The sequence below is a fragment of the Granulicella sp. WH15 genome (genome assembly GCF_009914315.1).
Classification (GTDB): domain Bacteria; phylum Acidobacteriota; class Terriglobia; order Terriglobales; family Acidobacteriaceae; genus Edaphobacter.
The window spans coordinates 4,542,917-4,658,259 of sequence record NZ_CP042596.1 but is presented as its reverse complement, the minus strand read 5'-3'; the positions used below and the strand labels follow the sequence as shown (position 1 = coordinate 4,658,259).

Below are 115,343 nucleotides of genomic sequence, written 5' to 3'. Positions count from 1 at the left end.
TGTGGTGAAGGACGGTGCGATGCATCCGGGCGACGAGTCCAGCGTAATCGCAGACGGGCCGTTCCGGCATCTACGGAACCCGCTGTATGTCGGGACGTTTATGCATACGTTCGCGCTGGCGCTGCTGATGCCCGTGAGTGGGGCGATCTTTACGATTGTGATGATCGGGCTGCTCCAGATGAGGCTGATCCTGGGGGAAGAGGCGTTTCTTTCGGAGAAGCTGGGGCCTGCATACGTGGCATATTGTGGGTTGGTGCCGCGGGTGTGGCCGGTGGTGAAGGCGCGGGTGATGGGTTCTGGCAAGCGGCCGCGGTGGGGGCAGGCGTTTGTGGGGGAGATTTATATGTGGGGTGTGGCAGCTTCATTTGCTGCGGTAGGGTGGCGGTATAACGCTTCGTTGCTGTGGCAGGGAGTGATTGTATCGTTGGGGGTCTCGTTGGTGGCAAGGGCATTGCTGCCCAAGCAGGCTTCATAGCTACCTTTGCTGTCCTTGCCCGGATACCAGGCTAGGGTCTCGCCCTCGCTTGGTAGAGAACACGCCTTCGGCGTTTTCTAGGGGGGGCAAAGGGAGGGAGATAAAACACAGCAGGGACTGCCGTTAGGCAGTCCCTGCTGTGTTTTGCACATATGTAACTGTTTTGGTTGCTAGTTACTTCTTGGGGGGAGCGATGGTGTCCTTAGCGACCTTGGCGACGCGGAACTTGACCACGGTCTTGGCCTTGATCTTGATGGTCTCGCCGGTCTGGGGGTTGCGGCCCAGGCGAGCCTTGCGCTCCGCCTTGACGAGCTTGCCGATGCCAGGGATGGTGAACTCGCCGTTCTTCTTGGTTTCCTTGACGGCGGTCTCTGCCAGCAGCTCGAGGAAGGCCGAGGTCTGCTTGTTGGTGAGTTCCATCTTTTCGGCCAGTGCGCGAACGAGTGCTGTCTTGGTCATTCCCTTTGCCATTTGTGTTGCTCCTTCAGTGTTCGAGATGTGCTTCAGTTGTTCTGAAGCGGGTGAGGCGCGTCCTGGACCCTTTGCCGACTTCGCGCTACGCGAAATCTCCTGTATTCATAGGGGTCCGGCGAACCGTACCGCAATCCACCTTCGTCTCTTCGGAACCCTTTGTCAACCGGTTTTCTCGGGTTTCCACAGGTTTTTCCGGGTTTTGTGCCATTTTTCGCTCAAAATGGCCAAATTTTAGGGGAATTTTAGCTTTTTGGCCTCTCTTTTCGCCTAAAAGAGAGGGGCTTTGGGGCGAGAGGCCAGGGGCCGATTGAGGAAGGAAACCATGGGCGCGGCCAGGCGAAAGTGCTCCACGATATCGCGAGCAAGAGTAGGTTCGAGGGCACGGGCGGCGGGCAGAACAGCGATGACGCCCCATTGCCGCTGGACGAGGAGGTCCATAGCGGGGTGATCGGCGGGATAGCCTTTGGGGCCGCGGGCCATGGGGTTGCCGTCGAAGACCTGCATGGAGGCCTTCAGCTTCTTCGAGGCCATGATCTTGCGGTACTCGGCATGATGCTCTGCCAGGTGGCTGCGGATGGCGAGCAACTGCTCGCGCTCGGGCATGTAGACACCGGCGGCGATGTGGATCTCGTTGGCGTCGAGGTGGAAGTAGAAGCCGCCGCCGGAGGTCTTCTCGAGCCCCTGGCGTGCCCACCAGGCGGAGACGTGGGTCTTGTACGGGGCTTTGTTCTTGCTGAAGCGTATGTCGCGGTAGATGCGCATCATTACCTTTGGAGCGGGGCGCACGTGCTCGGGCGAGAACCTGGCGAGCCCGGCGTTGACCTCGTCGATGAGGGCGAGCAGCGGGGCTTTTAGTTCGGCTTCGTAGATGGGCTTGCGCTCGTCGAACCAGATTCGGTCGTTGTTGCGCTTGAGTCCGCGGAGGAACTTGAGGGCGGCTTCGGAGAAGTGAACGGGCTGGACTGGCATGGAGTTATCGTATCGCTGTGATGCGGCTGTTGTATGCTGGCCGTTCCGGTGTCGGTGGTGAGATGTCCCGCATGGGTAGGATCAGGTAAGAAGAGGGAGCGATGAGCGTGTCTATTGTCTTTATCCTTTTTGTGGCTGCGGCGATCTTCTGCCTGGTGCTGGTGCTCAAGACGTTGTTCACCGTGCGTACGGCGAGCGCGGGGATCGTGGAACGATTTGGCAAGTTCCATCGCATTCTGCGACCGGGGCTGCATGTACTGCTGCCGTTCGCGGAGCAGGCTTACATCGTCGATCTTCAGGTGAAGCAGGCGCAGTTCTCGGTGGAGACGAAGACGCGGGATAACGTCTTCGTACAGATTCCCGTGAGCGTGCAGTACCAGGTGCTGGACGATAAGATCTACGACGCGTTCTATCGGCTGTCTTCGCCGCAGAAACAGATCGAATCGTTTGTATTCAACTCGATCCTGGGGCATGTGCCGAAGCTGACGCTGGATGAGACGTTCGAGCAGCAGTCGGGGATCTCGGTGGCAGTGAAGGTGGAGCTGGACCAGATCATGAGCGGATTCGGGTTCAATATCCTGACGGCTCTGGTGACCGACATCGTGCCGGACGTGAAGGTGAAGGCGGCGATGAACGACATCAACGCGGCACAGCGGTCGCAGGTGGCGGCGCAGGCGCGGGGCGAGGCGGAGAAGATCCTGAAGGTGAAGCAGGCTGAGGCCGAGGCCGAGAGCAAGGCGCTGCAGGGCAAGGGAATCGCCTCGGAGCGGCAGGCCATCATCGACGGGTTGAGCGCGTCGATTGAGCACTTTCAACAGGGCGTGCCGGGGGCCACGAGCGAGGATGTGATGGCGCTGGTGCTGCTGACACAGTACTTCGACACGCTGCGCGATATCGGGACGAGGGGCGGGACGAACACGATCTTTCTTCCGAATAATCCGGGTGCGGCCAATGACTTTCAGACGCAGATACTGGCTGGGCTGCGCGGAGGAATGTCTCAGGGCGGCGGTGAAGCAGGTGTGTCGCGGCGGCCGCCTCCGCCGGTTGAGCCGGAGGGGTAAGCTGGGAGTAGATTACCCAGCTCAGAAGGAGCCTCCACGGATGAATCGGATGAGATCGATCATCGCTGCTGCTGCCCTGTTGTTTGCCGCTTTGCCTGCCTCCACGCCTCTGCACGCGCAGACGGCCGAGAAGCCCTGGCCGATCAAGGTTGTGGTGGTGACGACCTTTGAGCCGGGTGAGGATACCGGGGATGCGCCGGGCGAGTTTCAGAACTGGGTGGAGCGCGAGCCGCTGGCGGGGACGCTGGCGTTTCCCGGTGGCGTGCATCCGATCCGCTACAACGCAACACACGATGTGCTGGGCATCGTGACCGGCATGACGCTGGTGAACGCCACAGCGTCGGTGATGGCGCTGGGCGTGGACCCGCGCTTCGACCTGACCCACGCCTACTGGCTGGTGGATGGGATCGCCGGCGTCGACCCGGCGGATGGCACCGTGGGGACGGCGGCCTGGGCGAGCTATGTGGTCGGTGATGTCTCGCGGTCTATCGACTCGCGCGAGGCACCGGCGAGCTGGGGATACGGTCTGTTTCCAGTTGGCTCGACGGCTCCGAATGTGTATCCGGCCCATGTCTCGGTGGAGAACAACTACGAACTGAACGCTGGGCTGGCACGCTGGGCTTACGAGCTGACGCGGGGGATGAAGCTGCCGGATAACGCGGCGATGGCGGCCAATCGCGCGGCGTGGAAAGAGTATGCACTGGCCTCGCAACCACCGTCGGTAGTGCTGGGCGACAGCTACGCCAGCGATACCTACTGGCACGGCGCGGTGTTGACGCAGGCCGCGAACGACTGGGTGAGCCTGTGGACGAAGGGCAAGGGCAACTTCGTGATGACCAACATGGAGGATTCGGGCGTAGCCGAGGCGCTACGGCGGCTGGACCGCATGAAGCGCGCGGACTATAGCCGGTTGATGGTGCTGCGGGTGGGGTCGAACTTCAGCCGGCAGGCCACCGGTAAGACGGCGCTCGAGAGCGTGACGACGCCGTATCTGCGTTCGACGGCGTTCGAGGTCTCGTGGGTGGTGGGAAGCCGTGTGGTGCATGAGCTGCAAGGGAACTGGGCCAGGTACGAGGGGCAGGCTCCGGCTGCGCGGTAAGCTTACGAAGGATGCTTGAGGACCAGGACACAATCGTTGCCGTATCGACTCCGCCGGGGCGCGGCGGCATCGGCGTGGTGCGGGTGTCGGGCGCGCGGGCGCGGGAGGTAGTCGCGCCGATGCTGCGGCTGCGGCATCCGCTGGCTGCTGGCCGCGTGCGCTTCGGCGCGGTGCTCGACGCAGAGGGCGAGGTGCTGGACGAGGTGGTGGTGACCTGGTTTGTGGCCCCGCACTCGTATACATCCGAAGATGTTATCGAGATCGCGTGCCACGGTTCGCCGGTGCTGCTGGACTGGGTGCTGCGCGGGTGCATCGGCAACGGCGCGCGATTAGCCGAGCCGGGAGAGTTTACACGGAGGGCGTTTCTCTCCGGGCGGCTGGACCTGACGCAGGCCGAGGCGGTGGACGATCTGGTCCAGTCTTCGACGCTGGAGCAGGCGCGGCTGGCGGCGCGGCAGATGGGCGGGGCGTTGAGCCGTAGCGTTGCACCGATGAAGCAGCGGCTGGTGGAGCTGATCGCGACGCTCGAGGCCGGGATCGACTTCGCCGAGGACGATATCGATCTAATGCCTCAGGCGGAGATCGTGCAGCGTATCGGCGAGGTAGAGGCCGAGACGGCACGGCTGGCGGGGACGTTCGCCTACGGTCGGGTGCTACGCGAGGGCTTCACGCTGGCGATTGTGGGACGGCCCAACGCGGGCAAGTCGTCGCTCTTCAACCGGCTGCTGGAGCGCGAGCGGGCCATCGTGACTGCGGCTCCGGGGACGACGCGCGACCCCATCAGCGAGCGGCTTTCGCTGAATGGGATTCCGGTGGAACTGATCGACACGGCGGGGCTGCGGGACGCGCCGCAGGGGATCGAGGGAGAGGCCGAGTCGCAGGGGATCGCACGCACGCGGACCCTGATGGCCGAGGCCGACGTGGTGCTGTTAGTACTGGATGCCAGCCGATATGGAGCGGTCGAAGCTCTCGATGCGGAGGATGCCGCGATCCTTGCCGAGCTTGAGGGCCGCAACGCCGTTGTGGCGTGGAACAAGAGCGATCTGGTTGAGGGTCTCGCGGCTGTGAATGGAGTGGCTACCTCCGCTCTCACTGGGGAGGGGATCGACGAACTGCGGCGAGCGATTGTGGCAAGGCTGGCGGCTCCGGTGGGGGAATCGGCGCTGGTAACCAGCGTGCGCCAGCACACGGCACTGACGGCTGCCCTGGCTGCCCTGCGCGCCGCTGAAGCTGCGGTGACGCAGCAGACCCCGCACGAGATGCTGCTGCTCGATCTCTACGCCACGCTCCAGGCGCTCGATACGCTCACAGGCGCGACGACCACGGACGATGTGCTGGCGCTGATCTTCTCTACCTTCTGCATCGGCAAGTAAGATCGCTTCCACGCACTTCCCGACAAGTTTCAACGGTTCAAAATAGTCAATAAAATAGCCTGTTTAGTACTAGGCCCTATGCCTAACAGGTAGATGTGTTCCGGTTCTACGGCCTTCAGGAAGCCGTTGCCCGAGTAGCCGAAGCTCCTGATCGGGCGGCTACTCTTCTTCCTTTGCCCTTTCGTCCCAGGGCTGTTTCTTCGAAATCCTGTACGACTAGAAAGCGAAACCCTGTACTTCCTTCTATGGTCTCGGCCAGGCAGCTTTGCTGCGGCTAAAGAACTTATCAACGTGTTCCTGGTCGCATAAGTGTGAACTCCATGAGCGACGAGTTGTGGTAGATGATGCTGTATAAGCCTCGCAGGTGCTGCTCTTCGAAATGGACCTCGCGCATGAGGAGAAGTGGGAAGCCAACTTTTACATGCAGCAGCTCTGCGTGTTCTTCACAGGCTGCGACTGCCGCTAAAGCCGATTCGCTGGACACGAGTTTGCGGTGAAGCTTCGTGGCCATGAATGTATAGATGGAGCCGCCATCAAAGGTCTGGATGAGGGGTAGCTTGCATGCAGCGTCGTCATTGAGAGCGATATAGTCGTAGGCTACTGCCAGAGGCCTGGCCCCGATGAGTCGGCGGCGAAAGGTTTCAGCTACGGGAGCGCCCTCGGAGATGTCCAGTGCTCTCGCGATCTCGATGGTGGCATTGGTTTGGCGAATCTTCAAGCCATCGACGCGGGATTCCCCTCCGCTTTCGCGAATGAGGGTGGACATGGAGTGCATGGTATCGAGTGGACTACTCAGATGGACCGGGGGCTCAGATACGAAGGTGCCCGCGCCGTGGCGAATCGTCAGTAGACCTTCGCGGGTAAGAAGCTTCGTTGCCTCTCGCAATGTCTGGCGACTGACACCAAGCTCGCGCGCGAACTCGATCTCACCTCTGAGCTGAATCCCTCGTTGCAATTTACCTGCATTGACCTGTTCCCGGATGGCATTGGCGACGCGCGTCGTGAGATTTTCACGAGGCACTCCATTCCAGATGCGATCGCTTAGGACGTTAGTGGCCCGTTCCCTTCCGTCCTCGTTTGCCATGATTTTTCATTATGCCAGAGGTTTGGGAGGAGATGTGCTGAGAGGTAAGAGGTCAGACGTCTGCCATCTTTTAACCGTGCGCTCATCTTTTATTCTCGCGAGGTTTATCTGGCCTGCCTAACTTCGACTCCAGACCACTAGGAAAAGAGTTCATGATTCGACTTCGGCTTCTTCGCTCCTGCTTGCTCTTCGTGATTCCAGCACTTCTTCCGCCACCCTCTGCATTTGCTTGGGGAGTGGATGGACATCGCATGATTAACCGGCTGGCTTGCTCTACGCTGCCGACCGATGTGCCTGCGTTCCTCCGCAGTACGCAAGCGATGAGTGCGATGAGCTACTACGCGCCCATGCCCGATCACTGGCGCGGAGTTCTGGAGCCGGAACTTACGGCTGCTACCGCGCCCGAGCACTACATACAACTCGAGACCGTCGACAAGGTCCTGACTCAGTTACCGCGCAAGCGTTATGACTATGTGCGCGCGCTGGCGTTATCGCAGGCATCGCACCCCGACATGGTCATTACGGCGGAGAAGGTGGGGATGCAGCCATACCAGGCCGATGAGGTGTGGGAGCGACTGAAGGTTGCGATGCGCGACTACCGTGCGATGACGTCAGGCAAAGAAGATACGCGTGCGCTCGAAGCAGAGATCGTATTTCTGGCGGGATGGCTTGGACATTATGTCGGCGACGGATCGATGCCTCTGCATACCTCGGATAAGCCGAATGGATGGAACGGTCCAAATCCGAATGAATATACGACCGAGCATAAGATTCACGGACTCTTCGAGAGCGAGTTTGTCCATAACAACATTCAGGAAGCGGATGTCGCTCCCCTGGTCGTGAAGCAGCCGGCGGCAGTTGGAGATGTCTTCAATCAGTATGTGGACTATCTCAGGCACTCACACACATTGGTTGAGGATACCTATCGACTAGAGAAGGCCGGAGCCTTCAACGGTGAGGGGACGGCTGAAGGAAAGAAATTCGCTTCGCAGCAACTGGCGGCCGCGGCAACTGAGTTGAGAGACCTGATTTATACAGCGTGGCTGCAATCGGCTGAACCGGTCCCGCCACGGGTGACGGAACGAGCTGCAGCACGCTGAAGCAGTTTCCGCTTCGCCTGCGGTTCTAACCTCGCGTTGCCGCATGGGAGCCTGCAAATATCTCGTGCGGCAACGCCGGTAAATGCAGCTCAACCTATTGAATTTGCAGCGGAGCCATGAGGGTATGAATTTCCTCTGTTGCAAGGGGTCCGTTGCGAGGGCACGCTTTGCTCGGCGTGTCGAAACAGGGCGTTCCGAATACAGCGGTTCACTGATGGGAGCGTCAGAACCTCAATTTTCAAAGCGACGTTATGGCACAGCGTCATGTTTTGAATCTCAATACCCACCATAAAAAGCAGCTTCACTATCGAAGCAGAGGTTGAAGAAAAATGCGAAAGCTTTCATCGCTTGTCCTCTCTGGATGTTCTATTTTCGTGGCGGCTACTTCATTTGCGCAATCCAGTACACAAGGAGCTATCGGCGGAACGGTGTTCGACACAACGAACTCCGCGGTGCCGAAGGCCGCTATTACGATCCATAACAACGGTACGAATGCCGAAGTGAAGCTTACGACGGATGACAGCGGCTTTTTCAAAGCTCCACTTCTTGAGCCGGGCATCTATGTCGTGACTGTAGGAGCATCGGGATTCAGCAGCTATCGCGACCAGGTAACGGTGCAGGTTGGACAGTTGACCAACATCATCCCTCACCTGATTGCAGGCGGCGCCAGTGAGAGTGTTGAGGTGTCGGCAGACGTCCCTGTGCTGAACTTCGAGTCGCCTGATTTCTCTTCGAATATCAATCAAAAGGCTCTTGAAGATATCCCCGTAAACAACCGGCGCTGGTCGGCACTGGCGCTTCTTACGCCGGGTGTGACTGTGGATTCTAGCGGCTTCGGTTTAATCAGTGTGCGTGGTATCAGCACGATTCTAAATAACATTGAGATTGACGGCGCGGATGATAACCAGGCCTACTTCGCCGAAGAACGCGGACGGACGCGCGAGGCTTATTCCACTTCGGGGAGCGCAGTCCGCGAGTTTCAGGTGAATACGGGCGTGTATCCCGCGGAGTATGGCCGTGCAGCCGGTGGCGTTGTGAACTCGGTCACAAAGAGCGGAACAAACGAACTTCATGGTCAGCTATACTTTTACGATCGCGAGAGCAAGTGGAATGCGTTCAACGACCAGAGCACGATTCCGCAGGTGAGCTCAAGCGGCACGGTGACGAACGTGCCTTTCAAGCCGAAGGACATTCGCAAGATCTACGGCTTCTCTGCTGGTGGGCCGATCATCAAGGATAAGCTGTTTTTCTTCTACACGTATGACCAGCACAGTCGCATCTTCCCGCTCTCCGGCGTGGCATCGAACCCTTCGTCGGTAAATAACAGCTCCTCCTACGGCTTCAATGCACAGCCTGACGCTGTGTTACCCGGATCTGCAACGTGCAACATTACAACGGGTTATCTGGCTGGCGCTCCGGCAGGCGGGAACGTAATCGACGCACAGGCCTGCACACTGACGGCGCGGTTAAAGCTGTCAACTTATGCCGCAGGAGCTGCGCTCTATAAGTCTGATCTTGCGGCCCTGAACACGGATCTCGGATTGATCCCGCGCACTGGCTATCAGGAGATCAATACTCCAAAGCTTGATTACCAGATCAATTCAAAGGAGCATGTTGAGGTGCTGTACCATCGGCTTCGTTGGGATTCGCCAGGCGGCGTGCAGACGAATGCAACTGGTGATTACTCTCTGGACTCCACGGGTACGGACTTCGTGAAACTCGATTATGGACTGGCAAAGCTCACAAGCCTGTTTCGCTCGAACCTCTCGAATGAGATGCTTTATCAGTACGGACGTGAGCTGAATAATGAAGGCCAGCAGCCATTGAGCGATTACTCGAAGAATGTGCTGCAGCAGGCAAACGGCAATATTCCGTACATCACGCTAGACACCAAGATCGGAGCGTTTTTCGGCTCGCCTTACTATTCTTACCGCCCGAAATATCCGGATGAAAGGAAGTGGCAGATCGGTGACACGCTCTATTTGAGCCATGGTAACCATAGCTTCAAGTTCGGCGTGGATATTGTGCACAACTACGACCTGACAAACCAGGCTCAGTATTACGAAGGCAACTACATCTACAGCAACAATCTCGCGAACTATTTTGCGGACCTTGGGGCGAAGGGTAGAGGAACGTGTGACGCGGCGCAGCTCGTCGCTGCTACGGCTACCGCTAGCGCAGTCGGAGCTTACCCGTGCTACTCGACTTATCAGCAGGGCTTTGGACCCACCACGTTCGATTTTGCAACGCTGGACTATGCCATCTTCGCGCAGGACAACTACAAGATCACGCCTCGATTGACGCTTGAGCTTGGACTTCGTTACGACTATGAATTGACTCCAGCGCCGGTGCCGGCGTTGATCTCGCAAACTACAAATTTCATACCGTATACGGGAATTGATAACAATCCGCATGATCGCAATAACTTCGGGCCACGCGTCGGCTTTGCCTATGATGTGTTTGGTAAGGGAAAGACCGTACTGAGAGGTGGGTTCGGTGCATATTATGGCCGCATCACCAATGGCAATCTCGGAACCGTTCTCGCGACGACAGGAAGCCCGCTCGCGCAGACTACGCCGACAGTAAGCGCCTCAACGGGCCTCGCGTCTGAGCCTTTCTTTGGCAATACGTTCTCTCCGGCACAGGAGACCACTTCTGCCAAGGCTGCGGGTTTGTTCCGTGCGAAGAACCTGCAAAACCCGATGGTGATGGAGTTCGATCTGCAGGCGCAGCAGCAACTTGGCCGCGGCACTTATTTCCAGGTGAGCTACCTTGGGGCGCTGGGCCGCGAGCTTCCTAACTTCCTGGATGTAAACCTCAATCCGGCGACTCAGGTGGTGAATGTAACCTTCATCGATACGACCGGAAAGAGCCCGATTCCAAATGGATCCGTGATCGCCGTACCGACGTTTACGAGCCATGGGAACACTGCTCTTCTTGGACCGAGTGCAACAAATTTCAGCTCGATCAGCGAGTACTTGAGCAACGTGAACTCGAGCTACAACGCCCTCGCAGCGGAGATACAGAACCGCTCATTGAAAAGCCTGCAGTTCGATGCGAGCTACACATGGGCTCACGCACTTGATTTCTCGCAGAATGCAACAACCGCAGGTGGCACCAATAGCTGGTACGACCCCTATGGAAATCCACGGGCCAACTATGGCAACAGCCAGTTCAATATCCCGAATCGTTTCGTGGGATATGCTCTGTACAACCTTCCGAACCTGGTCAAGGGCCATGGCATCCTGAGCCGCGCGGTCAATGACTGGAGCCTCGATAATAGCTTCCAGTTCCAGACAGGGCTTCCCTACTCGGCTTCGGTGAGCGGCAGCAACTCGAACAGCGCGATCTCTACGAGCTTCAATGGATCGGGCGGCCCGAGCTACATTCCGCAATTGGGCCATAACAACCTGACATATAACCGAGTTTTGATTGATGATGTGCGTGTTGAGAAGCAGTTCCGGTTCACCGAGAGGACGTATCTCCAGGTGTTCTTGCAAGCATTCAACGTCGCAAATCACCAGAACGAGACCAGTGTGTTTGGAACAGCCTTCCAGTTGGCGAAGTCTACGGCGCTTACGGGTACCGCGACCTACCAATCGAACTTCGGAACGGTGAGCCGTACCAACAACAGTGGTTTCAGCTATACCCCCAGACAGCTCGAGTTGTCAGCGAGGCTTTTCTTCTAAACCGAGGCTTGTTGTTAGAGAAAGGGCCACCTTTAAAGGTGGCCCTTTTTGTGTTCTGTTGCCGCTAAGGCTTCCCCTCTCCTGCTCTGGATGTTCACGATATAAAGCGACCTCCAGAAACGTCCTATAAGTTGAGGATTTTTCCAATCTTCTACCTTCTGCATCGAGAAATAGTAACTATTTCAGTGACTTATTGCGCCGGAGATATTTCGATGGCGTAAGAACTTCGTCAGGTAGACGTAAGGCGCTGAAAGGAGGATTGAACCTTATCGTTGATCCCAGTCCGCGAATTTTGCGCTGTGAGGGTGAATGGTAAGGGTTGGTCCCGCGCTAAAAGTCACAATCTACCTGAACGACGATACCGGTTCGGAGACAGGATTCCTACATCAGGACCTGCTGGCACTCCTACAGCAGCGAGGCGTCGAGGGTGCATCTGTGATCCGGCCGTATGCAGGATTTGGTGCGAACAAGCGGCTCCATGTCTCGGGCGCAGGCTCTGTCGAAGGCGAGCATCTTCCCATCATCCTTACCTTTGTGGACGCGGTGGAGAAGGTCGAGGCCTTGCTGCCCGCGCTATTGGAAGCTGTCTCCGACGGCTTGGTCGAGGTACATCCGACGCAGGTTATAAAGTCAGCTCGAACTAAATCGCAGGTGATTGCTTAGTGGAAGACTATCTGTTGCGGAGTGCATCCAAGAGGCTATCGATTGCAGTGACGGTGCTCGCCTTCGTGCTGCTGCATCAACAGGACCTTGCTCAAGTGCAAGATCCTGTTCAACCGGTATCTCCAGTGGTCGCACCCTCTGGAGATACCTTGACGCTCGCCTCCGCTGAAGAGGCCGCGTTGCGCAATCAGCCGCGGATCGCGGCGGCAGAACTTCGCGCACGTGCGGCGCAGCAGCGGGTCGCGGAGAGCCGCAGCGCCCTCTTGCCGACAGTAGGTTTCAATGCGACCGGCTCTCGCGTCGCCGATACAGGTACAAGTACCGCCTCCGGCGCTCTGACGACTTCTTCCGTATCCGACCGGTTTGCCTACGGCGGGAGTCTTCAGCAGTTGGTCACCGACTTCGGCCGCACCAGTGCGCTGGTTGCGAGCGCGCGTGACCGGGTGGTGTCGCAACGAGATCTTGTGACCCTGACTCATGCGCAGGTAAGGCTGGCGGTGCGCCAGGCTTACTTCGGTGTGCTGGGCGCGGAGGCAGTGCTCCATGCGGCAGAGGAGGCGCAGGCGAACCGGCACTTGATTACGCATCAGATTACGGCACTGGCTAACAGCCAACTACGCTCCACGCTCGATGTGAACTTTGCCGCAGTGCTGGAGTCGGAGGCCGAGCTTACGGTCGTTCATGCCCGCAGCATCGTGGAGCAGCAGCGTTCACGGCTTGCAGTGGCCATGGGCGAGACCCAGAGCATCGCCGCGAAGCTGGAGGATCTACCGCTGCCGCCGTTGACGGCGCAGGATGAGGCGGCGCTCTTGGCAGAGGCATTGCAGACGCGTGCTGACCTCGATGCGGCAAAGTTCGACGCCAAGGCCGCAGTGGATTTTACGAAGGCCGAACATCGCCTGAACTTCCCGACGCTCGAGGCGCTCGGAGCCGCTGGGCAAGTGCCGTTTCACGATCGAACCTTGCAGGGCGACTACGCGGCTGCGGGCTTCAACCTGAACGTTCCCATCTTCAACGGCGGTCTGTTCCGAGCACGCGAGGCTGAGGCATCACTTGAAGCGAGTGCGCGAAACAGGGATGTGGCCGACCTGACGCTGCGCGTGAACCAGCAGGTGCGCGACGCCATCAGCCAGATGAATGAGGCGCTGCGGGCACTCGATGTGACCCAGCGCCTTGTGGCCCAGAGTGCGGAAGCGCTACGTCTGGCGCAGGCCCGCTACGACGCTGGACTGGGCGGTATCGTCGAGCTGAACGAGGCGCAACTGAATGAGACCTCCGCCCGCATCAACGCGGCGGACGCACGGTATAGCTATCTGGCGCGACGAGCCGATCTGGACTACGCCATTGGTCTGCTGAACTGACCGCTGATTGAAGCATTAGGAGGACTGTTTTGACGAGTCACACGCTCCACGCGCGGCGCAGCACACACGAACTGCTCTCTCTCTTCGGAGGTCTCATGCTGGCGGGATCGCTAGCCGGATGCAAGACCGACAAGCCAGCCGCAGCCGCGACGGCCACGCTCGCCGTGCCGGTCATCACGGTGGCTCGCGCCAGCCTCTCGAACGAGCTTACGTTGAGCGCCGAGTTCACGCCCTATCAGGACGTCGATGTGATGGCTAAGGTGGCGGGCTACGTCAAGACGATCTCCGTCGATATCGGCGACCATGTGAAACAGGGGCAGGTGCTCGCGGTGCTGGAAGTGCCCGAGCTACAGAATGAGGTCTCCAAGGCGCGCGCGGCGGTGCTTGCGGCAGAGGCCAACATCACCACGGCCCGGAGCGGTGTCGAGCGGGCCAAGGCCGGAGCCAACATGGCTCACCTCTCCTTCACGCGCATCGAGCAGGTGGTGAAACACGATCCGGGGCTGGTGCCACGGCAGGACGTCGATGTTGCCCAGGCGCATGACCTCGAAGGCGCTGCTGCTTTGGCGAGTGCGCAGTCTATGTTGCAGTCGGCCGAGCAAAGCCGCTCGCAGGCGTTGGCCGAGCGTGACCGCGCCGAGACCATGCTGCAATACGCCACGATCCGCGCACCGTTTGCGGGCGTAGTCACCAAGCGTTATGCCAACACGGGTTCGATGATCCAGGCAGGCATTGCCTCTTCGAGTCAGTCGATGCCGGTGGTGCGGCTGGCGCAGGATAACCTGCTGCGGCTTACACTGCCGGTGCCGGTATCGGCAGTGGCCGACGTGCATGTAGGCGGCCCGGTAGATGTCAACGTCGTCACGACGGGCCGCACCTTCCCCGGCAGGGTGACGCGCTTCGCCGATTCGTTGCAGATGTCCACCCGCACCATGGACACCGAGGTCGACGTGCCCAACAAGGACGGCAAACTTGTTCCCGGCATGTACGCCGAGGTTCACCTGCATCTGGCCGACCGGCCCAACGTCCTCTCGGTGCCGCTCGATGCCGTCGATGGCCTGGGCGGTCCCACGCAGAGCGTCTTCGTGGTGCGAAACAACCATATCGCCATCACCAACGTTACGGTCGGCATTCAGACTCCATACCGCGTCGAGATCCTCTCCGGCATTCACGAGGGCGACGTGCTCGTAGTGGGCCGTCACACCGGCCTCTCCGATGGCCAGCAGGTCGATCCCCGCCCAGCCGCCTACGACACCCCACACAAATAAAGGGCCGCGCACATGTCTGGTTTTGCCATCCGTAATCCGTACCTGATCATCGTCCTCTGCCTGCTCATCAGCATCCTGGGCACGGTCAGCACCGCGCGCATGGCGGTGGACATGTTCCCGCCGGTCAACATCCCCGTCATCGCCGTCGCGACCTTCTACTCCGGTATGCCGCCCGAGCAGGTCGAGACCAACATCACCTATCACCTGGAGCGCATGTTCACGCTCGCGGGCGGCATCGACCACATGGAGTCGCGCTCGCTCCCCGGCGTCAGCATCATCCGCGTCTTCTTCCGCGTGGGCACCGATCCCGCGGCTGCGGCCACCTCCATCTCCACGCTCGCCATGAGCGATATGCGCGACCTTCCACCCGGCACCTTTCCGCCCATCGTGCTGCAACAGGACGCATCGAGTCTGCCGGTGGCGCTGGTCACTCTGAACGGCAACGGCCTTACCGAGAGCGTTCTCAAAGACACCGCGCAGAACTTCGTTCGCAACCAGCTAGCCGGTGTAGCCGGTGCCAGCGTCCCGCAGCCCTTCGGCGGACCGTGGCGCCAGATCATGCTCTACACCGATCCCTACAAGCTCGAGGCCAACCAACTCAGCCCCATGGACGTGGTGCGCGCTGTCAACGACTCCAACGTCATCCTGCCCGCTGGTGACGTGCAGATCGGCCGCTACGACTACAACATCTACACCAACGCTATGCTCAAGGGGCCGAGCGATATCGCGCAGGTGCCCATCAAGATGGTCGGCCAGAACCCCGTCCGTGTTGGTGATGTAGCAGTGCCCAAGGACTCCTTCGGGCTTCAGTACAACGTCGTTCGCATCGACGGCAAGCGCGGCGTCTACCTGCCCATCTTCAAGCAGGGCGGCGACTCCAACACCATCGCCATCGTCGATGGTGTGCGCACCACACTCGACAAGCTGTACGACGTTCCGCCCACGATGAAGAGCCGTGTGGTCTTCGATCAGTCGCGCTTCGTCCGCACCGCGATTGAGACGCTGCTGCATGAGGGCGGCATCGGTCTCTTCCTCACCTGCCTGATGATCCTGATCTTCCTCGGCAGCTTCCGCGCCACGCTTGCGGTCTTCTTCTCCATCCCGCTCTCGCTGCTGGCCACGTTCTTCGTGTTGCAACTTGCGGGCAGCTCCATCAACAGCATGATCCTCGGCGGCCTTGCGCTTGCGCTCTCGCGCCTCATCGACAACTCGGTTGTGGTGCTCGAGAACATCTTCCGCCATCTCGAAGCGGGTGAAGCCCCTACAGTCGCGGCTGAAAAGGGAGGCCGCGAAGTTGCGCTTCCAGTCCTCGCCGGAACCCTGACCACGATGGTCGTCTTCTTTCCCGTCACGCTTCTCTTCGGCGTCAGCAAGTTCCTCTTCACCGCGCTCGCGCTGGCCGTGGTCATCTCGCTGGCCTGCTCTTATTTCGTGGCCATGACGGTCGTGCCGCTCTTCTGCGCTCGCTTTATCAAGAGCCCGCACGGCGATCTGCCGCATGAGTCGGCTGAGACCGAGCACATCATCGAGGCCGCGCCCGGTCACAAAGCAGGCATCGCCACCCGCTTCAACCTTGCATTCAACCGCCTCTTCGAGCGTATCCTCAACCGTTACGACAAGCTGGTAGTGCACGTTCTCGCGTGGCCCAAGCTGGTGCTGCTCGGAGCGGCCAGCATGTTCCTGCTCTCACTAACGCTCTTCCCCCTGCTCGGTCTTTCCTTCTTCCCGCGCACCGATGCAGGCCAGTTCGTCATCAACTTCAAGGCTCCCTCCGGCACCAAGATCACCGCCACCGAAGAGGAGACGGCCAAGCTCGAAGGCATCATCCGCCGCATCGTCTCCAAGCACGACATCGGCATCATCGTCTCGAACATCGGCATCGACCCTGGTTTCTCCTCGCTCTTCTCTACTAACTCGGCCATGCACACCGGCTTCATGCAGGTCTCGCTCCAGCCCGATCACGAGACCAGCAGCTTCAAGTACATCGACGAGGTCAAGGCCGCGGCTGCACGCGAGATGCCCGAACTGCAACTCTTCTTCTCCTCCGGCTCGCTGGTCGATGGCGTCCTCAACATGGGCGCGCTCGCACCCATCGACATCCGCGTCAGCGGCAAAGACCTCAAGGGCGACTTCGCCCTGGCCCAGCGCATCTCCGCGCAGGTGCGGTCTATCAAAGGTGTAGCCGACGTCTATATCCCGCAAGACGTGGACTATCCCTCGCTGCGCCTGAACGTTGATCGCAACCGCGCCAGCGAACTCGGCCTCACCGAGAAGGAGGTCGTCTCCAACGTCATCACGGCCCTCACCTCCAATCAGATGATCGCGCCGAGCATCTGGGTCGATCCCAACAACGGCAACAATTACTTCCTCACGGTCATGTACAAAGAGGGCCAGGTCAAATCGCTCGACGACCTCCGCGCCATCCCGCTGCACGGCGAGCATGTCACACGCCCCACGCGCCTCGACATGGTCGCCGACATCACGCGCTTCGACTCGCCCACCGAGCTGGACCACAACCAGATCCGTCGCGAGGCCGACATCTACGTGCGCACCAAGACCGAAGACCTCGGCTACGTCTCGCGCGAGATCCGCAAGATCGTGGCCGCGAACCCCGCGCCCCACGGTATCGACGTGGTGCTGGCAGGCAGCGTGCAGTCGATGAACGCGTCGTTCCAGAGCTTCGCCATCGGCCTTAGCCTCTCGATTATCCTGCTGTACCTCATCCTCACGGCGCAGTTCCGTTCGTTCCTCGATCCTTTCATCATCCTGCTGGCCCTGCCTCCGGGCCTCACCGGCGTCATCCTGGCGCTGCTCCTCTGGGGCACCACGCTCAACGTCATGAGCCTCATGGGCATCGTCATGCTGACCGGCATCTCCTGCTCGGACTCGATCCTCATTGTGGAGTTCGCACACCACCTGCTCAAAGAGGGCATGAGCGTCCGCGAGGCCGTTACTACATCGTGTCGCGTCCGTCTCCGCCCCATCCTGATGACGACTCTGGCCACGCTCATCGGCCTGCTGCCCATGGCGCTCAAGCTGGGCGAGGGCAGCGAGGCCTATGCCCCACTGGCGCAGGCTCTCATCGGTGGCCTGGGAATGTCTCTGATGCTTACGGTCTTCATCGTGCCAGCGGGATTCTATCTGGCGTACTGCAACCGCGCGCCCGATGCCGCGCAAGCCGTAACCGCATAACTTGATCTTCGAGCTTGTGTCGTTGCTGTTGTTCTTAGGGTTGTTTCTGAGGTAGGCCCGGGCTTTAGCCCCCGAAGTATGCTTTTTTCTCAACCACAACGACAACGGCAACAGCGCCCTAACGCCGGGCGGGCGGCACTTCGTGCGGTCTTGGATGCTTCGCGTATTTCAATTTTCAATTCATGTAACAAATAATGATTTTGAATTTATTTCAACGCAAAAAACGCCGAACCCATACCGGGTCCGGCGTTTTATTTACAACCATTGAACTAACGCGAAGCCACGTTATGATCCGGCTCCGTCACCTCAAGCAACGCACTGCTATTCGCATAGATCTTAGGCGCGCGCCGACGCGACTCGAGCACCAGCGTCCCCACATCGGACTTACGCCCACTCTGAGTCAGAGTCGTATCCGCAAAGCCATACAGCCCACACGCCGAGGCCGAGAAGACGCCCATCGACTGCTCCGTCTCGGACCCATCGCAGCCCTCGGGAGAGTTGCCGCTGGCCGGGATCAGGTGCGCATAAACACCCGACCGCCGCTGATATCCGACCACCTCCTCCGACGGCGAGATCACCTCGGACTGCGACGGTGTGACGAGATCGCCGCCCACCTGAGTCGTGGTGCTGTCGGGGTCCAGATCGCTCGCCTTCGGCTTGGTCGCATCCCAGGTGGTGATGGGGTCAGCGATCGCACGAACGTATACCGAGAGCGGAAGCTTCTCACCATGATCGACGATGCTGTCGAAGTGGATGGCGAGCGAAGATGCCTTCTGCTTGGCGTAGGGCGTGCGGTCATAGGTAAAGCCGCTGCCCTGCACAACGTGGCCGATGACCTGCGATCCCGCAGGAAGCACATGCCCCTTGCCGAGGATGACAACCTGCGAGGTGCGCGCGTTCACCAGGTCGCCGACGTGCGCTTTATTCGCGTCGATGGCCTTGGTGAAGACAATGGGAATCGTGGTGGAGACGGGAAGAGCTTCCGTCGCCGCAGTGGCGGCCTGCTGGTTGCTGGCGCCAAGGGCGAGAAGTCCAACGGTGAGGATCGATGCAACCATGGGAGTACCTCCGGGTACTGAGTGGCTTGATTGAACCATCGGGGGTACTTACGCCCCACTTACATATTCCTTACGTTGGTCCTTCAGGGGCCTTTAGCGGTTGCATCCTCCTGTTGGCTGCCTAATGATGAATGAAGGAGGGAATCGGTTTGGCTACGCCAGCGAGCGAACGCGTTCTAGTCGTCGAAGATGAACGAAAGATCGCCGACGCGATCATTACGGGGTTGCGTGCGGCGAACTTTGAGGTGCTGCACTCATCCAGTGGCGAGGACGCCTTCTTCGTACTGCACAGCCAACACCCCGACATGATGGTGCTCGACCTGGGGCTGCCCGGGCGCAGCGGCATGGAGCTGCTACGGCAGGTCCGCAGCATGAGCGACCCGATCCCCATTCTTATCCTTACCTCAAACAGCTCGCTCGATGACCGCGTCACCGCTCTCGATGCCGGTGCCGACGACTTCCTGCTGAAGCCCTTCTCCATGGCTGAGCTTGCGGCGCGTCTGCGTGCTCTCTCGCGTCGCGGCAAAGCCGTAGCGTCGTCAGCCGCTTATCAACTGGACGACCTCGAGATCAACATCGACACGCGCACCGCATGGCGAGCGGGCGCGAAGCTCGAGCTGACCCTGCGCGAGTTCGACCTGTTGATCTACCTCTTCCAGAACAAGGGCCGTACGGTCTCACGCGAGATGCTGGCCCGTGATGTATGGCACGAGACTTCGCGCTTCACGCCCATCGACAACGTCATCGACGTGCAGATGACGCGCCTGCGCCGCAAGCTGGACGATCCGTTTCCAGTGAAGCTGCTGCGCACCGTGCGCGGCGTGGGCTTCATCCTCGGAGAACCGGAGGCATGATCCGCCTGTGGCCTGGGAGCCTGCGTCCAAAAAGCGTGCGGATTCGCTTGACCCTCTGGTACGTGGGCGTGCTCACCGTGGTGCTCGCCGTGTACCTGGTCGTGGTCTACATCTTCCAGTATGGCTTGTTGACCTCGCAGATCTACCACGACGAGATTCAAGATGTGGAGACGGTAGAGGGGCTGCTCTACTTCGACGATCACGGCGCTCTGCAGCTCCGCCAGGACTACTACTCGCACCCGCAATCGCACCTGCTGGTCGATCGCCTGATGGAGATTCACGACCTCGCGGGCAACGTCCTCTATCGCAGCGACACGTTGGGCGCGATGGTCCTGGGTGGCACTCAGAAGGACGATGAAGGCAGCAGCTCCTTCAACGAGCGCATGGTGCATCTGGCCGACGGCACGCACGTGCTGATGATTAGCCACCGCCACCCGGTCGAGGGCAGGATGCTCCTGATCCGCCTCGGCTACGGACTTACGCCGCTGGCCGTGCGTATGCAGCACTTCCTGCTGTCATTGCTGCTCGCGCTTCCACTGGCGTTGATCGTTGCAGGATTCGCAGGCTACCAGATCGCGCGGCGTGCCCTGGCCCCGCTCGATTCGATGGCCGCACGGGCCGAGCAGATCACCGCGAGTAACCTGCATGGACGCCTAGAGATCGAAGACGAGGACGACGAGCTTGGCCGCATGGCACGCGTGCTCAACTCGCTGCTATCCCGATTGGAACGTTCGTTCGCCCAACTGCAACGCTTCACCGCCGACGCAGCGCACGAGCTGAAGACACCGCTCGCCTCCATCCGCGCCGTAGGCGAGAGTGTACTGCACGATGGCGAATCACGCGGCGCATACCGCGAAGCCATCAGCAGTATGTTGGAAGAGACGGCGCGCCTGAACCAGACCGTCGAAGGCCTGCTTCTGATCTCCAGTGCAGAGGCGGGTGAAATCACTCTTCAGGTAGCGACGTTTCCTCTGAGGGAAGTAGTAGCAGGCATCATCGCGTTGCTCGATGTGGTGATGGAGGAGAAGCATATCCGCCTGGTGCAGCAGAACGAGCTGGTCGCAGAAAGCCTTGTCGTTGCTGATCGAATTCTTCTGCGTACCTGCATCCTGAACGTGCTGCACAACGCGCTCAAGTTCTCTCCGGCCAACAGCAGCGTCATACTCACGTACGACCGCATCGAGCGCAGTGGACGAGGTTTCATCCGGCTTTCGATTCAGGACCATGGCCCCGGCATCTCGGAGCAGGACCGTCAACGCGTCTTCGAGCGCTTCTTCCGCGTGCGCGAGGTACGTGAGCTTGCAGTACAAGGAGCCGGTCTGGGCCTGGCGATTGCCAAGCTAGCTATCGAGAGCAACGGTGGCGACATCTACTTCGAGCCGAACCACGCGAACGGCTCACTCTGCCACATCGAAGTCCCTGCATACGAGCACGCTAACTTTTAGTAAGCAGCTAACAATGCTCGTTGCCGACCAACGGAGGACGCCCGGAAGATTACTCCCCATACCTCCCCGAGAACGGTGCCAAAGCACCCTTACATCTTCCTTACATTTGCGTCACATCTGCTGGATCGGCTGATTGTCTTGCGTAAGATTCGACCTGCACCGCTTCCTCGGAGAAGGTATGAAAACGCACCTCAAGTTAGCAATGGCAGTTGCATCTTTGGCGGCGGTTACATCCGTCACTCAGGCCCAGGCCCCTGTAAACAAGCACCCGAAGCCGACATCCCAACGCAAGGTGAAGCAGTCCGCCGCGCCCTCCATCGAGACGCAGCTCCCCGGCGGCTTCCTGGCTGCTTCCTCGCGGGTGAGCGCGTATGGGCCTGCCGGTCGTCTGCAGTACGGCGTGGCCTATAGCTACCCGACGCGCGAGGGCTGGACCGGAGTCGGCGGCGATCCCAAGGCCACCAATAACTTCGTCTACACCAGCTTCCGCTACTACATACCGTAAAGGTCAATCACAATGCGGAAGCGGATTCTAATCGTCCATCCTCCTGGCGTGCCCTCCGGGTGCGTGCAGGAGGCTATGGATAAAGAAGAGATCGCACCGACATGGCTTACGGACTCCACCCAGACCATGCGTGCGGCGCTCGAGCAGATGCCCGCGTTGGTCCTCTTCGATGTTCCCCTGTGGCAGCCGGAGTTGGAAGAGATCCTCGTCGCGCTGGGCAGCCTGAAGCGCACCAGGTCGATCCGCAAGATCGTTCTGGCAGCGACTGCACGCTTAGAGGATAAGGTCACTGCACTCGATGCAGGTGCGGATGATTTCCTGCTGAAGCCGATTTCGGCGCGGGAATTAACGGCGCGCCTGAAGGCGGTGCTGCGTAACTACGAAGCTGTTTCGTTCGAAGAGGAGAAGCAGTCGCTCGGCGCACTCGATCTCTATCGCGAGGGTATGGAGGTTGCGATTGGCGATCAACGCCAGAAGCTCAGCCCCACGGAGTTCAATCTGCTGGCATACTTCATGGAGCGTCCGGGGCACGTCCTGAGCAGGGAAGAGCTGCTCGAAAATCTCTGGCTTCCATGCAAAGAGATTGAGGATCGCCGTGTGGTGGACGTTTATATCTGGCGTCTGCGCGAGAAGATCGAAGAGGATCCATCGAAGCCGCGGCGGCTTCTTACACGCAGAGGTGAGGGTTACGCGTTGATTGATCCAGAGGGATAGCACTTTGTCCGGTAGCCGTGCCATTGAGAAATAACCCCATGCCTCAGAATCGAGACATGGGGTTCAGTAACGGCAGGGAACTATTTTGTTCCCTGTGTTGCTGTCTTCACCACTTGGCTAAACTTCTCCCACCCGCAAGCATCCGCCTTCGCGGAGCAGCCGGGCAGGTTCAACATCTTGTGAGCAGGCGGAGCAGCCAGAGTCAGCGTCTGCATATCGCGCATCTGCTGTAGCGTCTGCATGGCGGCTCTTACACGAACCGAGTAAGTGCCATCAGCACTCTGCCAAAGCTCAAAGGCCAACTCCGTTCCCGGCGGCGTGTCATCCACGCGGCCATCGAGCATCCAGTGCACACCCAGCAGAGACGCAACACCAGCAAGATTGGTGTCATGTCCGACAAGCATCACCAGCTTGCTGCCCACCGGCCCGATCGCATCGGCGACGGGCTTCTGCTCTACTTCCTGCTGCAGCGTGCGGACAATATGCGTCAACATATTCGACGCCTCGATCCTGGCCAGCGCAGGCGTGCGATGGATTAGTTCAAAGTAGTCGGAGTGCAGCTCCAGAAACCTACTGAGCTGCGCCTGGTCTACATTGCCCCAGCCGACCTGCGCCATAGGCATCCCATCGGCATACTCGAGCAGCAGGTCTTCGGAGAAGCTGGAGGCCTGCGGCAGCGGCCCTTGCAGCTCGACGAGATGATCGCCCTTACCATTGCCTCGTGCGGCCACTGTGGTCGCGCCGACCAGCATCGTCGCAGGCATCTGCGCGGGGGTGCAGCTTACCTTGGGCGCACAGCCCAGCAATACGTGCTGCATCTCTTCCATCAACTCACTCTGTTTAGCATCATGCATCTGCTTCACGCGCGCATCCAACTCTGCGAATGCGGCCTCGACCTGCGCAGGCGTCACGCCCTTGGTGCCGGAGTGAAAGACAGGATCATCCGCTTTATCTTCCGCAGAGTTCACCGCAAGCGCACAGCCTGGAAAAAGACCCTCGGCAAGAGCATGTCCGCTGGCCATAGTACGCTGATCGACGTCCGCCCAGATGTAAGTGCTGGCAGCATCTTCACAACCCTGCGCGCGAAACAGGCTCGACTGTGCAAACGAAGCTCGGTCGTAACTACCAAAGAGCTTCATCAGCCCGTATCCGCGGCTGGTAAGGTCTCCCGGCGGCACATTCCACCGGGGCCACGGCTTCGCGGAGTAACTATCCAACCGGGCCGGTGCCCACGTAGGAGAACGGACACCGTGACGGCTCAGGATTACTACCATCCTGAGCCGTTCCTGGTTCTTTGCTGCAGCAGTCTTCGCCTGAGCCAGCGAAGACTGCAAGAGCACTACACCAATACAAACCATTACTATACGTTTCATCCAGTAAATCGGCACTCTATCTCCTGAGCAGGTTATTAGTTCGAGTAAGTCAGGAATAACTTAGCGGTTGCGCTGAAAGTTATAGCGGATACCACCTGTATAAGTGGGTTTGTAATATTCGCGTTGATTTACAAACTGCGTGCTGCCCGTGTAGTAACCAAATACTTCGTTATTCAGGTTGAGACCCGAGACCACGGCACTCCAACCCTTGTAGAAGCGATAACTCGCCTGCGCGTCCACCTGGTAGTGAGTCAGCGTGTAGACATCGCCCGAAGGCCCCTTAGCGCCAAGTCCGCTGGGGTCGGCACCAGGTACGAGCGAGGGAGCGACGTAGTTATAAGAGAAGAGACTAGCCCCGTTGTAAGTCATTCCCAATCGCACCGAAAGACGTTTGGTATCGTAGGTCGGACTCAGGTTCCACATATTTGGCGACTGGTCGATCAGGGTAGGATGATCGGTGCGTAGCGGCACGCCCTTCTCACGCGAGGCGGTATAGCTGTAGTTAGCTGCGATACCCAGTCCGCGCAGCACGCCGGGCAGGAAGCTGAGATGCTGTTGGTAGCTCAGCTCAAGTCCATAGAGCCACGCGTTCTGACCGTTGACGAACTGCGTAATGGCGTCGCCGGGATACTGCGCGAGTACCGTCTGCAACGCGGCCGGAAAGTAGCCCGGAGGGAAGTTGGAAAGGTCCAGTCCGCCGGGCAGCGTGGTTTGGATCTGCGGTGCATTGAGCTGCTTGAAGAAGAAGCCCGCCTGGATCAGTCCGAGCGGATTCAGGTAGTTCTCATAGAGTACATCGTAGTTATTCGCGTGCTCCGGCCGCAGCGCCGGGTTGCCGATGCCGACCGAGACGGGGCTGGAGGTGCTGTCCTCATTGACATACGGCACTAGCTGGTAAGGATCGGGCCGAGCCACGCCACGCGCATAGACAGCGCGGAGAGCCGAGTTAGGAGTAAGGCTATAACGCGCCTGGATGCTGGGTAACACGTCCAGATAAGAAGGGTTGTTATTGATCCCGGTAGCTACATAGCAGTTACCCGGAGCCGGAGGTACAGGAGTAGCCGCGCAAGGTGCCGAAGCCGAGCCACCCGAGTAAGTGCCCGTCTTAGGATTGTAAGTTCCGTAGAAGGTCAGGTTATAACCAAAGGTCATCATGCGCGTATTTTCAAAGCGCAGTCCGGCCTGCAGGTGCAGCTTCTTGATATCGATCGTGTTCATCAGGTAGCCAGCGGTAATCTGCTCCACCGTGTGGAAGAGATTGGGATAGATATCCGCCGCAGTCTTCTGTCCGTCGACATAGCCGGAGAAGTTAGCGAGCGTATAGTCCTGCACCAGGTTGAAGTCCGAGACCGGGCCGTAGTGTCCGCCGAAGTAAGCCCCGTTGAAGTAGTCAGTGTTATTGAAGTTACTTTGTAACTGAGCAATCGTAGGCGTGCCGGAGCCAGCTTTAGTGGACCATCCATCGTAGACAGTCTCGGTAGAGTTCTGGCTCTGGTGCGCGTTGCTGAACTTGAAGCCGGCCTCGAAGGTTCCGAAGTAACCATGAGTGCTGTAGTTCTTCGCGTAAGAGGTCTGCGCGGTCAGGTTCAGTTGCGTATTGTTGCCCTTGGAGATGGTGATGTCCTTGAAGATGAAGTTATTCGGGTTTAGCATCGGCGACGTGGGGCTGTTATCGCAGTTGCCGAAGCGCGGATGATACAGGTCGGTCTGCGCGCTGGGCGAGAAGTTGCAGTTGACCGAAGGCCCAATCCAGGAGAAGTCAGCCTTGGGATTACCGGCCGAGTCGACCTCATAGGAGCGCGACGCGGAGATCTGCCAGGTAAATAGAGAGTCGGTGTGAGCATCGCGTCCACCCAGGATGATCGTGCCTACCGAAGCGTTAGGCCGCTTGCTCGACGTGTAGAACTTGGGCGCCGGTGAGGTACCCGTGGGGCTAGGCAGCACGCCAGTGGCGGTCAATGCCGTCGAGATAGGCTGGTAATACCACTTATCGCCCCAGTCCTTCAGGTCGCTGTAGAAGCCGTGCGCATAGACGCTGTTATTCTCGTTGAACTTATAGTCGGCACTGCCGTCGAAACCATAACGATACCGATAGTACCGATACTCGCGGATGGTGTTGTTGTCGTAGAAGGGCTGCGCCATCGTGGAGAGCGGATCGAGCGACGGCTGAATGTTATCGATACCGCGACCGTTGTAGTCGTAGACCACATTGCCCAGCAGCCCCAGCTGCTTCTTCACTCCGAAGCGCTTGCCAGCCGTTCCTCCCGTCGCGTAAGACCCGCGCCCGTTCAAGATAGGCGTATACCCTCCATTGCCGTAGAGGTTGAGCGTCGGCTGCTCGCCTGCCTCCTTGGTGCGCAGGTTCACCGAGCCGCCGATGCCGTTCGCATCCTGATTCGCTGAGAGCGTCTTGTTTAGCTCGATGGCTTCGACCATGTCCGACGGAATCACGTCAAGCCTCACCTGCCGCACCGTAGGCTCGGGAGCCGGGATCGTGATGCCGTCAACCGTCACGTTCGTCAGGCGCGGCTCCGTGCCGCGAATCTGGATATAAACACCCTCGCCCTCGATGCGATACAGGCTGACCGACGGCAGGCGTCCGATGGCGTCGGCCACGTTGGCGTTGGGCAGGCTGGTGATGACCTCAGCGGGCAGCACCTGCACGATGTTATCGGCGGTGCGCGTCTGGTTGATGGCCTCGGCCTCACCGTGCGGACGCTCGGCGGTGACCATAATCTGCTCGCTCGAAGAGTTGACCTTGAGAGCAAGGTTCAGGTTGAGGCTCTGTCCCGGCGCCAGCTCCACTTCCGAGGTAAGCGGCGCGAAGCCGACGTACGAGACCGTCAGCCTGTACTTACCGGCGGGCACCTCGGGCAGCCGGAACTGGCCCTGGTCGTTCGAGACCACAGTGACGCCGAGGGGAGCCAGTTGCAGCTTTGCTCCCGGAACTGACGCGCCCGCGTTATCGACGACGGTGCCGATGATGAGTCCCTTGGTTGCTTGCGTGGAGGCAATGGAGGCAGATGATGCTGGTGCAGACTGAGCCGGAGAGTGTAAAGGAAACAGCAGACTCAGCAGCAGAACTGTGACGCTGCTGCCCAGATTTTTCCTGACATGTGACATAAGGCCTCTTTCCATAGTGATGCGTGCGCAGGCGGACCGCGTGCGCTGTCGAGCAGCTGACCGATCGAGTAATGAAAGCCGGATAGAAGCAGCATGTCCCCTCGCAATGAACCCAACTTAACCATCCTGTAAAAAACTCCTGAGGTAGCACTTCGTGTCGCTCTCGAGGGCATAGGGCGGGATTGGCGGCATGGGCCGCCGTTCGTAGGCAGCAAACATATCTCCGGCCAACGAAGTACCTGAGGACGAGTTCACAGATTGATAACAATAAACAAGTAACGTGAGAGTTATTTACCCAGGAAAACCCGCGCGTGAAGGCTCTTAATCATCTGCTTATTCTTGTCATCGAAGATGACCCACGCATGGTCGAACTTTTAAGTGCGGGCCTGTCCGAACGCGGCCACACGGTCTTCACGGCGACCACCGCCGAAGAGGGCCAGCGCCTCATCGGCCTCAGCGACTTCGATGCCATCGTGCTCGACATCGGCCTGCCCGACCGCAGCGGCTACACCATCGTCAGCGAGCTGAAGGAGCGGCCCCGGCGTCCGGCCATCGTCATGCTGACGGCGCTGAACCAGGAGGACTACATCGTCTGCGGCCTCGACGCGGGCGCGGACGACTACCTCACCAAGCCCTTCTCCTTCCCCGAGCTGGCGGCACGCATCACCTCCGCCGTGCGGCGCACGCGCACCGCCGCCGTGGACGGACACTTCTTCGGTCCCTTCGAGCTGGACGTGAGAAAGCGCCGCCTGGTGCACCACGGCGTCGAGGTCCAGATCACCCGCAGCGAGTACCACCTGCTGCGTACGCTGGTGATGAACCGTGGCGAGGTGGTGCCGCGGCGCAAGCTGATGCAGGCCGTCTGGGGCTCCGGCACAGCCAGCCACGGCGCGCTCGACACGCTGGTCAACACCCTGCGCGAGAAATTGAATATTGGCCAGCCAGGGCTGATCTCGACCCTGCGCGGCGTGGGCTACCTGATGGTGGAGGAGGTAGATCTAAGGGAGAAGAGTGTCCATGACTGACTCGGCTAACCCGATCTCACTCATCTATCGCCTGCCCCTGCGCGTCCGGCTCACGCTCTGGTACTCGCTGGTCTTTGCGACGGCGCTCTTTGCGCTGGGCTTCGCTTCGCTCTGGATGGTCCACCGCGCCGTCGAATCTCTCGAGAACAACGAGCTGCAACAGCGCGTTCGCAGCGTGCGCCGTTTCGTCGAGAGCCGTCCCGAGCACGAGTCGCTCGCCGCCACGCGCGCGGCCATGACCTCCGCCTACAACGCCAGCCACGGCAACAAGTGGCTACAGGTCATCGACGAGCACGGCCAATGGCTCTACCGCTCATCGCACGTTGCAGACATCTACCCGCAGCTCACCCTGCCGCAGGCGACGCCGCCCGAGAGCAACTACTTCACCTACACAGCCGACGCCATCCACGTCCGCGCCCTTATCGAGCCGGTAACGATCCGCGGCGTCCATTACACCGTGCAGACCGGCCTCACGCTCGACAAGACGCTGGTCATCCTCACCAACTTCCGCATCCAGCTCTTCGTGCTCACCAGTCTGGGCCTCATCGTCTCCTCCCTCGCGGGCTACTTCATGAGCCGCAAGGCGCTCTCGCCCATCGCTGCCATCGCTGCCGAGGCCCAGCGCATCAACGACAAGAATCTGAACAGCCGTATGCCCGAGCTGGCCACGCGGGACGAACTGGCCGCGCTCTCCACCACGCTCAACCAGATGCTCGGCCGCATCGAGGCGGGCTACCAGAGCGTCCGCTCCTTCACGGCGAACGCGGCCCACGAGCTGCGTTCGCCGGTGGCCCTGCTGCGCGCCGAAACCGAGGTAGCACTGGCCTTTCCCCGCGACGCCGAGTACTACCGCCAGACCTGCCGGCACATCCTCAGCAACTCGCAGCAGATGAGCCGCCTCATCGACCAGCTACTCGCCCTGGCCCGCGCCGACGCAGGCGTTGAGGTCATCCGCCTCGAGCCGATCCACCTGCCCGACCTCATCGAGGAGACCGCCGCCGAGTGGTCCGAGCGCTTCCGCGAAGCGGGGATTCACTTCCGCCACGAGGCCATCGACACCGAGCTATGGATCGAGGGCGACTACTCCGCGCTCAAGCGGCTGCTGAACAGCCTGCTCGAGAACGCCTGGCGCTACGTTCCCTCGGGCCAGGCCTGCACGCTGGCCCTGTGCGAGTTCGAGGGGCAGGCCGCTGAGATCAGCGTCTCGGACACCGGTCCGGGAATCTCCCTCAAGGATCAGCCCCGCATCTTCGATCGCTTCTACCGTGTCGCCCGCCCGGTCCACGGCGACTTCCCCGGCTCCGGCCTGGGCCTGGTTCTGGCGCAGTGGATCGCGGAGCAGCATCACTCGCGCATCCGCCTGTGGAGCGAGCCGGGGCAGGGAAGCTGCTTCTCTCTGGCACTCGCCACACTAGCCACGCCCGAGTTCACCAGAGCAGAGCAACTCGGCGAGCAATCCCACCAAGTTCATTAAGATCAGCCCTTCCAGCACAGTGACAATTGCTTGTTCTACCTGCTTTGCCGTTGCCTGTTTTCCTGGTTGTCATTCAGGAGCGAAGCGGAGGACTCTGCTGCCGTTGCTATTGCTGTTGTCTTTGCCGTTGCTTCTGGGTTAGGTCCGGGCTTTAGCCCGGACATTCAAGACATGCACCAACGTGGGCTTTAGCCTCAGAGGTATGCTTTCTTCCCCAGTCCCATGCTGACTACTTCCCCCACGCCGCCCCGAGAACGGTACAAGGTGCCTGTGTCGTTTTGGGACAGCTCAATCAAGCCCTCTTTCCCTCCCGCCGAGTATCTCTACATCCTCCTCCCCAACGATTTCGCGGCTTTTCCCTTCTTCCCGGAGCCCGGAGTCGCCTTGCGACAAAGGTAACCAACGGTCGCATAGATTTCGCGTCAGGCATAAAGCTTTCTATCGCGATGCCGATGAGGCGGCCAGAGGGTTCCCCATGTCTGTCTCCTTTGCAGCAAACTCGGCCATGCAGTGTGCATCGACACGATCCACGCATAACAACGCAATCCTGCGCTCGGCGTTCAAGATCCTGCTGACCGCTTGCCTTGGAGTCTTCCTCGGATTTCTTGCCGGTTGCGGCTCAGGCGGCTACGCCGGCGGCGGCATTGAAGGTCTTTCGGCCTCGACGATCACACTCGACGCCGGCCAGAGCTTCCTCATCAAGTCGGCAACGACCGGCGGATCGACCGTCACCTGGTCGCTGAGCGGCCCCGCGTGTTCGGCCGCGGGCTGCGGAGCAGTCTCCGCCGCCACCGGCGCGCAGGTGACCTACACCGCGCCCACCGGCATCACCGCCCCGATCAGCGTGGTCCTTACCGCTGCGGTCGCGGGCACCAAAAGCTCCGCTCCCGTAACCATCACGGTCAATCCCGACCCGGCGATTCTGGGCAATCCGCCCGCGGGCTCGGTGGGCGTCGCCTACTCCGCGACCCTGACCGCGTCCGGTGGCACCGGCCCGCTGACCCTGAGCATCGGACCAGGCTCTCTGCCTGCCGGTCTCAGCTTTAACGCGGCCACAGGCGTCATCTCGGGCACGCCGACAGCCGACGGCGCCTCGACGTTCACGGTCCAGGTGACCGACGCGAGCAGCGTGCCCTACACGGCTACGGTGCAGAAGACGATCACGATCGGCGCGGGCGGCAGCCAGACCCTCACCGTCGTCAACGGCAATCCTCCCGTGGGCACCGTCGGCACCGCCTACACCACCTCTCTGAGCGCCATGGGCGGCACACTGCCCTACACCTGGAGCGTCGCCTCGGGCACGCTTCCCGCTGGCCTCACCCTCAGCCCCACGGGCGTCATCTCAGGTACGCCGACGGCCAAGGGTGTATCTACCTTCACCGCGCAGGCAAAGGACGCCACCGGAGCCACGGCCACCGGCGTCGTCGCCATCACGATCAACCCGGCGAGCACCTCGACCCTGCAGATCCCGGTCACCACCCTGCCGGGCGGCACGGTCAACGTGCCCTACAGCGCGCCCATCACGGTGACGGGCGGCACCGGCCCCTACACCTGCACCCTGACCTCGGGCACCCTGCCCGCCGGTCTCACGCTCTCGCCCACCTGCCAGGTCACCGGCACCCCCACCACGGCGGGCACCTCCACCTTCACGGTCACGGCGACTGACTCCAGCAACCCTGCCCAGTCGGTCTCGACGACCATCACCCTCACCATCGCGCCCGCCACGCTGACGGTCCCCAACTCCACTCTGCCGAACGGCACGGTCAGCTCACCGTACAGCGCTCCGGTCACCCCGACGGGCGGCACGGCCCCCTATACCTGCTCGGTGGCCTCGGGCACGCTGCCTGCGGGCCTCACGCTTGGCAGCAACTGCCGGGTTACCGGCACGCCTACCACTGCGGGTACCTCCACCGTCACGGTCAAGGCGACGGACAGCGGCAACCCGGCCCAGTCGGCAACCGGCGCAGTCTCGATCACCATCGCCCCCGCGCCACTCACGCTCTCCATCTCATCGCTGCCCAACGGCACGGTGAACACCCCCTACAGCTCCCCGGTCACAGCGACGGGCGGCACCGCACCCTACACCTGCACCCTGGCCTCGGGCACGCTGCCTGCCGGTCTCACCCTTGCCTCCAACTGCCTGGTCAGCGGCATCCCCACCACCGCCGGAGCCTCGAACTTCACGGTCAAGGTGACGGACGCGGCGAACCCGGCCCTGGTAGCGACCGGACCTATCGCGCTGAGCATCTCTCCCGCTCCGCTCTCCATCTCGCTCTCCACGCTGCCGAACGGTACGGTGAATATCCCGTACAGCTCGAACGTCGCGGTGACGGGCGGCACGGCACCCTACACCTGCTCGCTGCAGACGGGATCGACCCTGCCTGCGGGCCTCACCCTCAGCTCCTCCTGTCTGGTCAGCGGTACGCCGACCACTGCTGGCACCGTGAGCTTCACGGTCAAGGCGAACGACGGGAGTAACCCGGTCCTCTCCGTGACGGGGGCGCTCTCGATCACCATCGCCCCGGCGGCACTTAGCATCAACCTCTCCTCCCTGCCGAACGGCACCCTCGGCGTGCCTTACAACTCCCCGATCGGGATAACGGGCGGCACGGCACCTTACACCTGCGCTGTGACCTCGGGCGCACTGCCCCCGGGCCTCAGCCTCAACACCACTACCTGCGTGGTCAGCGGCACTCCGGTCGCCCCTGCCGGTACCGCGAACTTCACGGTCAAGGCGACGGACTCCACCAGTGCATCTGCATCGGGCGCGTTCGCGGTCATCATCTCCGCTCCCGCGACTCCGCTCGCACTCACCAATCCACCGTCTGGCATCGTTGGCACGCCTTACACGGGAGTGGTCGGGGTCAGCGGCGGCACGGCACCCTACACCTGCAACATCACGGCCGGCCTGCCCGCCGGTCTCACGGCTATGGGCTGCGCGATCAGCGGTACGCCGACCGCGCCTGCCAACGCAACCCTCACGGTATCGGCCAGCGATTCCACCACACCGACCGCCGAAACCATCACCAGCACCACGGTCCCCCTCACCATCGGCGTCGCGACCCTCACCCTCACGGGCACGCTGCCGCCCGCGGTCCAGAACGCGGCCTATAGCCAGACTCTGACCGCGACCGGCGGCGTCGCACCCTACACCTATGACCTGGCTACGGGCTCGACCTTGCCTGCCGGACTCACCCTCTCCTCCGACGGCACCATCAGCGGCACACCGACCACCATCGGGGTCACTCAGTTCACGGTGACCGCAACCGACACGGAGACGACTCCGCAGACAGCCAGCCTGAAGCTCAATCTGCAGGTGGTCTACCCGAGCACACCGAACGACTCCATCCTGAAGGGGCAGTACGCCTATCTCTTCCAGGGCTATGACGACGCGGTGCTGGGCGTGCTGGCCTACCGGACGGCGACCATCGGCAGCTTCACCGCCGACGGCACCGGCATCATCTCGGCCGGTGAGCTAGACAGCAACCACCAATCCACCGCCGCAACGGGTAATACGATCGGCAGCTCCAGCTTCGTCGGCACCTACACCATCGCCGCCGACGATACCGGAACGTTCGCCATCACCGCCTTCAACCCCGACGGCACGCCCGGAGCGACCAGAACCTACGCGATCTCGCTAAAGGCTCCGGTCGCACCGGCAACCGTCACCGCCGAGGGCAGCCTGATCGAAGCTGACGACGATCAGGTGGCCGGAACCAAGGGCGCGGGCACCCTGCTCCTGCAGACTCCGACGGCCTTCACCGCCGGACTCAAGGGCAACTATGCCTTCGGCCTCGAGGGCGCAATCCCCTGCATCCCGAGCTGCACCCTCGGCGTCCTGGCCGCACCGGTTGCTTCGGTCGGCGTCCTGACGGCGAACGGCGTGGGCGCGGTCACCGGCACCGGCGACGCGATCATCGAGACAACCAACTACACCAGCGCCGCGCTCACCGGAACGGCAGCGGCGACGGATGCCAACGGCCGTATCCAGCTCTCGATGAGTACGGCAGGCACCACCGCAAACTTCTACCCAACCGACTACGCGGTCTACGTGGTCAATGCCAATAACGCCTTCATCATGTCGACCGACAAGTACTCCAACTACATCCTGCTGGCCGGAACGGCGGCGCTCCAAACCCAGGCCACCTTCAGCAACACGTCGATGTCCGGCCCATTCGTCGGGTACGAGAACGCGCCGAGCAACCCCGGGTTGTTGGGGACCACGCTCCAGAATGTACTCAACCTCACCACCGCGAGCGTCTTCCAGGGCGATGGCACCTCGGACGGCAACTGCGCGATCAACAGTGTGGATTCGGGCGGCACGGCCCAACTGGTCAACGGCCTGACAGGTCTCGGCAGCGGCGTTCCAATCCTGAACGCTCTACTCGGTACCTACCAGTCGACGGGTGCGGTTACCTGCGGGGTCGCTGCATCGGGCCGCGGAGTCCTGACCTATCCGGTTCCGAGCGGTCTGCTGTCCGGGATACTGGCCCTCCTCGGTCTCGGGGGCACGCCTCCTCCGGCGCGCACCTTCTATCTGATCTCGCCCAACAACGGTTACTTCGTGGAGACGGGTTACGCGGGGCTGGGCCACCTTGAAGCTCAGACCAAACCTGCGGGTGGTTTCACTCTGGCCAACACCTTCACCGGGTCGTACGTGTACGGCACCACGCCGGCAAGCTCGGTGGCCAGTCTCGACGGAGTCGGCAGCTTCGCCTCCAACGGAGCCGGTCAGGTGACCTACACCGAGTCCCTGAACGTAGGGGTGGGCACGATCAACATCCTCGACCTGAGCGCAACCAATTCGGGGACATACGCGGCACCGAATGCCTTTGGCCGCTTCACGGTCAACTCATCGGCCACGGTCGTAGACGGCAACACGGTCATCGGGTCCAACCTGGTGCTCTACGCGATCACGCCCAACCGGTTCGCGATGGTCGATACGAGTGCATTGACGACCTCGCCTTCGGTCTCGCTGCTGTACTAGCCGTCAGGAACTCTGCTAACGCCGGGCCCGCAAGGGCCCGGAAGGAGATTCAACTCAATGCGTCCCACACTCTTGGCTTTGCTTCTTGTAACGCTCGGCAGCCCGGCGGCTTTCGCACAACATGACGGCGCCGGTTCCGCCCTGCTCGTGCCTCGGTTCGATGTCTCTGTCGGCTACAACTACATCCGCGCCAACGCGCCGCCGCCGGGAGGCTGCGAGTGCTTCGGCCTTCAGGGCGGCGCGGCTTCCTTCAGCTACCACATCACGGACTGGCTCAGTGCAGCGGGCGAGTTCACCGGCGGCCGCGCCGGCAACATCAGCGCGCTGGGCCAGAACCTGACGCTCTTCACGGTAGCGGGCGGCCCGCGCGTGCAGCTCACGGGACGGCGGTTCGTACCCTTCGGCCAGGCGCTCTTCGGCATCGGCCACGGTAGCGACTCGTACTTCCCCACGGGCACGACCTACTCCACCAGCGCCACCAACTTTGCCCTGCAGGCTGGCGGCGGTGTGGACTTCAGCCTGAACCGCCGGTTCTCTGTCCGGGCGTTCGATGTCGAGTACCTGCGCACCACCTTCCCCAATGGATCGACCAACACCCAGCAGCAGTTGATGGTCGGTGCCGGCGTCGTGGTGAAGTTCCGGGGCATGGGGCTGGTCCGGCACCATGAGGAGCGGGCAGAGGTCGCCCGTCCCAGCGAGATCACGTTCACCTGCAGCACGGCCTCGCCGACGGTTGAGCAGGGCCGGATGCTGGACATCGTCGGCTACGCCCACACCGAGCCTGACCAGGTGGACCTGAACTACACCTGGAGCTCGGACGCGGGTGCCATCGTCGGCAACGGCCGCCGCGTCTCCATCAACACGATGGGCGTGGCCCCGGGCAGCTATCACATCTACGGCCGGGTCTCCCTGGCCTCGAGCCCCTCGACCATGCAGGACTGCAACACGAGCTTCCAGGTGGCGGCACCGGCCGTGGCTGCGGCCCCTGCTCCCACGCCGACGATGCTCACGGTCGACCCGGAGAAGGAGAGGGTCTTCCACGAGAACGTGCAGGACGCCCTCTTCGACTACGACAGCTACAAGATTCGTCCGGACGCGCAGGCGGCCATCGACCATGCCGCAAAGTATATGAGCGACAACCCGGCGCTGGCGGTCACGGTGGGCGGCTACGCGGACGACCGAGGCTCGGCCGAGTACAACCTGGCCCTGGGCGTAAACCGCGCCAACGCCGCTCGCGACGCACTGATCGCGGCGGGAGTCTCGGGCGACCGCATCAAGATCATCAGCTACGGCAAGGAAAGCCAGGTCTGCGCGGCCCAGAATGAAGCCTGCTGGCAGCAGAACCGTCGCGCCGCCTTCCAGATGCAGCACTAAACCAAGCAGGGAACACCAACACGAAAAAGAGATCCAGGCTCATGCCTGGATCTTTCTTCTGCCCCTTCACCATCTTTGCCGTTACCTGTTCTTGCCTTTGCCTTTGCTGTTGACCGTTCTTGCTTTTGCCGTTGCTTGTCTTCTTGGTTGTCATTCAGGAGCGAAGCGGAGGAATCTGCTTCTGCTTTTGCCCTTGTCTTTGCTGTTGCTTCTGGGGGTAGGTCCGGGCTTCAGCCCCGAAATATGCTTTCTTCAACCCAATCACAAATCCTTCGATCCGAAAAAAGCGCTGAAGGCGCGCTCTATACCAGCCTAGGGCAAAGCCCTAGGTAACTGTATGAGTAGGAACGACAAGCGCTGAAGGCCCGACCTATCCCTGCCGCAAACCCGTACTGCCGAACCGGCCTCCTGCGCGGAGGGCGGGCATTAACACGCCTTTTTACTGCTTCGCGTGCAGCGCCGCCAACATCTCCACCACGGTTCGCCCTGTCACCGGATGCACCCACCCCGGCGCAATCTCCGCCAGCGGCTCCAGCACAAACGCCCTCTCGGCCAGCGCCGGATGCGGCAGCATCAGCTCCGGCGTATCCACCACCACCCCGTCCACCAGCAGCAGATCCAGATCAATCACCCGAGGCCCCTTGGCCACCACCAGATCCCGCCGCCGCCCCATCTCGGCTTCAATCGCCAACAGTCCCCGCAGCAGAGCAATCGGCGCAAGCTCCGTCTCCAGCAGCAACGCCCCATTCAAAAACCGTGGCTGATCCAGATACCCCACCGGCTCCGTATCGAAAAAACTGGAGACGGCCACCACGCTCCCCAGCGAACAGACTCGCTCAACCGCCGTCCGCAGGTTCTCCTCCCGCTCCCCAAAGCGCGAGGCAAGATTCGACCCCAGAGCCACCGCCGCCAGCATGGTTTAGGCGTGGACCGGCAGCAGGCCCCGGACCATCGCCTCATCCTGCGCCGTCTCTGGAACCTCATCGTATCCGTGTGCCAGCTCCCAGGCCGAGCGATCCCGCATCAGCCGCTGCACCAGCGCCGTGTGCATCGCGTGACCGGCGCGCTCGGCCACCACGCGGCCCTGAATCCGCCGCCCCGCCAGCGCCAGGTCGCCGATCAGATCCAGCACCTTATGCCGCACAAACTCATCGGCAAACCGCAGCGGGCCGTTCAGTACGCCCTGCCGGTTCAGGATGATGGCGCACTGGTCCGACGCCCCGCGAATCAGCCCCATATCCCGCAGCATCGGCTCGTCTTCCTTGAACCCGAAGGTGCGGGCGGGCGCGATCCAGCGCACATAGTCGCCCGTGGCCAGGTTGCCGGTAAAGGTCTCGCTGCCGATAGGCGCGGGAAAATCAATCGCGTAGTCGATCCGGTAGCCGTCGCCGGGATAGACGCCGATAAACTTCGACCCCTCCCGCACCTCGACTTCCTTCAAAATCTTCAGGTACTCGCGCCGCCGCCGCTGCTGCTTCAGCCCCGTCGTCTGGAAGGCCTGCACGTACGGCAGGGCCGAGCCGTCGAGGATCGGGACCTCGAGGTTATCCACCTCGACGATCACGTTATCGACGCCAAAGCCGATAAGGGCGGAGAGCAGATGCTCGGTGGTCTGGATCAGTACCGACTGCCGCATCAGCGAGGTGGCATAGCTCACCTTGGCGACGTTGCGCCCGGTCGCGGGAATCTCGAAGTTGTCCAGATCGGTGCGGCGGAAGACGATTCCCGAACCCGCCGGAGCCGGTACCAGCCGCATGGAGACCGGCGCGCCGCTATGCAGCCCCACGCCCGCAAAGCTGATCTCCGACCGGATTGTCTGCTCCAGGTGAGCTGAACCCTGCACCAGTATCGTTCTCCTACGGAGCCAGATTATCCCAGCACCGATGCCCGTGGGTGTGGCAAAAAAGCCACAGACGAGGCCACGGAACCACCTCTGACACGGGGGTGGGATACGATGACGAAGATGACCCTGCAAGCCCTTGCCACCGCCGCCGCCGCTCACTCGGGTTGGATCGAACAGCACCTCCGCGAACTGGTTGAGGTGGAATCGCCCAGCGAAGACCGCGCCGCCGTCAATGCCGCCGCAGCCCTGGTCGCGGGCTGGGCCAGGGAATTGAAGGGGCGTGTCAAGCTTCACAAACAGAAGGAGTTCGGAAACATTCTCAAACTCTGCTTCGGCCCCCGCACGGGCCGTCCGGTGCTGCTGCTGGGCCATCTGGACACGGTCTGGAGCCTGGGTACGCTGACCCAAATGCCGTGGCGCGAGCAGGACGGCCGCCTTTACGGTCCCGGCGTGCTGGACATGAAGGCCGGGGTGGTGATGGCGCTGGCCGCCATCAAGTGCCTGCAAGAGCAGAAGTTATCACGCCCCGTCCAGTTTCTGCTGGTCTCCGACGAGGAGGTCGGCAGCCCGGTCTCCCGCCACATCACCGAGCGGGTGGCGCTCGAAGCTGAAGCGGTCTTCGTGTTGGAACCAGCGCAGGGCCTGGCCTACAAGACCGCCCGCAAAGGCGTCGGCAACTATAACCTGCGGGTCACCGGCGTCGCCGCCCACAGCGGGGTCGATTTCGAGAGCGGCCACTCGGCCATACGCGAGGCGGCCCGCCAGATCGAGATTATCTCGGCCTTCACCGATCTCTCGCGGGGCCTCACCGTCAACTGCGGCGTCATCGAGGGCGGCACGCGCTCGAACGTCATCGCCGCCGAGTGCACCGTGGAGATCGACGTCCGGATCGCCCGCGCCGCCGACGCCCGCCTCATCGAGCGCCAACTGCGCGGCCTGCGCGCCACCGATCCGTCGTGCAAACTGGAGCTGACCGGCGGCATCAACCGCCCGCCGATGGAGCGCAAAGCGGGCACCATCCGGCTCTTCCGCCAGGCGCGAAGGCTGGCCGCCGGGCTGGGCTTCGAGTTGGACGAGGCCGCAACCGGCGGCGGCTCGGACGGCAACTTTACCGCCGCGCTCGGCGTGCCCACGCTCGACGGCATGGGTGCGGTCGGTGCGGGAGCCCATGCGGCCCATGAACACATCATCGCCGCCGAGCTGGTCCCGCGCACAGCCCTGCTCGCGGCCATGATCGCGAACCTGTAGCCCCGAAGCCTTTGCTTCTACGCGAAGCGTCGAGAACGGTACGAAGTACCGCCCGCCCGGCGTGAGGGCGCTTTTGCTTTTGTTTTGAATAGGGCTACTACAATCAAGACATGATTGCTCACCTGCGCGGACGCCTGATCTCGAAGTCTCCCAACCAGGCCATCGTCGAGTGCGCCGGTGTGGGCTATGACGTTGCCATCTCGGTGGCGACTTATACCGCGCTGCCGAACGAGGGAGAAGAGGCGCGCCTGCACATCTTCACCAAGGTGGCCGAAGACCAGCTCGCCCTCTTCGGCTTCGCCGAGACGCAGGAGAAGCGGCTCTTCGAGCGGCTGCTCACCATCTCCGGCATCGGTCCCAAGCTGGCGATCACGGTGCTGAGCGGCATCGCCGCCGACCGGCTGATCGCGGCGATCCGGGCCAGCGACCATGCCTCGTTGACAAAGATTCCCGGCATCGGCAAGAAGACGGCCGAGCGCGTGGTGCTGGAGCTGAAGGACAAGCTGGACGACCTGGCCACCGCGCTGCCCGCCGCCACCCCGGTTCTAAGCCACGGACCAGTGGGCGACGACGCCCTCTCCGCGCTGGTGAACCTGGGCTACGCCCGCGCCGTGGCCCAGAAGGCAGTCGAGACGGCGATTGCCCGCGACCCCGCAGTCACAGGCAGCTTCGAGGGACTCTTCCGTGCGGCCATGGGCTGCATCCGGTAGCACTTCGTGCCGTTCTCGGGGCTGCATGGGGAGATTGTAAGCATGGGGCCTCCCGCTGGTCGGCAGTGAAGATCGCTCGCTGCCGACCAGCGGGAGGCCCTCAGAAGATCATCCTACCCATACCGCCCCAAGAACGGCACGAAGCGCTTAAGCGCGGCGGCGGTAGCGGATGGAGAACTCATAGCCCTGGTTGGGGGGAAACAGCTCGGCTACCAGGCGCAGACGGGCGGCCAGCGCCGCCGGGGCCAGCAGCGGATACTCCCGCTCCCGCAGCTCCGAGTAGTCGAAGTCGACGGCCAGTGAGAGCAGGTAGATGGCGAGGGAGTCCGAAAACGCAGCCTCGACAAAGCTTAGCTTAGCCTTCTCATCGACCTTTACCTCAGCCTTAGCACCATCCTTGCGACTGGCGGGAGCGGTATAGGCCTGATTCCGGTGTTCGAAGGCGTCCTGGCTGGTCTCGCCGCGAACTTCGGCCAGCACCTGCGACCACGCCAGCTCGCTGAAGCGCTCCGGCACCCCGGCCGCGTCCACAAAGGCGTGGCCCACGTTGATGAAGAACTCGAAGGCCAGCGCAAAACGGTCGTTGACGACGCGGGTCGAGATGAAGACGCCCTCGGTGTCGCCCAGCTTCACGTTGCGGTGGCAGATGGCCTCATCGCCCAGGGCGGACGTGTAGGCTGACGCGATCATGGTCTCGTCGCTGCGCTGCGGCTCCGGCAGAGCCTCGGCCAGAGCCAGCGGGACGAAGTAGTAGGCCTTGCCGCCGAGCGCCGCCGCAATGGCCGAGGGCACAGCCTGCACCATACGGTTCAGGTCCTGCTCGGTCACCTCGGTCTCGCCAAAACTGCCGTAAACAACGCCGTTAGCCGCCTGACGGGTGGCGGTCTGCCGGGCTACTTCCGCGGCTCGAATCAGTCCATGCTGCACGATTTCAGCCATAAGGGTTTATTCTAAACTGCAATGGCACTTGCTCACGAAAACACGCCCAGAACCTTTGCCGCCGGCTATCTCTTTGGCGTTCCGCTCAACGGCCTGGGCTGGTTCGCCAGCCTGTTGATGGGGTTGGCGGCGGGAATGGCCGCCTTCTTCGCGGCGACCTTCTGCGGAATCTTCTTCATCCTCTTCTACAACACGGGTGGCCACCACACCGGAGCCGCCGCGCTGGACTACGCGGACAGCTACCGCCGTCTGGGAGTGCCGGTAGGCGCTGCGGTCGGGATATTCTCGCTCAGCTACCTGGGGATGCTGTGGATGCGCGGCAAGGCTAAGCGCGGCTAGGAATCTCTGCCTAAGCAGCGCCCTCCTGGGCGTTGGTCATCCAGCCCAGCGCACGCACCAGGTACGACTTCAGATCCTTGCGCTCGACCACCGCGTCGAGGAATCCGTGCTCCAGCAGAAACTCCGACCGCTGAAAGCCCTCCGGGAGCTTCTGCCGGATGGTCTGCTCAATCACACGCGGCCCGGCGAAGCCGATCAGTGCTCCCGGTTCGGCGATGTTCAGATCGCCCAGCATGGCGAAGCTGGCCGTGACGCCGCCGGTGGTGGGGTCGGTCATCAGCGAGATGTAGGGAATACCCGCGTCGTCCAGGCGCGCCAGTCCAGCGGAGATTTTTGCGAGCTGCATCAGGCTGGCGATGCCCTCCATCATGCGCGCGCCGCCCGAGGCCGAGACGATGATGAGCGGGTGTCGGGTCTCCAGTGACCGGTCGATGGCTCGGGCAATAGTCTCGCCGACCACCGCGCCCATGCTGCCGCCGATGAAGCTGTACTCCATGACCGAGAGCACTACCGCGTGCGGCCCCATGTGGCCGATGGCGTTGATGATGGCGTCGTTGAGGCCGGTCTTCTTCTGCGCTTCTGCGAGCCGCTTCTTATAGGGCTTCAGGTCGGTGAACTGGAGCGGGTCGGTGGACCGCAGCTCAAGGTCGACGAGTTGGTATCCGGGCTCGAGCAGGTTCTCGATGCGGTGGCGGGCGTCGAAGCGGAAGTAGAAGCCGCACTTGGGACAGACCTGCAGGTTGGCTTCGAGGTCGGCCTTGAAGATGGCCTGGCCGCAGTTGCCGCACTTGATCCAGAGGCCTTCGGTGCGAACGGTCTTCTCGGCGTCGTTGATGATCGCGTGGTTTTCGCGTTTGAACCAGCTCATGAGCTTCTCCGCTACCCTTCCCAAACCTTCTTATTGTAGTCGTTCTCGAGCCGAATAGCCTTGTCCCACGCGAAGCGTCGAGAACCGCACGAAGTGCCGCCCGCCCGGCGCGAGGGAGCTGTTGCCGTTGCTTTTGCCTAAAACTCGATACCCCGCTGCGCCAGAATCCCCTTTTGATATGCGTGCTTTACCTCGCGCATCTCGGTCACGGTATCGGCCAGCTCCACCAGCAGCGGGTGGGCGTTGCGCCCGGTCAGGATGACGTGGACCATCTCCGGTTTCTGCCGCAGCACCTCGGCCACGCGCTCGGGGTCGAGCATCTTGTAGCCGATGGCGTAGTTGATCTCGTCCAGCACCACGAGATCCCAATCCCCGGATAAGATAGCCTCGGCGGACTCGGCCCAGGCATCCTCGACCAGCTTCAGGTCGGCAGGGTCGGTCTCGGCTCCGCCCACCTTCACGAAGCCCTTGCCGAGCTGCTTGATGACGAAGTCCGGCCCAAGCTGCTGGGCAGCGTCCAGCTCGCCGTAGTGCCAGGAGCCCTTGAGGAACTGGAGAAAGAGCACGCGCATTCCGTTGCCGTGGGCGCGCATCGCGGTGCCCAGAGCGGCGGTGGTCTTGCCCTTGCCGGGGCCGGTATTGATAAGGATGAGGCCGCGTCGCGCGGTTTCCGGAGTGCTCATAGGCACTAGGAGAACACGACTAATGCCCGGAGTGGTACGGATGCCCGGCGAGGATCGTCAGCGCCCGGTAGATCTGCTCGGCAAGCACCACGCGGGCCAGCTCGTGCGGCAGCGTCATCGGGCCGAGCGAGAGCAGTTGCGAGGCGCGCCGGTGGCTGGCGTCGGACCAGCCATCCGCCGGGCCGATGGCCAGCACGACCATCTGCGCGGAGTCACGCTGCAACTGGCCAAAACGCTCGGCAAGCTGCTCGGAGCTGAGCTGCTTGCCCCGCGAATCCAGAAGAATCGTAACGGCTGGCGTGCGTGCGGACTGGCGCTCGATCCACGCCCAGAACTCAGCCTCGGAGGAGGTCACCTGGGCCTCGGTGGCCGAGTACTTAGCCGCGCGGCCCAGGTAGAGATCGACGAGGGCGGCCATCTCCCGGTTCTTGGCGGGCCGGCCCTCGCGGATGCTCATCAGGATGATCTTCACAGCGGTTTACTTCTTTGCGGAGGTCTTTTTAGCGGCCTTCTTCGCAGTTTTTTTCGCCACGGTCTTCTTCGCCACGACCTTTTTAGCCGGAGCTTTCTTGGCCGCTTTCTTAGCCACAGTCTTCACGGCAGCCTTTTTGGCGACGGCCTTCTTCGCGGCTGTTTTCTTAGCCGCCACGGGCTTGGCCGTCTTGGTCCGGGTCGAGTCGATCAGGGCCTTCAGCTCCGAGCTTAGCTCGGCGACGCTGATGGTCGTGGCCGACTTGCGCAGGCGCTCCAGACCATAGTGCGCGCGCTTCTCCGCGGAGAAGACATGGACGATGAAGTCCACATAGTCCATCAGGATCCACTCGCCCTGGCGGCGGCCTTCGACCGAGGTCGGATAGACGCCGAAGTCGCGCTTGAGCCGGATCTCGATCTCGTCGGTGATGGCCACGTTCTGGCGGTCGTTGGTGCCGTTGCAGATGAGGAAGTAGTCCGTCAACGCGCTCTCGGAGGGGTCGAGCGCGAGGATGCGGATGTCTTCGGCCTTCTTGTCTTCGCAGGCGGCAGCGGCGGCGAGCAGAAGCTGGTAGCTTTCGGTTGAGGGCATGATGCTCCTTAGTTCTCTATCGTATAGCGTCGCCGAACCACACACCAGAAGCAACAGCAAAAGCGCCCTAACGCCGGGCGGGCGGCACTTCGTGCGGTTCTCGACGCTTCGCGTGAAAGGCAAAAGATGCTAGCGGTACAGCCCTCGGCTTTGGATAAACTCAGCCACCGGTGCGGGCAGCAGCTCCCGGCAGGCATCGCCCTCGCGCAGCCTCTGCCGAAGCGCCGTGGCGCTCACATGCTCCTGAACCTCGTCGAGCAGGTGGATGCGGGCGCGTTGTGCGTCCGTCAGGGGGAATCCCTCGGGATCGGCGAGCGTGTGGCCGGGGCGGCTGACCACGATCCACTCGGCCAGCTTCAGTAGCCGTTCCGGCTCTCTCCATCGGGCTAGATCGTGAAAGCTATCCGCGCCGACCAGGTTGAAGATCGTGGCTCCGGACTGCTGGCGGGCCATCTCAGCCAGGGTATCGACGGTGAAGTTGGGAGCGCCGTCCGGGTGCGGCGCGTCGATCTCCGAGGCCGCGAATCGGGCATCCCCCCGGCAGGCCAGCGCCGCCATCTCGAGGCGGTCGCCGAAGCCTGCAACGCTGGGATCCACCTTCAGCGGCTGGCGTCCGGTGGGGGCAAAGAGCACCGTGTCCAGCCGGAAACGATCCGCCGCTGCGGCTGCAATGGCTAAGTGCCCGCGGTGGATGGGGTCGAAGGTGCCCCCGAAGAGAGCGACGCGCATGGCCGGATTAGTGGCGGTTCCTGCCCCACTGCGGCAGGCGGAAGGTGAGGCCCGAAGAGAAGGTGATCAGCTTGGCCGCGGGGAATCCCGTGCCGGTGTTACCCAGGGTGCTGTTGCTGGCCGTCACCAGCGAGCTGTAGCCCACCTCGAAGACGCGGAAGTTGACGTGATGGCCCAGCTCGTAGTCGGCTCCGCCCAGCACGCCGTAGCCCAGCTTGCCGACCGTGGCCTGGGTGTGCGGCGCGCGTGTGGTGCCGACGCCGACGAATGGCTCCACGTACGGGTGCAGCCGGTGCGTCGTGGGCCAGAAGGCGATGCGCGGGCCGAGCTGGAAGCTGTTCAGCAGCGCGTTGTTGCCGTGCAGCACGGCGTCGCGCAGGTCGACGCCGACCTCGACCGTCCGGCTGGACATGGGAATGTCGTAGTAGCCGCCGAAGACGACGCCGTAGAAGATGCGCGAGGTCGTATTCTGCCCCAGGAACGAGAACTGGCTGTTGTCCACAGTCGAGTTGCTGACGCGCGCGGCGATCGGGTTCAGGTAAATAGCACCCTGCGCGTGGGCGGAGGCGGGAACGAGAACGACGGCAAGGGCGAGAACGACGGCTACGACGAGGGACCGCAATTTCATGTGTGAGTGTCCTTAGAGCTGGCGTGCTGACGAACGGAAGATCGGGTGCAAGCGTAAAAGCGATCCGTTTAGATCAAGAGTATTGATCGGCTGCGGGTTTGAGAAGGCGGCGGCCCGGGTCATGCCCGGCCACGGGCCGAAGGAGCCGGCGGAGGGTAGTTGGGTTTGCGTTTCTTGGCGGCAACAGGGGCTGGGGTCAGGTCCACCGTCCGGTGCGCGGCGACTGCCTCGGCGATGCCGAACTTCAGCGGCTCGATGCCCTCGCCGGTCACGGCGGAGATCTCGTAGAAGGGCAGCTTGCGCCGCTTGGCCATCGCCCGCAGCTTCTTCAGCTTGTCGGGATTGGCCACGTCGGCCTTGGCCGCGACCAGGATCGTCGGCTTCAGGATCAGGTCCGGGTCGAAGCTCTTCAGCTCAGCCGTGATGACCTTGAAGTCCTCCACCGGGTCCGGTCGTCCCGAGCCGTCGGAGATATCGACCAGGTGAACGATGACGCTGGTGCGCTCGATGTGCTTGAGGAACTGGATGCCCAGCCCCGCGCCCAGGTGCGCGCCTTCGATGAGCCCCGGCAGGTCGGCGATGGTGAACGACTGCTCGTGCGGCCAGTCGCCCACCGAGACCACTCCGAGGTTCGGCTCGAGCGTCGTAAACGCGTAGTTGGCGATCTTGGGACGGGCGGCGGAGAGGCGCGAGATCAGGGTCGACTTGCCCACGTTGGGGTAGCCGACGAGGCCAGCATCGGCCAGCAGCCGCAGCTCCAGGCGCAGGCTTTTCTCTTCGCCGGGTCGGCCCAGCTCGTGCTCGCGCGGAGCCTGGTGGGTGCTGGTGGCGAAGTGCTGGTTGCCGCGTCCGCCGCGTCCGCCGCGCGCGACCACGAAGGTCTCGCCGGGGCGGGTGAAGTCGTGGAGCTGCTCGCCGGTTTCTTCGTCGAAGAGGACGGTGCCGATGGGGACTTTGAGTATTGTGTGCTCGCCCGCGTAGCCGGTGCAGTTGGAGCCGAGGCCGTGGCCTCCGCGCTGCGACTTGTGCTCGGGGTTGAAGCGGAAGTGGACCAGCGTGTTGTGGCTGAGCGAGGCTTCCATGATGATGTCGCCGCCGTGGCCACCATCGCCGCCGGAGGGGCCTCCGCGCGGCACGAACTTTTCTCGCCGGAAGGCCATGCAGCCGTTGCCGCCGTCACCGGCCTTCACTCGAATTTTTGCTTCATCAATAAACATTGCAGCTTTTAGTGTATCTGGTACTTTGGCGAGAATTTTTCTTTCCGACCAACGGGAGGGCACTTCGTGCGGTCTTGGGAGCTGCATGGGAGGGATCAACGATATGGGGCCTCCCGCTGGTCGGCAGCGAGCATTGTTAGATCCCGACCAACGGGAGGACCACGCGCAGCAGTAAAAAGGCGGGCAGCGGGCCCGTCCGGCAGGACAAACAACAGCAAAAGCGCCCTAACGCCGGGCGGGCGGTGCTTCGCACTGTTCTCGACGCTGCGCGTAAAAGGCACTTCTTTTCAGAAAGGATTCCCATTTTCATACAACTCCAGTAGTCTGCGGGCATAGCCCAACCGTTCCGCGCCTCCGCAGAGTTGTGATCGAGCGCAAGGAGCAACATGCACCATCTCCGCCGCCCAGAGCTGTTCGCGGCCAATTCGTCTCGTTGCCTGCGCGTGCTCGCCGCGCTGTGCCTCTTTTATTGCTGCCTCATCGCAAGGGCGCAAGGCCCGGTCGATAGCGCCCTCCGCGGAGTCGTCGCCGACCCATTCCGAGGAGCCGTCGCCGGAGCCAGAGTCGTCGTCCACAACACCGATACCCAGGCCGAGCGGACCGCCTACACCGGCAGCGACGGCAGCTTCCTCGTCCCGCACCTGCCCCCCGGCAGCTACAGCGTCACCGCCGCCGCGCCGGGCTTCAGCACCGGCCGCCAGACCGAGCTGACGCTGGCCCTGGGCGAGACCGCCGAGGTGCGAATGGGCCTGGCGGTCGCCTCGAGCGTCACCGTCACGGCGGAGCCGGAGCCGGAGGCGCTCGTGGCCAGCCTGCGTCCCGAGGATCTGTCCCTGCTGCCCATCAACAACCGCCGCTGGCAGAGCTTCGCCGAACTCACCCCCGGCGTCGAGCCTGACCAGGACGGCGACGGCCTGCTCAGCTTCCACGGCCTCGCCTCCACCCAGAACAGCCTGCTGATCGACGGGTTGGACGCCAACCAGAGCTTCAGTTCGGTCCCGCTGGGCACGGGCAGCGACCGCGCGGGCAGCGGCTCCTTCGGGATGCACGGCCTCGGTCGCGGTCGTGCCTCGGGCGCGCCCACCAGCTTCTCCCAGCAGGCGGTGCGCGAGTTCCGCGTCTCCGGCCAGGGCTACTCGGCGCTCACCGGCCACGCGGGCGGAGGCGTCATCACGACGGTCTCGAAGTCCGGCACCAGCACGCTGCATGGCTCGGGATTCCTGCTGATTCGCTCGAGTGCCCTCGCCGCCACCAGCCCGCTCTCCATCGCCACCACCTATACCGACGGCGTCATCTCCTCCGGGCTGGTCAAACCGCAGGACCTGCGCCAGAACTTCGGCGGCACCCTGGGCGGGCCGGTGCTGCCGCGCCACGGTCTCTTCTACTTCTACGCCTACGACCAGCAGCGCCGCGACTTCCCGGCCATCTCCTCCCCGGTCTACGCGACGTTCTTCGCCCTTACCCCCACGCAGAGGGCTTTACTGGCTAACCGTGGCGTCTCGACCGCCGCGACCAACGCCGCGCTCGACTACCTCAGCTCGCTGACCGGCACGGTGCCCCGCCGCGCCGACGAGACCATCAACTTCGGTCGAATCGACTGGCGCTTCACCCGCCGCAACACCCTGGGGATCGCCTACAACCGCGTCCGCTGGACCTCGCCCGCCGGACTTGAAAGCTCTCCCGTGGTCGCGCGCGGACGGGCCAGCCTGGGCAACTCCACCGGCTCGCTCGACCAGATTCTGCCGCACCTGAACACCATCTTCGGCGCTCACCTGAGCAACGCGCTGCGGGGCCAGATCAGCCACGATCTCCAGTTCGAGACGCCCCAGCCCAACCTGCCGCAGGAGCCGACCGTCGGCCCCGGCGGCTTCGCGCCCGGGGTCAACATCGGGCCGCAGGGCTTCCTCTTCGGCACTCCGGCCTCGGTCTCGCGCATGGCCTACCCCGACGAGAGCCGCTACCAGATCTCCGACACCCTGAGCTACGGACGCGGGCGGCACCTGATCCAGCTCGGCGGCGATCTTTCGCTGGTGCATGATCTTGTATCGACGCTGGCCAATGCCGCCGGAACCTTCAGCTACGACTCCTCGCTGGTCAACGGCCACGCGGGCGGGCTGGTCGACTGGATCACCGACTACACCTTCAACGTGCACGCCTACCCCAACGGCGCGTGCCCCAGCATCAACGCCGCCGACCACCTCTTCTGCTTCCGGTCCTTCACCCAGAGCTTCGGCCCGCAGGCTGTGGCCTTCGACACGCAGGAGTGGGCGGCCTTTGTTGAGGACCAGTGGCGGGTCGGGCCGCGCCTCCACTTCAACATCGGCCTGCGCTACGAGTACGAGCTGCTGCCCCTGCCGCAGCTTCCGAACCCCACGCTGGACGTCATCTTCTCCACTCGCGGCGCGACCAGCATCTTCCCCGAGGATCGCAACAACCTCGCCCCTAGAGTGGGCCTCGCGTGGTCTCCCTTCGGCGAGGGACGCGGCCTCATCCGGCTCGGCTACGGCATCTTCTACGGACGCCTGCCGGGGACGACGATCCGTTCCGCGCTGGCCAATACCGCCGAACCCGGCGCGACGACGAAGATCCGCATTACCCCCTCCACCGAGACCGACTGCCCGCAGGTCGCGAACCAGGGCTTCGGCTACGCCTGTTCGTATCTCTCGGCTCCGCCCTCAGCCGTGGCAGCCACGACCACCGCCACCGTCTTCGACCGCCGCTTCCGCATCCCGATGATCCAGCAAGGCAGCCTCTCGCTGGAACGCAGCCTGGGTGCGGGGCTGGTGCTGAGCGCCACCTACGTGATGAACCTCGACCGCCAACTGGCCAGCTCGACCGATATCAACATCGCACCTTCGACGGAGACGAGCACCTTCCAGCTTCAGGGCGGCGGGCCTCCGACCGGCGCTCAAGCGGGAACCCAGCCCGGCTTTACCTTCCAGGTTCCCCTCTATACAGAGCGGATCACGCCCCTCTTCGGGCCGGTCACCGATATCACCTCCAACGTGAACGCCACCTACAATGCGGGTGTTCTGGCGCTCGACCGGCGCACACGCGGCGGGCTGGAACTGCGCGCGAGCTACACGTGGTCGAAGGCGATCGACTACGGGCAGGCCGCCTACGGGACACCCCGGACCAACGCCCAGTTCGACCCCATGACGATCCGCTACGACAAGGGCCGCTCGGCCCTGAGCTACCCACAGTCGCTGCATGTGGCGGCGGTGTGGCAGCCTGTGGTGCACGGGCGGGGAGTGAAACGCACGGCGGCGGGGTGGTCGTTTGCGCCCATTCTGACGGCGCACTCCGGACGTCCGTACACGCTGCAGATCTTCGGCGGCTCCACCCTCAAGGGCGGGCGGGAGAGCATCAACGGCTCCGGCGGCGCGACGTACCTGCCCACCGTGGGCCGGAACACGCTGCGCCTGCCGCCGGTCGTGAACCTCGACCTGCGTGCGGCCAAGACCATCGCCTTCGCCCACCCGGACCGGCTGCGGCTGCGCCTGAGCGCCGAGGCATTCAACCTGACCAACCGGCTGAACCTCTCCTCGGTGAGCCAGAGGGCTTATCTGGTGGGGACGGCTGTGTCGGGGGTGACGCCGCTCATCTTTCAGGACGCGGCAACGATTGCATCGGAGGGGCTGAACACTCAGCCCTTCGGCGCACCCACCTCGGCCAGCACCAGCCTTAACCGCGAGCGGCAGATCCAACTAGGGCTGCACCTGGAGTTTTAAGCCTTTCACGCGAAGCGTCGAGAACCGCACGAAGTGCCGCCCGCCCGGCGTTAGGGCGCTTTTGTTGTTGCTTCTGGTTTCTCCATCAACGAGAGCCAGTGCAGCACCGTTGTCTCCAGCTCGATGCGCTTGCCCGAGTAGCCGTGATCGGTGGCGATGTGGACCGAGCTGACCTGCGTGCCCCCGGCGTGGCGGATGCCCTCGGCCAGCAGCACCGCCGAGGCCGCGCCGCCGTCGTCCGAGGTGACGATCAGCGCGGGCCGCGTGGTGAGCTTGGGCGCGAAACCCGCCAGTGCCCACTCGTGCGAGTGGCTGATGAGCTCCTGCGCGAGGCTCTCGGGAGTGCATCCGGCCAACGGGGCCAGCCCCTCGGCGGCCAGGTTCGCGGCTACGGCGGTGACAACCTTCTGCATTACCTCCGGATTGGCGCTCGGCGGAGGTGTGGCGCGTCCGGCCATATCGGCGGCGGAGATGAGCACTGCACCCCGGATTGTGGGGTCCTGGGCGGCGGCGTACGTGGCCATCAGTCCGCCCATACTGTGTCCGGCGACGACGATGTTGGCGGGATCTAGCCTCAGCTTCTTCGCCACGGCGGGGTCCCGCAGGTAGGAGATGGCGGCCTGAGTGTCCTCCATGGCGTGGCCGAAGGAGAACGCGCCGGGCGTGCCCCAGGAGCCGCGGTAGTTGAAGTAGAGGACGTCCCACCCGGCGCGGCGCATGGCCTGGGCCAGATCGAGGTTCTTCTCGTTGCCGGGAAAGCCGTGCAGCAGAACGACGGCGGGGTGCGGTCCGGCTCCGGCGGCGACGTAGACCAGGGCGTTCATCATCGCGCCGTGGCTGGGGATCTGCATCGTCTCCATGGTGGGCGGGTTCGCTGCGTCGGGCGCGGGATCGGTCGTGATGGCGGGCAGAAGCTGGGCGCGTAGGGAGAAGGTCGACATAAGGATGAGGGATGCGGCGGCGAGACGAAGTCGCTGAATCGGCATGAGTCGATTCTGGTCGGGATGGGGAGGGCTGTAAAGTAGCATCCTCAAAAACTCATAAAGGACGCATAAAATATAGGGGTGAGCTATACCGAACAGTACGACGTGGTCGTGGTTGGCGCGGGGCACGCGGGCTGTGAGGCCGCGATGGCGGCGGCGCGGATGGGGCTGCGCACGGCGATCTTCACCCTGAACCTCGACCTGATCGCGCAGATGTCCTGCAACCCGGCTGTCGGAGGCATCGCCAAGGGGCATCTTGTCCGCGAGATCGACGCGCTGGGCGGGGTGATGGGGCAGGTGGCCGACTCGGTCGGCATCCAGTTCCGGCTGCTGAATACCTCGCGCGGCCCTGCGGTCTGGAGCCCGCGTGCGCAGTGCGACAAGGCGCTCTACCGGGTGCGGATGCGCGAGCTGCTGGAGTCGCAGGCGAACCTCTTCATCAAGCAGGCAGAGGTGGTGGACGTGTTGCTCGACACCGACGCGGCGGGCCGCCGCACGGCGCGGGGACTGGTGCTGCGCGACGGGCGCACGGTGCTGGCGGCTGCGACGATCGTGACCACGGGCACCTTCCTGAACGGGCTGATCCACTGCGGCGAGCAGCGGTACTCGGCTGGCCGCAGCGGCGAACCAGCCAGCGTGCTGTTGGGAGAGAGCCTGAAGCGGCTGGGGCTGCGCGAGTGCCGGTTGAAGACCGGGACGCCGCCTCGGCTCGACGGCCGCACCATCGACTGGAAGCAGTTTGAAGAGCAGCCGGGCGACTCTGAGCCGACGCCCTTCAGCTTCAGCACGCGGCAGATTCCGCTGCGGCAGATCTCCTGCCACATCGCCCGGACGACGCCCGAGACGCTGCGGCTGATCCGCGAGAACGTGCATCGCAGCCCCATGTACTCGGGCCAGATTGCCGCCGTGGGGCCGCGCTATTGCCCCAGTATCGAGGACAAGATCGTCCGGTTTCCCGACAAGACGCAGCACCAGTTCTTCCTCGAGCCCGAGGGGCTGAACACGCACGAGGTCTACGTCAACGGCATGTCCACCAGCCTGCCGATGGAGATTCAGGCCGCGATGGTGGCGTCGATCCCCGGCCTCGACCGGGCCGAGATGCTGCGGCCGGGGTACGCCATCGAGTACGACGCCATCGACCCGACGGAGCTGAGCCGATCGCTCCAGGTGAAGCAGATTGCGGGGCTGTTTCTGGCCGGGCAGATCAACGGGACCAGCGGCTACGAGGAGGCCGCGTGCCAGGGGATGATGGCCGGGATCAACGCGGCGCTGGCCGTACGCGGCGAGGAGCCGTTCACGCTCGACCGCACCGAGGCGTACATAGGCATCCTGATCGACGACCTGATCTCGAAGGGAACGGACGAGCCGTACCGGATGTTTACCTCGCGGGCGGAGTTCCGGCTGCACCTGCGGATCGACAACGCCGACCGGCGGCTGACCCCGCATGGGCGGCGGCTGGGGCTGGTGGACGACGCGGCCTGGACCGCGTACGAGTCGCGGAGAGCACGGGCGAAGGGCTTTCAGGAGTTGCTGGAGTCGACGCGGCTCGACGCCAGGGAGCTGCCGCCGGAGATGGTGGCGAAGCTCGATGGGGATAGGACACAGCTCTCCGGGCAACTGGTCTCGGACTTTATCAAGCGGCCGGAAGTGGCACTTGAAGAGCTGGTGCCTTCACTGCGGCCATTGCTTACGGGCGAGCTTTACGCTCCGTGGATGGAGCAGGGTTCGAGCGTGGCGATGGCGTGGGTGCGGGCCGAGATGCGGGCGGTCGAGACCGAGATCAAATACGCCGGGTATCTGAACCAGCAGCTCCGCTCCATTGCGCGGATGAAGAAGGCCGAAGGGCAGCGCATCCCGGATTGGTTCGACTATGCGAGCGTCTCCGGCCTCTCGCGCGAGATGCAGCAGACGCTGATGCGCGTGCGTCCCGAGACGCTGGGGCAGGCCAGCGGGCTGCCGGGGGTGACGCCCGCGGCTGTGTCGCTGCTGCCGGTGTACATCGAGATTCAGGGGCGGAAGCGGGCTGCGGCGCTTACGGCTTGATCTGTGCCGGTTCTAGCGAAGAGCAAGGCGAAACGGGGAAAAAGGGATAAAAAGGATTAAGGCGGATTAAACAAAGGCAAGGACGCTTGCAGATCTCGTGGTGGAGCAAAAGATCATTCTCGAGTTGAAGGCGGCGGATCAGATATTGAAGATTCACGAGGCCCAGCTACTCAACTACCTGCGGTGTTCCGAGATGGAAATTGGGCTTCTCCTGAACTTTGGGCCTATGCCTAAGTTCAGGCGGCTGGAGTTTTGTAGTGAGAGGAAGCACCTGGCTTGCATACGCGAATCGGAACATGTCGGGGCTACGTCTAACGTTTGAGAGGCTATTATGGCGCGCATCGGCTGGTTTGTGGCATCGGTTCTTCTGCTGGTTATTCTCTTCGTGGGGTATAGGCGTATGGCGGTCGTCTCGGCTGCAAGTGCGGCTCCTATCCCGGCTCCTGCTGCCGATGACGCTCTGGCCAGTGCGCCGGGGCGCGCTACCGCCATCTTCGCGGGCGGCTGCTTCTGGGGCACGCAGTCCGTCTTTCAGCGCGTAAGGGGCGTCACCGGGACCATGGCCGGATATGCGGGCGGCTCGGCTGCTACCGCCACCTACGAGCAGGTGACCACCGAGAAGACCGGTCATGCCGAGTCGGTCGAGGTGATCTACGACCCCTCGAAGATTACCTATGGGACGCTGCTGCGCATCTTCTTCTCGGTCGCTCACGACCCCACCCAGCTCAATCGGCAGGGGCCGGATGTCGGCACCAGCTACCGCTCGGCGATCTTCTACACCGACGAGCATCAGCACAAGATGGCGGCGGACTACATCGCGCAGCTCGACGCTGCGCGTGTGTTTCACGGCAAGATCGTGACCCAGTTGACCCCGCTCAAGGGTTTCTACGATGCGGAGAGCTACCACCAGGACTACGCGACCAAGAACCCCAGCAACCCGTATATCCAGGTCTGCGACGCGCCCAAGACTGCGGCGTTGAAGAAGCAGTTCCCGGAGCTGTTTGTGCCTTATAATGGGCATTGAAGAGCGCTTTGTTCCCGGCCAGCGGGGACCACGCGAAGCCGAGAACTGCGCGAAGTGGACCCGTCCGGCAGGATGCCTTTCCTCTTTTGAAGAAAGCATACCTCGGGGGCTAAAGCCCGCATTGGTGGTTGGTTTTAATGTCCGGGCTAAAGCCCGGACCTACCTCAGAAGCAACAGCAACAGCTCCTCTTCCCCTCAGTGGGAATGGGGCTGTTGCTTCAACCCGCTTCCCCGGCGAACTCGTCGATGACGGTGTCGATCTCCTGGTCGAAGCCGTCCAGCAGCGTGGCCAGAAAGGCGTCGGCGTCCATCTCCTCGTCCTGCTCCTGGTGGATCAGCACAATGTTGCGGGCGAGGTCGGCGAGCATCACGCCCCACGCCGCCGGGTCTTGCCAGACACCGCCGCGCAGGCTCACCTGCTGGGTCTGATCGGCGATCCAGACGCGCAGCAGCTCGAAAGAAGATTTGTCGCCCGCGGCGGAGTCGGGGATGCGAAGTTGATTGTCGATGGCCATGAGTGTTTCTCCCTCGGTTTAGGGTACATGGGGTCGATGAGATAGGTGTGTCAGCGCGGCTTCAGCGGCGGCGGGTTCGCCAGCCGGTCGCCCTTGTCCTTATGGCCAAAATCGAGGCCGAACTTAGGCTCGCCGTTGGTGCCCGAGACCTTGAACGGCACCTCCAGCCCCGCGCCGTGTTTGGCCAGAAAGGGGTCCACGGCCTTCAGGAGCCAGCTCTTCCACGGCGTCACCACCATCTGCGAGGCCTTGGCCTGGGTCCGGACCTTGCCGTGGAAGTCGAAGGTCTTGCCGTCGAGCGTGTAGAGTCCTTCGAGTACCACGGCCGCGCCGGGGATGGTGTAGTTCAGGTTCGAAAAATCCATACGCCCGCCGGTCATCTGGAAGACGCCGGTCATCTGCGAGTTGACGATGGCGGCTCCGGGCTTGGCGTCCTCGGGACGGCCCTCGGCGCGGGCGCTCAGCTCATCGACCTTCTGCTGCCACGCGGGGTTGGTGAACCGGACCTGGTGCAGTGTGAATCGGCCCTTCAGGTTGAGCTTGTGGGTGACGCTCTCCTTGCCCGGCGGGATGTGGATGTGCGAGCGCGTGCCGAAGACGCCGGTCATGATGACGGGCTGCGTCTTGACGGCGAGTTGGAGGAAGTCCTCAATGCGTCCGGCGGGGACGTCGAGGTCGAGATCGATGATGTGGCCCTGCCCCTTCACGTTGACGATCTCGCCGTTGCAGGTGAAGCGCGAGTGGCCCAGCAGGGCGTCGACGTGTTGCAGGTAGGTATCGCCGCTGGTGCCGTCCACCACGGCGCTGAAGGTGGTGTCGAGCGGCATGGGGTGGCTGGCGCTGTCGAGCGAGAAATTGGGCACACGAGCGGTGCCCTGTACGCCGATGCGGTTGAGCTGGCCGCTGAAGTCGCCCACCGAGGAGAGCACGCCGCCGATGCCCTTGATGGGGTATAGGTTGGCGTGGTCGAAGGTGTAGTGACCGTCGAGCGGCGAGTCGCCGGGACTTTCGACATTCCACGGGCCGAAGTGGCCGGTGGCGTGGATCTTGCCCTCGGGGATACCGTTAGTGATCTGCGCCTCGTAGGGCCAGGGCGTGTTCGGCCCGAAGTCGTGCAGGGAAATGTGCGTGAGGATGAAGATCTTGGGGTCTTTGCCGGGCTTCGCCGTCTGGATCACCAGTGCGGAGTCGTCGCAGACGATCTCGTCCACCTGAATGTCGATCTTGTGTTTCGTCCTGGGCTGGCTGGGAGAAGAAGCAGCCACCTGTTGGCGGACCTCGCGCGGCGGGATGGTGACGTTGAGACCTTCGACGTGGACGGTAGAGACGTGCATCGGCTTGACGAAGAGGTCGCGGATTCCGGCGTGGAAGTAGAAGCTGCGCACGGAGATGAGCGGCGCGTTGGCTCCTGCGGCGACGACGTCATACGGCGGGAAGATGCGCAGGCCGGAGCCCGAGACCTCCAGCCCCTTGAGTAGGGAGACTTGCAGATCGTCCAGCTCGACGCGGCTCCTGAACCGTTCGGAGAGCGTCTCGATGACGCGCCCCTTGAGGATGGGCGTGGCCCGGCGGATGACGACGATGGCCGCAACAGCGAGACCGGTAATCACCAGCAGGACAGCGACGATGATCCAGCGCCAGATGTGGCGGGATGCAGGGTGTTGGGCCGCGCTCGGTTCCAGAATTGCCAAATTGAGGCCTCTCGGAGTTCGATGCGGCAGCAGCCAGTGGAGGTGCACTGTCAAAGCAACGGCAAAAGCGTCCTCACGCCGGACAGGCGGCACTGCGTGCGGTTTTGGACGCTTCGCGTGTTTTCTGCCCCAATTCAACCTCGTTTCCCTGATCTCCACAGGCTTTCCTCAGGCTCCACAGGGGCTATTGATCGCTTAGAGTCTCTTCAGCCTGCATCGAGCCGACGAGAGGGTTACTCTGGAGTTAGCTCTATGGCAAGCTACCCCCAGATCGTCTCGTCGAACAACGAGGACCAACGCCCCGCCTCGCTGCACGCCGAGCAGACCATCCTCGGAGCCATGCTGGTCGAGCCGCTCGCCATCGTCGACGCGACCATGCTCCTGAAGACCGACGACTTCTCCCTCGATTCGCACCGCAAGATCTACGACGCCATGCTGCATCTGGCCGAGGTCGGGTACGCGGTCGATATCGTCACCGTCTCCGAGCACCTGCGCAAGAAAAAAGAGCTGGACTCCATCGGCGGGCAGGCCTATCTGGCCTCGCTCAGCGAGGGCCTGCCGCGCAAGCTCTCCATCGAGAGCTACGTCCGCATCGTCCGCGACAAGAGCCTGATGCGGCAGCTCATGCAGGTCTGCGACATGGGCATGATGGAGGCGTCGGACCAGTCGCTCGAAGCCATCGACGTGCTCAACCAGGTGGAGACGCGGCTGATGGAGATCTCCGAGCACGCCGTTACGGGCGGGTTTTCCGATATCGCCGACATCGTCAAGAACTCCTTCGGGACGATCGACAAGCTCTACGAGCAGGGCCGTGAGATCACCGGGCTGGCCACGCACTACATCGAGTTCGACCGCATGACCAGCGGCCTCCAGGAGTCGGAGCTGATTATCATCGCGGCCCGGCCTTCGATGGGAAAGACCGCCTGGGCGATCAACATCGCGCAGAACGCGGCAGTGAAGGACGGCAAGGTAGTGGCGGTTTTCTCGCTCGAAATGAGCAAGGAGAGCCTGCTGCGACGTATGCTCGCCAGCGAGGCGATGGTGAACTCGCGCAAGATCCAGACGGGCTTTTTGCCGCGTGAAGACAAGGGCAAGCTGCTGGCGGCGCTGGAGCGGCTGATGGAGTCGAAGATGTTCGTCGACGACACGCCGGGCATCACGCTGGCCGAGATGCGGGCCAAGGCGCGACGGCTGAAGCAGACCGAGGGGCGGCTGGACCTGATCGTGATCGACTACCTTCAGCTCATGACCGGCTCGGTAGGCAGCGGCCAGAAGAAGTTCGAGAACCGCACGCAGGAGGTCTCTTCGGTCTCGCGCGGACTGAAGGCGCTGGCCAAGGAGATGAAGGTGCCGGTGGTGGCGCTGTCGCAGCTCTCTCGTGGCAGCGAGCAGAGGACCGGTGACAAGAAGCCGCTGCTGAGTGACCTGCGTGAGTCGGGTTCGATTGAGCAGGATGCCGACGTGGTGTGCTTTATCCATCGCGAGGAGTACTACGATCGCGAGAACGAGGACCTGAAGGGTAAGGCGGAGATCATCGTGGCCAAGCAGAGAAACGGCCCGACGGGATCGGCGCATCTGGCGTATATGTCGGATTACACGCGGTTTGAGAATCTGGACACCAGCCACGGCGGCGGTGGCGGCGAAGATTTTTAGTTAAGCAAGAACCACGCGAAGCGTCCAAAACCCCACGAAGTGGTGCCCGCCCGGCATGAGGGCGTTTTCGTTTTTCCCTACTGACACAATGCTGTCAGCAGGCTACGCCTATCGTCATCCTCATGGTCAACCAGACCCGAGGAGACGGAAGATGACTGCCACAGCAATCGCTGCCCCCGCACCACAGGCCAACGCCATCACCTGGTTCGAGATTCCGGTGCTGGACCTGAACCGCGCCACCGCATTCTACGAGGCCGTACTGGCCACCAAGCTGACGCGCGCCGTCTACGGCGAGCCGATGTCGATCTTCCCCGTGCAGCCGAACGGCCTGACCGGCACCCTGGTCTCGCGGCCCGAGCTGCGCCCCGGCGTGCGCGGCCCCATGCTCTACCTGGACTGCACCGGCAGGCTCGACGAGGCCGTGGCGCTGGTGGAGGCCGCAGGCGGAATCCTCGTCGAGCCGATCACCGTCATCGAGGGCGGCTTCGGGCGCTTTGCCACGATCCGCGACACCGAGGGCAACCGCATCAGCCTGCACAGCCGTTAGGATCGTTGCTATGCGCCGCGCCGACCGACTCTTCCGCATCGTCCAGTTTCTGCGCCGCAGCCGACTGCTGACGGCGCGGCGGCTGGCCGAGAAGCTCCAGGTCTCCGAGCGGACGATCTACCGCGATGTGCGCGACCTGCAACTCTCGGGGATGCCCATTGAGGGCGAGGCCGGGGTGGGGTACACGCTGCGTCAGGATACCGACCTGCCTCCGCTGATGTTCACGCGCAAGGAGCTGACGGCGCTGGTGCTGGGTGCGCGGCTGGTGAAGGCGTGGGGCGGCCTCGAGAACGTCGCCGCAGCCGATGCGGCGCTGCAACGGATCGAGGCGGTGCTGCCTCCGGAGCTTCAGGCCGAGCTGGACGGGATTCTGCTCTTTGCGCCGGGCTACCAGTCCCAGGCGGTGCGCGAGCGGCTGGACCTGCTGCACCACGCGTCGATAGACCGTCACGCAATTCGCTTCAGGTATACCCGGCTGAACGGCGAAGCCAGCGAGCGCGAGGCCCGGCCGCTGGCGCTGGCGTTCTGGAGCGGCGTCTGGACGCTGGCGGCGTGGTGCGAGCTGCGCCACGACTTTCGGGCGTTCCGGGTCGACCGGATGGCTGAGCTGACCGTGGCGGCGGAGAGCTTTACCCCGAGGCGAGGACAGGAGATGAAGGACTTTCTGCGCAAGACGGCCCCGGAGGGTCCGGCCTACGGCCTGGAGCATCGCTTCCGCCCATTGGAGGATATCCGTCTGGACGAGATCCGGCCCGAGCCGGACGAGGCCGTCAAGCGGCGATAGGATGGGGGTAGAGGTTGCGGGTTGAACAACTGGATCGAGATTTCAGAGCAGCGGCTGGCGGATAACTATCGGGCACTCGTGGCCGTCGCCGGGGTGGACGTGCTGGCGGTGATTAAGGCCAACGCCTATGGGCATGGAGCGGCGCGGTGCGCGCCGATGCTGGCGAGGGCCGGGGCCGGGTGGCTGGGCGTGACGAGCGCGCGTGAGGGCGCGGCGGTGCGGCAGGCGCTCGTCGGGACCGATGTAAAAATTTTAGTGATGAGCGGGTTTCTGCCCGAGGATGTGGCTCTGCTGGTGGAGCATCGGCTGACACCGGTGGTCTGGACCTCCGATCAGCTCGGCTGGCTGGGCGAGGCGAGCCTGCCGGTGCATGTGGAGATTGACACCGGGATGTCGCGGCAGGGCGTGGAGCCGGGGCCGAGTCTGGCGGCGCTGCTGGACGGGATCGCGGCACAGCCCGGGCTGCGGGTGGATGGCGTCTTCACGCACTACAGCTCGTCCGAGGTGGCCGAGTCGCCCGTGACGCTGCGGCAGCAACATAGATTTGAAGAAGCGATCGCTCAGTTGGCGGCGCGGGGGCTGCAGCCCGACTGGGTTCACGCGGGCAATACTTCCACGGTCGATAATCCGGTCGGTGCGGCGGACTGGCTGATGGCGCTGGCGGCCTCAGTTGGGGCCAGGGCGATGGTTCGGACCGGGTTGGGGCTGTACGGGTACTGCCTGGAGATCGAACCGTCTGGCGAGCCTCATGTGGAGCCGTCACTGAAGCCGGTGATGACGTGGAAGACCCGCGTGCTGAGCGCGCGCGAGCTGGCTCCGGGCGAGTCCGTCGGCTACAACGGCATCTGGACCGCGAATGAGCCGGTGCGGGTAGCCTTGTTGCCGGTTGGCTATGCGGACGGCTGGCGGCGGGAGCTGTCCGCCACCAATCAGAAGCCCGGTGGCTGGGCGATGATCGCCGGGCAGAGAGCGCCGATCCTGGGACGCATCTCGATGAACCTGACCGTGGTGGATGTGACCGGGATCGCCGAGGTAAAGGCGGGCGACGAGGCCGTGGTGCTGGGCGATGGCGTCACGGCGGAGGACCATGCGCGGCTGGCAGGGACGATCTCGTACGAGATTTTGTGCGGCGTGCATCCCTGCGGGTAACACACCTTAAGGGCATGGCTTCAGCCGTTGCTTCTGGGGTAGGTCCGGGCTTTAGCCCGGACGCTAAAACTCGCCACCAATGTGGGCTTTAGCCCCCGAGGTATGTTTTCTTCAAATTCAGCAAAGACGTCCTGCCGGACGGCCCGCTGCGCGCGGGGCGGTCACTTCGTGACTTTCACACTTGTTTCGACAAGATCAACTGGATCGGGCCTCCCGCTGGTCGGCAGCGTGCCATTTGCGCCTGCGGGATGCGACCGCTAACATCGGGAAAGCACGGAAAGGAATTCGATCAGCCATGGAAGCAACCAACAGCACCAGCTCCGCCGCACGTCGCACCGAGGATATCGCACTCGACCTGCTCAAGTTCGTCGCGGCCCACGCGAATATCGGCGGCAAGACCAGCGGTTCGACGACCGGATTCGGAGTCGCGGCGGCCACCAAGCCGGATGACCAGGTGACGCACCTGCTCGACCTCTACTCCCGCTGCCGCGCAGCGGTCGAAGCGCCCGCCGAGAAGTAAGTGGCGCGTACCCGTGTAGCCGTAATTGGAGCCGGTGCGTTCGGACGCAACCATCTGCGGGTCTACCGCGAACTGGAGCTGGCCGGTACGCCGGTGGAGCTGGCCGCCGTCGTCGACCCCAGCGCGGAGGTGCGCGAGGCCGCGTCGGCGCAGTACGGCGTGCCGGGCTTTGAGACCGTGGAGGAGCTGCTGGCCTCTGGGCTGGGCCTAGACGCGGCGAGCGTCTGCGTGCCCACGGTCTTCCACGCCGCTGCCGCCGCGCCGCTACTGGCCGCCGGGCTGGACCTGCTGGTCGAAAAGCCGCTGGCCGCTACAGTCGAGCAGGCCGATGAGCTGATCGCGCTGGCCGCGAAGCATGGCCGCGTCCTCCAGACCGGGCATCTCGAACGCTTCAACCCGGCGGTGACCTCGGCGCGCGCGCACCTGCACCGGCCCATGTTCTTCGAGGCGCACCGCCTGAGCATCTTTACGGCGCGGTCGCTGGACGTGGACGTTGTGCTGGATCTGATGATCCACGATCTCGATATCGTGCTCTCGCTGGTGGATTCGCCGGTGCGCGAGGTGCGGGCGGTGGGGCTGCCGGTGCTCTCGCGGACGGTCGATATCGCCAACGTCCGGCTGGAGTTCGAGAACGGCTGCGTGGCCAACTTTACGGCCAGCCGGGTCTCGACCGAGCGGGTAAGGAAGCTGCGGTTCTTCCAGCCGCACCAGTATCTTTCGCTGGATTTTGCGCGGCAGGATCTGCTGCTGATCGACGTGACGGCGATGGCTGGGCTGGATCAGGCGGCAGTGGCAGCGTTGATCGAGAAGCACTCGAAGCCCGAGGCTCCGGGCGAGCCGAAGCATCCGACCGCGGGGCTGAACATGAGCAAGATTACAGTGCCTCCGGGGGAGCCGTTACGGCTGGAGATGGAGTCGTTTCTGGAGTCGGTGCGGATGCGGCGGACGCCGGTGGTGGATGGGGTGGCGGGGCGCAGGGCATTGGCGCTGGCGCTTGAGATCAATGCGGCGATTGCGGAGCACACCAAGAGAACAGGGCTATAAATCTTTTTCCCGACCAACGGGAGGGCCATGCGAAGCAGTAAAAAGGCGTGTGAACGCCCGCCCTCTGCGCAGGAGGCCCGTCCGGCAGGACGTCTTTCCTCATTTGAAGAAAGCATACCTCGGGGGCTAAAGCCCGCATCTGTGGCTGGTTTGAATGTCCGGGCTAAAGCCCGGACCTACCCCAGATGCACGAGCAAAGGCAGAAGCAGATTCCTCCGCTTCGCTCCTGAATGACAACCAAGAAAACAGGCAACGGCAACTGCGCCCCTGTGCTCGTTAGGCTGGGTCGTCGAGACGCTCGACCATCACGTCGGTTGATTTGATAAGAGCGGCGGCCGTGTCGCCTTTTTTCAGGCGCAGCTCGCGGACGGCGCTGGCGGTGATGATGGCCGTGATGTGGGCGTCCGTGGTGGCGATGACGACCTCGGCCAGCAGACCCTCCACCCGGATGCTGACGACCTTGCCGACGATCTGGTTGCGGCCGCTGATGCGGCGGTAGCGCTCGCGGGACTCCGCCGCCGGTTTGGCCGCGTCGCGTGCGAGGAAGGGCTTCAGGTCGGCCTCGGCGATGCGGTGGTGGCCGCCCGGCGTCTGTACCGACTTGAGTTTGCCCGTCAGGATCCACTGTTTGATGGTCGGGTAGCTGATACCGAGCAGGCGGGCGGCTTCGCGTGGGGTCAACATGGCTCTAGAGTACTTCGTCCCGTTCTTGGGGCGATAGCACGATTCAAACTGTGCCCCCTAATAAACGTGGCGAGGGGAAAAAGCATACCTCGGGGGCTAAAGCCCGCTTCCGTGGTTGATTTGAATGTCCGGGTTAAAACCCGGACCTACCCCAGAAGCAACGGCAAAAACAACGACTAAAACTGCGAATTACATCTTTTGTACAGGCATCCCGTCAGGGATTTTGAGCACGAACTGCTCGTCGTCGAGCTTCTCGTTCAGCACCAGCTTGGTGACGGCGATGCGCAGCGTGTACTCGTCGATGGGGCGGCGGATGTCGATCATCATGGGGAAGTCGGTGCCGTTCGTTACCTGGTACTGGCTGTAGTTGACCACCGTGACCACACGCCCGGAGGGGTCGTAGATGTCCTGCTGGTAGGGTCTCAGCTTGATGCGGTCGATGTGGATGACGCGCCGCCGCTCGAGCACGTGGTCGGACTTGAGGCCGAGCACCGTCAGGTCGTAGTCCGGCTCCTCGATGGACTCGTGCTTCTTGGTCGGCGAGGGTAGGATGCGGGAGGACTCGCTGAGTGCGACGTACTCGTCGGCGGCGACCGGGGGGATCTGAAGGGCGTCGCGGATGATGTTCGGGCGCAGGTTCTCGAAGCCCTTGGTGGACGGGGTGGTCACCGCGTCCGGGCCGACGACGGCGCGGTTCTTGGGCGGGATCAGGAGCTTGAAGTCCTTGCCGTCCGAGACCATGTCGAGCGCGCGCGAGCGGACGATGGGCACCAGTAGCAGCACGCGCAGGTCCGAGGGCTTGCGCAGAAAGATGTATCCGGCGAAGCTGGGAATCTCCTTGACCTCGCCCTGGTGCGCGCCGCCGGTGGTGGCGGTGATGTCGATAGTCGCGTTCAAGGTCTGGACGCCGTCGTAGTCGGCCTTGATCTTGCGTAGCAACTGCTCCAGCGGGATGGTGAGCGCCTTGTCGAGCACGACGGTCTTCTCCACCGGCTTGATCTTGACGGAGAAGCAGCCCGTCGTGGAGACGAGCAGGGGCAGCAGGCAGAGCAGGGCCAAGGCTCCCATGCGCCGGGTGTTTTTTGGGTTGTTCGGAGTGCGCTCATCGCGGCAGCCGACCTTGCATCTGGTCTGGGGCTGCCGGAGGCAGGCTATCTCCTTCGGTTGGTTACTGATCAAATCCATCCATCCTGTTTGCGCCGAGTCACGGGGATCGCTAGCCTGCGGGCGTATAGTGCGTCTGTCAATTCGCACAATTCGCATCTGCCTGGCCAGCCGGAGATCGGCGCATCTTTCAATCGTACCTGTTTCGATGATTCTGAGCCTCCGAACGTTTCGGAGAGTTTAGGGAGGAGCCACAGAAATCAGGTACTTCGTACCGTTCTCGGGGTGGTATAGGCGGGATTATCTTCTGGGGGTCTTCCGCTGGTCGGCAGCGAGAATTTTTCTTTCCGACCAGCGGGAGGACCACGCGAAGCTTTAAAAAGGCGTGCGAACGCCCTGATTTTGGGCTTTTCGGTAGGCCTGGACGTTGGCGTTATGCTGCTCCAGCGTGGCCGAAAATCGGCTGTGACCGGCGGCGTCGGCCACAAAGTAGAGGTAATCGGTGCGGGCGGGGTGCAGCGCGGCCTTCAGGGCGGCCAGGCCGGGGTTGCAGATGGGGCCGGGGGGCAGGCCGGTGTGCTTGTAGGTGTTGTAGGGCGAGGCCGCGTCCAGATCGCTGCGGAAGATGGTGGTCTTTGGCCCCGGACCCTGCCAGCGGCCGTCGAGCAGGGCCGCATAGATAACAGTCGGATCGGTGGCCAGGGGCATGTTGCGGGCGATGCGGTTCTGGAAGACTCCAGCAACAAGGGGTCGCTCGGAGTCGACGCGGACCTCCTTTTCGACCAGGCTGGCGAGCGTGATGAGGGAAGCATTGCGCTGCTCGGCGGGGATGGCGAGCGAATCGGCCTGCTGGCGGAAGCGGTGGACCATGACGGCGACCATCTGGTCGGCGGTGGCGTGGCGGGAGAAGCGGTAGGTGTCGGGGAAGAGGTAGCCCTCGAGCGAGGCGGCCTGGGGGCTCCAGTCGGCGATGAGCTGGGTGTCGCGGTGGGTGGCGGCGAGGAAATCTGCCGCCGAGCCGAGACCGGCGGCGGCTACGGCCTCCGAGAGGTCGTAGAGGTTGTAGCCCTCGGGGATGGTGACGGCGCGGGTGTAGACGTCGCCGCGGTCGATGCGGTCGTAGACCTCGGTGAGGGGGGCGGGGTGGTCGAAGCGGTACTCCCCCGCGTGCAGGACACCGCCGCGCCGGATGCGGAGCGCGTCGAAGGCGTAGCGGCTGCGGATGATGCCGGAGTGTTCGAGCCGGGCGGCGATGCCCTGGGTGCCGGTGCCGGTGGGGATGTCGACGAAGGTCTCGTGTGTGGGGCCGTAGGGGACGAAGACGAAGAAGCCGATGGCTGCCGCGGCCAGCAGGACGAGAACAAAGAGCGACTTGATGAATCCCAAACAAACCCTCCGATATGGCGGTTGGTTCATTTTACGTATGTGGGGGAGCTAAGATTTCTGATTCTGTCCAACGGGAGGACCACGCGAAGCAGTAAAGAGGCCTGTAAACGCCCGCCCTCCGTGCAGGAGGCCCGTCCGGCAGGTCAATCTTTAAAGCTTTTGAAGAAAAGCGTACCTCGAGGCTAAAGCCCGGACCTACTTTGGGAGCAAGGGCAGCAAAACTTCTTCCTTTCGGAAGGTAATGGGTCAAATTAAATCCCCAGTCTTTTATAGTGGCGTGAACTCTAGCTTTTGGGTTATGAAACCAAAGAGCATTGAAGATGACTAATGACTAAAACGAGTGGCCTCTCGCGAGGCCACTCAGGAATTACGTACCAGGTTGGAATATAGCCAACTCGTTTCCGCTCGGGTCGAGGAAGTGGAAGCGCTGGCCTCCTGGGTACGCGAAGATTTGCATAGTAATGGTGCTGCCTGCTTCTTGTACTCGCTTGAGCGTTGTTCTAATATCCGCGGTCTCGACGATGACCATAGGCGCTTTAGACTTACTAGCCGGATCACCGTTGAAGCCACCTTCCAGACCGCCGTTTTCTACGGCCGCATAATCATCGCCATAGTCTTGAAAAGTCCAGCCAAAGAGCTGTCCATAGAACTCCTTCAATGCGGATACGTTGGTAGAAGGCAGTTCAAAGTATGCGATCTTGTTTTCTGACATGAAAGCTCCAGTAGCGCTTTCAGCGCCGCTCTCGCAAGCTGGCCCCCATCCAACCGGCGGCGAGAAGTACGCCGGTCAGGTAGAGGCCGAAGGGTTCAGCCTCGCGAGGAACAATAGAATCATAATCTGAGGCATCTTCTTTCACGCATGATAATGTCCCTTACCATGCGTTCGCGATAGCAGATATTTTTTGGATTCAAACTGGCCCACTACCCATACCCACCGGGCTGGTTGCCGGGCATTAGACTCGGCTTATGAGTACCGACACACAAACCGCTGGCGTGAGCAGGATTTTAGCGCTCGATGTCGGCGATCGCCGGATCGGGCTGGCGCTCTCGGACGAGCTGGGCTACACCGCGCAGCCGTTATTTACGCTGCACAGAGCCGGTCTGCGCAAAGACCTGAAAGAGCTGGCCCGCACCTTGCGGCGGCATGGGGTCACCGAGATCGTGGTCGGCAATCCGCTGTACATGTCCGGCGACCTGAGCCCGCAGGCCGAGAAGGCGCAGGCCTTCGCCGAGGCCGTTCGCGCCGAGTTCGGCCTGCCCGTGCACCTGTGGGACGAGCGCCTGACCACCACCCAGGCGCACCGCCATCTGGACGACGCCGGGCACTCGCGCGCGCCGAACGCGCAGGGAGTGGGCCGCAAGAACATCATCGACCAGGTAGCCGCGGTGCTGATTTTGCAGGCGTTTCTGGAGGCCCGGGAGAACGCGGTTAAACGCGGCTAAGGTCGCACGTACAACACGCGGACTGGAAGCCACATCCCACCGTCGTATAATTTACTTTTGATACTGCTCCGCCAGGAACCTTCCTGCGTCGAGTAACAGTTTCCCCGGAAGGCCTCACATCATGCCCGAACACATCAAAGCCCGGCTCGCGGAAGAGATCAAAGCACTCGAGCACGAGCTGACCACCGAGCTGCCCGCCGAGATCAAGAAAGCCGTTGCCCTGGGCGACCTGAGCGAGAATGCCGAGTACCACATGGCCAAGCAGCGGCAGGTCTTCGTCAACGCGCGCCTGGGACAGTTGAAGAAGCGCATGGGCGAGTTGGCCATGGTCAACCTGGCCAACATTCCGGCGGACCGCGTCGGCTTCGGATCGACCATCACGGTCTTCGATTCGAGCAAGGACGAAGAGATTATTTATAAGCTTGTGACCAGCGAGGAGTCTGATGTCACCAAGGGGCTTATCTCGACCACCTCGCCCATCGGCCGCGCGCTGCTGGGCAAGTTCGTCGGCGATACCGCCGTGGTGGTTACGCCGAACGGCAAGCGTGAGCTGGAGATTCTGAAGCTGGCCACGATTCACGATGTGGTGCCGGAAGACAAGACTCTGCCTGAAGTAACAAAGGAGTAAGCTGCCGTGCTCGCGCACTACGACGTCATCGGTTCTGCCCCGGCCCGGGTGCTGGAGCCAACGGAGAGGGTCTACGTGCGGCACGTGAGGGGACGCGCATGAGTGCAGGACAAGAGGCGGTGGGCGGATCGCTCACCTGGACGAGCGCCTTCGGGCGCGCCTGCGGCTGGCTGCTGCAGAAGATCGTCAACGGACTGGCGATCTCGAAGATCTCCCCCAATGCGCTGACGTTCATCGGGCTGGTCATCAACATCGCCGCCGCGCTCTTCTTTGGCTTCGCCCGCGGCGACCATGCTGTGCGCTACTTCTTTTATGCCGGGCTGGTCATCATCGGCGCGGGCCTCTTCGACATGGTCGATGGCCGGGTCGCCCGCCAGACCAACCAGGTCTCCATCTTCGGCGCGTTCTTCGACTCGGTGATGGACCGCTACTCCGACGTCGCCATCTTCTTCGGGCTGCTGGTCTTTTATGCGCGCGGCAACCGCCTCTTCTACGTCGGTCTGGTGGCCTTCGTCATGACGGCCAGCCTGATGGTCAGCTACACCCGCGCCCGCGCCGAGGCGCTGATCGGATCGTGCAAGGTCGGCTTCATGGAGCGGCCGGAGCGGATCGTCTGCGTCATTCTGGGCGCGCTCTTCAACCGCTGGGGCGTGATGGCTCCCGCGCTTTGGGTGCTGGCGCTTTTCTCCACCATCACGGTCATTCACCGGATTCGCTACACCTATAACGAGACCGAGCGGATGAAGCTGCTGGCTCGTTAAAAGCGTCCTCGCGCCAGAGCACTTCGTGCGGTTCTCGGCTTCGTGTGGTCCTCCCGTTGGTCGGCAGCCAGAGGCTCGTACAATCGAATCTGCATGAGAAAACCGACACTTTTAATCCACGGTGGCGCCTGGGCTATGCCCGACGCCGATATCGCCGCGCACGAGAACGGCATCTCCAACGCGCTGGACGCAGGCTGGGCTGTGCTGGAGCGCGGTGGCTCCGCCGTTGACGCGGTGCAGGCCGCAATTACGGTGATGGAAGACGACGAGGCCTTCGACGCCGGGCGCGGCTCCTACCTGACGCGCGACGGGCGCGTACAGCTCGACGCCCTGATGATGGACGGCAAGTCTCTGAACGCGGGCGGCGTGGGCTGCGTGGAGCGGATCAAGAACCCGATCCAACTGGCGCGGCTGGTGCTCGACGAGTCGCCGCACGTCTACTTCGTGGGCACGGGCGCGGAGCGGTTCGCCATGCAGCACGGCATGAGGCCCTGCGACAACATGGACCTTGTGATCCCGCGAGAACAGAAGCGCCTGTACGACGCGCAGGCCGCGGGGCTGGGCGATACGACCTTCACGGGCGCGCCGATGGCTGGCCCGCTCGACAGTCACGATACCGTGGGAGCCACGGCGCTCGACGCCGACGGCAACCTGGCCTCCGGAACCTCGACCGGCGGCACGCTGGATAAGCTGCCGGGGCGTGTGGGCGACTCCTCATTGATCGGCTGCGGCTGCTATGCGGATAACGAGTCGGCGGCGACGTCACTGACCGGCTGGGGCGAGCCGATTATGAAGCTGGTGCTGGGCAAGTGGGCGGTGGATCGCGTCGCCGCCGGGGCCACGCCGCAGCAGGCCGCCGAAGCCGCGATTGCGCATCTGCACAAACGGCTGGGCGGGCACGGCGGCATCATCGTGATGGGACCAGACGGGTCGCTGGGGCTGGCGCACAACACGCCGCGCATGGCGTGGGGCATCGCCTCCGAGGGGCGGCGCGAGATCGGAATTACCCGGAACTGACGCGGGTGGAATAGATTTAAGCGATGCAGTCTGCTTCACTCTTTCCGTCTCCGGCCGACCACCGGCTGCCCGAGATCCACCAGCTTCTGCTCGAGTACTATGGCAAGCCCAAGCCGCGCGAGCCCTGGGACCCGCTCAAGCAGTTCATCTACTCGCTGCTCTCGTCGCGGACCAAGACCGAGGTCTCGCACCAGGTGGTGCGCGACCTCGAGGCCCGCTATGCGAGCTGGGACGATCTGCGCGATGCGCCGGTGCCCGAGATCGAGCAGGCCATCGCCGCCGTTACCTTTCCCGAGACCAAGGCCCCGTGGCTGAAGATCGCGTTGCAGCAGATTACGGCGCGCTATGGTTCGTTGACGCTGGACTTTCTGGCTCGCTACCGGACCGACAAGATCCGCGAGTGGCTGGAGCAGTTCGAGGGCGTCGGCCCCAAGACCTCGGCGGCGGTGGTGAACTTTTCGACCCTGCGCCGACGTGCCCTGTGCGTGGACTCGCACCATCTGCGCGTGACCCAGCGGCTGAAGCTGACGCCGCGCGCCGACGCAGCGATCACCGAAGAGCGGTTGATGCGGCTGGTGCCCGAGGAGTGGGACGCGGCGATGCTCGATGAGCACCACTCGCTCATCAAGCTGCACGGGCAAAAGCTCTGCACCTTCGCCGAGCCGCAGTGCAAGGGGTGTCCGTTGTTGCAGGTATGCCCGACGGGTAAGGCGAAAGTCGAATAACCGCAAAAGCGCCCTCCCGCCGGGCGGGCGGCACTTCGTGCGGTTCTCGACGCTTCGCGTGAAAGGCTAATTTACCGCCAGGTTGGCGTCCATATCCACCACCAGCGATTGCCCGTTCACCTGCATTGAGTGCAGCTTCAAACGGCTCAACGTCAACGCATATCCGGTCTGTTGCTGCGAGTTCACCAGCAGCTTGCGCATCAGCTCGGCGGCGTTCACCTTCATCTGCTGCGGCAGCTTGCCGCTCAGAAACGGGATCAGCAGAAAGTTCAGCTCCTTCATCCCCGGAATCGAGCCGTCGCTCAAGCTCTCCACCCTCGCGTCGCGGAAGCCCACCGACTCATCCTCAGCCTCGGGGATGAAGGAGACCTGCGCGTTGGTCTGGAGCGAGACGCCGATGCAGGCTCCGCGGAGGCTGGTGCCCAGCTTGGCGCGGGTGTGCACCTTCACCACCACGCGGTCGTCGCGGAACGAGACCTCGGGCCGGTCGGCGTAGACGAAGCACGGAGAGGTGGGATTCCCCTTGACGTAGTACCGCCCCTCCGGCGCGACGAAGAGCTGGTTGATGAGCGTGCGCTCCAGCGCCTGGGCCGAGACCTTGACCTCGACAGCGGAGGCAGGGCGTGCGGCAGTCAGCAGCAGGAACAGCAGGCAGAGCAGAGCGGAACGAGTCCTCATGAATTAAAGAATAAGCGGATATGGGCCGGTTCGACGGAGCGCCCGGAGCGTTCTACACTCGTGTTGGATATGGATATCAAGAAGCTGAATGAAGAGTTTGGCCTGGACGGCGTGCTGGCCTTCGAGGAGCACGAGGGGATGGTGCGGGCGCAGGTCACCAGCTCGTCCGCGACCGCGACGATCTACCTGCATGGCGCGCATGTGACCCACTGGCAGCCCGCCGGACACGATCCGGTGCTCTACCTTAGCCCCAACACCGAGATTGCGGAGGGCAAGGCGATCCGGGGCGGCGTGCCGATCTGCTTCCCGTGGTTCGGACCGCGCGCGGACGGCAAGCCCGGCCCGTCGCACGGCTTCGCCCGGACGCAGAGCTGGGACGTTGCCTTTGCGGCGCTGGTGCCCGGCGCGGGCCGCGAACAGGTGCACCTGAGCCTGACCCTGGGGCCGACCGAGCTTTCGCGCTCGCTGGGCTTCGACCACTTCCGCGTGGCCTACCAGCTGGTGATCGGGCGCACGCTGAAGCTGCGGCTGGCCGTCGCCAACCTGGGCGACAGGCCGATGCACATCGAAGAGGCGCTGCACACCTACTTCGCCGTGCCGGACGTGCGCAAGGTGTCGATCACCGGGCTTGAGGGCGCGGAGTACATCGACAAGATGGATAAGATGGCGCTCAAGCGGCTGCCCGAGGAGCCGCTCGAGATCACCGAGACGACCGACCGCGTCTTCCCGGGTCATAAGGCGACCTGCACGATCAAGACCGGCAACCCGGCCACCGACATCAACAACAGGAAGGCCAACTCGGCCACTACCGTGGTCTGGAACCCGTGGAATCTCGTTCTCGGCGACCTGCCTGCCGATGGCTGGGAGCACTTCGTCTGCGTGGAGACGGCCAATACCGGCGCGGATAGCGTCACGATTGCTCCGGGCGACTCGCATACGATGGAGGCCGAGATCAGCGTAGGTCCGCCGCCGCCGCCACGCACCCCTGAAGCCGCGCCTGCATCTTAACCAGTCATGCTGATTCTTGCCTCCGCCTCGCCACGCCGCCGTGAACTGCTGACCCAGGCCGGACTCGACTACATCGTCGAGCCCGCCGATATCGACGAGACCCCGCTGCCCAATGAGGCGGCTGCCGCGTATGTGCAGCGGCTGGCCATCGAGAAGGCGCAGGCGGTGTACAAGCTGCACGCCTCCAATCTGGAGCCTCCGCTGGTGCTGGCCGCCGATACCTGTGTGGTGCTCGACGACCGGGTGCTAGGCAAGCCGACCTCGGGCGCGGACGCGGTGCGGATGCTGACGATGCTCTCCGGTCGGACCCATGCGGTGATGACCGGCGTGGCTGCGGTTTCGGCGCTCCGCACGGTGGCCGATGTGGAGATCACGCAGGTGACCTTCAACCTGATGACGGAGGCCGAGATCCGCGAGTATGTGGATGGCGGCGAGCCGCTCGACAAGGCTGGGGCGTATGCGATCCAGGGGTATGCGGCCCGGTGGATTCCTCGAATCGAGGGCGATTACGGCAATGTGGTGGGGCTGCCGATTGCTCGGGTGGTCCGGCTGCTGGCCGAGGTGTTGGCCCCGGTTGAGACGAAGGTGGCCACAGACCTTATTGCCTAGCCGTTGGTCGGCTGTGAGCATTTTTGTCGTTGCCGTCGCTTGTTTTCTTGGTTGTCATTCAGGAGCGAAGCGGAGGAATCTGCTTCTGCATTGTTTAGAGGCAACAGCAAAAGCGCCCTAACGCCGGGCGGGCGCCACTTCGTGGGGTTTTGGACGCTGCGCGTGAAAGTATTTTTTTATCTATGAATAGCGAGACAAGCTCCAGAGCCGCCGGATAGGATGGAACGGATCTCTCTGGAGCGAATGGAATGGCAATTGTCGCAGGCGTAGACTTCGGCACCCTCAGCGTACGCGTAACCCTGCTCGACAGCGAGCGCGGCCCCCTCGGCACCGCCGTCGCGGCTTACCCGCTGCACCGCAGCACCTCCGACCACGACCTCGCCACGCAGTCGCACGAGGACCACATGGTCTCGCTCGCGCAGGCCATGCACGCGGCGCTCGCACAGACCGGCGTGGCCGGAGACGACGTCCGCGCCATCGCGCTCGACACCACCGGGTCGAGCGTCATCCCCGTTGATGCGCACATGCAGCCGCTGAACGAGTACTACCTGTGGTGCGACCACCGCGCCAAGCACGAGGCCCACAAGATCACCGCGCTGGCCCACGCCGAGGGCATCGAGGCCATCGACTGGTGCGGCGGCGTCTACTCGCACGAGTGGGGATTCGCCAAGCTGCTGCACTGGCTGCGGAATAATCCTGAGAAGCGCGGCCAGTTCGCCAGCGCCTTCGAGCACTGCGACATGGTGGCGGCGACGCTCTCGGGCATCACCGACCCGAAGCTAGTCAAGCGCAGCGTCTGCGCGATGGGGCACAAGTGGCTCTGGAACCCGAAGTGGGGCGGCTACCCGCCGCAGGCTTTTTTGAGCAAGGTGGACCCGCTCTTCGACGGTGTAGTCGAGAAGATGTCCGGCGAGTTCCTCACCTCGGACCATCTGGCCGGGCATCTTTCCCCCGAATGGGCTGCGAAGATGGGCCTCAAGGCAGGGATTCCCATTCCCGTCGGCGCGTTTGACGCGCATTGGGACGCCATCGGCGCGGGCTGCCGTCAGGGCGACGTCGTCAACGTCATCGGCACCTCGACGTGCATCATCGCGATGCAGCCCGAGGTGAATCTGGTGCCGGGCGTCTGCGGGGTGGTCCCCGGCTCGGTGCATCCGTACTACACCGGCGTCGAGGCCGGTCTTTCGGCTGTAGGCGATATCTTTGAGGCCATCGCCAAGCGCGCGGGCACGACGGTGAAGGAGCTTTCCGCCCAGACCGCTGGCTTCAAGGCCGGGCAGACCGGGCTGCTGCGGCTGAGCTGGGATAACGGCGACCGCACGGTGCTGGTCGACGCCGATCTGGCTGGCGTCACGCTGGGCTGGACGCTGCTGCACACCGCGGCGGATGAGTTCTTCGCCGCCATCGAGGGCACGGCCTTCCACACGCGCATCATCCTTGAGCGTATGGCCGAGTACGGCGTTCCGGTCCAGCGCGTCATCAACGGCGGCGGCATCCCGCAGCACAATCAGGCGCTCAACCAGGTCTATGCCAACGTGCTGAACAAGCCGGTGGTGGTGCCGGACGGCATCCCGACCAGTCTGGGCTCAGGGATCTTTGCCATGCTGGCGATCGGCGAGTTCAAGAGCGTGGAGGAGGCTCAGGCGAAGCTCTGCCTGAAGGAGAAGATCTTTCTGCCGGAGCCGTTTGAGGCGTCGATCTATGAGGAGTTGTTTGGGCTTTATCGGCGGCTTTACTTTGCATTGGGAAGCAACCAAACAGAAGGGGTCGATCTGCACGCGATCTTTGGCGACCTGAGAAAAATCTCAGTCCGTCATTGACCGAATGTTGATCCCGACCAACGGAAGGGCCACGCGAAGCAGTAAAAAGGCGTGTAAACGCCCGCCCCGCGCGCAGCGGGCCCGTCCGGCAGGACAAGCCTTTTATCCGGGCGACTGTGCAGTGCGGCGCAGGTAAAGAATCAGCCCTGCGCCGATGAGGCAGGGAACCGTCAGCGCGGCCAGCCCGGTGCGGTAGCTGCCGGTGGCATCTTTCGAGACGCCCATCCACGCCGGGCCGATAAATCCGCCAAGCATCCCGATCATGTTGATGGTCGCAATACCCGCCGCAGCCGAGCGCCCCTTGAGGAAGCCGCCGGGGATCGCCCACAGCGGCCCCTGAATGCCCGAGTAGGTGAAGACAGTCAGGGCCAGCGCGGGCACGACCAGCCACGGCTTTGTCGCCAGACCGCCGCAGGCGAAGCCCACGGCCATGAGGAGAAAGGGCACGATGACGTGCCAGTACCGCTCGCGCGTGCGGTCGGAGTGGATGGCGTTGAAGATCATGCAGGCCGCGCCGACGAGGTTCATCGCCGAGAGCAGCCAGCCGACCACGGTGGCGCTGGCGTGGGTGGCCTCGGTCAGGATGGCCGGGGCCGAGAGGGTGTAGGCGTAGTTGCTGCCCAGCTCCAGCAGGAAGACGGCGCTCATCAGCCAGACGCGCCAGTCGAGCAGCGCGGTGCCGATACTGTGGGTGTCGTGCCCGGCCTCTCGGAGGCGGTCCTCTTCCAGTGCGCCTAGGATCGAGGCTCTCTCCTCCTCGGTCAGCCACGCGGCGTCGGCGGGGCCGTCGGGGATGAAGAAGAGGAAAACCACGCTGAGCACGATCGCCGGGAGGCCCTCCACGAGAAAGAGCCATTGCCAGCCCGCGAGTCCGAGCCGCCCGTTCAGATGCAGCAGCCCGCCCGCGATGGCTCCCATGACCACCGAGCTGAGCGGCATGGCGACGTAGAATCGGCTGACGGCGCGGGCGCGCAGGTGCGCCGGGAACCACTGCGTCAGGTAGAAGATGACGCCGGGGAAGAAGCCCGCCTCCGCCATGCCCAGCAGGAAGCGCATGGTGTAGAACTGCCACGGCGTCCGGACCAGCGCCATGCCGATGGCGAGCACGCCCCAGGTAATCATGATGCGGGCCAGCCAGCGCCGTGCGCCGAAGCGGTAGAGCGCCAGGTTCGAGGGGATCTCGAGCGCCGCGTAGCTGAGGAAGAACAGCCCCGCGCCCAGCCCGTAGACTGAGGCGCTGAAGTGCAGGTCGCGGTTCATCTGCAGGGCGGCGAAGCTGATGTTGACCCGGTCCATGTAGGCCGTGCCGTAGCCCAGGGCGATCAGAGGGATCAGGCGCAGGGTGGCCTTGCGCAGGGCGCGGGCGGCGACGGCGTCCTGATCTGCGGCTACGGGCAGGACCGACATGAGTGCCTTTCTGCGAAAGAAACAGGCTGAGTGCTGATGGGTGCAGTGAGGATAGCATCGGCCTCCGCCCGCGCCAAGGGGCGGGATTCCAACCTTTTGCGATTCACCTAGTCTTAAGGTCTGTTGGTTAGCATCTACCTTCCTATGCAGATCAAACGCCGGTACTCTGTTTCAAGTCTTGTTCTTCTCACCGGCATCTCTCTGGCGCTCCTGCCATCTGCTGCTTCGGCTCAAGCCGTGTACGACGCCAAGCCGATGCTGACGGCGTTGATCGTGCATGAGGATGAGGATGCTCTGCACCGTGGCCGTTATCTTTATCTTTCCACCGAACGCTCGGACCGCACCGACGGGCACCTGTGGACGGAGCGCGTCGTCGAGACCAAGCTGGGGCGTATCCGCTACCTGATCGCCGAGGACGGCAAGCCCCTGAGCCCCGAGCGTGCGGCAGCCGAGCGTGCCCGCATCGTCGAGATCGGCGCGCATCCCGACGCCTTCCAGAAGCGGGAGCAGGCGCTGAAGAACGATGAGACCCGCGCCAAGCAGATGCTGCAACTGCTGCCGAAGGCCTTTCTCTTTGACTCGCCCGCGCGCGAGGGGCCGTACCTGAAGCTGCGCTTCCGGCCCGATCCGGCGTACTCGCCGCAGTCGATGGAGGATCGCGTGCTGGCCTCCATGTCGGGGACCATTACGGTGGAAGAAGCCACGGCGCGGCTGCACATGATTGAAGGCAGGCTCTCGCAGGATGTGCTGCTGGGCTTCGGGCTGATCGCGACGATCAAGTCCGGCAGCAGCTTTGCGACTACTCGCGACCGCGTGGAGGGCAGCGACTGGAAGACCGCCAGTCTGGACACGGATATCACCGGCCGCGCCATCTTCTTCAAGGCAATCGCCAAGAAGCAGCACTCGGAGCATAGCGGCTTCAAGCATCTGCCGGACGACCTGCCGTTCGAGCAGGCAGTAGCGCTGGCCCTGGCCAAGTAGCAACGGCAAAAGCGTCCTCACGCCGGACGGGCGCCACTTCGTGGGGTATTGGACGCTTCGCGTATTTCTTTACAATCAGAAGAGGATGCCGCTTACTTTTCAGCTTCACCGCACCACCGACTCCGGCCTCCGCCGCGCCACGCTTACCCTGCCCCACGGAACCGTCGAGACGCCGGTCTTCATGCCGGTCGGCACCGCCGCCACGGTCAAGGCAGTCCCGCAGGACGTCCTCGAACACCTGGGCCGCGACGACGCGGGCGCACAGATCATCCTCGCCAACACCTACCACCTCTACCTGCGCCCCGGCCACGAGCTGATCCGGCGCATGGGCGGCGTCCACCGCTTCATGAGCTGGAATCGCCCCATGCTCACCGACTCCGGCGGCTTCCAGGTCTTCTCGCTCAGCAAGCTGCGCAAGATTACGCCCGAGGGCGTCGAGTTCCGCTCGCACCTCGACGGCAGTAAGCACTTCTTCTCGCCCGAGCACTCCATTGAGGTTCAGATCGCCCTCGGCGCGGACATCATCATGGTCTTCGACGAGTGCGTCGAGCACCCGGCCAGCCACGAGCGCACCCGCGATTCCATGGGGCTGACCCATGCCTGGGCCGCTCGGTCGAAGGCGCACTTCGAAGCCAACAAACACCGCGTTCCGTGGCACGAGGAGCTGGGCGGACAGACGCAGAGCCTCTTCGGCATCGTGCAGGGCGGCATGTACCCCGACCTGCGGCGCGAGTCGGCCGAGCGGTTGGTGGAGATGGACCTGCCCGGCTACGCCATCGGCGGGCTGGCCGTGGGCGAGCCGCGTGAGGTGACCCGAGAGATGATCGCCCGCACGCTGGAGTTCCTGCCGAAGGACAAGCCGCGCTACGTGATGGGCGTCGGCTACCCGGAGGAGATCGAGGAGTACGCCGGAATGGGCGTCGACATGATGGACTGCGTGCTGCCCACGCGGTCGGCGCGGCATGGGCTGCTGTTTACTCGACTGACGGATGGGTCGATTGAGCGGCTGAACATTAAGAAGCGCGAGTACGCGGAGGATCAGGGACCGATTGATGAGAACTGCGGCTGCATGGTGTGCCAGCGGTATACGCGGGCGTACCTGCGGCACCTGTTTTCGTCGGGAGAGCCGTTGTCCGGGACGCTGAACTCAATCCACAACCTAGCTTTTTATTTGGACACGATGCAACGAGTCCGAGAACCGCAATAAAGCTCGCTGCCGACCAACGGGAGGCCCTCAGAGGCTGATCCTGCCCATACCGTCCCGAGAACCGTACGAAGTACCGCCCGCCCGGCGTTAGGGCGCCTTTAGCTTTTGTTGTTAAACAGCAAAGCCCGCGGTTTTGGCCGCGGGCTTTGCGTGTGGAGGGCTTAGCGCTCGAGCTGGATCGACAGGTTGACGCGGACGGGGATGATCTGCGAGTCGAGGCGGGCGGGCTCGAAGCGGAACTGGCGAACTGCCTCGAGGACGCGGCCGTCGATGACCGGGTTGACGGACTTGACGATGCTGACGTCCTTGGTGTGACCCTGCTCGTCGACGAGCATTCCGACGACGACTTTGTTGTCGTCAGGGTTCAGGCTCAGGTCGCGCGGGCTGTAGCTGATGTCGGCGCGCTGGATGAGCGTCGGCTGGATGACGCCGGTGCTGACGCGGATGCTGGACTTGCCGGTCTTGATGTCAGCGGCGGGGGAGGCAGGGGCAGAGGCCGAGGCTAGCGCGTAGGGAGCATTCGCGCGATCCTGCGAGCCGTTACCGGCGGCCTGCGAGGCCTGTGCATGGAGCAGAGCGGGGGCCAGGATGAGGGTAGCCAGGATCGTTGAGCGCATGATGTTTTCTCCTAAGGGTTAGAGTTGCCAAAACCAACTTAAACCAGCGAGCATACGATTGTCAATCTTTTTATTTGATTTAAATTTCCTGCCCATTTTTAAAGTTTTATGGGCGACTTTAGGCGAGGTTTTTCAGGGTCGTCGAAAATTTCACTATGTGAAATGCGGATCGCTAAGTGGCGCAAAACAGGAGGGCGACGGAGTGGGTAAGGAGCAAAAGATCGGCACGGACCAGAGGGGAGGGGAGAGGTGCTTTGCTCTTTGAAATCTTTTTTGATGAAAGATTAAAGACGCCCTCACGCCGGGCGGGCGGCACTTCGTGCGGTACTCGACGCTTCGCGTAAAGGCAACGACCTCCAGACCCCCCCGTGATTTTTACCTTTTCGTTTATCCGCCGCCGTCTTCTGTCCGTTTTTGCTCGCCGCGCTTGTTTCCTTGACACACTCCAGCCTGTACGCGATGCTTAACCACTGAGCAATCTAGATTGCAGGTGAGGAGCCGCGCCTCAAACGTGCCTCCAGCCCCAATCCTGAGCTTCGACTTCGAACTCCTTCGAAATCGACCTGGACTATAAGTAGTGCAGTAGTGCGACCTTTAGTTGTGCGGCAACACCCGCAGAACCTCAAGCGGGTGGCCTGATCGGTATGAGTGCTGTGAGCGTGTTGGCAATCTGGCTTCAAAGCAGCGGCGGCGGCCTGTTGGGCGGGTTCGGCGGCATTCCCATATTGCTGCTCTTCTTCGTGGCCATGTACTTCCTGATGATCGCCCCGAATCAGAAGAAGCAAAAACAGTGGCAGGCGATGCTCGACGGACTCAAGAGCGGCGACCGTGTCACCACCTCGGGCGGCATCCGCGGAGTCGTCCTGCAGGTCAAGGACGATACCGTCCTGCTCCGCATCGCGCCGGATAATGTGAAGCTCGAGTTCGTCAAGAGCGCCATCGCCAGCGTAACCACCGACGAAGAAGCGAAGTAGCAAAGAGATAGCGTCACCAGATCAAAACTGACCTCGGCCAGCAGCCGGGGCAGATGAAGGAAGAGAACGGAAGTCCGGCGACGGCGAGGCCAGCAGCGGCTCGGTCGCCCCAGGCAGACGGCAAACATTATGGGCAAGAATCTCGGCACCAAAACGGCAATCATCCTTGCGGTCCTGCTGTTCTTCACCTACGGCATCATCGGCATCCCGCACGGCAGCCTGAAGCAGTCGATCGCCGACCGCATCCACCTGGGTCTCGACCTGAAGGGCGGCACCCACCTGGTGCTCGCGGTGCATGTGGCCGAGGCCGTCGGCTCGACGACCGATCGCACGGTGCAGCAGCTTGAGAGCGATATGCCCGGAGCCGGAATCGCGGGCGCGACGCCTGCCAAGCTCGATCCGGCGCACCCGGAGTCGCTGACGATTACCGGCGTGGCGGTGGGACAGGCCAGCGCTCTGCGCACCCTGCTCAACGGGCCGAACTACGCCAGCTACGATGTCGCCAGCCAGCCGGACGGCAGCTTCAAGCTGACCATGAAGCCGTCGGCCATCACCGACCTTGAGAGCCGCACGCTCGACACCTCCATCGAGACGATCCGCGAGCGCATCGACAAGCTCGGCGTCTCCGAGCCGATCATCCAGAAGTACGGCCTGGGCGATAACCAGATCCTGGTCGAGCTACCCGGCGTCGACGATCCCGCCCGCGTCGAGGAGATCATCCAGTCGACCGCTAAGCTGGCGATTCACGCGGTCGATCCTCGCGGCCCCTGGGCCAGCGAGACCGAGGCCCTGGCCGGTCTCGGCGGAACGATTCCCCCGGATTCGGTGCTGATGAAGGGCGAAGGCTCCGCCGGTGCGCCGCCGATGGTCTACCTGCTGAAGCGCGCGGCCGAGGTCGAGGGTATCGACTTCCGCGACGCCCAGCCCTCGCAGGACATCAACGGTCGCCCCAATATTCACTTCAACCTGACCACCGAGGCCGGTGAGCGGTTCTACAAGTACACCGACGAGCACAAGCAGGGCAGCTCCACCCCCGGCGCAATGGCCATCGTGCTCGATAACTCGGTGAAGGAAGTTGCGTCCATCCAGTCGGCCATCCGTGACTCGGGCGAGATTACCGGAGCCTTCACCCAGCAGCAGGCCGAGGATCTCTCGCTGATGCTGCGCACGGGCGCGCTGCCTGCTTCGATCTCCTACCTCGAGACCCGCACCGTCGGGCCGTCGCTGGGGGCCGCGAGCATCCACCAGGGCATCATGGCGGCCGTCTTCGGCATGGCCGCGGTCATGGTCTTCATGCTCATCTACTACCGCGGCGCGGGCATCAACGCCGACCTGGCCCTGGTGCTGAACCTGGTCATCCTGCTCGGCTTCCTCGGCTTCACCCACGCCACCTTGACCCTGCCTGGAATTGCCGGTGTGATTCTAACGATCGGTATGGGCGTCGACTCGAACGTGCTGATCTTCGAGCGCATCCGTGAAGAACTGCGCGCGGGCAAGTCCGCCGCCGCCGCCGTGCAGGGCGGCTTCGCGCACGCGTTGGTCACCATCATCGACACGCACGTGACTACGATCGTCTCGGCTGCCATCCTGTTCCTCTTCGGAACCGGCCCGGTACGCGGATTCGCCGTTACCCTGACCTTCGGTCTGCTGGCCAATATCGTTACCTCGGTCTTCGTCTCCCGCGTCATCTTCGACTCGCACCTGAAGAACAACCCGCGCGGCGCCGAGCTGTCGATCTAAAAGCTCTTACTAGACTTCTGTTTTCTGAGGCTTATACAAGTGGAACTGTTCCGTAGCACCAATATCGACTGGCTTGGCAAGAAGTGGTACTTCCTCGGCTTCTCGCTGATCTTCTCCGTCGCCGGCCTTCTCTCGATGCTCTTCTGGCACGGCATCCCCAAGGGCGTCGACTTCAAGGGCGGCACGCAGATCACCGTCAAGTTCGACCAGGTTCCGAACGAAGACCACGTGCGCTCGGCGATGGACCACGCGGGCGTCAAGGACTTCCGCATCCAGCGCATCTCGAACGGCGTCTCGCAGGTCTCGAACGAGGTCATCATCGCGCTGCCGATCAACTCGGCCACCGACACCAACCACGACCAGGGCCGCGCCGCGGTGCAGAACGCGCTGAGCGCCAACTATCACGACAGTGGCTTCACCATCCTGCAGGAAGACATCGTCGGCCCCACGGCGGGCAAGCAGCTCCAGAAGCAGGCCATCTATGCAACGCTCTACTCGCTGCTGGGAATGTTGCTCTACCTCTGGTTCCGCTTCGAGCTGATCTACGGTGTTGCGGCCGTGGTTGCAGTCTTCCACGACACGCTCATCACCATTGGCGCCTTCTCGCTGACCAACCAGGAGCTGACCCTGACGGTGATCGCGGCCATCCTGACGCTGATCGGATACTCGATGAACGACACGGTCGTCGTCTTCGACCGCATCCGCGAGAACCTGGCGCTCAGCCGCCGCGAGGATCTGGCGACGATCGTGAACCGCTCGATCAACCAGACCCTCAGCCGTACAGTGCTCTCCTCGGGCCTTACGTTCCTCACAGTGCTCTCGCTCTTCGTCTTCGGCGGCGAGGTGCTACACGGCTTCTCCTTCGCGCTGGTGGTCGGTATCCTCATCGGAACCTACTCCTCCATCGCGGTGGCCGCGCCGATGCTGGTGGCGTGGCAGGACTGGCGCTCTCGCAAGAACCAGCAGGCCAAGGCGGCGACCCTGCCCGCCGGACGCGCCCGCGCTTAGTTTCTCCTGATCGCAAATAGCAAAGGCCACCCACGGAAATGTGGGTGGCCTTTGCTGTTTGTGTACGCTTTCGCTCCTGAATACTTTTGCAAGATATTGCCCTATCTCGTCAGTAGCGGGTCAGTTTGAAACTGCAGACTCCAAGTTCATCGTGATCCGGAGGGCAACGATACTCAAAGCCCATATATTCATCGAATACCGATCAGTAGGCCCGCAGACATGCCAATCGATTGCACATGACCGCCAGCGAAGCTGTAGTCATATGCAGGTTCCAGATACCATCCGAAGCGATGCTTTCCCGTTGGCCAGAACATGAAGTCTCCCGCCAACTCCGCAGAGAAGGAATCTCTCACTTTGCCGCCTTGTTTTAAGTGAGTCCATTGCGGTCCTACGCCCAGCATAAACTCGGCTTTTTTAGAGATGTCCCACGGTTTCTTGAACAGAAAATCCGTGTCCCATTCTGTGGAATTACGCGTGTAGAACGGTGAAACGCCCGCCTCAAGTTCGAGCCAGTCCTCGATGGGGGTACACTCGACCGCCAAGTTGGGTGCGAACGTAGCCGCGCCTCCATTGAAGTTCCAGTTCGTGGAAGCACCTACTTCCATGATCGCCACGGTACTGTCGTCATCTTTGGAAGATTTTGCTGGATGGGTAAGAGGATCGTTCTGAGCTATCTGCCCGAGGGCGGATTGGCAGCACAATATAAGGGCATACGCTCCTATGAGCGTGCACGTCTGTATACGCATGGTAAGTCTCCAAGTTCAAAACTGATTCGATCCGCGCCAGAGACGCGGAAGAAGGTGAGCTAGGAGGCTGTCACACGGGGTGGTCGGAATATTGTGGAATGAGGCGCGAACGCGGGACGAGGTGATTCCAGCACAAGATCGGCGAATGCGGGATTCACGGGAACAAGAGCCAGTCCGGCATTGGGCAGTCCGTAGAAGCCGCAACAGGTGCAGATGCCGTTACACCTATCAGGTACAGCCGGAGAGTAATGCTTGAGGGAGGGCTGGTGCAACGAGGCGGCTGTGATGGAAATTCCATCACAAAGGTCGCAGTGCGGCGGATTTGCTGTAAGCCAAAACAGCAGGGCGCAGAGTAGCCAGGCCCATACTCCACGTCGGTTGCAGCTCCTCATACCGCTAACAATAAATGATCGAGAATGAACCACGCGGAATTGGTAATGAGAAACGCGTTTGTGGTCGCGTATAACTCCCGAATCGGTGGCGATTCGGAACAAGGCACTCAACGGGCTCACTACTTATCTCGTGCAGGCTCTTCCCGATACGAGACTTTCCGTGTTACGCTCTCTTCAAAGCTCAGCCAAGATTTGCCGAAGCTTAGGTTTTCCACAGGCTTCCACAGTCCCCATAGGGAACCCGGGAACATATCCTGAGTCCTCGGTGTCTAACCATCAGAAGCGCTCCGCGCGTCAACAGACTCTCTGCTCTACCTCTCGAGGCTGCCATGTTTGAAGATTCTCTGATCGACTCCGGCGATAAGCTCAAGACCAAGTCGAAGTACTGGATGATCGGTACGTTCGCACTCAACGCCGCAATTGTGGCGGTCTTGATTCTGATTCCGCTCCTCTATCCCGAGGCGCTGCCGAAGACGGCCATGACGGCGATGCTTACCGCGCCGCCACCGCCTCCACCCCCACCGCCGCCGCCACCGCCGGCCCAGGTGGTCAAGCCGATTAAGATGGTGTCGGAGATTGACGCCGGTCTGCACGCGCCCACCAAGATCCCCAAGAAGATTGAGATGGTGAAGGAAGAAGCTGCGCCTCCGCCGCAGGTTGCCGGTGTTGCCGGTATGTCCGGCATGGGTGCCGGTTCGGGCAATGGCGTCCCGGGTGGCATGGGCGGCCTGCTCGGCACGGCCCCGACCCCGGTGGTCCGCGCCGCTCCTGAGAAGCCCAAGGGACCGGCCCGCATCTCGGGCGGTGTCATGCAGGGTTCCATCATCCAGAAGACAACCCCGGTCTATCCTCCGATCGCCAAGGCTGCTCACGTCTCCGGCACGGTCACCCTGCACGCTATCATCTCCAAGCAGGGAACCATCGAGAATCTGACCGTCATCAGCGGACCCCAGATGTTGCAGGCGGCGGCGATCGATGCCGTCAAGCAGTGGCGGTACAAGCCGTATCTTCTGAATGGAGAGCCCACCGAGGTCGATACCACGGTTCAGGTAAACTTCAACTTCGGCGGCGGCGACTAACCTCTTAGGTCCAGCCCAAGTCCTACTGTCCTGGGCTGGACCGCGATTTTGTTGAACTCCCTGGTGTTATGTAGGTAGGGAGTGTCACAACGACCCGTAAACGCCTCGATGCTCCGCGCAGCAGATGGAACATCGAGACACAGAGTTCAACGAACGATTCTGATTTCGGAGGAAAGACCCAAGTGATTCTCGCTCATCTCGCAACCACCCTCGCTCATGTTCCCGCCTCTCTCGCCCTCTTCCAGGAGGCAGCCAGCTTCTCGCTGCTCGGTATGTGGGGCAGCATGAGCTGGATTCCGCGCGCCATCGTCATCATCCTGTTCATCATGTCGATCTGGTCGCTGGCCGTCATCATCGACCGCTACCTGTACTTCTCGGCAGCGCGTTCGCAGTCGCGTGAGTTCGCGCCCAAGGTTGCCGGTGCGCTGAAGGAAGGCAAGCTGGACGAGGCGATCAAGATCGCCGATCGCAACAAGAAGTCGCACCTCGCCGAGGTTGTCACCGCCGGTCTGCAGGAGTTCCGCAGCTTCGGTTCGGGCGGCAACATCTCCGAGACCCAGATCGAGAGCTCGCAGCGCGCCCTCGAGCGCTCTGAGGCCATCGTTCACTCCAAGCTGAAGCGCGGTCTCGGCAGCCTGGCCACCATCGGTTCCACCGCGCCGTTCATCGGTCTGCTCGGCACCGTTATCGGTATTCTCAACGCCTTCCAGTCCATCGCGGCTTCGAAGTCCTCGGGTATCGGTCAGGTCGCCGGCGGTATCTCGGAAGCTCTCGTCACGACCGCCTTCGGTCTGATCGTCGCTATCCCGGCCGTTATGACCTTCAACTTCTTCACCAACAAGGTTGAGGCCTTCGACGTCGAGATGGACAACTCCTCCTCCGAGCTGGTCGACTACTTCATCAAGCAGAGCCACCGCTAAACTGCGGGGTGGCTGGCCGGAGCTTCGGCACCGGCCAGCCGCCCGCATAGCACTTGCACCGGCTCAACGATATCTCTTTAGCTCTATTGATTCCGGATAACCCGGACGGAGTTCGCGCACATGGCACAGGCAGTTCGGGCAGAAGGTAAGAAGGTAAACTCCAGCATCAACGTAACGCCGATGGTCGACGTGATGCTGGTGCTGTTGATCATCTTCATGGTGATCACTCCCATGCTCAATAACAAGGTAAACGTCGATCTGCCGAAGGCTGATGCGGCGATCGTCATGGAAGACGCCAACAAGGAAGACGCAATCACCGTCGCCGTTACCCGCGATGGCAAGACCTTCCTCGGCGCTAACCAGGTTCAGATTGATGATCTGGGTCCCAAGATTTCGGCACTGCTCGAGAACAAGGGAGCTACGGACGCCAAGGAAGTCTTCCTGCGCGCCGACGTTCGCGCCAACTACGGCAAGGTGATGGATACGATCGATGGTGTCCGCGCTGCCGGCGTCAGCCAGCTTGGCTTGCTCACCGAGAGAACCGGTCAGTAACTTTTAGTTTCATCCGGGCCTCATGCGCCCGAAAACAGAGGAATCACAGGAATTCAGGAGGTTCATTATGGGAATGGGTGGAGGCGGTACAGGCGGAGCAGTATCGGAGATTAATGTTACTCCGCTGATCGACGTTCTTCTGGTGCTGTTGATCATCTTCATGGTCATCGTGCCGGTTACCCCGAGGGGCCTCGAGGCGCTGGTTCCCCAGCCGCCAAAGAACAAGACGCAGGACGTAGAGAACACCCGTACGATCGTTGTGCAGGTGATCTCGAATGGCGGTGGCGAGCCTGGGTACAAGATCAACGATGACTCTTTTGCCAAGTCCGCGCTTGAGCCGAAGCTGGCTGAGATCTTCGCGAGCCGTCAGGAAAAGGTCATGTTCGTCAAGGGTGACAAGGATCTCGACTACGCCAAGATCGCTGAGGTCATCGACTTCGGCAAGCAGGCTGGTGTCGATAACGTCGGTGTCATCACGCCACGTATCGAGGCTGGTCAGTAAGTTTACGAGCTGCAAAAAGATGGGTGGCCGAGCAATCTGCTCGGCCACCCCATCTTTGTTTAAAGCGCCCTTACGCCGGGCGGGCTGCACTTCGTGCGGTTCTCGGAACGGTATGAACGGTATGGGCAGGATCAGCTCCTGAGGGTCTCCCGCCGGTCGGCAGCTAGTCGCCGCGGCTGAGACGGTGGGAGCGCCGGACGCGGGCGACGCGGCCAAACGACCACTCCCGAACCGGACCTACATCCACATGCACAAACTGCGACACGGGGTAGTAGCCCACGCCGCCCTCGTGGAGCGAAAGCGCCGCATCACGTAGAGTGCGAGTCTGAATGCCGGGAACGCGGATGTCGATCGCCTTGGCCAGCACGTGCTGGCTGTGCTCGGCAACACCCGTATTCGCAGACCGTGCCCGCAGGAAGTTGTTGCTCCACGGCGTGCGGTAGCCGCAGACGATATCAATGATGCCGTTCGGCTTGTGCAGCTTCTCCATCACGGAGTGCAGGACGTCGAACTCCTTCGGGTCGTAGCGGCTGGCGTCGTCCGTGCGGTGATCGCGGAGGAAGTAATCCAGCGCCTCCAGCGCGCCGGGAACGTACTGGTCGCCGACCCGGTAGACAATGTCGATATCCTCGCCGGTGTGCAGGTGGTGCAGCCGCAGGCGATACCGCGCGCCCGCGCCCGCGAGAATCTCCGCATCGCTCGTTGTCGCCGCAACCGTGGTCTCCTCGGCGCGAGCAATCCTGGTCGATCCTCCCGAGCCGATCAGCAGCGTTGCCACCGTTGCCGCTGCCATCATTTTGCTACGGCTAAAAAGCTTCATCCTCACCCCAGCCAATCGTTTGTGAACATATTGCCACGATGAAATGGCAATTGATATTTCTCATTCACTTCATCGATTCTATCGAGAGATATCTTTATCTCTGCCCGTTGTGACAAATAAATTACACGAGCAACCACTTTGTAACGTTGGATTGCACCTGAATTGCAGCAAATTTGGGGATTGTGGCAATTGTTTTTTGGTTGTGGCAGTCTTGCACCATGCTGCTCGATCCAACCACGCTCCGCGTCCTCGGCTCCTTGATGGAGAAGGAGATGACCACCCCGGAAAACTATCCTCTCTCCTTGAACTCCCTGATCGCGGCGTGCAACCAGCGCAGCAGCCGCGAGCCGGTGATGGAGCTGACCGAGGAGGAGGTGCGGCAGTCGCTCCACATTCTCGAAGAGGCGTCGCTGGTAATGCCCACGCGCGATGCGCGGGTGCCCAAGTTCGAGCATCGCATCCGCACGGTGCTGAATCTGCGCCGGGATGAGACGGCCGTTCTTTGCCTGCTCCTGCTGCGAGGACCGCAGACCCCAGGCGAGCTGCGCGGCCGCTCCGACCGGATGTTTACCTTCGACGATCTACCTGCAGTGCAGGCTACGCTCGACCGCATGGCGGCTCGTCCAGCGGCTGAGGACCCTGATTTTCGGTTCTCGACCGAGGGTCCGCTGGTCGTGGTTCTGCCGCGCCAGCCTGGCTCCAGTGCCTCACGGTGGATGCACCTGCTTGGCGGCGTTCCGGCGATTTCGACCGAACAGCCTGGCTCCGAGACGAGGCCGAGTTCCGGCGGGCTCGAGGCTCGGGTGGCGGAGCTTGAAGCCGTTGTAGTGCGGCTCGAGCAGGAGTTGGCGAGGCTGCGGGCGAAGGTGGAGACTCAAGCGTAGCGATTGCGGGGGAAGAGAGCAGTTCCTTGGCAGCTAAAGCCGGTACGACGGCGGGAATCTCGCCGCGAAACTGTGCACGGAAGAACCGGCAACCGTTAGACTGGTCACAAAAAGAAAGCTGGGCCTGTCGCGACTCCCCATGATTCGAACTGCGCCGCCAAACCCGTCTTCCGGTCTTCATCTCTCCGGCGATGCCCCGCGCCCGGCTTCCAAAGCCCTGCTCGACCTTATTCCCAATCCTATCCTTTGTCTGGACAGCAACTTACGCCTCACCTATGCGAACCAGGCGGCACATCGTCTTGGTCATCTCTTGCCGGAGAGTGCAGAAACGGCCTTCGGAGCCCATTTTGAGGCAGCCTGCCACGAAGTCCTCGCGGATGGCCCGTCGCGGTCGTTCGAGTATCTCGACCGGCCTTCCCGCCAATGGTTTAGCGTGCTTATACAGCGCCACGAAAATGGTTTGCTGCTGCACTATCAGGAGTTGAGGCAGGAGCCGGAACAGGAATCCGGGCCGCAGCCGCCCGAGCACCGGCGGCTCGAGACTTCGAGCCACCAGCTCTGGCAGGTCTTCGAGGCAACTCCCGACGGCATCGCCCTCATCGACCACAACTGGCTCTTCTCCTTTGCCAACCGACGCGCCCGGGAGCTGCTGTTGCACGACTCCATCCTCGGCCTCAACCTCTTCGATCTTTTTCCCGGCTACATGCAGGCCTCCTGCGGAGTCGCCTGCCGCGTCACCATGGAACAGCGCGTCGCGACCGAGTTCGAGGTCTTCCACCCTGCGCCGTTCAACCACTGGCTCAAGGTGCAGGCCCGGCCGTTTGAAGACGGCATCCTCCTCTTCTTCTCCGATATCACCGAGCGCAAGCACAATGAGGAGGCACTCGCCGCCAGCGAGCAGCGTTATCGCGTCCTGGCCGACCTGAACCCGCAGGCGCTCTGGGCGGGCAGTCCCGAGGGTGCGATCATCTACGCCAACCAGGGGCTGCTCGACTACCTCGGCCTTACGCTGAAGGAGCTGGAGGGCCGGGGCTGGCCGGACGTCCTCGACGCCCGGGACCGCACGGCTACGATTGATGCCTGGACCCGCGCGGTCAGCACCGGCGACCACTTCGACGTGGAGGCGCGCCTGCGCCGCGTCTCCGACCGCAGCTACCGCTGGTGGAACCTGCGCGCGCTGCCGGTTCGCGACGAATCCGGTGTCATCACCTCCTGGCTGGGCGTCGGCCAGGAGACCCACGATATGAAGACCGCCGCCGAGGCGTTGCGGGCCGAGCAGCAGGAGACCGAGCGCAAGCGGCTGCAGCTTGAGACCGTCTACCGCACCGCGCCCATCGGCCTCTCGCTCATCGACCCCGCCGAGTTCCGCTACCTGCGTATCAACGAGCGCGAGGCCGAGAACCTGGGCCTGACCGAGAGCGAGGTCATCGGCCGGACGATCTCGGAGGTCATGCCCATCCCCGGACTGATCGACCTCTTCCACCAGGTGGCCCTGGGGATTCCGGTCAAGGATCACCTGCTCGAAGGTGAGCTTCCTGTCGGTCGAGGGGAGAGCCGATCGGCAGGAAGCTCGGACCGCCACGCGGAGCGCCGAGCCTGGACCGTCAACTATTACCCGGTCTACGGCCCCTCGGGCGCGATCGAGGCCATTTCGACGGCGGCAGTCGAGATCACCAACCAGCGCCGCTCCGAGGCTGCCCTCATCCAGAGCGAGAAGCTCGCCGCAGTGGGTCGTCTGGCCAGCTCCATCTCGCACGAGATCAACAACCCGCTCGAGGCCGTTACCAACCTGCTCTACCTGATCGGCCTGGCGCCGGACCTCTCGCCCGACAATCAGGTCTACATCCGTATGGCGCAGTCCGAGCTCTCGCGCGTCTCCCAGATCGCGACCCAGACCCTGCGCTTCCACCGTCAGGCCATCGCTCCCACTCCCGTTACCGCTGGCGAGCTGGTCGGCGCGGTGCTCGACCTCTATCAGGGGAGGCTCGCCAACTCCGGCATCAAGGTGGACGCGCGCTACGACACTGAGGTCCCCATCCTCTGCTTTGAAAACGACATCCGCCAGGTGCTCAATAACCTGATCGCCAACGCCATCGACGCCATGCGCGCGGGCGGCAGGCTGGTGCTGCGCGCGCATGCCTCCCAGGGCACGCAGGGAGAGTCCGGCATCCGCATCACCATCGCCGACACCGGCCACGGTATGGAGCCGAAGACGCTCGCGCGCATCTTCGAGCCCTTCTACACCACCAAGGACCTGAACGGAACCGGCCTCGGACTCTGGATCTCCTCCGGCATCGTGGAGCGGCACCAGGGCCGTCTCGACGTCCGCAGCACCACCCACCCCATCCATCACGGTACCGTCTTCACGCTCTTTTTACCGCTGGAGCATCGTCCGGCTGAGTAAGAGAACCGGCACTCGCATCTAACGGCCCATGTCTACTTACTACGACGCGATCATCATCGGAACCGGGGCTGGCGGCGGTACGCTGGCGCTGCACCTCGCGCAGGCGGGCAAGAAGATCCTGGTGCTGGAACGCGGTCCGTTTCTGCCGCAGGAGCGGCTGAACTGGGACACGTCGGCCGTCTTCCTCGACAACCGCTACCACACCCGCGAGACGTGGCTGGACAAGGACGGCGGTGAGCTGCATCCGCAGCAGGCTTACTACGTCGGCGGCCAGACCAAGGTCTATGGCGCGGCCATGTTCCGCCTGCGCGTAGAGGACTTCGGCGTGTTGCACCACAAGGGCGGCATCTCCCCGGCCTGGCCCATCAGCTATGCGGACATGGAGCCCTACTACACCCGCGCCGAAGAGCTCTTCCACGTCCATGGCAGTCTGGGTGCGAATCCACCGGCCAAGGACGGCGGGTTAGGCAGCGAGTTCGATCCTACCGAGCCCTTCCACTCCAGGCCCTACCCCTACGCGGCCTTCACCAACGAGCCGCGTATGCAGGCTATCGAGGAGGACGTGCGCAAGCTCGGCGTCCGCACCTTCCCCATTCCGCTCGGCCTCAAGCGCAACGAGGCCGACCCGGTCGCCTCCCCCTGCGTCCGCTGCGACACCTGCGACGGCTACCCCTGTCTCGTCCACGCCAAGAGCGACTCCGACATCAACTGCATCCGCCGGATCATGCATCTGCCCAACGTCACCCTGATGACGGAGTCGCGCGTCACCCGGCTCATCACCAATGCCGCGGGCACGGAGATCGCAGCAGTGGAGGTTGTCCACTCCGGCCCCGGCGCGGACCCGAAGGGAGAGCTGGCGCAGTACTCCGGCAGCATCGTCGCGGTCTGCGCCGGAGCGGTCAATTCGGCGGCGCTGCTGCTGCAATCGGCCAACGACAAGCACCCGCACGGCCTCGCCAACGCCTCCGATCAGGTCGGCCGCAACTTCATGTACCACCAGGCCGACGCCATCCTGGCCCTCTCGTTGCACGACAAGAACGAAGACAGCTACACCAAGACCTGGGGCACCAACGACTTCTACCTCCGCGACCCTGACGGCTCCTACGAGTTTCCACTCGGCCAGGTCCAGCCCATCGGCAGCTTCCACGCCGAGATGATGCAAGGCGACGCGCCGTTCTTCACGCCGGGCGTGGTGCTCGAAAACATGCGCCACCACGCCGTTCCGTGGTGGCTCACCACCGAAGACCTGCCCGACCCCGACAACCGCGTTACGGTCCGCAATACCACGCCCGGCTCGATTCCAGACTCGATTCCAGTCCAGTCGCCCGGCCCCGCCGGAGCCCACGGAGCGTCCGAGTTCACGGCGCACAACTTCGCCGCCGCCACCACGGTAGCCGCTCCCGGCCAGATAACCCTGAGCTACACCCCTAACAACGTCGAGTCGTTCAAGCGCCTGCAATCCCGCTGGCTCGACGTGCTCCGGCGTGCCGGTCACGCTGAAGGCTCAGTGCCTCTGCACGCTTACTTCAAGAAGCGCATCCCTCTCGAGGGCGTCGGCCACCAGAACGGCACCTGCCGCATGGGCGCGGACCCGGCCACCAGCGTCCTCGACATCCACTGCAAGACCCACGAGATCGACAACCTCTACGTCGTCGACGCCAGCTTCTTCCCGTCGGCCGGTGCGGTCAATCCGTCGCTCACCATCATCGCGAACGCCATCCGGGTAGCCGATCACCTGCTCACCGAGCGGCTCAGCTAAAAAGAAGAGCTGTATTCTGTTACTTTCGTAACTCATTTCATTGTCATTATTTGCTGGAATGAAACCTTTTTTATTCAGAGAAGCGCGAAATGCGTTACGGAAGTCCTTTTCTATGTCAAATTGCATCCGTCATCCATTGGTATGTATTTGCCATCCTGAATTTCATATAAAAGATATGGTTTTGATTTTGACTAACTATTCACAACACGTTGATTCAGTGTTTCTTAGGACTAATGCACAGACCTTATGAGAATGGCATGAGAAATGCTCTATAGCTGCCAAGGAGCAACTAATGAAAATGTACTTTCCCAAATCTGTCTTGGCTGCGTTCCTACTCCTTCTGGCGCCTCTTGGCGCTGCGGCACAGATCACCAGCGGTGATCTGGCGGGAACCGTCAAGGATGCGACCGGCGCTTCTATTCCGAATGCTGCCGTTGTTGTCACCAACGAGGCGACCAACGTCTCCACCAAGATCTCCACGAACGGCAGCGGCGAGTATCACGCGTCCAACCTTCTTGCCGGCAAGTATGACGTTGTCGTTACTGCCTCTGGCTTCCAGGTCACCAAGCTCCGCGGAATTGCGGTTGACCTGAACAAGACCTCGACCTCAAACATCGCTCTTTCGATTGCGACCAGCACGTCCGTTGAAGTTACTGCGGAAGCAGGTGCTGTTCTCGATACGACGACCTCGAACCTCACCACTACCTTCCAGCCGGCAGAGATGAACATTCTCCCGAGCGCCACTGTGGGCCTCGGTGTTCTGAACCTCTCCCTGCTCAGCCCCGGTGTTGCCTCCTCGGGTGGTATCGGAACCGGTGTGGGACCCTCCGTCGGTGGTCAGCGTCCCGACAACAACAACTTCACCATTGAGGGAATCGACAACAACAACAAGGGTGTCACTGGTCCTCTCGTCTACATCCCGAACGATGCGGTTGGCGAGTTTTCGCTCATCACCAACCAGTTCTCTCCCGAGTTCGGACACTCCTCCGGTGGCCAGTTCAACACCAACGTGCTGAGCGGAACCAACAAGTTCCACGGCGTCGCCTACGAGTACTTCCAGAACCGGAACCTGAACGCCATCAACCTTCCGGCTGGTCAGAACCTGCCCAACCCGCGCTTCGACGATAACCGTTATGGCGGTCAGCTTGGCGGACCCATCCTCCACGACAAGCTCTTCTTCTTCGTCAACTACGAGCGCCACACCACGGGCCAGAGCCTCCAGTACCAGATCTGCACCCCGACCGCTGCAGGTCTGGCCACGATCGCCAGCCTGCCGGGCCTGAACTCCACCAACGTCCAGCAGTATCTGCAATACACCCCAGCCTCCCCCAACCAGGTGAATGCCACGAACGACTCGGCCTGCTTCAATCAGCCCTCGGGCGGGCAGTTCCTCAGCATCTATCCGAATGGTACCCCGGCAGGGATTACTCCTTATCCTGGCGGTAACAACGAGGGAACCGTCTACGGCTCCGGCACGCCCACCCAGATCCCCTTGGGCAACTACGTCGTCAATGCGCCGTACTTCACCAACTACGATGCGCTCACGACCTCAGGCGACTGGAACATCTCCCCGAAGGACAACCTTCGTCTGCGCTACATCTACAACACGGAAGGCACAGAGGATACCGCGGCCTATCTGCCGGTCTTCTTCCAGACCCTGCCGTTCCGCTATCACCTGATCGCCATCAGCGAATACCACACGTTTACCCCGCACCTGACCAACGAGGTTCGTGTCGGTTACAACCGCTACTTCAACAACACTCCGTCCGGCAACTATACCTATCCTGGCCTGGATTCCTTCCCGAACCTGACCTTCTATGATCTGAACGGCATCAACTATGGTCCGGACTCAAATGCTCCTCAGTCCACCGTTCAGAACCTCTATCAGTTCACGGACAACATCAGCTACGCGAAGGGCAACCACAACTTCAAGATCGGCTTTGACGGCAGAAAGTACATCTCGCCTCAGACCTTCACCCAGCGCGTGCGTGGCGATTACGAGTGGGACTACCTCACCGAGTACCTTCACGATCTTGCTCCGACGGCCTTCGGTCAGCGTTCCACGGGTAACTTCATCTACTACGGCGACCAGACCGCACTCTATGGTTATGCCAACGATACCTGGCGCGTCCGCCCGAACCTGACGCTGAACTATGGCGTTCGCTACGAGTTCACCTCCGTTCCTGTGGGTGAACGTACCCAGAACCTCAACCTCGCGGCTTCCGTTCCGGGCCTTATTAACTTCAGCTCGCCCCAGCCTCAGAAGACCAACTTCGCTCCGCGCGTCGGCATCAACTACGCTCCGGACGATAAGACCTCCATCCGCGCCGCCTTTGGCGTTGCGTATGACGTCCTCTTCGATAACCTGGGTCTGCTCTCGTTCCCGCCGCAATACTCTTCCACCACCACCGTCGGCACCAACTTCGGTCAGCCCGGCGATCCTAACTTCCTGGCCAACGGCGGACTTCCGGCCGGGACCGGTACGCTTGCGACCTTCCCGACGCTCGCAGCGCAGCGTGCCGCCACCTCTGCTTATCTGCCCAATCAGTTTGTGCCCTATGCAGAGACCTGGTCGCTGGGTATACAGCATGTCTTTGGCTCTAACTACACCGCTGAGGTTCGTTACGTTGGAACCCGCGGCATCCATCTGCCGACGCAGGATCAGATCAACATCACTCCCAAGGTGACTGCACAGAACCAGCTCTTCACCTCTACCACAATCCCGCTTGATCCTGGCCAGAACTATGCCACCATTCCGACCGCGGGCAATGCGAACAATCTCCAGGCCATCGAAAATGGTTCTAACATCCTCCCGCAGTACGCTGCAGCTGGCTTTACGGGAGCAATCACTTCGTACCAGCCATACTCTAGCTCGAACTACAACGGTCTTCAGACCAGCCTTGTTCGTCGTATGCATGACGGTCTCATGCTGAATATTGCTTACACCTTCAGCAAGACGATGGACGATGCGACGGCCTCGACCTTCTCAACCGTGCTTACCCCCCGTCGTCCTCAGGACTCGCAAAACGTCGCCGGGGATTACAGCCGTTCGGCTCTCGATCGCAGCCATCGCCTGACCATCGCTGCGGTGTACGATCTGCCCTACTTCAAGCACTCCAACTGGGCACTCAAGAACCTGGCTGGCAACTGGATCATCTCGCCCACCTACGTCTATGAGTCGCCCGAGTACGCAACCGCTCTCTCGGGAGTCAACTCGAACCTCAACGGCGACTCTGCAACCATCGACCGTCCGCTCATCAACGCCAACGGAGCCAAAGGTGTTGGAACCGGTGTCGCACCGGTCTACAGCTCGACCCTGGCAGCGAACTGCGGCGCTGGCGTAAGCCAGTGCGATGCCAACCTGGTTGGTTACACGGCTCTTACTCCCAATGCCTACTACATCCAGGCGGGAGCAGGAACCCTGCCCAACGCGGCTCGTAACTCGCTCTCCATCCGGCCGATCGACGATTTGGACGCCAGCGTCAGCAAGCGTATCAACATCACCGATCGCTACGCGTTCGAGTTCCAGGCCCAGGCCTTCAACGCACTCAACCACCCGCAGTACATCCCGGGTTCGTTGAATAACGTCAATACCAACGAGACCGATGCCCTGTCGACGCAGTTCCAGTCGGTCAGCAACCCGGCCTTCAACCATCCGGAGCTGCTCTTCAAGAGCAATGCTCGTACCTTGCAGCTGGCGGTCAAGCTCAGCTTCTAACCGGCTTGCTGTACACGGAAAGGCGTCCTTCGGGGCGCCTTTTCCGAGTTTTAGCCTCCTCTTTCGGGACGAATAAAAGCCCGGATCTGTGCAGATCGCAAATGCGTCCTTTACCCCGTCAAATCAGGCATTTATCATGGTGTAGACCATGCCTGACGATCTGTTCCCCGAAGACCCTACCCAGCCCGAAGTTCCCTCCCCGCAGGACGCAGCCTCGAACAACCCGCCGCCCGCAGGATCTCCCCCTGAGTCCACCGTCCAGGGCCGTGGCGCTCTCTCGATGCTCTCCATCAACGTCGAGGAGGAGATGCGCCGGTCGTACCTGGCCTACTCCATGTCGGTCATTATCGGGCGCGCGCTGCCCGACGTCCGCGACGGACTCAAGCCCGTGCATCGCCGCATCCTCTACGGCATGCAGGAGATGGGCCTCCAGTACAACAAGAAGTACACCAAGTCGGCCAAGGTCGTCGGCCACGTCATGGGTAACTACCACCCCCACGGCGACTCCGCCATCTACGACACCATGGTCCGGCTGGCCCAGCCCTTCTCGCTGCGCTACCTCATGGTCGACGGACAGGGCAACTTCGGCTCCGTCGACGGCGACTCCCCCGCCGCCATGCGTTACACCGAGTCCCGCCTCACCCGCATCGCCGGTGAGATGCTCGCCGACATCGACATGGACACGGTCGACTTCGTCCCCAACTACGACGAGTCCACGCTGGAGCCCTCGGTTCTGCCCGCGCGCATCCCGAACCTCATCATCAACGGGTCGTCCGGTATCGCCGTCGGTATGGCGACCAACATCCCGCCGCACAATCTGACTGAGGTTCTGAACGCTTGCCTGGCGCTGCTGAACAAGAACCCGCAGGACCACCGCGGCGACCTGGAGCTGGTGCTGGAGCACGTCCTCGGCCCCGACTTCCCCACGGGCGGAACCCTCTTCGGACGCACCAACATCCCCCAGACCTACCGGACCGGCCGCGGCCGCTTCATGATGCGCGCCAAGTGCCACATCGAGAACATCTCCGGCGGCCGTCAGGCCATCGTCGTCGACGAGATCCCCTACCAGGTCAACAAGTCCAAGCTCATCGAGCGCATCGCCGAGTTGGTCACCGAGGGCGTCATCACCGACATCGCCCGCGACGAGTTCCGCGACGAGTCCGACCGTGACGGTATGCGTATCGTCATCGGCATCAAGCGCGGGGCCGAGCACCAGATCGTCCTGAACCAGCTCCACAAGCACACCCAGATGCAGGAGAGCTTCTCGATGATCTTCCTGGCCGTCCACAACGGCCAGCCTCGGGAGCTTTCGCTCGATCAGGCCATCCGCGCCTTCCTCGACCACCGCCAGGACGTCGTCCGCCGCCGCACCAGCTTCCTGCTAGGCAAGGCCCGGGATAGAGAGACCATCCTCCTCGGTCTCCAGATCGCACTCGACCACCTCGATCAGGTCATCCGCATCATCCGCCAGTCCACCTCCCGTGCGGACGCCCGCGAGAACCTCTTCGCCTACTTCTCGAACCGTACCATCAGCCTGCAGGGCACGGAGCTGCGTGGAATCACGCTCGACCCGGCCAAGTACGGCGTCGATCCCAACACGCTGCCCATCTCCGCTACCTCGGCCACGGGCGCGACGCTGATCCTCAGCTACCGCCAGATCGACGCGATCCTCGAATTACAGCTCTACCGCCTCACCCAGCTTTCCATCGACGAGCTGCTGCGCGAACTGGCGCAGGTGCGTGAGAATATCGCCGAGTTCGAGTCCATCCTGGCCTCCGCGGCTAAGCTGCGCTCGGTCATCTCGGCCGAGCTGACCGAGATCCGCGACAAGTACGGCGACGTCCGCCGCACCATCATCCTCGACGAGACCGCCGAGCTTGGCCTTGAAGACCTCATCGCCGACGAGCAGGTTGCTGTCACGGTCTCGAACACCGGCTACCTGAAGCGCACGCCCATCTCGACCTACCGCCAGCAGCGCCGGGGAGGCACGGGCCGCATCGGCATGAAGACCCGCGACGAGGACTTCGTCGCGCAGCTCATCATCGACTCGACCCACGCCTACCTGCTCTGCTTCACCAACACGGGCCGCGTCTACTGGCTCAAGATCTACGAGATTCCCGACGTGGGCACCACCGGCAAGGGCAAGGCGATGGCGTCGCTCATCGACCTGCAGCCGGGCGAGAAGGTCGTCGCCATCCTGCCGGTCAAGAACCTGACCGAAGAGGGCAAGAACGTTCTCTTCGCCACCCAGAAGGGCACGGTCAAGAAGACGCCGCTCAAGGACTTCTCGAACGTCATGGCTCGCGGCATCATCGCCATCGGCATCGACAAGGACGACGAGCTGGTCGGCGCGCGCATCACCGACGGCCGCCAGGTCATCTTCCTGGCCACCCGCGACGGCATGGCCATCCGCTTCGAGGAGACCGACCTGCGCCCGATGGGACGGCCTGCCTATGGAAACAAGGGCATCGACCTGCGCAAGGACGACTACGTGGTCGGCCTCTCGGCTACGCCGTCCGAGGCTGCACGCCGCGAGCGCCGCAAGGAGGCCGTTGACGCGCTCGGCATCCCCGATCTGGCCGCGAAGCTCGGCCTGCTCGACCCCGCCGCAGCAGCGCCCGACGCCGCTACCCTCACGGTTGCCACCGACTCTGAGCAGTCCGAGCTTGTGCCGTCGGAGCCGGAGGAGGGTAACCCGATCGACAAGCTCGACAAGGCCACCCTGCGCGAGGTCGCTCGCGCGCTGAACCTTGACGAGAAGGCTGAACGCGCCGCCCTCACGTTGGAGATCTCCGCCTCACTCGCCATGACCCCCTGCCTGATCCTAACGGTGACGGAGAACGGCTTCGGCAAGCGTACGGATGTGGACCGCTACCGCCTCCAGTCGCGCGGCGGCAAGGGCGTCATCAACATCAAGGCCACAGCCAAGACCGGCAAGGTGATCGGCATCCAGGTGGTCGACGAGACCACCGAGATGATGGTCATCAGCCAGTTCGGGAAGATCATCCGCATCGACACCAAGCAGATCCGCGCTGCGGGCCGTGCGGCGCAGGGCGTCAAGCTGCTGAACCTGGAGGATCAGGACAAGGTGGCTGCGGCGATGGTCATCCCGCCGGAAGAGGCCAAGGCCCAGCCGGAGAACGGAACCCTGCTGTAAAGCTGAAGTCCTCCCGTTGGTCGGAAGCGAAATTCTCGTTTCCGACCAGCGGGAGGACCGTTGCTTTTTAAATCACCCAAACAAGTATGAAAGTCACGAAGTGACCACCCTCCGCGTAGGAGGCCCGTCCGGCAGGACATGTCTTTTGCCGTCGAGAGACAACAGCAAAAGCGTCCTCACGCCGGACGGGCGGCACTTCGTGCGGTACTCGACGCTTCGCGTGAAGAGCTACTTCACAACATGCGTCTTCGGCCTAGGAGCAGTGGTGGTCGTCTGCGAGTACTCCCAGATAGCCGCCGCCACGATCTTCTCCGCTCCCGCCATCCCGTTATCCCAGCGCGAGCCTTCAATCGTGTAGTACTCATTCGCCGCATGAGCCCGACCGCCCTTACCGCCGCGCGCGCCCATGCCCATCGGGATCGAGACCGAGCCAACCTTCTGCCCCACCTCGCCATCGCTGAACAGGTAGCTCGGCCAGTAGCCGCCCGAAGGATCAGCCTGGTTCACGCCCAGCGGCTTCCACTTTCCGCCGATGTCGTAGTGGTCGGACGAGGCCATCTGCTGCCCACTGTCATCGCCACTCAGCCCCAGCATCGCAGCGGCCTTGCGGTGCGCCACCGAGATATCCGCATCCGGGGACGACCCCCGCGACCACGGCACATCCCCGATCAGCTTCATCTCGACGTCCTTATAGCCGTTGCGATCCAGCGTCGCCCGCAGTTGCTTGATGATGTTCATCCCATCCATCTTCGGCACATAGCGGAAGCCGTGCTTTGAGACGACCTTGTTCGGCAGAATCGCGCCCGCGCCACCCGGGAACATATTGCCGCCCCAGATGCCGTCGAGGTTGAAGCTGATGCCGTAGCGCCCGTCCTTGATAACCTCCAGCGGATCGTCCGACATATACCGCGCCACGCCCTGCCCCTCGGCCATCTTCTTCAGATCGGTCTTGGCCGCGCGCTTCTTCAGCTCCTCCATCTGCTTGGCATTGGGGAACTCGCGCCCGTTATCCCACCCCGGAATATTCGGCGTATTGCCGTCCTTCGAGGTCAACGAGGCCAGCATCTGGATGTGCCGCCACGCCGGGCTGTCGGTGGTGCGCTTCATCACGCCGTGTACGTCGGAGTCGGTCGGCCCGCGCCCCCAGGACTTGCCGCTGGTCGTCAGTTCCACGTAGACGCAGCCCTCGGACGGCCCGCCCGCATACAGCGCATCGGCCTCAGCCAGCAGGTCGGAGTGGTCCTTGATGAACTTGCGCAGGCCAATGTCCATACGCTCCTCATCGCCCTCGGCGATGAAGATGAGGTTCACCGGCAGCTTGCCGTTGACGGCCTTGTAGGCCATCAGCGCGTTGAGTTGCGACATCTCCGGCCCCTTGGAGTTGGTGGCTCCGCGTCCGATCAGCACCCGCGGAATATCCGGCAGGTCCGCCTGTGAGCCGGGGATGACATTGGCGGCAAACGGCGGCGAGACCCACGCATCCGGCTGGGTCACGGGCATGGTGTCGTACTGCCAGTAGATGGCGACGGTCTTGGGCGCACCCTCGTCGCACTTGGCGTAGACGACCGGGTTACCCGGCGAGCCGTACTCGGTGATGCCCACGTCGTAGACACGTGTCTGCTGGCAGCCCAGCTTGTCGAAGAAGCCTTTGACCATCTCGGCCGATTCGGGAATGCCCTCGCCGCTGTTCGAGATGCTGGGCTGCTGAATCCACTTCTGCAAATTCTCCACATGCTCATCGATGTGCGCGTCGATATAGTCGAACACCTTCTGCAACTCCGGCGGAGCGCCCGTCACCTTGGGACCCACGCCGCTCGGTCCATTGGGATGGACGTTCAGGGCATTTTTAGAGGCGACTTTTGCGAGGTTTGTGCCTGGAGCGGGCTGCGTGGTGCTCTTGCAACCGAGCGGTAAGAGGGTAGTTCCCATGAGAAGAAGACATCCGGCCCAACGTGTCTGCATTCCATTCCTTTCGCAACTGAGGTTGTTCTACGGGGATAGAGAAAGCTCAAGGCATCCGGGAAGAACCTGCTCCGTGATACGAAGGGGTTTCCTGCGATGCGCGAAGGCTCGCAGGGAAGGGGCATCGTCGGCGGAGTTTATCTCTGGCGCTTCGTAAATGCGGGCAAGCTAGGATTTGGGGCAGTGATGTGAGAAGCGTAGCATGACGCTCGCTAGCGGGAAAGTAACTTCGTTGTAAAGTACGGTTCGAAGTTAGGGCACGGCTTCAGCCACGATCAGTCGTTGCCTGTTCTTTTGGTTGTCATTCAGGAGCGAAGCGGAGGAATCTGCTTCGCTTGCAATGAGGAAAGACTGTCCTGCCGGACGGGTCCGCTACGCGCGGGGCGGGCGTTCACACGCCTTTTTACTGCTTCGCGTGGTTTATCCTTCGAGCTGCTCTTCGCGGATATCGATGTACTCTTCCGTAAACGGGCGCTTGCGGAAGGTCGTCCAGAAGTAGTTGATCGTGTACCGCGCCGCAATCGTCAGCATCCCCTCGTGTTTCAGACGCCGTGCCGACGAGAACATCTTCAACCCAAAGGTGAACTCCACCTTGCCCAGCCGGTTCATCCTCCGGGCGATATCCGTATCTTCGCCGTAGAAGGAGATAGCCAGGTTGAAGCCGCCGATCGACTCCAGCGCCGAGCTGCGCAGCACGAAGTTGCCGCCCTGCACCATCGACCCGGCGCGCAGCACGTAGCGGTTTAGCACGTAGACCATAAAGGCCAGAAAGTAGAAGAGCTGCACGCTCACCCGCTGGGTCGGTGTCAGGTCGTAGTAGACCACCGGCCCGCTCAGCGCCACCAGCTTCTTGTCCGCTTCGAACTCGCGCAACACCGTCTGGACCCAGCCCGGCGTCAGCCGCGAGTCGGAGTCCACATTGGCGATCAGCTCGCCCGAGCTGGCCCCAAACCCCGCCTGCCGAGCGTAGGTCAGGCCCTTGCGCGGCTCGTCCACGACGGTCACGCCGGGGTAGCTCGCCGCCACCTCCCGCGTCCGGTCGGAGCTGGCGTTGTTCACCACAATAATCTCGACGCCGCCTTCGAGATCCCGCGTCTGCGCGAGGATCGACTCCAGGCAATCCGGCAGATAACTCTCTTCGTTGTAGGCGGGGATCACGAAACTTAGTCGCATACCACCAACGCTAGTCTCTTCGTGTTACAGGCAGGAGAAACGTCCGCATCAAGGTGGCTTCCTCCCCTATATTCCCAAAAAGAAAAGCTTTTCACGCGAAGCGTCCAAGACCGCACGAAGTGCCCCGGCGTGAGGGCGCTTTTGTTTCTATGGCTTACGCACATCCTCAGGCATCACGGCCCCGGCCTTGATCCACCGCTCTACGATGGCGATATCGGCGTCGGACATCCTCGGCTTATTCGGCGGCATGGGCCTGGGGTCGTTCGCGGGGCCTTCGTGGCGCATCAGCTTCACCAGTGTCGACCGCCCCGGATCGCCCGGCACTAGGATCACTCCGTCGTGGCCGCCCCGCATCATTCCAGCGCGGGAATCCATGTTCAGCCCGCCGCGATGATTCATTCCGCCGTGGCAGCGGGCGCAGTTGGCGGCGAATATCGGTTTTACCCGGGTCAGGTAGAACTCCGGGCGGGCGGCGTCATCCGAAGAGGGCGTCTGGGGTTGAATCTGGGATTTGCCCTGAGTCTGGTCCTGAACCTCGACCGGAGCCTTGGCTGGAGCGGAGGACGGAGCTAACCCACATGAGGTCAGCCCGATAGCCGCAACTCCCAAACCTGCGCATAGACCCCAAACCCGCACTCGCACCCGATCTCCTATTAGCAAGAAAGTCAACGGAACCAGCCTCAATACTTACACACTCGCACCGGCCGATCTACTCTCGATCTTGCTCTGGCGCTCCGCGACTGGTTCCTTCAACATGCGCGCAAACGCCCCTAAAATCCTGTTTCTGGCGCCCTTGCTCGTCACCGGCGCGGCCCTGTTCGCGCCCGTAGCCCAGGCAAAGCAGACTAAGCCGCACCATGCCCAGCCGGTCGCCCACGCTGCCGCCGCGCGAACCGCCCCGGCCACGCATGCGGTTGCTGCTGCGCGTGAGTCTGCTCACTCCAGGTCATCTAAAAACACTTCTTCTCGCGTCCGTGAGGTCGAAGAGCCGGTCAGCTCGCGCCATTCGAGCAAGGTCGAACGCGTCTCTGCCGCCAAGGCGGAGCCGAAGTCTCGCCGTGAGCTGCGCGAGTCCCGCTCCGAGAGTGTTGAACGTGTCGAGGTAGATCGTCACTCCCGCAAAGGCCGTCACGAGCAGGAGCAACCCACGCTCACCCGAGTCCACGGCCGGGTCGTCGAGCTGGAGCGTTCGCATGACTCCCGGCGTCCCGCTCCAAGTATGCTGATCCCGGTGGAGGAGCCGCGCCGCCACTCTGCCGGTCCGGTTCGTACGGCTTCGCTGTCCCGCGCGCCTGAGCCGGTCCGTGAGCCTGAGCCGCTTCGCGCCGCTGCCGAGCCAACCCCCGAGCTTCCGGCGCAGCCTGAGGTCCACGTCAGCCACAACCGCAAGCTGCACCACACCGCCTCCGGCGTGGAGCCTTCGGACGAATTGGCTCCCAATTCTCCAGTTGCCGCGCCTGCCGGTCATCTGGAGAGCGGCGTCTCTCACCCCGATACCGACGATGAGACTGCCCCGCGCGTCCGTTCCGCTGCCGTGGCTGTTCCAGCCGTCCAGCCCGTGCAGCTACCGTCCCAAAACCAGCCTCAACTCCACGCAGTTGCACCAAAAAACGTGGTCGTGGCCAGTGTGGTGCGGCCCGTTGCGGCGGCTCCCCGGCCTCAGCCCCAGCCGGTTGCTGTAGAGGAAGAGACGCCCGCCCCGGAGATCCTGCCCGCGCTCTACAACAAGCGTGGCCGCCTCATCATGCCGCCGCCGCTCAAGGGATCGCACGAGATTCTGCTGCGCCAGAACGAGGTTGCCGACCGTGAGGGCCTCGACCGCGTCCGCGACGATGAGGACTTGCGCCAGATGCGTGAGGCCCATATTCTGGTCGCGCTGCCGGAGAACGAGGCCATCTACTCGGATGAGCGGCTTCCGGCTAACCGCCGCTTTGTGCGGCCGTGGACCGCGCAGTTTCTCAGCACGCTGGCCCGGGCGCACTACGCCCGCTTCCACACGCCGTTGCAGGTCAACTCGGCTGTGCGGACGGTGGAGTTTCAGCAGAAGCTCATGCGTGTCAACGGCAATGCCGCGCCCCCTACGGGCGACACCGCCTCGCCGCACCTGACCGGGCAGGCGGTCGATCTGGCCAAGCATGGTCTTTCCATGACCGAGATCGCCTGGATGCGCGGGTATCTGCTGCCGCTGGTGCAGGAGGGCAAGGTGGACGTGGAGGAGGAGTTCCAGCAGTCCTGCTTCCACATCAGCGTTTATAAGAAGTACCTGCCGTCGGGAGCGCCTGCGCATCGTGGGATCAGCCGCCGTAGCTCGGCTACTGCTCTGGCCACTGCCATCCGGTAAAGCATTTGGTGCCGTTCTCCCGTTGATCGAGAAACGCTCGTTTCCGACCAACGGGAGAACTTTCCTCATGTGAAGAAAGCATACCTCGGGGGCTAAAGCCCGGACCTACCCCAGAGGCAACGACAACGACAAAAGCAGAAGCAGATTCCTCCGCTTCGCTCCTGAATGACAACCAAAGAACAGGCAACAGCAGGTGCGCCCTTGCGCCGGGCGGGCGGCACTTCGTGCGGTTCTCGACGCTTCGCGTGAAAGGCTTTATCCGCGTTGGGTTTTTCCGTGAGCGGCGGCTACTCGCTTAGCGTCTCGTTTACGTCGCGCACCAGGTTGCGCAGGTAGCTCCGCTTGTTCAATAGAGTCACCATTGCGTCTTTGGCCTTGTCCATCGCTGGGCGGTCGGAGGCTTCCTCGGCCTGATCCCATGCGGTCCAGAGGTTTTCCAGCTCGGTCTGGGTCGCGGCCATGCGGTCGTCGAAGCTCTGTTTTGCGGCCAGCAGGTCGCGGCGCAGCTCCGGCTCGTCCTCGCCCATCTGTTTGGCGGCCTTCATCTCCATGAGCTGCATATTCAGCTCGAAGACCTCTTCGAGCAGCTCGGGCGGCACGATCTGCTTCTTGGCTGTGCCGGAGGTGCGCGCCGCCTCGGTCGCGGCCTTGGACTGCTCCTCCAGCTCGACGCCCTCGAGCGTCAGCAGGTACTGCGTGCGCAGGACCGGCTCCTTCAGGGTCCGGTAGGCGTCGTTCAGGAAGGACGACTGCGCCAGCGCGGCCTCCTGCTCGGCCACGGGCTTGGCGGCGAAGCGGTCCGGATGCAGGCGGCGCGACTGCGCGTAGAAGCTCTTTTCGAGCGCGGCGGCGTCGAGGTGCAGGCGGCGGGGCAGGCCGAAGACGGTGAAGTAGCTCTCGTTCCAGATCGGGTTAGGGGAGTCGCTCATGAGTGTTCAGATTACCGGAACACCGGCAATGATGCAGGCGATGCTTAGGCTGGTTCCCCGGCGGCGGTTCCTCAGGGTAGGACACTATACTTTGCCCATGTCCCTGCTTTTTGCTAAGTCGTCCGCCGCGCTGTTGAGTCTCGTCCTCGCCTCTCCTGTTGTGATGTCTGCGCAGGCAGCTCAACCGGCTTGGAAGCAGGAGTTGCAGCAGCGACATGACGCGTTGGTCCAGCAGAACGGACCCGGCACCGACACCGCTCTGCGCGACCAGTTGATGGGGATGCGGAACCAGGACCGCGTAGCGCGTGGGTTGCAGCAGGCTCCGGGGACGAAGCCCGCCATCGCCACCAATCTGGCCGAGATCGACGCGTCGCTGACCGAACAACTGAAGGGAATCGTGAAGGCGAAGGGCTGGCCGACGATTGCCCTGGTCGGCATCGAAGCCTCGAATGGGGCCATGCTGATCCTGACCCACACCGCCGACCATGAGTGGCAGCGGAGCCTGCTGCCGACGCTCGTGAATCTGGCCGACGCGGGCAAGATCGACGGCTCCACGCTGGCGCTGGTGGTGGATAAGGAGCTGATCGCCGAGGGCAAGCTGCAACGCTACGGCTCGCAGTTCAAGCTGGTGGATGGGGCTATGGCCATGTACGCGGTTGAAGACCCCGGTGGGCTGGACCGGCGGCGGGCGCAGGTGCTGCTTCCGCCGATGGATGCTTATAAGCAGCAGATGGCTTCGATCTACCATTTGAAGGTTTCGAATCAGATTGTGATGGCTTCGCCTTCGGTTCGATAGAAGCAACGGCAACAGCGTCCTCGCGCCGGACGGGCGGCACTTCGTGCGGTGCTCGACGCTTCGCGTGAAAAGCTTAATTGACTTGGTTGCAAGAGTCTTCCGTTCGCGCTCCCGCGTCCAATGGGAACGCCGATGACTCGGCCAAGGACAAAATCATGGAATACAAGACACTCGGCAACACCGGCCTGCTCGTCTCCACGCTTTGCTTCGGCACCATGACCTTCCACGGCGGCAGCGGTTTCTGGAAGGCCATCGGCGACGTCGATCAGGCAGGGGCCGACGAACTGGTCAAAGGCTCGATCGACGCGGGGATCAACTTCTTCGATACCGCCGATGTGTACTCCGAGGGCGAGAGCGAGCGCATCCTCGGCCAGTCGCTCAAGAACCTGAACATCGCCCGCAAAGACGTCGTCATCGCCAGCAAGGTCTTCGGCCGCACAGGTCCCGGACGCAACGACGTGGGGGCCTCGCGCGGGCACATTATGGACGCGATTGAAGGCAGCCTGACCCGGCTGGGCACGGACCACATCGACCTCTACCAGATTCACGGCAGCGACGCGATTACGCCTCTCGAAGAGACGCTGAGCGCGCTGGATACTCTGGTGCAGCAGGGCAAGGTGCGGTACATCGGCTGCTCGAACTGGCAGGCGTGGCGGATTGCCAAGGCGTTGGGGATCTCGGAGCGGAAGAACTTTGCTCGGTTCGATACGTTGCAGGCTTACTACTCGATTGCAGGGCGGGATCTGGAGCGGGAGATTGTGCCGCTGCTCGAAGAGGAGAAGACCGGGCTGCTGGTGTGGAGTCCGCTGGCTGGCGGGTTGCTCTCGGGCAAGTTTACGCGGGAGAACCAGAAGCCCGCGGGGTCACGGCGGTCGGAGTTTGATTTCCCGCTGGTCGATAAGGAACGGACGTGGAAGATTCTGGATGTGATGGTTCCGATTGCGGAGGCGCATGGGTGCAGCTCGGCTCGGGTGGCGCTGGCGTGGCTGCTGACGCGGCCTGCGGTGACCTCGATCATCATTGGGGCAAAGCGGATGGATCAGCTCAACGACAATATTGCGGCGGTGGAGCTGAAGCTTTCGGCTGATGAGGTGAAGGCGCTGGATGAGGTGAGTGCGCTGCCGCTTGAGTATCCGGGGTGGATGATTCCGTTCCAGAACTCGAATCGGTTGCAGCCGGGGCCGCGCCCGAATGTGGGGACGAAGTCGTAAGACACGCGGAGCGTCCAAAACTCCACGAAGTGGCGCCCGCCCGGCGTTAGGGCGCTTTTGCTGTTGCTTCTTAAACAAAACCGGGTGCCCTGGATGGGGACACCCGGTTCTTTATTTGTAGAAGCGGCTAAAGGTATCGAGCGGCAGGCCGGAGCGGCGGGCGCGGTTGCGGACGGCCTCGGCCTCGCGTTGGCTCATGACTCCGCCCAGGGCGACGAAGTAGGGGGAGCGCCCCGTCGGGGTGAAGAGCTGTGGGTTCAGGCCGGGGTGCTGTTTTTCAATCGCCTGAATACGGATTTGGGCCTGGTCTTCGTGGTTGAAGGTGTAGGCGATGACGTGCCAGCCGGGCTGCGAGGTGGTGGCCGGTGCTGCTGTGGTCGGTTGAGGTGTAGGAGCGGGTTCGGGTGCAGGAGCGGCGGCTGCCGGAGCCTCTGTTTGGAGGGCCGGAGTAACGGTGGGCTTGGGGGAGCTGTGGCGATTGAGCAGCCAGATGCAGAGGATCAGGATGAGGCCCGCAGCGCCGATGGGGAGCCAGCGGCGTGCCAGCCGGAAGGGCTCCTCGGGGGATTCGGTTTCGACGCGGTGGAGGTGTGGGGTCTGCATCCGCAGGGGGGCTTCGGCTGGCTCGGCGGCAGGCTTTGTTTCTACGACGGGCGGTGTGGCCGGTTGAGGCTTTGTGGCGCTAGGGGTGGGTTGGGCCGCTCCGTTTTGGGCGGCTTTTTCGGCGCTGACGGCCGGGGTTGGCGCGGGCGTGGGTGCTGGAGGGGCGAGCTTGCTGACGATCTCCGCCAGGCCCCAGGAGCCGTCGACGGCCTTGGGGATGACCTGGTGGAAGGGTGCGGGCAGGCGGCCCGAAAGGCCCGGGTTCCGGTCGAGCGTGAGGCACTCGAGCAGCAGCAGGCCGAGGTCGTGGACGTCGCGCTGGCGCAGGGCTTGGCACTCGGCTGGAGGGTTGAACTCGGGGTCGGGGATGCACTCGCGGACGCAGTCGCTGCGGAGCTTGATGACCTCGCCGGTGGCGACGACGTTGGCGGCCGCGACCTGGGTGTGGATGAGGCTGGTGGCGTGCAGGGCGGAGAGCGCGGCGGCGACGCTGAGGGCTACCTCGGTGGTCTCGGCCGGGGTGAGGGGGCGCTCCTTGAGGATGTCGGCCAGGTTGGCGTCGGGCGACTCCATGAGCGCGTAGGTGAGGCGCACGCCGTCGAAGGTGGTCTTGCCGAAGCTCTTGATGGTGACGAGGTTGGGCTGGTGGACCTCGGAGACCTGACGCCAGAGCGCCAGCATCTCATGCTCGTCGTTGAGCGACTCGGTGAGGCGGATGACGTCGAGGTTGCCGTCCTTGCTGGGGGTGATAAAGAAGGCGCTGCGACCCTCGGGACGGAGCAGCTTCTTGAGCGGATAGGCGTCGGCGATGATCTGGCCTTCGTAGTCGTTCCAAAGATGCATGGGCGGGGTCCGATCCGGTACGGTGACCTGGGGAGATGGCATGGCGCTACGCGCGCAACATGAGCTGCAAGCAAATTGTCTGCCATTTGTAATTCGGCTGAAATCTGCTTCAACAATAATTATGGCCCATAAAAATCGGGCATTTTTGGCTGGTAAGATGCGTAAGTTCTTCCCCGTGCAGGCCAATTTTTAGGAATCTTAGGAGATTCCTTTGGGCCTGTTGGCTGTTTTTTGCTTCTTTGTGGAAAAACTCAGGCGGAGAAACTGGAGCCGCAACCGCAGCTCTTGGTGGAGTTCGGGTTGATGAAGTTGAAGCCTTGGCGCATGAGGGTCTCCTCGAAGTCGAGGACCATGCCCGCCAGGTAGAGGAAGGACTTGGGATCGACGAAGATCCGGACCGCCTGCGCACCGGAGGGATCGTTCGGAGTCTCGAGGCCAGCACCGAAGACGAAGGTGCGGTCGCGCTCGCGGGGCTGCGTATCGAAGCGGATGTTGTATGACAAACCAGAGCAGCCGCCGCCGGTGATGCCCACGCGGAGGCCGCCAGCGGTGGGCGAGATGCCCTCCTTGGCCATGGCGATGCGGATGCGCTTGAGGGCGTTTTTGGTGATCTCGATGGCCTGCTTGGCGCGGGGCTGCTGGCCCTCGGCGGTGAGCAGGGTCATGCCCGCGAAGGGGTCTTTGGGTGCAGCGGGCGCGTGGGCACTCATCGCTTGACTGGTGGTCGACGATATGGAGACTGTGGACATGATTATTTCGCCTGGGGACTGGAAGGTTTGTTCTTTTCAGCCCGTTCATTATCTTGCTGGTGACGTTTATAGAGATAGGTTCCGACGAGTACGGCCAGGGTCGAGAACAGAGTGCTTAGGCCTGCAAGACTCTTCCCATCGTGGGACAACCAGACTCCTCCTCCAACGCCGAGCAGGCCAATGAGTGCGCCACTTATCGTTCCCAACTTCTGGCTAAAAGCACCAGATGAGATGGCAGTTGCTTCCATCCTGCGGCGGTGAGTGGACTGGGCTTCAAACTGAGAAAAAATCCGCTCTGCGGAGCCAGGGATAATCTCTTCAAATTGGCGCAGAACCTCCGGTGGAGGCAACGGGCCAGAATAGCTTACGAATTCGACAGATCGCGACACCGCATTGACATTATCAACTTGCCCTGGTTCAGCAGAGGAATGATGAGCTAGCTGGGATGTATGCTTCTGCTGCGAGCGTCGGTTCACTTCCTTTTTGCCTGCTCGATTGCGATGCCTAGATCCTTACCAACCACTAGCCAATCACTGGTGATTGCACGCTCGTCTGCTTCTTCTCCGGTAGCACTCGAGTTGTACGCATCGAAGGTACCACCGAGATCGAGCGCACGCGCGAAGCCGCTTCCGAAGGAGGGACGGGCGAACAGGAAATCCGTACGGGCTGATGCTTTAGAGTTCATATGGACTCACAGACATACTACACATATCGCACGTTGCGATTGCATCTTTAGAGGATAGAGCCAAAATATCGCACAAGGCTCTTTCTCGGGCGACGTGAGGCAGCAGAGCATTGCAACTCCACTGCCTCCCGTGAATACGCCGTTTTAGTGAGCGGCGACGACGGCTGCGTGCTCAGTTTCGGCGACGTTGTTCTTCTTCTTCCAGTCGCCGATGGCCGCGCGGATCGCGTCTTCCGCGAGTACCGAGCAGTGGATCTTAACCGGGGGAAGCGCCAGCTCCTTGACGATGTCCGTGTTCGAGATCGTCAGGGCCTCGGCGATGGTCTTGCCCTTGACCCACTCGGTGGCGAGCGAGCTGGAGGCGATGGCCGAGCCGCAGCCGAAGGTCTTGAACTTGGCCTCTTCGATGACCTGGGTCTCGGGGTTCACGCGGATCTGGAGACGCATGACGTCGCCGCACTCCGGCGCGCCGACGAGTCCGGTGCCGACCTCGTCCGAAGACTTGTCGAGCTGTCCGACGTTGCGGGGATTGCTGTAGTGATCGACTACCTTATCGCTGTATGCCATGTGGATTCTCCTGATGCTTACTGATTAGATGATATGGCGGTGAAATAGTCACCGGATTAATAATTAGTGGGCTGCCCACTCGATCTTGCTCAGGTCGATGCCTTCCTTGACCATCTCGTAGAGCGGGCTCATCTCGCGGAGGTGTTTGACGACCGTGATGATCTTGTCCGAGACGTAATCGACCTCGGCCTTGTTGTTGAAGCGGCCGAGTCCGAAGCGGATGGAGCTGTGGGCGACGTCGTCGCCGAGGCCGAGGGCCTTGAGGACGTAGCTGGGCTCCAGCGTGGCCGAGGTGCAGGCCGAACCGGAGCTGACCGCGATGTCGTTAATGCCCATCAGGAGCGACTCGCCCTCGACGTGGACGAAGCTCATGTTGAGGTTGCCGGGCAGGTGGTGCTCCATGTTGCCGTTGACCGTGACGTAGTCGAGCGCATTCTCGAGCTTGGCTTTCAGGTAGTCGCGGAGCTCAGCTTCCCGCTTGGCCTCCTCGGCCATCTCGTTCAGCGCGATCTCGCAGGCAGCGCCCAGGCCGACGATGCCGGGGACGTTGAGCGTGCCCGAACGCATTCCGCGCTCGTGGCCTCCGCCGTTGATCTGCTCGGTGATCTGGACGCGCGGGTTGCGGCGGCGGACGTAGAGCGCGCCCACACCCTTCGGCCCGTAGATCTTGTGGCCGCTGAGCGAGAGGACGTCGATGCCCATCGACTGCACGTCGACCGGGATCTTGCCGACGGCCTGGACGGCGTCGGTGTGGAAGAGGATGCCCTTGGACTTGCAGAGCTTGCCGATCTCGGCGACGGGCTGGATGACGCCGATCTCATTGTTGGCAAACATGATCGAGACCAGAATGGTCTTGTCGGTCATGGCTGCTTCGAGGTCGGCCAGCGAGATGAGGCCGTCGGCCTGCACGGGCAGGTAGGTGACCGAGTAGCCGGACTTCTCGAGCTTCTTGCAGGTGTCGAGGACGGCCTTGTGCTCGGTGACCTGGGTGATGATGTGGTTGCCGCGCTCACGGTACATCTCGGCGATGCCCTTGATGGCGAGGTTGTTCGACTCAGTCGCGCCGGAGGTGAAGATGATCTCTTTGGCCGAGGCTCCGATGAGCTTGGCGACCTGTTCGCGGGCCTTATCGACGGCCTGCTCGGCTTCCCAGCCGAACTGGTGGTTGCGGCTGGCGGCGTTGCCGAAGATCTTGCCGAAGTAGGGCAGCATGGCGTCGAGCACGCGCGGGTCCATGGGGGTGGTGGCGTGGTTGTCCATGTAGATGGGCAGGGTGACGCCCTCGGGCAGGGGCTGGCCGGAGTCCGTGATGATGAGGCCGTTGGTGGTCATGTTGGAGTTCTTTTCCATCTGGATTGCGGTTTCGTCGGTCATATGGGGGCTCCTGAACTTGTGCTGCTGAACTCGTATGTCTCTGAACTCTAGGCGCTTGGGGTTACAGCGCGATGCTGACGAGGCCGCCGCCGAGAGGGGCTTTACGGGCAGCATGTTCGGCAGAGGTCTCAGCCGGATCAATTAAGTCCGATATTTTGATGCCGCTCAACAGGTCTTTGATGCTGTCGTTTACCTTGCGCAGCGGTTCTTTAATAGTGCAGTGGCTATCGAGATCGCAAGCGCCGTGGATGGTGATGCAACTAGTGATGAAGAGCGGGCCGTCGATGGCGCGGATGACCTCGAAGGCCGAGATCTCCGCAGCCGGCTTGGCCAGCGCGTAGCCGCCGTTGGTGCCGGCGTGGGAGATGAGAAGGCCCGCGCGGGCGAGGGTCTGGAGAATCTTGGCCAGAAGCTGCGGGGGGATGTGGTAAGCGTCGGCGATGTCCTTGGCGGACTGGGCTCCCGTAGATGGAACTGCGCCGACGACTGGATGCAAGGCAGACTGGGCCGCCTGCTCGGCCAGGTACTTCAGGGCCATCAGTCCGTAGTCCGCTTTTTTAGTCAGGCGCAGCATCTTTGGTCTCGGGGGAACGACGACCAAAATGGACGGTATTCCCTATTTCTAGTGTACGGCTGGGCGGGTGGGGGCGCAATAGGGGGATTACGGCTGGGTAGTAGTAGGCGGGGTGCTGCTGACGCGTTGGATGACCAGCCAGGCGTACTGGGCCGCCGAGAGGGGGGCCAGGAAGGCGATGACTTCGAGCAGCGCTGTCGAGATGGCGGGCAGGCCGGGGATGGCAAATGCACGGCCGCTCATGATGAGGACCAGCGTGATGATCTGGAGGAAGGTGTTGAGCTTGCCCAGGATGGAGGGGCGAAAGTCGCGCAGGGTGTTGGTGGCGAAGAGCAGTGTAGCGATGAGGAGGATGCCGAGATCGCGGCTGAAGACCAGCACGGTGACGTAGCGCGGGATGAGGCCGACGTGGGTGAGGACCAGGAAGAGGGTGCTGAGGAGGAGCTTGTCGGCGATGGGGTCGAGGTAGAGGCCGAGCTTGGTGTGCTGGGAGAGCCAGCGGGCGAGCAGGCCGTCGAAGCCGTCGGAGATGCCCGCGAACATGAGCAGGGCGAAGGCGGTGCGGAAGTTGCCGTCGAGGATGTTGATGACGAGGAAGGGGATGATGAACAGCCGCATGAGCGTGAGGAGATTGGGCGCGGCGCGGAATTGGCTGAGGAAGGGCAAGGGCGGTCGGTGCGGTTTGGGGTCGGGATGGTGGATGAGATTATGCTATCGCATTGCGGGGACGGGGGTTGTGACACATTTGGGGAAGAAGAAACACGCGAAGCGTCCAAGACCGCACGAAGTGCCGCCCGCCCGGCGTCAGGGCGCTTTTAAGTCTTTTTGTGAGAAGCTGCCTGCGCCGCTTGGAGCCATGCCTCTAATCCAAAGTCGAAGCCGCGGGATGGCTTCTGTTCACCGAAGACGTGGGCTGCTTCGAAGGCGGCGATGCCGTGCAGGTGTGCCCAGAGTGCCACTGCGGCCTCGTTGGCGTGCTCGCGGGAGGAGACCCGGGCTACCTGCTCGATGACGAAGTCCCAAAGCTGCTGGTGCGTGGGAAGATCCTCCACGCAGGGGTGGCAGGGGGACATCAACAGCTCGTACAGGTTGCGGTGCTCGCGGGCGAAGCGCAGGTAGGCCTGGGCAGTGGCGCGGATGGCCGCGACCGCGTCCTTCTTGCCGACGGCTTTCTTCATGGCCGCGTGCAGGCGGTTCGCGGTCTCGGCGTTGATGGCCGATTCGAGCGTGGCGCGGTCGGCAAAGTAGCGGTAGAGCGCGGTGGGGGCGAGGTCCAGAGCCGTGGCGACGCCGCGCAGGGACATGCCCTGCATCCCCTCGCGGCTTACCTGGTCGAGCGCGGCGTTGAGGATGGTCTGGCGGTCGGTCTTGGCGGGGTACGGCATGGATAACACTGTACATCTTGACTCGGTTGTGCTCAAAGTGTACGGTGTTCATGTTAAAGATATTCGGTGTACATCTTCGCGGGGTTGTAAGGAGAAGGGCTATGAAGGTATTTGTGACGGGTGCGTCGGGCTACATCGGTGGTTCGGTCGCGGAGCGGTTGATGGCGGCGGGGCACGCGGTGACGGGGCTGGTGCGGTCGGAGGAGAAGGCGTTGCTGCTCAGGGAGCGGGGCGTGGAGCCGGTGATCGGGAGCCTCGATGACTTTGCGGTGTTGACGCAGGCCGCGCAGGCCGCCGATGCGGTGATTCACGCCGCCAGTGCGGAACATGCGGACTCGGTGGTGACGTTGATCGCGGCGCTCGAGCGTACGGAGAAGACGCTCATCCATACGACTGGATCGAGCATCGTCGCGGACTCGGCTGGCGGTGAGTTTGCCGGATCGGTTTACTTTACGGAGGACACTTACTCCGAGCCGGTGCCCTTTCGCCGTCCTCGTGTGGCCATCAACCGGCTGGTGCGGGAGGCCGCGCTGGACAAGGGGATTCGCGGCATCGTGATCTGCCCGCCGATGATCTACGGAACGGGGCGGGGGCTGAATCCCAACAGCGAGCAACTGCCGAAGCTGGCTGCGCTTGCGAAGCAGCTAGGGGCGGGCGTCTACTTTGGCAAGGGGTTGAATCGCTATTCGAACGTGCATATCGACGACCTGGTGGAGCTGTATCTGCTGGTGCTGGAGAAGGCTCCGGGTGGCTCGCTCTACTTCGCGGAGAATGGGGATGCCTCGTTCCTGGAGATCGCGGAGATGGTGAGCCGGTCGCTTGGGCTTGGCGGCAGGACGATGGGGCTGAGCGTGGAGGATGTGGTGCGGCAGGCGGGCGAGGCGGGCAGGTATGGCGTGACGTCGAACAGCCTGGTGAGTGCAGCGAATGCGCGGCGGCTGGGTTGGGTGCCGAAGGGGCCGTCGCTGGCCGAGTTTATTGCTGGAGCGTAAGGGGATGAGTATGTCGACGGGAAAAGTGGTTCTGGTTACAGGGGTTCATGGGGTGAGCGGGCGGGCGGCGGCTGAGGCTTGGGCCGCGGTTCCGGGGACGAAGGTGTATGGGCTGTCGCGGCGCACGGCCGAGGTGCCGGAGGGAGTGGTCTCGATTGCGGCTGATCTGATGGATCGCGCGTCGCTGGCTGAGGCGTTGAAGGATGTGCGCGGCGTGACCCATATCGTCTTCGGCGCGTATCTATGGCAGCCGACTCCAGTGGAGCACGTCACCGCTAATGTGGCGATCCTGCGGAACCTGCTGGATGTGGTGGAGGCTAGTTCTTCGGCGCTGGAGCATGTGGCGTTTTATCAGGGTGGCAAGGCCTATGGGGCCGATCTGGGGCCGTTCAAGACGCCTGCGCGTGAGGACGATCCCCGGTTGATGCCGCCGAACTTTTACTACGCGCAGGAGGACCTGTTGCGGGAGCGGCAGAAGGGGAAGTCGTGGACTTGGACGGCGCTGCGGCCGGAGGGGACGCTCGGCTTTGGGCTGGGCAATCCGATGAACCTGGGCATGTCCATCGCGGTCTACGCGACGATCTGCAAGGAACTGGGGCTGCCGTTCCGATTTCCGGGGACGGAGGGGGCGTACAGGGCGCTCTATCAGTTAACATCGGCGGATATTCTGGCCAAGGCTACCGTCTGGTCGGGCCAGAGCGATGCGGCGAAGAACGAGATCTTCAACATTACGAATGG

99 protein-coding genes and 1 pseudogene (2 of these 100 running past the window's edge) are annotated in these 115,343 nt (G+C 62.5%); 59 read left to right on the top strand and 41 right to left on the bottom strand.

The genetic code is table 11. From position 1 onward, the window contains the following. Positions 1-475, top strand: the 3' portion of a protein-coding gene (locus FTO74_RS19255; protein ID WP_162539591.1) for an isoprenylcysteine carboxylmethyltransferase family protein. It extends 269 nt beyond the left edge of the window; the window shows 475 of its 744 coding nt (coding positions 270-744); the start codon falls outside the window, past its left edge; its stop codon occupies positions 473-475. A 174-nt stretch (positions 476-649) separates the two neighbouring features. Here the strand turns inward: FTO74_RS19255 and FTO74_RS19250 are convergent, their stop codons facing one another. Then, positions 650-946 carry an HU family DNA-binding protein gene (locus tag FTO74_RS19250; RefSeq protein WP_089407493.1) on the bottom strand — a complete coding sequence of 99 codons (297 nt, stop codon included), beginning with the start codon at positions 944-946 and terminating at the stop codon, positions 650-652. 270 nt (positions 947-1,216) lie between these two features. Next, the gene (locus tag FTO74_RS19245; RefSeq protein ID WP_162539590.1) at positions 1,217-1,918 is read right to left on the bottom strand and encodes a DUF2461 domain-containing protein; all 702 of its coding nucleotides are present in this window, start codon (positions 1,916-1,918) and stop codon (positions 1,217-1,219) included. Between the two features lie 101 nt (positions 1,919-2,019). Here FTO74_RS19245 and FTO74_RS19240 point away from each other — a divergent pair, with 101 nt between their 5' ends. From FTO74_RS19240 to mnmE, 3 genes are read left to right on the top strand one after another with little or no spacing between them, the layout of a single operon-like run. After that, positions 2,020-2,979, top strand: coding sequence for an SPFH domain-containing protein (locus tag FTO74_RS19240; RefSeq protein ID WP_162539589.1), 960 nt, complete (start codon positions 2,020-2,022; stop codon positions 2,977-2,979). 40 nt (positions 2,980-3,019) lie between these two features. Beyond that, positions 3,020-4,078 carry a purine nucleoside permease gene (locus FTO74_RS19235; RefSeq protein WP_255462398.1) on the top strand — a complete coding sequence of 353 codons (1,059 nt, stop codon included), beginning with the start codon at positions 3,020-3,022 and terminating at the stop codon, positions 4,076-4,078. An 11-nt stretch (positions 4,079-4,089) separates the two neighbouring features. Beyond that, positions 4,090-5,451: a tRNA uridine-5-carboxymethylaminomethyl(34) synthesis GTPase MnmE gene (mnmE, locus tag FTO74_RS19230; protein WP_162539588.1), complete on the top strand. Its 1,362-nt coding sequence runs from the start codon at positions 4,090-4,092 to the stop codon at positions 5,449-5,451. 286 nt (positions 5,452-5,737) lie between these two features. On the opposite strand, the gene FTO74_RS19225 is transcribed toward mnmE, so the two are convergent. Then, the gene (locus tag FTO74_RS19225; protein WP_162539587.1) at positions 5,738-6,535 is read right to left on the bottom strand and encodes a GntR family transcriptional regulator; all 798 of its coding nucleotides are present in this window, start codon (positions 6,533-6,535) and stop codon (positions 5,738-5,740) included. A gap of 152 nt (positions 6,536-6,687) precedes the next feature. Here FTO74_RS19225 and FTO74_RS19220 point away from each other — a divergent pair, with 152 nt between their 5' ends. From FTO74_RS19220 to FTO74_RS19195, 6 genes are all read left to right on the top strand, one after another. After that, positions 6,688-7,635: a S1/P1 nuclease gene (locus FTO74_RS19220; protein WP_162539586.1), complete on the top strand. Its 948-nt coding sequence runs from the start codon at positions 6,688-6,690 to the stop codon at positions 7,633-7,635. Between the two features lie 329 nt (positions 7,636-7,964). Further along, positions 7,965-11,324, top strand: a complete 3,360-nt coding sequence (locus FTO74_RS19215; RefSeq protein ID WP_162539585.1) for a TonB-dependent receptor — start codon at positions 7,965-7,967, stop codon at positions 11,322-11,324. Between the two features lie 309 nt (positions 11,325-11,633). Then, positions 11,634-11,987: a DUF190 domain-containing protein gene (locus tag FTO74_RS19210; RefSeq protein WP_162539584.1), complete on the top strand. Its 354-nt coding sequence runs from the start codon at positions 11,634-11,636 to the stop codon at positions 11,985-11,987. Positions 11,988-12,136: 149 nt separating this feature from the next. After that, positions 12,137-13,348, top strand: coding sequence for a TolC family protein (locus tag FTO74_RS19205; protein WP_255462397.1), 1,212 nt, complete (start codon positions 12,137-12,139; stop codon positions 13,346-13,348). Between the two features lie 29 nt (positions 13,349-13,377). Beyond that, on the top strand, positions 13,378-14,616 hold the full coding sequence (locus FTO74_RS19200; protein WP_255462396.1) for an efflux RND transporter periplasmic adaptor subunit: 1,239 nt from the start codon (positions 13,378-13,380) through the stop codon (positions 14,614-14,616). A gap of 12 nt (positions 14,617-14,628) precedes the next feature. Continuing rightward, the gene (locus FTO74_RS19195; protein ID WP_162539583.1) at positions 14,629-17,808 is read left to right on the top strand and encodes an efflux RND transporter permease subunit; all 3,180 of its coding nucleotides are present in this window, start codon (positions 14,629-14,631) and stop codon (positions 17,806-17,808) included. A 269-nt stretch (positions 17,809-18,077) separates the two neighbouring features. Here the strand turns inward: FTO74_RS19195 and FTO74_RS19190 are convergent, their stop codons facing one another. Next, on the bottom strand, positions 18,078-18,866 hold the full coding sequence (locus FTO74_RS19190; RefSeq protein WP_162539582.1) for a hypothetical protein: 789 nt from the start codon (positions 18,864-18,866) through the stop codon (positions 18,078-18,080). 149 nt (positions 18,867-19,015) lie between these two features. Between FTO74_RS19190 and FTO74_RS19185 the strand changes: the two genes are divergently transcribed. The 4 genes from FTO74_RS19185 to FTO74_RS19170 all read left to right on the top strand — a co-directional run bounded on the left by FTO74_RS19185 (position 19,016) and on the right by FTO74_RS19170 (position 22,384). Beyond that, complete coding sequence (locus tag FTO74_RS19185) at positions 19,016-19,720, top strand: response regulator transcription factor (protein ID WP_255462395.1); 705 nt, start codon at positions 19,016-19,018, stop codon at positions 19,718-19,720. Between the two features lie 47 nt (positions 19,721-19,767). Next, positions 19,768-21,165 carry an ATP-binding protein gene (locus tag FTO74_RS19180; protein ID WP_255462394.1) on the top strand — a complete coding sequence of 466 codons (1,398 nt, stop codon included), beginning with the start codon at positions 19,768-19,770 and terminating at the stop codon, positions 21,163-21,165. Between the two features lie 202 nt (positions 21,166-21,367). Continuing rightward, positions 21,368-21,670 (top strand): hypothetical protein, encoded by a 303-nt coding sequence (locus FTO74_RS19175; RefSeq protein ID WP_162539579.1) that lies wholly within the window; start codon positions 21,368-21,370, stop codon positions 21,668-21,670. Positions 21,671-21,745: 75 nt separating this feature from the next. Beyond that, a complete protein-coding gene (locus FTO74_RS19170; RefSeq protein WP_162539578.1) occupies positions 21,746-22,384 on the top strand; it encodes a response regulator transcription factor in 639 nt (212 codons plus the stop codon). 80 nt (positions 22,385-22,464) lie between these two features. Here the strand turns inward: FTO74_RS19170 and FTO74_RS19165 are convergent, their stop codons facing one another. Next, complete coding sequence (locus tag FTO74_RS19165) at positions 22,465-23,658, bottom strand: histidine-type phosphatase (RefSeq protein ID WP_162539577.1); 1,194 nt, start codon at positions 23,656-23,658, stop codon at positions 22,465-22,467. 159 nt (positions 23,659-23,817) lie between these two features. Further along, the gene (locus FTO74_RS19160; RefSeq protein WP_162539576.1) at positions 23,818-26,880 is read right to left on the bottom strand and encodes a TonB-dependent receptor; all 3,063 of its coding nucleotides are present in this window, start codon (positions 26,878-26,880) and stop codon (positions 23,818-23,820) included. A gap of 311 nt (positions 26,881-27,191) precedes the next feature. Here FTO74_RS19160 and FTO74_RS19155 point away from each other — a divergent pair, with 311 nt between their 5' ends. The 4 genes from FTO74_RS19155 (at position 27,192) to FTO74_RS19140 (ending at position 35,740) form a co-directional block, all read left to right on the top strand. Further along, positions 27,192-27,905: a response regulator transcription factor gene (locus FTO74_RS19155; RefSeq protein WP_162539575.1), complete on the top strand. Its 714-nt coding sequence runs from the start codon at positions 27,192-27,194 to the stop codon at positions 27,903-27,905. Then, the gene (locus FTO74_RS19150) at positions 27,898-29,379 is read left to right on the top strand and encodes an ATP-binding protein (protein WP_162539574.1); all 1,482 of its coding nucleotides are present in this window, start codon (positions 27,898-27,900) and stop codon (positions 29,377-29,379) included. The genes FTO74_RS19155 and FTO74_RS19150 overlap by 8 nt, the downstream gene beginning before the upstream one ends. A 475-nt stretch (positions 29,380-29,854) precedes the next feature. After that, positions 29,855-34,366 carry a putative Ig domain-containing protein gene (locus FTO74_RS19145; RefSeq protein ID WP_162539573.1) on the top strand — a complete coding sequence of 1,504 codons (4,512 nt, stop codon included), beginning with the start codon at positions 29,855-29,857 and terminating at the stop codon, positions 34,364-34,366. Between the two features lie 57 nt (positions 34,367-34,423). Continuing rightward, positions 34,424-35,740: an OmpA family protein gene (locus tag FTO74_RS19140; RefSeq protein ID WP_162539572.1), complete on the top strand. Its 1,317-nt coding sequence runs from the start codon at positions 34,424-34,426 to the stop codon at positions 35,738-35,740. A 439-nt stretch (positions 35,741-36,179) separates the two neighbouring features. On the opposite strand, the gene folK is transcribed toward FTO74_RS19140, so the two are convergent. Together folK and lpxC are read right to left on the bottom strand one after the other, a co-directional pair. Beyond that, on the bottom strand, positions 36,180-36,656 hold the full coding sequence (gene folK / locus FTO74_RS19135) for a 2-amino-4-hydroxy-6-hydroxymethyldihydropteridine diphosphokinase (protein ID WP_162539571.1): 477 nt from the start codon (positions 36,654-36,656) through the stop codon (positions 36,180-36,182). Positions 36,657-36,659: 3 nt separating this feature from the next. Next, positions 36,660-37,583, bottom strand: coding sequence for a UDP-3-O-acyl-N-acetylglucosamine deacetylase (lpxC, locus tag FTO74_RS19130; RefSeq protein WP_162539570.1), 924 nt, complete (start codon positions 37,581-37,583; stop codon positions 36,660-36,662). Positions 37,584-37,694: 111 nt separating this feature from the next. On the opposite strand from lpxC, the gene FTO74_RS19125 reads away from it, so the two are divergent. Next, a complete protein-coding gene (locus tag FTO74_RS19125) occupies positions 37,695-38,831 on the top strand; it encodes a M20 family metallopeptidase (RefSeq protein ID WP_345933806.1) in 1,137 nt (378 codons plus the stop codon). A gap of 110 nt (positions 38,832-38,941) precedes the next feature. Then, entirely contained in the window at positions 38,942-39,541 is a 600-nt protein-coding gene (gene ruvA, locus FTO74_RS19120; RefSeq protein ID WP_162539569.1) for a Holliday junction branch migration protein RuvA, read from the top strand. Positions 39,542-39,688: 147 nt separating this feature from the next. Here the strand turns inward: ruvA and FTO74_RS19115 are convergent, their stop codons facing one another. Beyond that, positions 39,689-40,480, bottom strand: coding sequence for a hypothetical protein (locus FTO74_RS19115; protein ID WP_162539568.1), 792 nt, complete (start codon positions 40,478-40,480; stop codon positions 39,689-39,691). 21 nt (positions 40,481-40,501) lie between these two features. On the opposite strand from FTO74_RS19115, the gene FTO74_RS19110 reads away from it, so the two are divergent. Then, positions 40,502-40,819: a hypothetical protein gene (locus FTO74_RS19110; protein WP_162539567.1), complete on the top strand. Its 318-nt coding sequence runs from the start codon at positions 40,502-40,504 to the stop codon at positions 40,817-40,819. 10 nt (positions 40,820-40,829) lie between these two features. On the opposite strand, the gene accD is transcribed toward FTO74_RS19110, so the two are convergent. From accD to obgE, 7 genes are all read right to left on the bottom strand, one after another. After that, entirely contained in the window at positions 40,830-41,687 is an 858-nt protein-coding gene (gene accD, locus FTO74_RS19105) for an acetyl-CoA carboxylase, carboxyltransferase subunit beta (protein WP_162539566.1), read from the bottom strand. 137 nt (positions 41,688-41,824) lie between these two features. Then, positions 41,825-42,370: a cob(I)yrinic acid a,c-diamide adenosyltransferase gene (gene cobO, locus FTO74_RS19100; protein WP_162539565.1), complete on the bottom strand. Its 546-nt coding sequence runs from the start codon at positions 42,368-42,370 to the stop codon at positions 41,825-41,827. A 19-nt stretch (positions 42,371-42,389) separates the two neighbouring features. Then, positions 42,390-42,842 (bottom strand): 23S rRNA (pseudouridine(1915)-N(3))-methyltransferase RlmH, encoded by a 453-nt coding sequence (locus FTO74_RS19095; RefSeq protein ID WP_255462393.1) that lies wholly within the window; start codon positions 42,840-42,842, stop codon positions 42,390-42,392. Positions 42,843-42,848: 6 nt separating this feature from the next. Beyond that, complete coding sequence (gene rsfS / locus FTO74_RS19090) at positions 42,849-43,433, bottom strand: ribosome silencing factor (RefSeq protein WP_162539564.1); 585 nt, start codon at positions 43,431-43,433, stop codon at positions 42,849-42,851. A gap of 129 nt (positions 43,434-43,562) precedes the next feature. Then, positions 43,563-44,162 carry a nicotinate-nucleotide adenylyltransferase gene (gene nadD, locus FTO74_RS19085; RefSeq protein WP_162539563.1) on the bottom strand — a complete coding sequence of 200 codons (600 nt, stop codon included), beginning with the start codon at positions 44,160-44,162 and terminating at the stop codon, positions 43,563-43,565. 7 nt (positions 44,163-44,169) lie between these two features. Further along, positions 44,170-44,790, bottom strand: coding sequence for a hypothetical protein (locus FTO74_RS19080; RefSeq protein ID WP_162539562.1), 621 nt, complete (start codon positions 44,788-44,790; stop codon positions 44,170-44,172). Between the two features lie 119 nt (positions 44,791-44,909). Continuing rightward, a complete protein-coding gene (gene obgE, locus FTO74_RS19075; RefSeq protein ID WP_162539561.1) occupies positions 44,910-46,007 on the bottom strand; it encodes a GTPase ObgE in 1,098 nt (365 codons plus the stop codon). Positions 46,008-46,393: 386 nt separating this feature from the next. Here obgE and FTO74_RS19070 point away from each other — a divergent pair, with 386 nt between their 5' ends. Then, on the top strand, positions 46,394-49,738 hold the full coding sequence (locus tag FTO74_RS19070) for a TonB-dependent receptor (protein ID WP_162539560.1): 3,345 nt from the start codon (positions 46,394-46,396) through the stop codon (positions 49,736-49,738). A 50-nt stretch (positions 49,739-49,788) separates the two neighbouring features. Here the strand turns inward: FTO74_RS19070 and FTO74_RS19065 are convergent, their stop codons facing one another. After that, complete coding sequence (locus FTO74_RS19065; protein ID WP_162539559.1) at positions 49,789-50,724, bottom strand: alpha/beta fold hydrolase; 936 nt, start codon at positions 50,722-50,724, stop codon at positions 49,789-49,791. Positions 50,725-50,802: 78 nt separating this feature from the next. On the opposite strand from FTO74_RS19065, the gene mnmG reads away from it, so the two are divergent. The 3 genes and pseudogenes from mnmG to msrA all read left to right on the top strand — a co-directional run bounded on the left by mnmG (position 50,803) and on the right by msrA (position 53,788). Next, positions 50,803-52,764: a tRNA uridine-5-carboxymethylaminomethyl(34) synthesis enzyme MnmG gene (gene mnmG / locus FTO74_RS19060; RefSeq protein WP_162539558.1), complete on the top strand. Its 1,962-nt coding sequence runs from the start codon at positions 50,803-50,805 to the stop codon at positions 52,762-52,764. Positions 52,765-52,858: 94 nt separating this feature from the next. Further along, positions 52,859-53,086, top strand: a pseudogene (locus tag FTO74_RS19055) (GxxExxY protein); the annotation flags it as partial. Between the two features lie 9 nt (positions 53,087-53,095). Further along, a complete protein-coding gene (msrA, locus tag FTO74_RS19050; protein ID WP_162539556.1) occupies positions 53,096-53,788 on the top strand; it encodes a peptide-methionine (S)-S-oxide reductase MsrA in 693 nt (230 codons plus the stop codon). Positions 53,789-54,006: 218 nt separating this feature from the next. Here msrA and FTO74_RS19045 read toward each other — a convergent pair whose 3' ends face one another. Together FTO74_RS19045 and FTO74_RS19040 are read right to left on the bottom strand one after the other, a co-directional pair. Beyond that, positions 54,007-54,303 (bottom strand): DUF5076 domain-containing protein, encoded by a 297-nt coding sequence (locus FTO74_RS19045; RefSeq protein WP_162539555.1) that lies wholly within the window; start codon positions 54,301-54,303, stop codon positions 54,007-54,009. A gap of 50 nt (positions 54,304-54,353) precedes the next feature. After that, the gene (locus FTO74_RS19040) at positions 54,354-55,994 is read right to left on the bottom strand and encodes an AsmA-like C-terminal region-containing protein (protein ID WP_162539554.1); all 1,641 of its coding nucleotides are present in this window, start codon (positions 55,992-55,994) and stop codon (positions 54,354-54,356) included. A gap of 252 nt (positions 55,995-56,246) precedes the next feature. Here FTO74_RS19040 and dnaB point away from each other — a divergent pair, with 252 nt between their 5' ends. From dnaB to FTO74_RS19010, 6 genes are all read left to right on the top strand, one after another. After that, positions 56,247-57,647, top strand: a complete 1,401-nt coding sequence (dnaB, locus tag FTO74_RS19035; RefSeq protein ID WP_162539553.1) for a replicative DNA helicase — start codon at positions 56,247-56,249, stop codon at positions 57,645-57,647. A 151-nt stretch (positions 57,648-57,798) separates the two neighbouring features. Next, entirely contained in the window at positions 57,799-58,194 is a 396-nt protein-coding gene (locus FTO74_RS19030; protein ID WP_162539552.1) for a VOC family protein, read from the top strand. Between the two features lie 10 nt (positions 58,195-58,204). Beyond that, positions 58,205-58,978, top strand: coding sequence for a YafY family protein (locus FTO74_RS19025; protein ID WP_162539551.1), 774 nt, complete (start codon positions 58,205-58,207; stop codon positions 58,976-58,978). A gap of 21 nt (positions 58,979-58,999) precedes the next feature. Further along, positions 59,000-60,127 carry an alanine racemase gene (gene alr, locus FTO74_RS19020; RefSeq protein WP_162539550.1) on the top strand — a complete coding sequence of 376 codons (1,128 nt, stop codon included), beginning with the start codon at positions 59,000-59,002 and terminating at the stop codon, positions 60,125-60,127. Between the two features lie 295 nt (positions 60,128-60,422). Next, positions 60,423-60,647: a hypothetical protein gene (locus FTO74_RS19015; RefSeq protein WP_162539549.1), complete on the top strand. Its 225-nt coding sequence runs from the start codon at positions 60,423-60,425 to the stop codon at positions 60,645-60,647. Next, positions 60,648-61,691, top strand: coding sequence for a Gfo/Idh/MocA family oxidoreductase (locus FTO74_RS19010; RefSeq protein ID WP_162539548.1), 1,044 nt, complete (start codon positions 60,648-60,650; stop codon positions 61,689-61,691). It abuts the gene before it with no gap. Between the two features lie 276 nt (positions 61,692-61,967). Here the strand turns inward: FTO74_RS19010 and FTO74_RS19005 are convergent, their stop codons facing one another. From FTO74_RS19005 to FTO74_RS18990, 4 genes are all read right to left on the bottom strand, one after another. Further along, complete coding sequence (locus tag FTO74_RS19005; RefSeq protein WP_162539547.1) at positions 61,968-62,375, bottom strand: helix-turn-helix domain-containing protein; 408 nt, start codon at positions 62,373-62,375, stop codon at positions 61,968-61,970. Positions 62,376-62,564: 189 nt separating this feature from the next. Beyond that, positions 62,565-63,443, bottom strand: coding sequence for a DUF4292 domain-containing protein (locus FTO74_RS19000; protein WP_220399056.1), 879 nt, complete (start codon positions 63,441-63,443; stop codon positions 62,565-62,567). 411 nt (positions 63,444-63,854) lie between these two features. Continuing rightward, positions 63,855-64,865 (bottom strand): endolytic transglycosylase MltG, encoded by a 1,011-nt coding sequence (gene mltG / locus FTO74_RS18995; RefSeq protein ID WP_162539545.1) that lies wholly within the window; start codon positions 64,863-64,865, stop codon positions 63,855-63,857. Between the two features lie 367 nt (positions 64,866-65,232). Continuing rightward, positions 65,233-65,577, bottom strand: coding sequence for a VOC family protein (locus FTO74_RS18990; protein ID WP_162539544.1), 345 nt, complete (start codon positions 65,575-65,577; stop codon positions 65,233-65,235). Positions 65,578-65,858: 281 nt separating this feature from the next. On the opposite strand from FTO74_RS18990, the gene ruvX reads away from it, so the two are divergent. The 5 genes from ruvX (at position 65,859) to FTO74_RS18965 (ending at position 69,439) form a co-directional block, all read left to right on the top strand. Next, positions 65,859-66,308, top strand: coding sequence for a Holliday junction resolvase RuvX (ruvX, locus tag FTO74_RS18985; RefSeq protein WP_345933794.1), 450 nt, complete (start codon positions 65,859-65,861; stop codon positions 66,306-66,308). A 121-nt stretch (positions 66,309-66,429) separates the two neighbouring features. Continuing rightward, complete coding sequence (gene greA / locus FTO74_RS18980; RefSeq protein WP_162539542.1) at positions 66,430-66,936, top strand: transcription elongation factor GreA; 507 nt, start codon at positions 66,430-66,432, stop codon at positions 66,934-66,936. A 98-nt stretch (positions 66,937-67,034) separates the two neighbouring features. Beyond that, positions 67,035-67,697 carry a CDP-alcohol phosphatidyltransferase family protein gene (locus tag FTO74_RS18975; protein ID WP_162539541.1) on the top strand — a complete coding sequence of 221 codons (663 nt, stop codon included), beginning with the start codon at positions 67,035-67,037 and terminating at the stop codon, positions 67,695-67,697. A 93-nt stretch (positions 67,698-67,790) separates the two neighbouring features. Beyond that, positions 67,791-68,714, top strand: coding sequence for an isoaspartyl peptidase/L-asparaginase (locus FTO74_RS18970; protein WP_162539540.1), 924 nt, complete (start codon positions 67,791-67,793; stop codon positions 68,712-68,714). A 23-nt stretch (positions 68,715-68,737) separates the two neighbouring features. Further along, complete coding sequence (locus tag FTO74_RS18965) at positions 68,738-69,439, top strand: iron-sulfur cluster loop (protein ID WP_162539539.1); 702 nt, start codon at positions 68,738-68,740, stop codon at positions 69,437-69,439. Positions 69,440-69,505: 66 nt separating this feature from the next. Here the strand turns inward: FTO74_RS18965 and FTO74_RS18960 are convergent, their stop codons facing one another. Next, a complete protein-coding gene (locus FTO74_RS18960; RefSeq protein ID WP_162539538.1) occupies positions 69,506-70,117 on the bottom strand; it encodes a hypothetical protein in 612 nt (203 codons plus the stop codon). Positions 70,118-70,186: 69 nt separating this feature from the next. On the opposite strand from FTO74_RS18960, the gene FTO74_RS18955 reads away from it, so the two are divergent. The 3 genes from FTO74_RS18955 (at position 70,187) to FTO74_RS18945 (ending at position 73,554) form a co-directional block, all read left to right on the top strand. Then, a complete protein-coding gene (locus FTO74_RS18955) occupies positions 70,187-71,125 on the top strand; it encodes a D-hexose-6-phosphate mutarotase (RefSeq protein WP_162539537.1) in 939 nt (312 codons plus the stop codon). Between the two features lie 6 nt (positions 71,126-71,131). Next, the gene (locus FTO74_RS18950; protein WP_162539536.1) at positions 71,132-71,734 is read left to right on the top strand and encodes a Maf family protein; all 603 of its coding nucleotides are present in this window, start codon (positions 71,132-71,134) and stop codon (positions 71,732-71,734) included. Positions 71,735-71,982: 248 nt separating this feature from the next. Continuing rightward, complete coding sequence (locus tag FTO74_RS18945) at positions 71,983-73,554, top strand: ribulokinase (protein WP_162539535.1); 1,572 nt, start codon at positions 71,983-71,985, stop codon at positions 73,552-73,554. Positions 73,555-73,656: 102 nt separating this feature from the next. Here the strand turns inward: FTO74_RS18945 and FTO74_RS18940 are convergent, their stop codons facing one another. Beyond that, positions 73,657-74,961 (bottom strand): MFS transporter, encoded by a 1,305-nt coding sequence (locus FTO74_RS18940; protein WP_162539534.1) that lies wholly within the window; start codon positions 74,959-74,961, stop codon positions 73,657-73,659. Between the two features lie 144 nt (positions 74,962-75,105). On the opposite strand from FTO74_RS18940, the gene FTO74_RS18935 reads away from it, so the two are divergent. Both FTO74_RS18935 and tgt read left to right on the top strand, forming a co-directional pair. Continuing rightward, positions 75,106-75,942 (top strand): hypothetical protein, encoded by an 837-nt coding sequence (locus FTO74_RS18935; RefSeq protein WP_162539533.1) that lies wholly within the window; start codon positions 75,106-75,108, stop codon positions 75,940-75,942. An 85-nt stretch (positions 75,943-76,027) separates the two neighbouring features. Continuing rightward, a complete protein-coding gene (gene tgt / locus FTO74_RS18930) occupies positions 76,028-77,149 on the top strand; it encodes a tRNA guanosine(34) transglycosylase Tgt (protein WP_162539532.1) in 1,122 nt (373 codons plus the stop codon). Positions 77,150-77,310: 161 nt separating this feature from the next. Here tgt and FTO74_RS18925 read toward each other — a convergent pair whose 3' ends face one another. Next, positions 77,311-77,766, bottom strand: coding sequence for a TonB family protein (locus FTO74_RS18925; protein WP_162539531.1), 456 nt, complete (start codon positions 77,764-77,766; stop codon positions 77,311-77,313). A 644-nt stretch (positions 77,767-78,410) separates the two neighbouring features. Here FTO74_RS18925 and yajC point away from each other — a divergent pair. The 3 genes from yajC to secF all read left to right on the top strand — a co-directional run bounded on the left by yajC (position 78,411) and on the right by secF (position 81,488). Next, a complete protein-coding gene (gene yajC, locus FTO74_RS18920; protein WP_174242243.1) occupies positions 78,411-78,740 on the top strand; it encodes a preprotein translocase subunit YajC in 330 nt (109 codons plus the stop codon). Positions 78,741-78,869: 129 nt separating this feature from the next. Further along, a complete protein-coding gene (gene secD, locus FTO74_RS18915; RefSeq protein ID WP_162539530.1) occupies positions 78,870-80,480 on the top strand; it encodes a protein translocase subunit SecD in 1,611 nt (536 codons plus the stop codon). A 39-nt stretch (positions 80,481-80,519) separates the two neighbouring features. Beyond that, on the top strand, positions 80,520-81,488 hold the full coding sequence (gene secF, locus FTO74_RS18910; protein WP_162539529.1) for a protein translocase subunit SecF: 969 nt from the start codon (positions 80,520-80,522) through the stop codon (positions 81,486-81,488). Between the two features lie 188 nt (positions 81,489-81,676). Here the strand turns inward: secF and FTO74_RS18905 are convergent, their stop codons facing one another. Continuing rightward, complete coding sequence (locus tag FTO74_RS18905) at positions 81,677-82,234, bottom strand: hypothetical protein (RefSeq protein WP_162539528.1); 558 nt, start codon at positions 82,232-82,234, stop codon at positions 81,677-81,679. Between the two features lie 721 nt (positions 82,235-82,955). Here FTO74_RS18905 and FTO74_RS18900 point away from each other — a divergent pair. The 4 genes from FTO74_RS18900 (at position 82,956) to FTO74_RS18885 (ending at position 85,679) form a co-directional block, all read left to right on the top strand. After that, entirely contained in the window at positions 82,956-83,705 is a 750-nt protein-coding gene (locus FTO74_RS18900) for an energy transducer TonB (protein WP_162539527.1), read from the top strand. A 182-nt stretch (positions 83,706-83,887) separates the two neighbouring features. Continuing rightward, positions 83,888-84,625, top strand: a complete 738-nt coding sequence (locus FTO74_RS18895; protein WP_162539526.1) for a MotA/TolQ/ExbB proton channel family protein — start codon at positions 83,888-83,890, stop codon at positions 84,623-84,625. Positions 84,626-84,745: 120 nt separating this feature from the next. Next, positions 84,746-85,177 (top strand): ExbD/TolR family protein, encoded by a 432-nt coding sequence (locus FTO74_RS18890; RefSeq protein ID WP_162539525.1) that lies wholly within the window; start codon positions 84,746-84,748, stop codon positions 85,175-85,177. 67 nt (positions 85,178-85,244) lie between these two features. After that, positions 85,245-85,679 (top strand): biopolymer transporter ExbD, encoded by a 435-nt coding sequence (locus FTO74_RS18885; protein WP_162539524.1) that lies wholly within the window; start codon positions 85,245-85,247, stop codon positions 85,677-85,679. A 163-nt stretch (positions 85,680-85,842) separates the two neighbouring features. Here the strand turns inward: FTO74_RS18885 and FTO74_RS18880 are convergent, their stop codons facing one another. Beyond that, positions 85,843-86,475, bottom strand: a complete 633-nt coding sequence (locus tag FTO74_RS18880) for a DUF882 domain-containing protein (RefSeq protein WP_162539523.1) — start codon at positions 86,473-86,475, stop codon at positions 85,843-85,845. A gap of 242 nt (positions 86,476-86,717) precedes the next feature. On the opposite strand from FTO74_RS18880, the gene FTO74_RS18875 reads away from it, so the two are divergent. From FTO74_RS18875 to gyrA, 5 genes are all read left to right on the top strand, one after another. Beyond that, on the top strand, positions 86,718-87,383 hold the full coding sequence (locus FTO74_RS18875; protein WP_162539522.1) for a YceH family protein: 666 nt from the start codon (positions 86,718-86,720) through the stop codon (positions 87,381-87,383). A 139-nt stretch (positions 87,384-87,522) separates the two neighbouring features. Next, a complete protein-coding gene (locus tag FTO74_RS18870; RefSeq protein WP_162539521.1) occupies positions 87,523-89,787 on the top strand; it encodes a PAS domain-containing sensor histidine kinase in 2,265 nt (754 codons plus the stop codon). Positions 89,788-89,815: 28 nt separating this feature from the next. Further along, the gene (locus FTO74_RS18865; RefSeq protein ID WP_162539520.1) at positions 89,816-91,546 is read left to right on the top strand and encodes a GMC family oxidoreductase; all 1,731 of its coding nucleotides are present in this window, start codon (positions 89,816-89,818) and stop codon (positions 91,544-91,546) included. Positions 91,547-91,838: 292 nt separating this feature from the next. After that, positions 91,839-95,264, top strand: a complete 3,426-nt coding sequence (locus FTO74_RS18860) for a carboxypeptidase regulatory-like domain-containing protein (RefSeq protein WP_255462392.1) — start codon at positions 91,839-91,841, stop codon at positions 95,262-95,264. 148 nt (positions 95,265-95,412) lie between these two features. Continuing rightward, positions 95,413-98,421, top strand: coding sequence for a DNA gyrase subunit A (gene gyrA, locus FTO74_RS18855; protein WP_162539519.1), 3,009 nt, complete (start codon positions 95,413-95,415; stop codon positions 98,419-98,421). A gap of 228 nt (positions 98,422-98,649) precedes the next feature. On the opposite strand, the gene FTO74_RS18850 is transcribed toward gyrA, so the two are convergent. The 3 genes from FTO74_RS18850 to FTO74_RS19890 all read right to left on the bottom strand — a co-directional run bounded on the left by FTO74_RS18850 (position 98,650) and on the right by FTO74_RS19890 (position 102,198). After that, the gene (locus FTO74_RS18850; protein ID WP_162539518.1) at positions 98,650-100,383 is read right to left on the bottom strand and encodes a M20/M25/M40 family metallo-hydrolase; all 1,734 of its coding nucleotides are present in this window, start codon (positions 100,381-100,383) and stop codon (positions 98,650-98,652) included. A gap of 420 nt (positions 100,384-100,803) precedes the next feature. After that, the gene (locus FTO74_RS18845) at positions 100,804-101,556 is read right to left on the bottom strand and encodes a glycosyltransferase family 2 protein (RefSeq protein ID WP_162539517.1); all 753 of its coding nucleotides are present in this window, start codon (positions 101,554-101,556) and stop codon (positions 100,804-100,806) included. 147 nt (positions 101,557-101,703) lie between these two features. Continuing rightward, on the bottom strand, positions 101,704-102,198 hold the full coding sequence (locus FTO74_RS19890; protein WP_255462391.1) for a c-type cytochrome domain-containing protein: 495 nt from the start codon (positions 102,196-102,198) through the stop codon (positions 101,704-101,706). A gap of 79 nt (positions 102,199-102,277) precedes the next feature. Between FTO74_RS19890 and FTO74_RS18835 the strand changes: the two genes are divergently transcribed. Continuing rightward, positions 102,278-103,897: a DUF5715 family protein gene (locus FTO74_RS18835; RefSeq protein ID WP_162539516.1), complete on the top strand. Its 1,620-nt coding sequence runs from the start codon at positions 102,278-102,280 to the stop codon at positions 103,895-103,897. Between the two features lie 287 nt (positions 103,898-104,184). Here FTO74_RS18835 and hscB read toward each other — a convergent pair whose 3' ends face one another. Further along, entirely contained in the window at positions 104,185-104,826 is a 642-nt protein-coding gene (gene hscB / locus FTO74_RS18830) for a Fe-S protein assembly co-chaperone HscB (RefSeq protein ID WP_162539515.1), read from the bottom strand. 97 nt (positions 104,827-104,923) lie between these two features. Between hscB and FTO74_RS18825 the strand changes: the two genes are divergently transcribed. Together FTO74_RS18825 and FTO74_RS18820 are read left to right on the top strand one after the other, a co-directional pair. Then, positions 104,924-105,622, top strand: a complete 699-nt coding sequence (locus FTO74_RS18825) for a DUF6624 domain-containing protein (RefSeq protein WP_162539514.1) — start codon at positions 104,924-104,926, stop codon at positions 105,620-105,622. A 155-nt stretch (positions 105,623-105,777) separates the two neighbouring features. After that, positions 105,778-106,833 carry an aldo/keto reductase gene (locus tag FTO74_RS18820; protein ID WP_162539513.1) on the top strand — a complete coding sequence of 352 codons (1,056 nt, stop codon included), beginning with the start codon at positions 105,778-105,780 and terminating at the stop codon, positions 106,831-106,833. Between the two features lie 111 nt (positions 106,834-106,944). Here the strand turns inward: FTO74_RS18820 and FTO74_RS18815 are convergent, their stop codons facing one another. After that, positions 106,945-108,279, bottom strand: a complete 1,335-nt coding sequence (locus FTO74_RS18815) for a protein kinase (protein ID WP_162539512.1) — start codon at positions 108,277-108,279, stop codon at positions 106,945-106,947. A gap of 40 nt (positions 108,280-108,319) precedes the next feature. Between FTO74_RS18815 and FTO74_RS18810 the strand changes: the two genes are divergently transcribed. Further along, positions 108,320-108,472: a hypothetical protein gene (locus FTO74_RS18810; protein ID WP_162539511.1), complete on the top strand. Its 153-nt coding sequence runs from the start codon at positions 108,320-108,322 to the stop codon at positions 108,470-108,472. Positions 108,473-108,530: 58 nt separating this feature from the next. Here the strand turns inward: FTO74_RS18810 and FTO74_RS18805 are convergent, their stop codons facing one another. The 8 genes from FTO74_RS18805 to FTO74_RS18770 form a co-directional block, all read right to left on the bottom strand. Then, positions 108,531-109,028, bottom strand: a complete 498-nt coding sequence (locus tag FTO74_RS18805; protein ID WP_162539510.1) for an iron-sulfur cluster assembly accessory protein — start codon at positions 109,026-109,028, stop codon at positions 108,531-108,533. Between the two features lie 2 nt (positions 109,029-109,030). Further along, positions 109,031-109,504 carry a DUF2335 domain-containing protein gene (locus FTO74_RS18800; RefSeq protein WP_162539509.1) on the bottom strand — a complete coding sequence of 158 codons (474 nt, stop codon included), beginning with the start codon at positions 109,502-109,504 and terminating at the stop codon, positions 109,031-109,033. Next, complete coding sequence (locus FTO74_RS18795; RefSeq protein WP_162539508.1) at positions 109,501-109,713, bottom strand: hypothetical protein; 213 nt, start codon at positions 109,711-109,713, stop codon at positions 109,501-109,503. The genes FTO74_RS18800 and FTO74_RS18795 overlap by 4 nt, the downstream gene beginning before the upstream one ends. A 144-nt stretch (positions 109,714-109,857) precedes the next feature. Continuing rightward, positions 109,858-110,280: a Fe-S cluster assembly scaffold IscU gene (gene iscU, locus FTO74_RS18790; protein ID WP_162539507.1), complete on the bottom strand. Its 423-nt coding sequence runs from the start codon at positions 110,278-110,280 to the stop codon at positions 109,858-109,860. 63 nt (positions 110,281-110,343) lie between these two features. Further along, positions 110,344-111,612: an IscS subfamily cysteine desulfurase gene (locus FTO74_RS18785; RefSeq protein WP_174242279.1), complete on the bottom strand. Its 1,269-nt coding sequence runs from the start codon at positions 111,610-111,612 to the stop codon at positions 110,344-110,346. A gap of 103 nt (positions 111,613-111,715) precedes the next feature. After that, positions 111,716-112,228, bottom strand: coding sequence for an Rrf2 family transcriptional regulator (locus tag FTO74_RS18780; RefSeq protein WP_162539505.1), 513 nt, complete (start codon positions 112,226-112,228; stop codon positions 111,716-111,718). 87 nt (positions 112,229-112,315) lie between these two features. Then, positions 112,316-112,894: a CDP-alcohol phosphatidyltransferase family protein gene (locus FTO74_RS18775; protein ID WP_162539504.1), complete on the bottom strand. Its 579-nt coding sequence runs from the start codon at positions 112,892-112,894 to the stop codon at positions 112,316-112,318. Between the two features lie 149 nt (positions 112,895-113,043). After that, a complete protein-coding gene (locus FTO74_RS18770; protein ID WP_162539503.1) occupies positions 113,044-113,613 on the bottom strand; it encodes a TetR/AcrR family transcriptional regulator in 570 nt (189 codons plus the stop codon). Positions 113,614-113,714: 101 nt separating this feature from the next. Between FTO74_RS18770 and FTO74_RS18765 the strand changes: the two genes are divergently transcribed. Both FTO74_RS18765 and FTO74_RS18760 read left to right on the top strand, forming a co-directional pair. Then, positions 113,715-114,605, top strand: a complete 891-nt coding sequence (locus FTO74_RS18765) for an NAD-dependent epimerase/dehydratase family protein (protein WP_162539502.1) — start codon at positions 113,715-113,717, stop codon at positions 114,603-114,605. A 10-nt stretch (positions 114,606-114,615) separates the two neighbouring features. Further along, positions 114,616-115,343, top strand: partial view of an SDR family oxidoreductase gene (locus tag FTO74_RS18760; RefSeq protein ID WP_162539501.1) — the 5' portion only. 328 nt of this gene lie beyond the right edge of the window; 728 of the gene's 1,056 nt are visible here — the first part of the coding sequence; it begins with the start codon at positions 114,616-114,618; its stop codon lies off the right edge, out of view.

Coding starts and splice junctions, on each gene's coding strand:
- FTO74_RS19250 (WP_089407493.1), bottom strand. CDS start 946: ATGGCAAAGGGAATGACCAAGACAGCACTCGTTCGCGCACTGGCCGAA.
- FTO74_RS19245 (WP_162539590.1), bottom strand. CDS start 1,918: ATGCCAGTCCAGCCCGTTCACTTCTCCGAAGCCGCCCTCAAGTTCCTC.
- FTO74_RS19240 (WP_162539589.1), top strand. CDS start 2,020: ATGAGCGTGTCTATTGTCTTTATCCTTTTTGTGGCTGCGGCGATCTTC.
- FTO74_RS19235 (WP_255462398.1), top strand. CDS start 3,020: ATGAATCGGATGAGATCGATCATCGCTGCTGCTGCCCTGTTGTTTGCC.
- mnmE (WP_162539588.1), top strand. CDS start 4,090: ATGCTTGAGGACCAGGACACAATCGTTGCCGTATCGACTCCGCCGGGG.
- FTO74_RS19225 (WP_162539587.1), bottom strand. CDS start 6,535: ATGGCAAACGAGGACGGAAGGGAACGGGCCACTAACGTCCTAAGCGAT.
- FTO74_RS19220 (WP_162539586.1), top strand. CDS start 6,688: ATGATTCGACTTCGGCTTCTTCGCTCCTGCTTGCTCTTCGTGATTCCA.
- FTO74_RS19215 (WP_162539585.1), top strand. CDS start 7,965: ATGCGAAAGCTTTCATCGCTTGTCCTCTCTGGATGTTCTATTTTCGTG.
- FTO74_RS19210 (WP_162539584.1), top strand. CDS start 11,634: ATGGTAAGGGTTGGTCCCGCGCTAAAAGTCACAATCTACCTGAACGAC.
- FTO74_RS19195 (WP_162539583.1), top strand. CDS start 14,629: ATGTCTGGTTTTGCCATCCGTAATCCGTACCTGATCATCGTCCTCTGC.
- FTO74_RS19190 (WP_162539582.1), bottom strand. CDS start 18,866: ATGGTTGCATCGATCCTCACCGTTGGACTTCTCGCCCTTGGCGCCAGC.
- FTO74_RS19175 (WP_162539579.1), top strand. CDS start 21,368: ATGGCAGTTGCATCTTTGGCGGCGGTTACATCCGTCACTCAGGCCCAG.
- FTO74_RS19170 (WP_162539578.1), top strand. CDS start 21,746: ATGGATAAAGAAGAGATCGCACCGACATGGCTTACGGACTCCACCCAG.
- FTO74_RS19165 (WP_162539577.1), bottom strand. CDS start 23,658: ATGGTAGTAATCCTGAGCCGTCACGGTGTCCGTTCTCCTACGTGGGCA.
- FTO74_RS19160 (WP_162539576.1), bottom strand. CDS start 26,880: ATGTCACATGTCAGGAAAAATCTGGGCAGCAGCGTCACAGTTCTGCTG.
- FTO74_RS19150 (WP_162539574.1), top strand. CDS start 27,898: ATGACTGACTCGGCTAACCCGATCTCACTCATCTATCGCCTGCCCCTG.
- FTO74_RS19145 (WP_162539573.1), top strand. CDS start 29,855: ATGTCTGTCTCCTTTGCAGCAAACTCGGCCATGCAGTGTGCATCGACA.
- FTO74_RS19140 (WP_162539572.1), top strand. CDS start 34,424: ATGCGTCCCACACTCTTGGCTTTGCTTCTTGTAACGCTCGGCAGCCCG.
- folK (WP_162539571.1), bottom strand. CDS start 36,656: ATGCTGGCGGCGGTGGCTCTGGGGTCGAATCTTGCCTCGCGCTTTGGG.
- FTO74_RS19125 (WP_345933806.1), top strand. CDS start 37,695: ATGACGAAGATGACCCTGCAAGCCCTTGCCACCGCCGCCGCCGCTCAC.
- ruvA (WP_162539569.1), top strand. CDS start 38,942: ATGATTGCTCACCTGCGCGGACGCCTGATCTCGAAGTCTCCCAACCAG.
- FTO74_RS19115 (WP_162539568.1), bottom strand. CDS start 40,480: ATGGCTGAAATCGTGCAGCATGGACTGATTCGAGCCGCGGAAGTAGCC.
- FTO74_RS19110 (WP_162539567.1), top strand. CDS start 40,502: ATGGCACTTGCTCACGAAAACACGCCCAGAACCTTTGCCGCCGGCTAT.
- accD (WP_162539566.1), bottom strand. CDS start 41,687: ATGAGCTGGTTCAAACGCGAAAACCACGCGATCATCAACGACGCCGAG.
- cobO (WP_162539565.1), bottom strand. CDS start 42,370: ATGAGCACTCCGGAAACCGCGCGACGCGGCCTCATCCTTATCAATACC.
- rsfS (WP_162539564.1), bottom strand. CDS start 43,433: ATGCCCTCAACCGAAAGCTACCAGCTTCTGCTCGCCGCCGCTGCCGCC.
- nadD (WP_162539563.1), bottom strand. CDS start 44,162: ATGCGCGTCGCTCTCTTCGGGGGCACCTTCGACCCCATCCACCGCGGG.
- FTO74_RS19080 (WP_162539562.1), bottom strand. CDS start 44,790: ATGAAATTGCGGTCCCTCGTCGTAGCCGTCGTTCTCGCCCTTGCCGTC.
- obgE (WP_162539561.1), bottom strand. CDS start 46,007: ATGTTTATTGATGAAGCAAAAATTCGAGTGAAGGCCGGTGACGGCGGC.
- FTO74_RS19070 (WP_162539560.1), top strand. CDS start 46,394: ATGCACCATCTCCGCCGCCCAGAGCTGTTCGCGGCCAATTCGTCTCGT.
- FTO74_RS19065 (WP_162539559.1), bottom strand. CDS start 50,724: ATGCCGATTCAGCGACTTCGTCTCGCCGCCGCATCCCTCATCCTTATG.
- msrA (WP_162539556.1), top strand. CDS start 53,096: ATGGCGCGCATCGGCTGGTTTGTGGCATCGGTTCTTCTGCTGGTTATT.
- FTO74_RS19045 (WP_162539555.1), bottom strand. CDS start 54,303: ATGGCCATCGACAATCAACTTCGCATCCCCGACTCCGCCGCGGGCGAC.
- dnaB (WP_162539553.1), top strand. CDS start 56,247: ATGGCAAGCTACCCCCAGATCGTCTCGTCGAACAACGAGGACCAACGC.
- FTO74_RS19030 (WP_162539552.1), top strand. CDS start 57,799: ATGACTGCCACAGCAATCGCTGCCCCCGCACCACAGGCCAACGCCATC.
- FTO74_RS19025 (WP_162539551.1), top strand. CDS start 58,205: ATGCGCCGCGCCGACCGACTCTTCCGCATCGTCCAGTTTCTGCGCCGC.
- FTO74_RS19015 (WP_162539549.1), top strand. CDS start 60,423: ATGGAAGCAACCAACAGCACCAGCTCCGCCGCACGTCGCACCGAGGAT.
- FTO74_RS19005 (WP_162539547.1), bottom strand. CDS start 62,375: ATGTTGACCCCACGCGAAGCCGCCCGCCTGCTCGGTATCAGCTACCCG.
- FTO74_RS19000 (WP_220399056.1), bottom strand. CDS start 63,443: ATGGGAGCCTTGGCCCTGCTCTGCCTGCTGCCCCTGCTCGTCTCCACG.
- FTO74_RS18990 (WP_162539544.1), bottom strand. CDS start 65,577: ATGTCAGAAAACAAGATCGCATACTTTGAACTGCCTTCTACCAACGTA.
- greA (WP_162539542.1), top strand. CDS start 66,430: ATGCCCGAACACATCAAAGCCCGGCTCGCGGAAGAGATCAAAGCACTC.
- FTO74_RS18975 (WP_162539541.1), top strand. CDS start 67,035: ATGAGTGCAGGACAAGAGGCGGTGGGCGGATCGCTCACCTGGACGAGC.
- FTO74_RS18970 (WP_162539540.1), top strand. CDS start 67,791: ATGAGAAAACCGACACTTTTAATCCACGGTGGCGCCTGGGCTATGCCC.
- FTO74_RS18965 (WP_162539539.1), top strand. CDS start 68,738: ATGCAGTCTGCTTCACTCTTTCCGTCTCCGGCCGACCACCGGCTGCCC.
- FTO74_RS18960 (WP_162539538.1), bottom strand. CDS start 70,117: ATGAGGACTCGTTCCGCTCTGCTCTGCCTGCTGTTCCTGCTGCTGACT.
- FTO74_RS18955 (WP_162539537.1), top strand. CDS start 70,187: ATGGATATCAAGAAGCTGAATGAAGAGTTTGGCCTGGACGGCGTGCTG.
- FTO74_RS18950 (WP_162539536.1), top strand. CDS start 71,132: ATGCTGATTCTTGCCTCCGCCTCGCCACGCCGCCGTGAACTGCTGACC.
- FTO74_RS18945 (WP_162539535.1), top strand. CDS start 71,983: ATGGCAATTGTCGCAGGCGTAGACTTCGGCACCCTCAGCGTACGCGTA.
- FTO74_RS18940 (WP_162539534.1), bottom strand. CDS start 74,961: ATGTCGGTCCTGCCCGTAGCCGCAGATCAGGACGCCGTCGCCGCCCGC.
- FTO74_RS18935 (WP_162539533.1), top strand. CDS start 75,106: ATGCAGATCAAACGCCGGTACTCTGTTTCAAGTCTTGTTCTTCTCACC.
- tgt (WP_162539532.1), top strand. CDS start 76,028: ATGCCGCTTACTTTTCAGCTTCACCGCACCACCGACTCCGGCCTCCGC.
- FTO74_RS18925 (WP_162539531.1), bottom strand. CDS start 77,766: ATGCGCTCAACGATCCTGGCTACCCTCATCCTGGCCCCCGCTCTGCTC.
- yajC (WP_174242243.1), top strand. CDS start 78,411: ATGAGTGCTGTGAGCGTGTTGGCAATCTGGCTTCAAAGCAGCGGCGGC.
- secD (WP_162539530.1), top strand. CDS start 78,870: ATGGGCAAGAATCTCGGCACCAAAACGGCAATCATCCTTGCGGTCCTG.
- FTO74_RS18905 (WP_162539528.1), bottom strand. CDS start 82,234: ATGCGTATACAGACGTGCACGCTCATAGGAGCGTATGCCCTTATATTG.
- FTO74_RS18900 (WP_162539527.1), top strand. CDS start 82,956: ATGTTTGAAGATTCTCTGATCGACTCCGGCGATAAGCTCAAGACCAAG.
- FTO74_RS18890 (WP_162539525.1), top strand. CDS start 84,746: ATGGCACAGGCAGTTCGGGCAGAAGGTAAGAAGGTAAACTCCAGCATC.
- FTO74_RS18885 (WP_162539524.1), top strand. CDS start 85,245: ATGGGAATGGGTGGAGGCGGTACAGGCGGAGCAGTATCGGAGATTAAT.
- FTO74_RS18880 (WP_162539523.1), bottom strand. CDS start 86,475: ATGATGGCAGCGGCAACGGTGGCAACGCTGCTGATCGGCTCGGGAGGA.
- FTO74_RS18875 (WP_162539522.1), top strand. CDS start 86,718: ATGCTGCTCGATCCAACCACGCTCCGCGTCCTCGGCTCCTTGATGGAG.
- FTO74_RS18870 (WP_162539521.1), top strand. CDS start 87,523: ATGATTCGAACTGCGCCGCCAAACCCGTCTTCCGGTCTTCATCTCTCC.
- FTO74_RS18865 (WP_162539520.1), top strand. CDS start 89,816: ATGTCTACTTACTACGACGCGATCATCATCGGAACCGGGGCTGGCGGC.
- FTO74_RS18860 (WP_255462392.1), top strand. CDS start 91,839: ATGAAAATGTACTTTCCCAAATCTGTCTTGGCTGCGTTCCTACTCCTT.
- gyrA (WP_162539519.1), top strand. CDS start 95,413: ATGCCTGACGATCTGTTCCCCGAAGACCCTACCCAGCCCGAAGTTCCC.
- FTO74_RS18850 (WP_162539518.1), bottom strand. CDS start 100,383: ATGCAGACACGTTGGGCCGGATGTCTTCTTCTCATGGGAACTACCCTC.
- FTO74_RS18845 (WP_162539517.1), bottom strand. CDS start 101,556: ATGCGACTAAGTTTCGTGATCCCCGCCTACAACGAAGAGAGTTATCTG.
- hscB (WP_162539515.1), bottom strand. CDS start 104,826: ATGAGCGACTCCCCTAACCCGATCTGGAACGAGAGCTACTTCACCGTC.
- FTO74_RS18825 (WP_162539514.1), top strand. CDS start 104,924: ATGTCCCTGCTTTTTGCTAAGTCGTCCGCCGCGCTGTTGAGTCTCGTC.
- FTO74_RS18820 (WP_162539513.1), top strand. CDS start 105,778: ATGGAATACAAGACACTCGGCAACACCGGCCTGCTCGTCTCCACGCTT.
- FTO74_RS18815 (WP_162539512.1), bottom strand. CDS start 108,279: ATGCATCTTTGGAACGACTACGAAGGCCAGATCATCGCCGACGCCTAT.
- FTO74_RS18810 (WP_162539511.1), top strand. CDS start 108,320: ATGGCGCTACGCGCGCAACATGAGCTGCAAGCAAATTGTCTGCCATTT.
- FTO74_RS18805 (WP_162539510.1), bottom strand. CDS start 109,028: ATGTCCACAGTCTCCATATCGTCGACCACCAGTCAAGCGATGAGTGCC.
- FTO74_RS18795 (WP_162539508.1), bottom strand. CDS start 109,713: ATGAACTCTAAAGCATCAGCCCGTACGGATTTCCTGTTCGCCCGTCCC.
- iscU (WP_162539507.1), bottom strand. CDS start 110,280: ATGGCATACAGCGATAAGGTAGTCGATCACTACAGCAATCCCCGCAAC.
- FTO74_RS18785 (WP_174242279.1), bottom strand. CDS start 111,612: ATGACCACCAACGGCCTCATCATCACGGACTCCGGCCAGCCCCTGCCC.
- FTO74_RS18780 (WP_162539505.1), bottom strand. CDS start 112,228: ATGCTGCGCCTGACTAAAAAAGCGGACTACGGACTGATGGCCCTGAAG.
- FTO74_RS18770 (WP_162539503.1), bottom strand. CDS start 113,613: ATGCCGTACCCCGCCAAGACCGACCGCCAGACCATCCTCAACGCCGCG.
- FTO74_RS18765 (WP_162539502.1), top strand. CDS start 113,715: ATGAAGGTATTTGTGACGGGTGCGTCGGGCTACATCGGTGGTTCGGTC.